We start from the raw sequence: 113,789 nt of genomic DNA on the forward strand, positions 1-113,789 counted from the left end.
GGGCTGCTGCAACACCAAGCTGTTCCTGCAAACCATCGACAGCGACACACGGCAATGGGCCAGCCAGACCATTGGCGATTGCGAGATGGAGATCCGCACCAAGACAGACATGCTGGGTGACGGCGACGAGGGCCACCGCATCAACTTGGGCAGAATGCGCGAGGTGCGGCCAGCCGTCATGGAGAGCCAGCTACGCCTTGCACGGCACGAGGGCTATCTGCTGCTGCCCGACGGCTTGCCGGTGGCCAGGATCAGGCTGACCGCCGATCATATCGCGCGGCGCGGCGATCCCCACCAGCCGGGGTTCATCGCCGCCGATCCGTCGACCATGCTCTGGGGGCAGGCCTCGCAAGCTGTGCCGCCATCACCGGAGCCGTCGTCGTCACCGTCCCCGAAGCCCGACAGTCAGGGGCCGGTGTGATGGTAGCTTCCGTTTCTGCCCTCACCAGTTCAGCGCAGGCCAGCAGCTATTATGAGGCCGACGACTATTATGCCGAGGGCGGGCTATCGCCCTCCGAATGGCAGGGCCAGGGTGCGGAGGCGCTGGGCCTGTCCGGCGAGGTGGATCGCGATCAGTTCCGCGCCTTGCTAGACGGCAAGCTTGCCGACCAGCAGCTTGGTACGTTCCGCGACGGGCAGTTGGAGCATCGCCCCGGCTGGGACGTGACCCTGAGCGCGCCCAAGTCGGTGTCGATCATGGCGGAGGTGGCGGGCGACCGGCGGTTGATCGAGGCGCATGGGCAAGCCGTGAAAACCGCGATGGCCCATGTCGAACGCCATATGGCCGCCACCCGCATCCGCGATGGCGGCACCGTCGCCCGCGAGGCGACCTACAACCTGGTGATCGCCAGCTTCCAGCACAACACCAGCCGTGCCCAGGACCCGCAGCTGCATACCCACAATGTCATCCTGAACGCGACGCGAGGCGAGGACGGAGCCTGGCGCAGCCTCGAACCGCGCGCGCTCTACCAGCTTCAGAAGCAGATCGGGGCGATCTACCGGCAGGAACTGGCGTTGAAGGTCCGGGAACTGGGCTATGAGATCGAGGCGGGCAAGGAGTCCCTGTTCGAGATCAGGGGTGTCCCCACCGCAGTCCTCGAGGCATTCAGCACCCGCAGCGCGGAGATCGAGGCGGCGCTTGTGGAACGCGGTACGTCCCGCGACACGGCCAGCGCCATCGAGAAGCAGGTCGCCACGCTTGACACCCGCGAAGCCAAGGTGGCCGCTGATCCTGCCGCCCTTGTGGCGGAGTGGCGGGAGACGGCCAATAAAGCGGGGTTCGGTGCCGAAGCGAGATCGGCGATGGTCCGGGAGGCCGAAGCGAAAGCCGCCGATCCGTCCCATCGCGCCGCCCTCGAATTGCAGGGCGACGGCTCCGCCGTCCGCGCCGTCGTCCATGCCGCCGACAAGCTGGGCGAGCGGCAGTCGGTATTCTCAGCCGCCGCCTTGCAAGAGGAGGCTGGACGAATCGGGCTGGGCAAGATCGGGTACGCCCAGATCGGGGCGGCCATCGATGCCGCGACGAAACAGGGCGGCTTGATTGACCGCACCCATATCGACCGGCGTGGGGCGGAGTTCGCCGGGTTTACCATCCGGCAGAATGTTGAGACTGAAGCCAGGATGCTTCGGATCGAGGCCGAGGGGCGCGGCGGGCTTGCCCCCATCGCCTCGCCGCTTGCCGCGGCCAAGTCTGTCGCCAGCGCAGCGGCGCAGGCCGAGCGCGCAGGCCATGGCTGGAATCCCGATCAGCGCGCCGCCACCGAGCAGCTTCTGACCAGCCGCAACCGGATCACCGCCGTCCAGGGCTATGCCGGCACCGCCAAGACCACGACCGTGCTGGCGACCTTCGCCCGCGAAGCCAAAGCGCGGGGGATAGCCGTGACGGCCTTGGCTCCGACCGCGTCGGCGGCGATGGCGCTGGGCGAGGCGCTGGGCACGCGCGGCGATACCGTCGCTCGGCACCTGCTGTCGCCAGAGCGTGGCGATCCCACCCGGCCCGCCGCGTGGATCGTGGACGAGGCATCCCTGTTGTCGGCGCGCGATACCGCGCGGCTGTTCGATCTGGCCGCGAAGCATGACGCCCGGATTGTGCTGGTCGGCGACGTGAAGCAGTTGGGTTCGGTCGACGCGGGTGCGGCCTTTGCCCAGTTGCAGGGCGCTGGCATGGAAACCGCCAAGCTGGCCGAGATCGTGCGGCAGACCAATCTTGCCACCAAGGAGGCCGTGCTGGCGTCGATCGAGGGAGATGCCAGGAAGGCCATGGCCGCGCTGGACCGGGGTGGTGGGCAAATCGTCGAAAGCGCCGATCGGGCCACACGCTTCGCCGCCATTGCCGAGCGGTATGCCAGGCTGGACAAGGCGGGGCGCGCCCGCACCCTCGTTATCGAGCCGTCGCGCGAGGGGCGCGACGCGCTGACAGCCGACATTCGTACGGCGCTTACCCGGTCGGGGGCGCTGACCGGGCCTGCCGTCCCGGTGGAAGCTCTCGTCAACAAGGGACTGACCCGCGCGGAGGCGCGCGATCCCTTGAGTTACGACATGGGCGATGTTGTCCGCTTCACCCGCGACTATGCCGACAAGGGCGTCGTGCGGGGTGAAGCCTATCGCGTCGAGCGCATCGACCCGGCCAGGGCTGCCATAGCGCTCAAGGCGGAGGACGGGCGCGAGGTGGACTGGCGCTTGCGGCAATGGGGTGCGGGGCATGCCCAGGCCTTCTCAGCCCAGCCGATCGATCTAAAAGCCGGCGATGCCATCCGCTTCACCCGCAATGACCGGGAGGCAGGCCGGATCAATGGCGCGCGCGCCGAGGTGATCGCCGTGGATCAGCAGGCTCGCACCGCCACCATCCATATCGGGCAAGGAACGACCGAGACGCTTCATCTCGATTCTGCCCGCGACCGGCATATCACCCATGGCTATGTCGATACCGCCTTTGCCGCGCAGGGGCGCACCGCCGATCATGTCATCATCCATGCTGACAGCAAGGCGGTCAATCTGGTCGATCAAAAATCCTTCTATGTGGGGATATCCCGAGCAAAGGAATCCGCGACCATCTTCACAAACGATCGCGGCAAGCTGGTCGCTGCGATCAGTGAACGGGCCGGCCAGGTGCAGACTGCTATCGCTCAGGCGGCGGCATCCGGGTTGGCGGCTGGCACCGCGAAGGGAGCTGGTCTTGGGTGAGGCTTGGCTTACGCCCACAAGCCTAAAGGGGCGGCGTAAATCAGTTGCCTTGTCCCGTTTTTCTAACCCACCGTTTGTTTGTTTGCTTCATCGAAGGAATGACCGGGGCGTTGGACGCAAACGACGTTCCGGACTCAGGCCGAGAACCGGGATAGCGGACCTTCATTCAGCCCGACCTTTTCCGCAATGTGAACGGCAGCAGCGTTGGACTAGGCAGGATGTCTGGAATTTTGCGCCAGAGCCGGTTGCCGACCTTTTGTGCATCGGCCCCTCACGGTAAAATATTACCTGCGCCTAAATCGTGGCGTCCAGCTTTCGATCAGGGCTTCTTCATCGTCCTCTTCGTCAGCCTCAATGTCATCGATATTTAGTGCATTACACGTCAGGACGGTAAGTGTGCGGCCATATTGGCCAAGCCCGACCACCTCTTCGGTACATGAATAGCTGCGATTCGTGTCGAACCAATCGCGCAAATCCCCGTCACCGGCGTCATTGCTGCCTTTACGGACATTGTCGGGATTTGCATTGAATGCTTCGGTGAGGGTGCCACCGGGGGCCGACGCACCTTTCCTGAGCCACTTTAAGCCGTCCGCACTTTTTAGCGCGTCGGACATGAAGCACCAATCTACTGACTGACCCATGGTCGAATTGCCGCAACGGGCGACCCGCTCATGATACGCTAGAAAGGACGTCGCACCGTGCAGGCGAGTGTTTTAAGTTCGCCCGTGGCTCTGGAGAGCACTCGACCTATGGACAGGCTAATAAGCTGTAACTTCGCGCCGCTTGTTATGAAGGTTCCTCTAACTGCCGGCGGATAAAGTCAGCGTTGATCAAGGCGTGAACGGCGAACTGGGCTGGCACCAGTTCGGCCCAGGCACCCAGATGGGCGCTCAATGCTTCATGATCCGACACATCGAAGATGACGGCCATTCCTCGGCCGACTTTTGGGTAGGCATGGAGGATCACTCCGTCTGTCAACCGCGCGTCCAGCCAGTTCCAATAGGCTAGTCGTGCCAAACGGGCTTCGCTAGGCCGTTCAGCGCGTGGTTCACTGATTACCAGAAACAGCATTGTCCATTCCTTCCTGTGCGGGATGCGGGCGATCGCCAGTGTTCAGAATCTACATTCTGCCCGGGTCGGTGCGCGATCGCAAACTTCAGGTGCATAAGAAGAGCAGGGTTGCCGAGTAGCAAGGCCAGCGGCTCTAGCCCACACCCGAACGTCCGCTCCTGTAGGGAGCGGACGTTCGCGGAGGCCGGTGGGAATGGCCGGAAAGTCCCACGATGCGGCATTCGCAACGGCAGCGCCCGACCAGAGCCGGGCGTTCACTTCATTTCCGGCGGGCGTCCGGCTCTGGCGAAAGCCGCCGAATTTACTGGGCATTCGGTCTTGCCGACGGTGGTTTGAATAACGGTCATGTCCTCGGTTTACACTGTCCGTGGCGACGATTTCATTATTTAAATCTACCCTCGCCATCTGGCGGGGGACTCTTTCCTGCCCCGCCAGTTTGCTATCCCGGAAACGGGCGGCAGCAATCAGCTTAAAATCCACCGAACCGCATCGCCGGCGAGCGTGTAAGACCGGAACTGGCGATTTCGGACGTTGAACACGATGAGCGTGTACGGCAGCAAAGTCCCAGCCCTCGTCTTTCAGCAGTGCAGCGGCCAGTGTGAATTTATGGCCGGTTCCGACGCCCTGGCCAAGGGGCCCGAACGACGGGTTTGTTGGCGATGTCAGGCAGCTTTTGCGAGCTTCTCGACCTTTATGTCCTGCTCGTGCTCGCGGGCTTGGGCCAGCTCATAGGTCGTCTGCATCCGCAACAGAGTGTCGGCCTTGATGCCGAAAGCCTTCTCAAACCGAATAGCCATATCAGCAGACAGGTTCGCATTGCCATTCAGCAAGGTGCTCAACGCCTGCCTCGATACGCCAAAATGCTCGGCCAAAGCCGTCACGCTGACCTGTGCGGGCTCTACAATTTCCGTTTTCAACCAATCGCCAACGTGGACAGCAAGCGAAGGGTGCATCTTAAGCGCCATGATAATCCTCCAGATCCATATCGATTAGCGCGCCTTGTTCATTCAAACCGAAGGTCATCCGCCAGTTTCTCGTGACTGTCATTGACCAGCTTCCCTTCCGGTCACCTGTCAGCTCATGCAATCCGAAGTTCGGAGGCACTGACAGCTCCTCGAAGCTTTCCGCAGCGTCGATGAAAGCCAGCATCTTGCGCAGTCGCCCCGCATCTCCAACCAGGCCTTTGGCGTTGCCCGTCTCAAAAAAGCGGCGCAGGCCTTTGTGCCTGATGCTCTCTATTTCCATCGTTCGGATGTAGCGCAGCGCCGCGAGATTGTCAAGTGTCGCGCGACACATGTCGGAAGGCACGAAGCACGGATCCTATACTCGCGCTGGCCATCCCGGCCATCGGAGAACTATCATGGGACATTCAGACCTTGACCCCGCCATTCATGATCGGAGCCCTTGGAACGCAGGGAAAAAAGTTGGGCCGAAGCGCCCACTGAAGCCTCGCGATATCTGGGCGATCCGTTTCTATCTCGACGAACACAAACGTCTGCGCGACCGGGCCCTTTTCGATCTCGGCATCGACAGCAAATTGCGAGGCTGCGATCTGGTCAAAATCAGGATCGGCGACCTGATGAGCGCGGGGTCATTTCGGGATCGCGCGACCGTCATCCAACAAAAGACCGATCGACCCGTGCAGTTCGAGATCATGACGGAAGCACGCAAGAGCCTGAAGACATGGCTCGATCGGCGCGGCGGCACGATTCGCGACTTCGTATTCCCTAGCAGGATCGATTATCTCGGCCATTTGAGCACACGGCAATATGCTCGTCTTGTCGACGAGTGGGTTTCAACGATTGGTCTCGACAAGCGGGGGTATGGCACGCACTCGATGCGACGGACCAAGGCAGCACTGATCTACAAAGCCACAGGCAATCTTCGGGCCGTCCAGATCCTGCTGGGTCATACGAACATTGAGAACACGGTCCGTTACCTAGGGGTCGACGTGGATGATGCCCTGACACTGTCCGAACGGACGGAAATTTGACACTGATTCCGGCTTCCCGAGGCCGCCGGGGAGCCGGTTTGGCCTGATGAACGACCGGCAGTATCGACGGGCTGTTTTGACCCAACGAAGGGCGGCTATGTTGGCGACGGCGGTCAGCACCCCATTCCAAGCCAAATGACGACGGAAAAACGAAGCTAGGTGCCACTGTGGATCGCTCAGGGCCTGTCGATGTCGCGCGCGGACCAAGCCAAGATTAGCCAGCCGGTTCCAAAGGCGGCCAACCCGAGCTGCTTGAACATAGCAATCGAACCCAAAAGGCCGATCGCCTGCCCATAGATCGGCAGGCAATACAGCAATATCCCTCCGAGGAAAAATGCAGGCGCCAGCCTGGCCGATCTGGCCCCAATGTTCATGAATGTGGCGCAAGCGAGGGTGGCCATGCCATGCATGAACTGTACTTGCGCTCCCAGGCGTATCAATGCGGAGTAGCCGGGTAAGAACAAGGGCTCATCTGACAGCAGAAGAACGGAAAGCGCGAAAAGGCCGTTCAATGCGCCGAGCCTCATCCAGACGGCTCGGTGCCAGAATGTGGGTACCGGCGAATTCGTGGTACACGCGGAACCGTGCTCCAAATTCTTGTTTACTTCCAAACTGGCCTCACTGCATGGCGGTCGATCGTGCCGATAGCTCTGGCATGAACCGACCAAGCTCGTGCCATGCCGCTTTTCGACATCCCCTGCGGGTAGCCTCTCTAGATGGAGCTTGTCGCTGGTGTGCGGGACCATTCAAGCGCTGTCAATTCGAAGAGGTTGCCCGGAGAAACTGAATTTCGGGCTGCAAGCGGCGCAAGGCGACGGAACTTCCTCCCACGCGTCTTGTCATGAATGTCGCTTCACAAGCATATGTTCGAATGGAAATGCTCACCGCACCGGTCGAAAAATCGCATGTGAATGATCGGCCGGTTTCAGGTGCTGCGAAACTTCTTGGGAACGACCGGTATGTTGGCGGCATTAGCCAGTCAGCTGAGCCTCTCCGCAGCGGTCGCTGCCGACCAATTCAGGACATTCCGCGATCGACTCTTGAATGGCGGTCACCAGCGAAATCGGTCACGATCATAGGTCGACTTATCCACAGCTTCCTTTCTCCGGGAAATCCGCAGATAAGCAAAGATCGCGGACTGCTTCAATGTCCGCCAGCCGTTTGGCCCAATCAGCAGCGAATGCCCCGAACGCAATCTTTCCCAAGGGCAGATGACGGGGCGCGTCTGCCATCTGAGTTATCGCTGTCATGGCTTCGCCAGCCTGACAGAGGTCGCCTTGCTGGCTGCCGCTCCGCAGGCGAATGGAATCCTGTCGCTGTCCCACAATCCTATCGTAATCGGCAATTTGGGTTCGCATCTACCGAAGGGATCCGACCGGCGAAGTGGGTGCGGAAAGGGTCGGGTTTCACGCATGTCGCCTGAGCGTCGCTACGATACGATGCGCAATGGGGGTGACCGGCCCGTGGAATGTCCCGCCCAAGCAAGGACGGACGCCGACGCCTACTATGGATAACGTAACGACGTCGGATAGCGTCACTGGCGCGAGTTTGTCGATGAGGCCCGCGCGGTGGAGGATCACGCCCAGTGCAGGGTTCTCGCCGCCGAGACTTGCGTGCCTCCGCGACGGCGGGATCACTGAACCACGTGCATGGCGGACCGACACCGTTGATTCGTCTCACCTAATATGGATCAGCATACAGATGGAGGTGTCGATGACGAGTCCAGCCACCTTTGCGTGTTCGATCCGAACCAAAAGCCGCTGGCCTGATCCATGCCGTGAGATCGTGTCATGAGCTCAGCCGTAGGCAAGCGCTGGGAGGGGCCGTTGCCGCCATGCCGATTGCGGCTGGAGCGATGCAAGCGCCCGCTGCGTCGGTGCTGCCGGATAAGTCGTCCTTCGATGCTGGTCCGCTTGCTTATCTGGACAATGCATCGACCCATCCCATCAGCATCGGCGCCAGAGCAGCGATTGACGCCTATGTGGAAAGCCGGATGCTCGCTCCGGTGGCGAAAGACCAGAGGCGGCAGGACATGGCCAGCCCGCTGCGCAAATTCGCCGGACTGATGAATGCGGATGCGGACGAGCTGACGTGGGTGCAGAGCACGACCATGGGCGAGCAGATGGTCTTGCGAGCGATGGGGTTTCCGGGATCGGGCGGCCGGATTGTCACCGACACGCTGCACTTCTACGCATCCTTCCCTATGTACATAGAGATGGCGCGGCAGGGCGTCGATGTTCGTTGGGTCAAAGCGCGCGAAGGCCGCATCTCGATGAAGGACATGGCCGAAGCGATTACGCCAGGCACCAAGCTGGTCATGCTGTCGCTGGTGTCTACCTACAACGGCTTCACCCATGATCTGAAGGCGGTGTGCGGCCTAGCCCACGCCGCAGGTGCGCTGGTCTATGCCGATATCATACATGCCGCCGGAGCCATCCCTGTCGACCTGCATGCCAGCGATGTCGATTTCGCGGCGTGCGCGACGTACAAATGGCTGATGGGGGATTTCGGGCTGGGTATTCTCTATATGCGCAAGGGCGTCGCCGATCTTCTGCCCCGCACCGAATTTGGCTATTATGGCTTTGCAAGGCCGGGCGCGCCGCCGGGCATCGGGCTGTCGCCACCGGACACCCATGTCTATCCACTCGATCCGCCCGGCGCGTGGCCGGTAGCGTATACGAAGCGCGGCGGCGCGATCGGCCATTTCGCGACCGGAACCTACAGCCACGCAGTGCCTGCGCAGCTCGACTATTCGCTCGACTATATCACCGGCATCAGCGTCCCGGCCATTCAAGCGCACGCGCAGGCGCTGATCAGCCAATTGCGCGAGGAACTTTCGCGCAGAGGCTATCGCATCATTACGCCCCCTGAAGCGCGCAGCCCATTGCTCACCTGCCTCTTAGCCAATGCAAGAGCCGTGCTCGCCGAGCCGCTGGCTAAGGCGCAGGTGCGACTATCGCTGCACGACAATCATTTTCGCGTCTCACCATCAGTCTATAACGACCAGGCGGACATCGAGCGCCTGATTGCGGCGCTGCCGCCTGTCTGACCATCCCGCCACTGGAGCTCCGCCCATGAAGACCGTTTTCGCGCTGATCGCCCTCTTGGCAGCTACCCCCGCCTTCGCGCAACAGCCGCTCCCCGCGTCCTTGCCCTTCTCGCCAGCGGTGCGCGTCGGGGACACGCTCTATCTTTCAGGGCAGATCGGTCAGGTTCCGACTGGTCTGGACCCGGACAAGGAAGGGTTTGACGTAGCGGCCCGCGAAGCGATGGACGCGATCGGCAAGGTCCTGAAGGATAATGGGTTGGATTATGCCAATGTCGCCAAATGCACCGTGATGCTGGACAACATGGCCGACTGGCCACGCTTCAACAGCGTCTATCTGACCTATTTTCAGGGCAAGCGCCTCCCTGCCCGCAGCGCGCTCGGCGCGGATGGGTTGGCGCTGGGCGCTCCGCTGGAAGTCGAATGCATAGCGGCTTTCGACTGACAGAGGTCCTGCTGGTCACGGAGAGCACATTCCGGCAGCTGGTGAAACGAAAAGTCGGACCCATCTCCAGGATCAGACAAGAATCTTGCTGTTCGACGCATTGCTTGGGAACGGCAGGAATGTCCCACGACGCGGCGTTCCGGTTCCGGCAGCAGTCGACCAGCTTAAGGCATTTGTTCGCCCGCAAGTGAACGTCTGTTGATGCCGAAAACAGTCCCTCGCCGTTTCCAATCGCTCGTCGGCTCGCACCGAACGGCCGCGCTTTTACCTGGCTCGCGGCAACGCCAAACAGGCAGCTGCATTTGGGAAGGATTGCCACTTCGACAAGCTATCGCTCTTTCTCTCGCACGCCCATTCGATAAATCTGCCAACCTGGGCCGGGTAGTCGCGCCAACTGAGCATCATCACATCACCTTGCCCATTATGCGAATTGATTTGCCATTATCAAATTTTTGTTGTGTTGGGCGCTGGCTTGGGGCTAGGCGACGCCTTGATGTATGAAACGCAGGCGATCGCGTCTCAGCCAAATGCCTATTGGAGTGTCACATGCGCGCGTACAATCCCGGCTTTGGCAACCATCTTTCGACCGAGGCGATCGCCGGCGCGCTCCCGCTGGGCAGAAACTCGCCGCAGAAGGTGCCCTTCGGCCTCTATGCCGAGCAGCTTTCCGGCACCGCTTTTACAGCGCCACGCAGTGAAAACCGGCGCAGCTGGCTCTATCGTATTCGACCGGCTGCGAGCCATCGGCCTTTTTCGGTCTATGACAGGAATGGGCATTTCAACGCCGGGCCTTTTGCCGATCCGACGCCGCCCAATCGGCTGCGCTGGGACCCGCTCAAGCCGGCCGATGGATCGCGCGACTTCCTCGACAGCCTCGTGACGATTGCGGGCAACGGCGATGTACAAGCTGGCACGGGCATCGGCATCCACCTGTTCTCAGCCAATCGCGACATGGAGCGCCGCGCCTTTTCGTCCAGCGATGGCGAAATGCTGATCGTGCCCGCGTCCGGCAGGATGGTCATCAGGACCGAATTGGGCGTGATCGAGATCGAACCGCAACAGATTGCGGTCATCCCGCGGGGTGTGCGGTTCAGCGTTTCCTTGCCGGATGGCTCGGCCAGCGGTTATGTCTGCGAAAATCATGGGGCCTTGCTGCGCCTTCCCGACCTTGGGCCGATCGGCGCCAACGGTCTCGCCAATCCGCGCGATTTCGAGACGCCCGTCGCGTCGTTCGAGGATATCGACGCGCCGTTCGAGATCGTGCAGAAATTCTCCGGGCGTCTGTGGACCACGCAACTGGACCATTCGCCGTTCGATGTCGTTGCCTGGCACGGCACTCTCGCGCCCTACCGCTATGATCTGCGCCGGTACAACAGCATCAATACGGTGAGCTACGACCATCCCGACCCGTCGATCTTCACCGTCCTGACAAGCCCGAGCGATACGCCCGGAACGGCGAATATCGACTTCGTCATCTTCCCGCCGCGCTGGATGGTGGCCGAGGATACGTTCAGGCCGCCCTGGTTCCACAGGAATATCATGAGCGAGTTCATGGGGCTGATCCATGGGGCCTATGATGCGAAGGAGGGCGGCTTCCTGCCGGGCGGCGCGTCGCTGCACAATTGCATGAACGGCCACGGCCCGGACAAGGCCAGCTACGAAAAGGCGATTGCAGCCGATCTGAAGCCGCACAAGATCGAAGAGACGATGGCATTCATGTTCGAAAGCCGCTTCATCATCTGTCCCACTGCTTATGCGCTGGGCCTTCCCGAATGCCAGTCCGACTATGACGAGGTCTGGTCCGGATTTACCAAGGCGGAGTTGCCCCGGTGACCAGACCGGCGATTGACGAAACCCATGATCCGTTGCGGACGAGCTGGGTCGAAAGTGCGAACGGCCATGGCTGTTTCCCGATCCAGAACCTGCCCTTGGGGATATTCTCGGTAGCCGGCGACCTGCCGCGCGGCGGCATCGCGATTGGCGATTCCATTCTCGATCTCAAGGCGCTTGCTGGGTCGGAGCTTTTGCAAGGAGAGGCACACCGCGCCGCTGAAGCAGCAGCCGGATCGCATCTCAACGCGCTGCTCGACCTGGGGGCGCCGGGTCGGATCGCGCTGAGGAAAGCGGTGTCTGACCTGCTCTCCAACCCGGACCATCAAGCGCATGTGGAACCGATGCTGGTCACCCGGTCCACAGCGACAATGCACCTGCCGGCAAAGATCGGCGATTATACCGACTTTTACGTCGGCATCCACCACGCGACCAATATCGGGTCGCTGTTCCGGCCCGACAATCCGCTGTTGCCCAATTACAAGCATATCCCGATCGGCTATCATGGCCGCGCATCGTCCATTCGGCCATCGGGCACCGCCGTCCGGCGCCCGAACGGGCAGCGCAAGGCCCCGGATGCCGACGCGCCGCTGTTCGGGCCGACGCAGAAACTCGATTACGAGCTTGAACTGGGTGTATGGGTCGGGCCGGGCAATGTGCTTGGCCAGCCCATCCCGATCGGCGAAACAGGCGCGCATATCGCGGGCCTTTGCCTGCTGAACGACTGGTCGGCGCGCGACTTTCAGGCGTGGGAATATCAGCCCCTGGGGCCGTTCCTGGCGAAGAACTTCCTGACCACCATCTCTCCCTGGATCATCACCGCCGAGGCACTCGCGCCTTTCCGTATCGCTCAGCCGGCCCGGCCGGATAGCGATCCCAGGCCGCTCCCCTATCTTTGGGATGACGCAGATCAGGCGTACGGCGCACTGGGGCTGACGCTGGAGGTGGGCTTGCGCAGCAAGGTCATGGCCGACGCCGGAATGGACGCGCATCGCATCGGTAGAGGCCCCGCATCCAACATGTACTGGACGATCACGCAGATGGTGGCGCACCACACGTGCAACGGATGCAATCTTCAGGCCGGCGACCTGCTCGGCACGGGTACGATATCGGCATCGACCAGCGACGGTCTGGGCAGCCTGATGGAGATCACTCGCAACGGGTCCGCGCCGATCGAACTTCCTACAGGGGAAAAGCGAGCCTTTCTCGAATGCGGCGATGAACTGACCCTCACCGCGACCTGCGAGGCGGATGGTTTTGTGTCGATCGGGTTCGGGGAATGCACCGGCCTGATCGAGGATGGCGGTATCGCGCCATGATCCTGCACGGTTACTGGCGGTCAAGCGCGTCCTATCGGGTGCGCATTGCCCTTGGTCTGAAAGGCGTGTTGTTCGAGCAGGTCACGCACGATCTGCGGACGTCAGCGCACAAAAGTGCCGACTATGCCTTCATCAACCCGCAGCATTTCGTGCCGGCGCTGGAGACGGACGACGGCACGTCGCTCATGCAAAGTCCGGCCATCCTCGAATGGCTGGAAGAGCGATATCCCTCCCCGCCCTTGCTGCCGGACGCCTGTAATGACCGGGCCATCGTTCGGGCCATGGCCGCCATCATCGGCTGCGACGTCCACCCCTTGAATAATTTGCGGGTCCTCCGTTCCCTCAAGACCGACCTGCACGCGCAGCAACATCAGGTCGACGCGTGGACTGCTCGCTGGATCGGTGAGGGTTTTTCCGCCCTCGAAAGGGTGCTGGAGCGTTATTCCGGCGAATTCGCATTTGGCGATGCGCCGACGCTGGCCGATTGCTACATCGTTCCGCAAGTCTATTCCGCCCGACGATTCAATGTCGACCTTCGTCCCTTCCCGCTCGTGGAACAAGTCAGCAGCGCAGCAGAGCTTTTACCCGCATTCGCCGCCGCCCATCCCACGGCTCAACCCGATGCCGATATCGGATGAGCGCTGCTCTCAGGCGGTGCGGGTAAACGCCAACAGCGCGTCCGCCGGACTCCCGGCACCTTGAACATCCAGCGCGTCTCTCGGGCCTATGATCATGGCCACCAATATACATTCGCCATCCCGCACAACCGGCGCCGCTATGGATGCCAGTCCCGGCACAGGGCTTTCGACCATCATTGCATAGCCTGACGTGCGAATCCGCGCGATTGCGGTTTCATAGGCCAGCCGTTCCCCATCGCCGCTGGCGCTGGCCAGTTCAGACGCAAGGCGTTCCTTCACGGCAGGGGAGGTGTCGAATGCGCCGAATATTCTTCCGGCGGCAGAATTGAGAAGATTGAAGGTCGTGCCGGGCCGCAGGTTGGTATTCACGACCTGACTGGCGTCATGGACGCGATAGACGGTAGGCGCCGCCGGTCCCCACACCAGCAGTGCGAGCATGACACCCAGCGAATGCGCGAAATCGGACGCGCGCGCGTTGATGTTCGACATCGGATCGAACGTCGCCATTCTTGCGCTGGCCAGCCGGTTGGTCGCCGGCCCCAGAATATAGCGACCGCTCGCCGGCTCCTGCTCGACCAGTTCGGTCCGGCGCAAGCTCGTCAGATAGGCATGCGCTTGCGCCGCGCTGATCCTGGCCTCCTGCGCGAGATCGCGCAGCATCATCGGCGATCCCGACCGCATCAGGGCCAGCAGCAATCTGTTCCCGACTTCGACCGATTGGATGCCCCGCCCCGCGCTTTTGCTCATCTGCCTAAACTCACGCTCGCGCTGATCCTTGAACTCATGCGATTTTGACGGGACGTTGGTAACCCGCTCTCGCAGAGATTGCATTTGCGAGGCCGAGTACCTCGCGAACGCGATCACCAGAGGGGTCGAGATCGAAGGAGGGCACTGGCCCGATGACGGTTATGGCGCCCGTCAGTTCGCCCCCCGTCTCGAATATCGGCGCGCTCATGGCACTGATCCCGGGTATGGGGTCCGATGTCGTCGTCGCATAGCCGGCGTCACGGATGTACGGCAGTTCCGCCTTGATCGATCTGAAATCGGAGACCGAACCGACGATGCGCGATGGCGATTTCTCGGCTTTTTGCAGCTTGATCGCCTCGACGATGATTTCGGCCCCGAGATGGGCGCAGAATATGCGACCCGTCGCCGAGCCCGTCAGCGAAAAGACGGTTCCGGGCCGAAGCGCCGTGTGAATCTGATCCGATCCTTCATAGATTTGCACGACAGTCGGCCCATAGGCCCCCCAGACGGTAATGGTGACCGACATCGCCGTGTCTGCCGCAAACCGCGCCGCGGCCTCGCCGGCAGCCTTGAGCGGATCGAAGCTGCGCAGTCTGGCCAATCCGAGTTGCAGCGCAAACGGACCCAGGCGGTAGCGGCCGGACTCCTTGTCCTGCTCGACGAGGGTGGCGCGACGGTAACTCACAAGATAGGGATGCGCCTGGGCTGGCGCGATCCCGGCTTCCAGGGCGATATCGCGCAGCATCACGAGGTCACCGGCAGCGGCGATCGCCTCCAATATACGCGCGCCCACTTCTATCGATTGAACTCCGCGCGCCTCTGCAGCCACCCCGTTCATCTCCATTTGCAGCGTCAGTCACGATCACCCCGTGTCATCATAACGTCGCGGCCTCGTGGCCGCCATCGCAGCGTCAAGCCCTTATGGCAATAACAGCCTTCGCCGCCGGCACGAAGCTTGGGCCTGTAGGGAGTTCACTGCAAGACATGCGCCCGCTCTCTTGCGCGAGATACAAGGCGCGCGGTCACCAGGTTCGCGATCGCAGCAGCGACGAGGAACGGTACAAGACCCGCGAGCGCGATCCGTAACGATTCTGTCCCATAGCCGGCATGCAGCCAGTCGCTCATCATCCCGACATAGAGCGGCCCGATGCCCATCCCGATCAGGTTGACCATCAAGAGCTGGAGCGCGGCGGCGGTACTGCGCTGCGACGCGTTGACCGAATTTTGTATGAAGCCGACCGCCGGCGTCAGATAGGCACCGGCGCAGCCAAGGCTCAATCCCATTAGGGGCAAGGCGATCTGCCAGCGCTGGACGCAGAGCCCCATGATCAGGAACGGCAGCGCGCCGATCATCGCCGCGCCGCTGACCCACGCATAGGCACGCTTGTCGCGCGCGCCCCAGCGGTCCGCAAAAAGACCGCTGAGCCAGGTGCCTGCGCCCATGGCAATGGCGATGGTAAGGCTGAGATAGATGCTCACCTGCGTCAATGTCATGCCGAGGACCCGGATCATATACCCCGGCATCCAGGCCATCAGCGCGTAATTGGGGATACCCCCGATCGCGCATGCAAGCGCTGTGGAGATGATGGTCGGCGTGCGGAAGAAAATCTTCGCGGTTTCACGAAGCGACGCCTTGGGCGGGACCACGCTGCCGTCCATGCCGCCGCGCCGCGGCTCTGGAACCAGGCAGATCAGCAACAGAGCCAGCACCAGCCCCGGAAGGCCGACGATGAAGAGGCTCGTTCGCCAGCCCCATTGCGCCGCCGACCATCCCGCCAGCGCCGAACCCAGCGCCAGACCGAAAGGCACGCCCAGCGAAAAGACCGCCAGCGCGCGGGCGCGCTGCGAAGGGGCGAAGAGGTCGGAGATGATCGAATAGGAAGGCGCGACCCCGCCGGCTTCGCCCAGACCGACCCCGACACGCGCGGCGGCGAGCTGAGCGAAATTCGTCGCCAGCCCGCACGCCGCACAGCAGATGCTCCAGAGCGAACAGGCGACGGCAAGCACCTTGACCCGCGAAATCCGGTCCGCGAGCGCCGCCACCGGCAGACCGAAGCCGGTATAGAAAATGGCGAATGCGAAACCCGTGAGCATCCCTAGTTGTGTGTCGCTCAACCCGAGGTCGCGCTTGATCGGCTCTGCGAGGACCGACACGACCTGGCGATCCATGAAGTTGAACGTGTAGACGACGCACAGCAGCGCCAGCGTCCATCGGGGATCGCGAATTTTCATCAGGGTCGCCTGGCTTGGCGGAGCGCCTCGGCCAGCACCGCCTTGTCGCCGATATGGTTGGCCAGGATCAGGATCAGCTTCGCATTCAGCACGGCGCTCTCCCGCTCATCAAGGCCATCGTGCAACGCGATAAGGGCAGCGTAGAAGTCGTCGGTAGTTTCGATATGCGACGGCGCTGGGGTCATTACGATTCCACCTTGAGCATGGCGGCACGTTCATAGGCCGATCGCATCTTTTCGACCGTCGGATGACGCCAGCGCGCGGCGACATATTGATCCGGCCGCACGAGATAAGCCGATCCCGCCGTGAGATCGTAACGCGACGCGATCATGCCCTGCTGATCGCCCAGTTCATCGACCACGATCATACGCACTCCCGGCAAGGGAGGCACGCTTTTGTCAGCCGCGAGAAGGACGAAATCTCCACCCATCAACTGCATCAGCCAGCCGCCATCGATCGGTGAATCCACGACGACATGGCCGGGCGCTATGCCGTGCCAGCCATCCTCCGGCTGGTCCGACTGGCTCAGGGGCGAATCCGGATAAGGGACAGCGGTCGACAGGCGACCGGAGTTCACGAACGGCCGCGCCCACGCATGATCCTTGGCCAGTTGCAGAACAGCGTCGCGGAAGGCGTGACTGATAGTCGACTTGGGCGTCAGAAAATCGGTGGAGCGCGAGGAATTGAGAATATTCTCATCGGCCGTGACGATCGCTTCGCTGTTATAGGCTTCCAGCAGTTCATGCCCGGCCTCACCCGCAATGACCCTGTCCAGCTTCCATGCCAGATTGTCGGCATCCGCAACGCCGCCATTGCAGCCGCGCGCGCCGAACGGGGACACCAGATGCGCGGCGTCGCCGGCAAAAATCACGCGGTCATGAACGAAGCGCGCCATGCGCCGGCATTGGAAAGTGTAGACGCTGTACCATTCCTGCTCGAACTCGATGTCGTCGCCCAGCATGCCGCGAACCAGCGGTTCGACATAGTCGGGACGCATGCAGCGTTCCCGATCGATGTTCCAGCCCAATTGGAAATCGAGCCGCCAGACGTCGTCGGGCTGCTTGTGCAGAAGCGCGGAGCGGCCGGGATTGAAGGGCGGATCGAACCAGAACCAGCGTTCGGCGGGGCGTTCCTGTTTCAGCCTGATGTCGGCGATCAGAAAATTATCCTCAAAGATCCGACCGTCGAAATCCAGGCCCATCATTGCGCGAACGGGAGAATTATGGCCGTCGCAGGCCACGACCCAGGGCGCTTCGACAGCATAGTGTCCATCGGGCGCAACGACGTCCAGCGACACGCCGCCATCGACCTGCCTCAACCCTGTGACTTCATGGCCCCAGCGGATCGTCACGCCGGAAACCTGCGATACCGCGTCGATGAGAATAGCTTCGCATCGATATTGCTGAAGGTTGATGAAGCCGGGCATTTCCTGATGCTTGAGCGGCAGCATGTCGAATGTGAATACCGGCTCCGCGCTGTCTCCCCAGAACACCTTGCCAACATTCCAGGCGACACCCTTCGCGACCATCTCTTGCGCCACCCCCAGGCGGTTCCAGATATCGAGCGTGCGTTTTGAAAAGCAGATCGCCTTTGAACCCGCGGCAACGAAGTCCCGCTTGTTGAGGACCAGAACTCGCCGACCCTTCTGGCCAAGGTCGAGCGCAAGCGTCAAGCCAACCGGGCCACCGCCGACGATGACGATTTCGAAATCGCCCTGTCCGTCATTCAGGGGGGTGGTGCCAATAATGCGCCAGACGGGAATGCCGTCCCGCGTCATCCTATCGGGCATCTTCCCTATCCCTGCAGCTTGTCCCATACGTCCCTGTCACGTTCCATGGTCCAGATGCGCGGCCAGTCGATCCCGTCAAATTCATCCCAGAGGCGCTGCACGTCGAATGGCAGACAATGTTCGAAAATCGGCCAGTGGCCGAATTTGGGCGCCAGAGCTGCATGTGTCGCTTCGAAAGCGGATTTGATAGTCCCGCCATTTTTGTGGGCGTCGCCCACATGCTTGATCATGCTGTTGAGAAATTCCCGGGTCTGTTCGATGGCGGCATCGGTTGCCTCGACGCCGCGGGCAACGTTCCCACGGCCACCAATCAAGTTTTCGGCGCGAAAGGATTTCACCGTGTCCAGCGTCTTGTTCGCCCAGTCGAAGTGGAAAGCATCGCCGGTGTAGAGCGCGGCCTCGCTCTCGACGAGATCGCCCGCAAATAGGGTCTTAGATTTTTCGTGCCAGGCGACGATATCCCCGGCGGTATGGCCGCGCCCGCAATATTTAAGGTCGATCGCGCCGCGATCTCCGCCCAGTTCAATGCGATAGTCCGTATCAAAGGTCTGGGTCGGCCAGGTCAGCCCCGGAATCTCTTCCGGTTGCTTGAACAGTCGCGGCATGCGGCCATATTCGCTGTCCCAATCCTGCTTCCCACGCTCCTCGATCAATCGGCGCGTGGCTTCGCTGGCGACGATCTGTTCCGCATCGAATGCGCTCGCCCCCAGCACGCGAACGGCGTGGTAATGGGTCAGAACCAGATATTTGACAGGCTTGTTGGTATGTTCGCGCAACTTGGCGAGCCAGTCCCTTGCGGCCGCCGGCGTGGCGCGCGCCTCGAAGCAGACGAGAAAGTCCTCGCCCTCGATCGCGCCGACATTCGGATCGCCCTCTGCGGTCAGCGCATAAACGCCATCAGCCAGGATTTCGAGTTTCTCGGTCGTAGGCGCCGTATCGGCCGAAGATGCGAAAGGCTTTGCCAAGACATTAGCTCCAGATTGTGTCTGCTCGAGTGAGCGAGGGTGGGGGGACTTCGTTTGAATTCCACCTTCCGTTCATACAGTGCCCAGCGGTCTTTTGTGCCGGCGGCGGCTGCCCCTGCTCAGAAGCGCACCGAGACCCGCCCCCCAAACTGGCGTGGTGCACCATAATACCAAAGGCCGCCATTCGAGCCGCCAGGATAGACCTCCTTGGTCAGGTTTGTGGCGAAGGCCTCGAAGTCGAACCGGTCGGTGCTAAAGGTTAGCTTGGCATTGATCAGGTCGCGCCCGGGGAGAATGGAGGTGGCGTCGTTGAAAAATGATGTCCTTTGGCTCGCGGTGTGTGTGTATTCGACATGCGGCGTAAGCCTTTTGTCATCACCCAATTCTATATTGTAAGAAAGCCCAATAGCGATGTTGAATTTGGGTGCGAACGGCAGAGGACCGGTCGCCGTACCCACAAAGGGACCATAGTCGAAACAGGCTGAAGTCTGACCTTGTGCGCATTGCGGGCCAAGCGATCCTTGACCGCCGTCAGGAAGGGCTGGCCTGTTGACGATGTCGTTAACCGTGATCTTGGACTTCAGATAGGAGCCGGCGACGGTCATTTCGAAATTGCCAAGCCTCAGGCCCAGCTCGGCCTCCGTACCATAGGTTTCCGCGGATCCCGCGTTGAAGATCGTAGCCAAGCCGGTCTGGGTCTGTATGTTCTGGATCTGCATATTGGTATATTTGGAATAGAAGCCACCGATCTGCGCGCGCAGCGCCCCCCCAAACATTGATCCCTTCCAACCGGCCTCGTAATCCATGACGGACTCTGGAGCGAAATTCGAAACGGGGCTTTGGACGCCGCCGCCCTTGCGGCCCTTTGCGACAAAGGCATAGAGGAAGTTGCGGCTATCCGCTGTATAATTGACGCCAATCTTCCAGGTCAGTCCCTTATCAGACTGACTTCCCGATGACGGTGCGGAGAACAGAAAGTCATTTGTGGTCAAGTCAAAGAATGAGATAATATTACGTGAATCGTTATCTACATTTGACCACGTATAACGAGCGCTACCTTCAATTTCCAGAGCATCGCTTATATTGTACTTAATTCCGCCATAGACAGCTTTTGCTTCCTTTTTTGTGCGACTTGCATCGACGACGATCAGCTGATTCGCGAAATAATTCTGACCGATGAACGGCACCTTGCTTTTGTCGCGAAGATAATATCCGCCGATAGTCCATTTAAACGGCCTGTTCTCCGGCGAGATGATCGTAAATTCTTCCGAGAATACCGGCTCCACGGCAGCAACATTTAGCGTCACCCCCGGAAACGAAACACCGACGGCGTCGGATATCTGGTGAAACTTCGCCTTGGTCAGACCGATCATGTTGCGTAGCGCGATGCCGTTGGCGAGCGTCAGTGTCGTCTCATTGCTGACACGGAAGGTCGACTCTTCATAACGCGGCACATCCGCAAAATTGAGCGTGTAGGGATCGGGCGAAGCCAATGTCGCGAAGAATGATCCCGGGTTCGGCTTGCCCGTAAAACCGCCAGTATTATTATTGTAATACTCCATCTTGGTCAGGCTTTGGAAGTTGTCCGAGGGCCTCCAAAGAAGGCTGATTCTTCCGGCGACAATGTTAAGTTCTCCCGGCGTCGAGTAGGCGCTCGACTGGCTGTTGGGCGGGTTGCCGTTCTTGAAGAAACTGGCACGATGCTGATCATAAGTTGCAATGCGAACGGCGAACGTATCGCTGACCGGGATATTGACTGCGCCTTCGAAGGCGATGTTGTCATAAGTACCGCCGGTGAGAATCGCATAACCACTGGCGTCTTCCAGCTTGGGATCAGCTGTCTTGACGAAAAGGGCACCGCCGGTGGAGTTATTCCCTACGAATGTCCCCTGGGGACCGCGAAGCACCTGAACGCTGCCGATGTCGTAGAAGGGTTCGTTGGCGACGATCGGCGCCTGAAACAGGTTATCGCGATAGATGGCAACACCGGAATAGACGCCTGGGTCTGTAATACCAAGGCCGATGCCACGAATGTTAAGCTGACTGACAAGGCCCGTGTCCGCGACCGACAGGCCGGGGACGAAATTCTGAAGCTCCTTGACGCTGCGAATTTCATGCTGTTGCAGATCATCGCCAGATAGCGCGGAAAGCGCGATGTTGGTTCGCAGCACGGTCGTTGACCGCTTTTCTGCGGTCACAATTATTTCAGTCGACTCACTGGCAATTGCGCCATCGGCCTTTGCTGACTGGTCGTCGCTGGCAGGCGCAGCAAGAGCGGTGCCCGGTACCGCCATGGCGATAATCGCGGCTGACAGCAGCCAACTCGTGTTGATCATTTCTGCCTCTCCCGATGTTTGCCGATTGCAGCCGGCTTGATGTCACCCCTTTGGGCGCATCCCAATTATTAGTCAATGGCAAATCACTTCGTATTTGCAAAATGCGATCGAGGGGCAATTCAATTCTCATGCCGCCTCTCGGCAGCGCGGCGATGCACGGAGCACGCCCGCCGATGGAGGCATATCGGTCATTCCAGAAAATTCACGTCACCTTGAATGTGTGGTGCGCTGCAACCCTGTTCTCGGTCCAGCCGTGACAGATTGCCGTCGCGAACGACCGCGATCGGTGCAGAACCTGAATCCGCCTTCAACCTACTTGCGCAAATGCTCTTCGAAAAAAGTCGCGGCTCTCGAAATCGCAGTATCGGATTCTGGCGTGTTCGGAAGCATTGCCGGGAAGACGTGAGGCATGCCTTCGTAAAGGTCGAGCACCGCTTCATGACCGCCACCACGGATCGCTTGATATTGCCTGACCGCTTCGCTGAGCAGCAATTCACGCGTGCCGGCCTGGATCAACGTTGGCGGAAATGCCTTGGAGTAGTCCCCGAACAGAGGGGAAATATAGGGGTGCCTGACATCTGTTCCGGCGGCGTAGGCGTTCAGATAGGTGATGAAATTCTGCGGCTGGAGCATCGGGTCATATGGCCCGAGCGTCGCGACGGTATCGCCGCTCATCGTCAGGTCTGCCCCTGGCGAGAGCAGGTAGAGCGCACCGGGCAACGGAACGGCTTGGTCCCGCATCTTGAGAGTAAATGCTGCCGCCATGTTCCCGCCGGCCGAGTCGCCGAACAGCCCCATCGCTTGAGGATCGTGCCCCGAAGCCAAGAGGGCGCGCCACACTGCGATAACCTGATCCGAGATCGTGTTGACATTCCCGCGCGGCGCCAGTGTGTAATCGATCGAGATCACCTCACGCCTCAGAGCCTTGCCGAGCAGGGCGGGCAACACTTGCGTCGATCGGGCCGAGAGAACAATGTAGCCGCCGCCGTGAATATAAACGAGCGGCGGCCGCCCGGGCCGCGCATTGGGCGGAACGATCCGGAGTATGCTGACGCCTCCGATCGTTTCCCTGACCGAACGAACGTGCATCGCATCCGCGAATTGCTGGCTTGCGGGCACGGCCTGGGCTTCGATCACCGCATTCATCCGGTCGAAGTCTTCGAGGGTCTTGAGCGGCGGCATGGGGGGTCGCGCCTGAGCGGCGGCATAAAGTGCGCAGAGTTTCTCGGCCGCCGGCCGCGATACGCTCTCGGGCACGCGGAAACGAAGATCGGGGTTGGGTGGACAAGCCGCCGCCGCCGCCGGTGCCGCGCAGACCGCAAAGCCGAGCAACATCCCGCAAATAACAGACCGCATCGTTTCTCTCCCAAAAGTTCCGCCCGCCTTCTGGCGGCCTGACGGTGGCCGCGACTTCACGATAAAGGCAAGTCATCTGCCGCTTCATTACCTATTTACGAACCGATTCATTATAAGTAAATATCCAAATCGAAGGTCGCGGTTTGAGATGGCAAAGCGGTCCGCACGCAGAGCCCGTTGCTCGAGGATGGCCATTGGAGAGGATATATCGATGCCGAGCCTGGCGCTGCGCGCAAGACGCATAGGGTGGCATTCGGCAACTGCGGCAATATCCGGACAGGCGGGCGTACGCGCATTGCGAGGCGAAGCGTTCAGGCCTGGCGTGATAGGTCCCACGGGTCCTGTGGCGATATCCCTCCGTTGCCACCAAGAAAAAGAAAGAACGCAATGACTACCTTGATTCCCGATCATGCTGGAGCCGGCTCCGAACAGGTGCCCGCGACGCGCACCCTGGTGGCGGCCGTCGTCGCCCTCTTTTTCATCTGGGGCGGGCTGACTAGTCTCAACGACATTCTGGTCCCCAAGCTTAAGGGGCTGTTCTCACTCTCTTATACAGAGGCTATGCTGACCCAGTTCGCCTTCTTCATGGCCTATTTCATCGTGTCGATTCCCGCGGGCGCGTTGATCGCGCGGATCGGATATCTCAAGGGTATCGTTACCGGCCTCGCGACCATGGCCATCGGTTGCCTGATGTTCGTCCCCGCTTCGTCGTCGGGCATCTTCGCCGCCTTTCTTGCAGCTTTGTTCGTTTTGGCCGCCGGGATTACGATCCTGCAGGTCGGCGCCAATCCGCTGATCGCCAATCTGGGCGATCCGGCGACATCGCACAGCCGCCTGACGCTGGCGCAGGCGTTCAATTCACTCGGCACCACCCTGTTTCCGCCGGTGGGCGCCCTCGTCATCCTCGGTTCGATCAGCAAGGTGGACCCCGCCACCCTGGCGCCAGCAGAACGCGCCGTTTTCCTGACCGAGGAGGCGGGCGTCATCGGCCACGCCTATATCGCGATTGCCGTGATACTCGCGGCCGTCGCGCTGTTCTTCTTTCTGCGACGCTCCGCGATCACCGGCGGACAGGGCGGGTCGGCAAGCCTGTCCGGTTCGTTCGCCCTGTTGCGGCGCGGGCGGCTGGCGGGTGGCGTGGCGGCGCTCTTCCTCTATGTCGGGGCGGAAGTCGCGATCGGGTCGATGCTCGTCAACTATCTCGCGCAGGAACGCGTCATGGGGCTGAGCGAACAGGTGGCTGGAACGATGATCGCGCTCTATTGGGGCGGCGCGATGGTCGGCCGCTTCATCGGCGCCATGCTGCTGCGACGCTTCAGGCCCGGTCTGGTGCTGGCGACGGTCTGTATTGGCGCGGTGCTGTTGATCGCCCTGTCGGCGATGGCCACGGGCGCGGTAGCGGGCTATGCGATCCTGGCCGTCGGCCTGATGAACGCCATCATGTTTCCGACGATCTTCAGCCTGGGGATCGAAGGTCTGGGCGAGCGGACGCCGCAGGGTTCGGGCCTGTTGTGCATGGCCATCGTCGGCGGCGCGATCATCCCCCTGCTGACCGGCGCGATCGCCGACGCCACCTCGCTCGCGATGGCGCTTGCCATTCCCGCAAGCTGCTACCTGCTGATCGCCATTTATGGCTGGTCGGCCCGCAATCCGGCCTGACGAAGGACTATCCATGCGCGTTTTGCTAACCCTGTCGTGCCTCCTCGCCTCGCAGCCGCTGATGGCGCAAAGCGCGCATGAGAATGCCGACGCAAAGGCCGCGCGGCTGGAAGCGCAGATGACCGATGCCGAACGGATCGGCCTGCTGTCCGGGATCATGCCGATTTCGTTTCCAGGCCTTGAAGTGAAGGTTCCGCAAGGCGTGCCTCCCACCGCCGGCTATGTTCCCGGTATCGCGCGCCTTGGCATTCCACCGCAGCTTTCGACCGACGCGAGCCTCGGGATCGCCAACCCTGGCCAGTTTCGGAAAGGCGACGTCGCGACGGCGATGCCGTCGGGCCTGCTGCTGGCTTCCTCTTTCGATCCGGCGCTTGCCGAACGGGTCGGCGCGACCGTCGGCGCCGAAGCGCGGGCCAAGGGCTTCAACATCCTCCTTGGCGGAGGCATGAACCTCGCGCGCGATCCGCGTAACGGTCGCAATTTCGAATATCTTGGCGAGGACCCGTTGCTCGCCGGCACACTCGCCGGTCAGGCCATTCGCGGCACCCAGTCGCAGGGCGTGGTATCGACCATCAAGCATTTCGCGCTCAACGGACAGGAAACGCTGCGTCATACAGCGGACTCAGTCATTGCGGAAAGCGCGCTGCGCGAAAGCGATCTGCTGGGTTTCAAGATCGGCATCGAGATCGGCCAGCCGGGCGCGGTCATGTGCGCCTATAATCTGGTCAATGGATCGAAATCCTGCGGCAGCGACCATCTGCTGAACCGCGTGCTCAAGGGCGACTGGAATTATAAGGGCTGGGTGATGTCGGACTGGGGCGCGGTCGACGACGTGTCCTACATCAAGGCCGGCCTCGATCAGCAGATGGGCTATCAACTCGACAAGCAGCATTGGTTCGGCCAGCCGCTTGCCGATCTCGTCGCCAGCGGCGATGTCCCCAAGGACCGCGTTTCCAATGCCGTGCGCCGTATCCTGCGCAGCCTGTTCGCGGTCGGCATCACCGGCACTTATGAACCCCAGCCGATCGACTATAAGGCGCATGCCCAGATTGCGCTCGATGCGGCGCGGGGCGGTATCGTCCTGCTCAGGAATGACGGCATATTGCCGCTCGCCGCGACGGCTCGCAATATATTGGTGGTTGGCGGGAATGCTGATTTCGGCGTGCTGTCGGGCGGGGGTTCCAGTCAGGTCACCCCGTCAAATGGCGCGCCACGCATCATAGAGCCGGGCAGCGACGGACCAACGGCCCTGTTCAGCCGACAGCTTTATATGGCCGGTTCTCCGCTTGCGGCGCTACGCAAGGCATTGCCCGCCGCCACTATCAGCTTCCAGAACGGCTATTCGCCCGAAGCGGCCGCCGCCTATGCCGCCAGGGCCGATATGGTCATCGCCTTTGCGACCAAGTGGGAAGGGGAGGGCATGGATTCCGGCTCGCTCGCGCTTCCGCAGGGTCAGGATCAGCTGATTTCGGCTCTGGCCGCCGCCAACCCCAATCTGGTGGTCGTGCTGGAAACGGGAAATCCGGTGACGATGCCCTGGCTCGAAAAGGCCAATGCCGTCGTTCAGGCTTGGTATCCCGGTCAGGAAGGCGGGCAGGCGATCGCCGATATCCTGACCGGCCAGGTCAATCCGTCGGGCCGCCTCCCGGTCACCTATCCGGCATCGATCGATCAATATCCCCGCGTCGCGCTGCCGGGGCTTGGCCTGCCTGACCGAACGCCGGTCAAGGTTGCTTATGACGAGGGCGCCGATGTCGGCTATCGCGGCTTTGCCAGGTCGGGGAAAACGCCGCTCTTCGCCTTTGGCCATGGCCTGAGCTACACCAGATTTTCCCACGGGCCGCTGTCGGCGCGCGCAGACGCGTCGGTCCGCCTGCGCTTCACGGTCCGCAATATGGGCGACCGCGCCGGGGCGGATGTGCCGCAGGTCTATCTGGTCGATCGCAACGGCGAAAAGCTCCAGCGTCTGGTCGGCTTTCAGAAAGTGGCGCTGAAACCTGGCGAGACCCGTAAGGTCACGCTGGATGTCGACAACCGCTTGCTGGCCGATTGGAAAGACGGCGGCTGGGTGATCGAGGGCGGCAATTACAGCTTCGCGCTCGGCGAAAGTGCGGCAAAACTGGATAAGCCCTTCATCGTGCGCGTGCCTGCAAAAACCTGGAAGGATTAAAGGCACAGCCAATCGGACGTTTCGGAGTTGCATGGCTTCCAATATGCCAATCCGAGTTGCTGGATCGGCATTCCGTCTACAGCGCGGACGCCGATATGATGATGGTCACCGGGCCGCTCTTCTACGACTGACAGGTTTCTCTTAAAGCCGACGCTTCAAGGTTATGGCCGGAATGACGGGTTTGTCCCAAGCCGCGCCATTTCACCGTGCCGTCCAACAAAGTGAATATATGACCGCTTCCGACGCCCCGATCTGGTGGCCTGAACGGCGGCTTTGGCGGCGGCAATTTCCATCCGGTCGCACTAGGAGAAGCCGACCAAGGCCGGTCATTCGGATCAGCCATCGCGAACGACTGCTCGCAACAGAAGCTGCCTATGAAACTCCGTTCCTGAGCGCCTATCTCCCCGAGAAAGCAGCTACAATGCCAAAGCGACTTGCGAGGCACTTCCCAACGTGCTCAGTTTCTCTTTATGTTCTCATGATCCAAAGGTGAATTCGGCCTCGGAGGAACTCGCCGTGCGTTTCAAGAATCTGGAGAAATATAGAACCGGGGGCGCCGGCAGCCGCATGCAGCTAAAGATCCCGCTTCCGAAGACGCCGGACGGCAGGGTCTACCGCTACTCACCCAATGAAACTGCGGAGCCACGCCATTTCGTCCTCGGCGACGTGAATCGTCCCGACTTGATCACGAAGGAGATGCGTGCTCGGATGAAGCTGGAGCCGGGGTCGCCCCAGACGGTGTGCCCATACAGCGGTGTCGTGGCGGAGGACGAGGAGTTCACCCATCCCGACGATCGGGAGGCGGCGCTTGAGATCGCGAAGCATGCGGCCCTCAGCGACATGGAGGACCAGATCTCGAAGTTGTTCGAGGGAATCGGTCGAAGTAGAAGCCGCAACAGCATGCTCAAGATCGAGGTGAAGACCTCGAAGAGCCATCGGCCGAGGCCAAGGTTTTATCGGACAGATTTACTTCGGGAGCTGGTTTGCGACCATTGCGGCCGTGATTATGGGGTCTATGCGATCGGCCTCTTCTGCCCCGACTGCGGGGCACCGAACCTCCATCTCCACTTCGCGCGCGAGGTCGATCTGGTCGATGCTCAAGTTCATTTCGCTGATGGCCTCGATGCAGAATTGGAAGAGCTCGCTTATCGGCTTCTCGGAAACGCCCACGAGGATGTTCTGACCGCGTTCGAAGCGACACTGAAGACCATCTATCTCTTCGGTTGGGCCGCAGCGCATCCGGACGAGCCCATGCCGCGTGTCTGCAACGACTTCCAGAACGTCGAGCGTGGGCAGAAGCGCTGCGCCGAACTCGGATTCGATCCCTATGCCGTGTTGGACGATGCCGAACTGGCAGCGATGAAGCTCAATATCCAGAAGCGCCACGTGATCGGGCACAACCTGGGTGTTATCGACGCCAAGTTCGCTCAGCTTTCCGACGAGGCGGGGATCGGCGAGACGGTTCATCTGGTCGGCGAAGACATTCGGACGTTCGCCAACACGGCCAAGAAGGTCATCGACGCGCTTGACGGTTGGCTTGGCGGTGTCGCGATCCCGCCTCGTGAGAGGACGGTGTCTCTAGATGCGGAGGGGGTGGTGGCTGGCTCGGAAAGCTCGAAGGCGGCCGAACTCGGTCTTACGGTGAACGCCTATCGGTTGGGGGTCTGGCTTGCCGCGAACTCGACACTTGGACTCGCCCGCCCGGTGGATCGCGACGGGGTGTTGTCGGCCTTCGAGGGTTTGTCTGATCGGGACTATCGCGACGCCGTCGCGGAGTTGGAGACCGATGGGTATGTCGGAGTGCGGACCCTGCTCAACGGACCTCCGCTGCTGAGCTATCGCGCAGAGCTGTTCAGCACCTTTGATCCGCTCGTAGAGGGAACTGATCCGACGCTCGACGCTGTCGAACTCGCTCGGATGACGCTGGAGCTTGATCAGAGCGTAGATGTGGCCGCCTTGCATGATAAGACTGGTTGGGAACTTCGGCGTTTCAATCCGGCGTTGAGCGTGATGCTGACGCACGTCGATGAGCGACGAGTGAGCGGCTCTGGCGACGGCAGGTATTCGACCCGAGCGTTCATCGTAGTTCCGACTGACCGCGTTCAGCTGCGGCGTTTCGTCGACCGCTATGCCAAGGCAATGAAGTGAACGCGATGCGCGTAGACGCCATCTTCGCGGGAGATCGCTGATGGACGCGGATTATGGCGACAACCCGATCAGCAAGCCTGAACAGGATATGTTCGGCATCGACGGCTTCGTGCAGTCGCTCGCACGCAGCGTTCAGACCATGCGCTCACCGAACGGCGTGGTCATTGCCCTCAACGGACCATGGGGATCGGGCAAGAGCAGCGCGATCAATCTCCTGAAGCACCATCTCGCCAACGCGTCAGCTGCAGGCGAGATCGAGGTGGTGGATTTCAATCCCTGGTGGTTCCGGGGAGAGGAGGCGCTGGTGCTCGCCTTCTTCCGCGAACTCTATTCAGCTACGAAGCCCAGTCTCGGTAACAAGGCTAAGAAGATCCTCCCCAAGCTCGGCGCGCGCCTGCTCAACGCGGGCGGGGCTGTTGCCCCGATCGCGGACGCCGCCGGTGCTGCCGGCGCCGGCGCCATTGCCTCGGGCGTAATGGGATGGCTGGGTGGCATGATCGAGGACGGTGAGAGCGTCGAGAAGCTGCACGCGGAATTGGGGGCAGCGCTGGCGAAGCAGCCCAAGCGGTTTGTCGTGATGATCGACGATATCGACCGTCTCGCGCCGGACGAGGCGCTCGCGATGTTTCGAATGGTGAAGTCCGTCGGACGACTGCCCAACGTGATCTACGTCCTGTCCTTCGATCGTGAACTCGCCGAGCGGGTGGTCGCCGAGCGCTTCCCGTCGGAGGGGCCACACTATCTCGAGAAGATCGTGCAGGTGGCCTTCGAGTTGCCCGCTCCGATCGCCTCCGACGTACACCGGATCCTTGTGGCGAACATAGACGTGATCGTCGGCGGGATCGGTGACAAGCGCCTGGTCCATGTGATGAACATGTTCCACGCTGCGGTCGCGCCCGAGATACGGACGCCGAGGGATGCCACCCGGTATACCAACGCGTTGAGCATCACCTGGCCCGCGGTGGAAGGCGAGGTCGATCTCGGCGATTTCTTAGCCATCGAGGCGATGCGCCTGTTCCAGCCCTCCATCTACCGGGCGATCCGCGACAATCAGTCACTGGTCTGCGAGGCAACCCGAGACCACTTCGAACGTAACGAGGGCACCGAGCGGCTCGATGCAATCCTGCTGCCGAATATTGAGAATCCGAAGCGCTATCGCGACGCGCTAGTCCGCCTCTTTCCACGGCTCGATTCGATCTGGGGCAACACGATCCATGGTGGTGGCGACCGGCACGACAAGGATCGCAGGATCGCATCTAGCAAGTATTTTCAGACCTACTTCCGCATGTCCATCGATCCGGACGCCATATCCAAGGAGGAATTGACCAAGGTGCTGGAGCATGCGTCCGACGAGGAACGGATCTCCACATTATTGAAGTCGGCCGTCACGCAGTCACGGCGCGATGGAACCACGCGAGCGATGGCATGGCTCGACGCTCTGATATCTCATGGCGATGAAATCCCGATCGCAGCTGCGGAGCCCTTCCTCCGCGCGGTGTTCTCAGCCGCGGCTGAAGTGAATGTCGATGCCGATCAGGCAAGGGGATGGTCCATCGGCAACAACCTTCTGCGCATTCGCTGGCTGCTGAACCGTGTGCTGATGGATCGGACATCGCTGGAGGAGCGATCACGGATCCTGCTCGCCGCCGTCAGGGATGCTCCGCTCGTCTGGCTTGGCAGCCTGACCGCATCGGCATGGGAACAACGACATCCCACAGAGGAGGGTAAGCAACCCAAGGAAGAGGACGCCTGCCTGCTGACTGACGCCGACACCAACGCAATACGCGATCTCTTCCTTCAGCGGATCACAATTGCGGCATCTGACGGGTCCCTGATCAGGATGCCGGACCTGCTTCGACCCTTGTATCTCTGGCGACACTTTCTCGATGATGACGCCTCTCTCAGGGAGTGGATGGCCAAACTGATCGAGGAGGACGAATCGCTAGTCATGCTTGCCCGCGAATTCACTTCCCACTCTTGGGGACAGAGTTCGGAGGATCTGGTTTCCGTGCGTTCCGACCGGGCATCCGTGTCAGGTCTAGACGCTTTCATGGATCCGGATAGGTTTCGCGCGAACCTTGTCGCGCTAAAACCGCGGCTTGAGCAGGATTCAGTGGAGGCTGAAACCGTTGGTCGATTCCTGAAGGCTTGGGAGTATCGAGACGAACATGGTGACTGGTAACGCTGGACGCGATCGTGCCGTTCAACGGCAAGATTGAATGGCCGGATAACGGCACAGGAACTCCAGCGTAAGCGGTGCCATGATCTCGCGCGCGGCTGTGGGGAAGGCATTGATGCGCAAGGTTCCAGAAGGCACTTCCCGCTGCGATCGCACAGTCTCCTTCGCCTCGTGAATGTCCTGCAACGCAGGGCCGAAGTGGTAGGGCAAGACCAAGTTCTCGCTCTCAAAGGAAGGTTTCCCCTCTCTTGCCGGCTCGGGCGCCACGCCTGAGGTAAGAGATCACGCCGCTCAGGAAGGGCTTTCATAGATTTCGGCATAGTCGGCTTTCACGCAGTTGATTCCGACCCCTTCAAGGAAAAAGATCTTGCCGGCCTCGGACGTGTCGTCGACCTCGGGGGTATAGACATAACAGGCGGGATGGGCGCGCTCTTGTTTCGGCCATCGGGGGCAGGCCGCTGATCCCGTGAGCGGACATTCTGACACGAGCTTCTGACATCTGTGGACCCTCAGGAAGCCATTCATTGTTCTGAGTGTCACAACCGACCGGGTTGCGACGCCAGCCCGACTCTTGTCTTTCGTGGACCTTACAAATGCCAGAATCCCGTGTCTGGGGCGGGGCAGACCGGCTCGCAGACGTTGCGGGAGTTGAACGGAGCCGAGCGAATGCGCTGCGGGCTGGGCGTGCCCAACTCAGTTCGAAATCGGCCGGCCGCGGCGTGGAAGTCGTGGCCCGAGTGTCCGATCCTCCGCCGCTGCCAGCGCATCGAAGTCTAGGATGAAGGAGATAGGTGTTTCGTTCAGCCAGATCTGCGCATCACCAAGGAGATCGACCAACCCGGCCTGCTCTGCCGCATATTCATCTAAGGGCCCGGCGGGCAATGCCACCTTGATGGCGTTCACGCCGGCCACCTGACCATTGACCACGAACCGATCGAACAATTCGCCAAACACGGCGCGTGCAATAATCAAGTAGCGGATGAGCGGCATGACCGAACTTCGAATCTCCTCATCGGAAACCGGCTTCGCGTCGATCGGCACGGTAACGAAGCAGGTCTTGTCCTCGGTGTTGAAAGCGACGCTGGTACACGGGATGTCGCGCTCGGCGCACTGCAGGAACAGGATCTTGCCCAGCAGGTCGAGGCGCTCCGCCTGAGGGATGGTCTCGATAGTCTGGAGGTCTTTCAGCTTGTCGCCAAGCGACGCGCCCAGCGCCAGCCTCTCCTCGCGTTTGAGCACATGATAAACAAATTGATCGGTTACGTCGCGCCCGCTGGCTAGGTCGACGCTATCGATCCCATAGATCTCGACGGCGGCATCGATCGACATAACCAGTTCGATAAGGGCGATGACGTGACTGTGCAGGTCATCATGACTCCATCGCCGTGATTCCACGATCGGCGCCAATCCGCGCTTGATATTGCGAAATAGGATCGAACCGGGCTCGTAAAGCACTCCTTCGCTGCCCGTATGGGACAGTGCATTGCGGACGATCGGATCATAGCCTTCGAGCAAATTCGCCGGTCCGCCCGATTGCCTGATCCGCGATTGCACCATCTCGGCCTTGCTGCGCTCCTGCGCGCCGAGATTGCTGGTTTCGATATCGACGAACGAGCCCTCAATGAAGGCATAGGTCGCGACGAGCAGCGTCATGTACGGGTCGAACACATCCGACACCAGCGGCCGGTAGACCTTGGTTGCGATGTGCGCGGCATCATCCGTGGAATAAGCTTCGATCTCATTGGTGCGAACAATGTCGTCGATGATGCGCATGACCTGGTCGTGCAGCCGCCGCTTGATACCGACCCAAGGGAAGAAGACCTTGGTGAGATAGGCTGCGCGACCGTGCTCGCAGGCCTCGTGCATGATCAGCAGCAAATATTCGACTGTCGCAAGCCGACGTGGCGGATCGTACGAAAAGGCGACCTTGCGCCACAGCGCCTTCTTGGTTTCCTCGTCGAGCCCCGTTTCATCGCGCACCAGCAAGAGGCTGTCCGGGTGGAGGCGTTCGAGGATCGATAGGATTTCGTTCGGCGTAATCGTGATCGGGTATTGCACCAGTTGGAACTCCCTATGCGGCCAAAATGAGGTTCGTTTCGGGAAAGCGCAAGAAACCAGGCGCGTATGCCGATAATCGATCCTAGCAGGGTGATGTCTTCACCTACTCGAACTGGCCGGCGGGTGCTGTAACGGGGGGAACTAAGTTTGCTTAGGCAGGCGGTTGCTTGATGGTGTAGCCAACTCAGTTATAGTGAGCAGGCGGCGTCAATAGAAAATAGCGATTGGCTCCGAAAGGGGGCTTAATTGATGGCGACTGCGCAGCCTAAATCTGCTTTCGAGACTGTTCTTGAGTGGTCGTCGAATAGGCCTGCGTGGCAGCGGGACGCGCTTCGCCGTATCGTCGCAAAAGGAAAGTTATCAGAAGACGACAAGGCGGAACTGGTTCAGCTCTGTTTAAAGGGCCAAGGCGCAGATGACATTGCCTTAGAAGCGGTACCGCTAACTGCCGCGCATATACCGGCAGCGGCAACGGCTGGTTCGGCGATCACCCTAACATCCATAGCCCAAGTGTCCGGGGTTAACCGTCTCGCGGTCGGTCAAACGCTTCCCTTTGCCCCGCTCGGCATCACCGTTGTTTATGGGGATAATGGTGTCGGCAAGTCGGGTTACGCCCGTATCCTCAAGCGTGCCTGTCGTGCGCGCTTCGTTGGCGATCTGCTTGCCAATGCCTTCGATCCCGCGGCCGCAGGCGTCGCATCAGCGGCGATTACCTATAGCGAGGGGACAACCCCGGCCGCGCCAATAGCATGGGTCAACGATGGCAAGCCGCACCCCGTACTGTCGGCGGTAAGCGTCTTCGACCGAGACTGCGCCACCGTCCATGTCCGTAACGAAAACGAGGTCGCTTTCCGCCCGTTCGGACTCGATGTGCCGGATGAGTTGGCCGCGGCGTGTCAGGCGGTGAAAGAGGCCTTGAACGCTGAGCAAACGCGGCTGAAGGGCGCGCAGGACGCAGTTTTTCTCCAACCCACCTTCAGCGCCGACACTCCTGTCGGCAAGGTCCTATCAAACCTGAAAGCCAACACGAAGCTGGCACCGCTCGAGGCGATGGCTCAGCTTTCGGAAGACGAAGAGGGTCGGCTCGCCCAGCTTAATGAGGACTTAGCGCGCGATCCCCTTCGCGCCGCGGCCGAGCAGCGCGCCGCCGCACAGGCCCTGCAGCGTTTTGCCGACGACTTGGCAGTCACGCTCGCCAAGACAGCAGATGAGCCGCTTTCAGGCTTACTGGCCCTAGCTGAGGACGCGCGCGATAAGCGTGCTGCCGCGAAGCTGGCAGCCCAAACCGCGTTCGGCGACGCCGTAATCCCAGGTGTAGGCGAAAACATCTGGCGCGCTCTTTGGGAAGCGGCGCGCCGCTACTCGGTCGAGGTGGCCTATCGTGGGCAGCCGTTTCCACCCAACACGGCCGACGCGCATTGCGTGCTGTGCCTACAGACGCTGCCAGAGGATGCGTTGGCCCGGATGGGCGCGTTCGAGCGCTTCGTGCAGGCTGATACAGAGAAGGTAGCCGGCGAAGCGGAGCGTGATTTTCAGACGGCGCTACGCGCACTTGAGGCCGCGCCGATCCGCATCGCCGCCTTTCCGCTGCGTCGTCAGCTTACGCTTAAATCGAAAGCAACGGGGGCAGCTGTGCTGCGCGCGCTCGCCGCAGCGCGACTGCGCCGGCGCATCGCGCTCGATAGCGTGCATGAGACCGGCACGGTTCACATGCCCGATGCCGCCCCCGATCCGGTGTCGGCGGTGCGCCAAGTGGTGAGTGATATGCAGCGCTACGCCGGCGAACTGACGGCCGCGGCCGATCCCACCGGTCGCAAGGTGCTGGAAGACGAACGTAATGCCCTTCACGACCGTAAGGCGCTCAACGTGCTTTTGCCAAAGGCGCGCTTGGAGATCGATCGCCTCGTGCAACTCGCTCGATTGTCGAAGTGTTTGACCGAGACAACCACCCATGCGGTCACCTCCTTGGGCAACGGCATCGCCGATCAGGTCATCACACCGCGCATGCGCGATCGCTTTCAAGAGGAAGTCCAAAAGCTGGCAGCTAGCCGCGTGCGGGTCGATATCGTCCGCTCCGGCGGGAAATATGGATCGCCGCAATATCAAGTGAAATTGTTCGCCAACGATCGGGCGAAGGTCCATTCCGTGCTGAGCGAGGGCGAGCAAACCTGCGTCGCCTTGGCCGTTTTCCTCGCCGAGCTGGCAACAGCCGGCCATGCGTCATGTCTGGTGTTCGACGATCCAGTGTCGTCCTTGGATCATCGTTGGCGCCGCAAGGTGGCCGAGCGCCTGATCGAAGAGGCCGCCGTTCGCCAGATCGTCGTGTTCACGCACGATCTGGTGTTTCTCAACGATCTACAAACCCTAGCGCGCCAGCGCCGCGTTCCGACCAAAGAGATTTCCCTGACACAGACTGCCGCCGGTGCCGGCGTGGTCCATGAAGGACTCCCTTGGGCAGGACAGAAAATTCCCGAACGTTTGGACAATCTTGAAAAGGATGCCCGTGCCGCGCGCCTACTGTACGAGGCCCACGACGATGACGGCTATGCCGCTGCTGTAGCCAATTTTTACAACCGTCTGCGAAGTACTTGGGAGCGTGCTCTTGAGGATCGAGCTTTTTGTAACGTCATCAACCGGCATCGCGACTACATCGACGCAAAGAACCTCAAGCGCGTGACTGTTCTTACCGAAGCCGATACGGCATCTTGGGCTGCAGGCTTCAAAATCTGCTGCGATATCACCGATGCCCATGATCCTTCACGAGGACGCAATGCATCACCTCCGCCGCCCGACGATCTGCTGAAACACGTTGGGGAACTGAAGGATTGGGCAGAAAACTTGCGGATTCGCCAGGCAGCAATTGCCTAATCCGGCGCTCCGGACAGAGCATCTGCTGAAACTGTGTCAAAACCGAGCGGTTTTGACACGCTCCCGGATAGCCGCTTTTCACCTCTGCCGACTCAAAGCTGCCCGTGAGCAAGCGGCCCGCGCTGTGGTTCTGCGCTGAAGATCGGCCGATCGCGGATGTCGGCTTCCATGACAAAACCGGCCATTCGACGCACTCCTCACGAACGGCAGGAAAGTCCCTGCCTCAGTCGTTCATACTCCGCCTTCCCGATGAATGGACTGCGGACAAGGGGTTTCGAACGGTTTGATCATTAAGCCATAGCCTTGCAACGATTGCGCTTGCCAAACAACAGCGAATGCCGAAAGAATCTTGGCAATGCGCACTGATATCGACCATCTTCCTGCGGCCAAGCAGCGCGAGCTTGAGCGCATCGTCGAGGTCATTTTCGAAGAATTTCGTGACGCGATCGGGAATGCCACCGGGCCTCGCAAGGGCGCGCGCATCCTCAAGATCGTGCTGTTTGGGAGCCACGCGCGGGGCGACTGGGTCGATGCGCCACTGTCGGCAAACCAGTACAAGTCCGACTACGATATCTTCATCATCGTCAGCCAGAAGGAACTGACCGACCGGGCGGCATACTGGGCCAAGGCCGAAGAGCGGCTGATCCGGGCCTACACGATCGAGAAGACGCTGCGCACGCCGGTCAATTTCATCGTCCATTCGCTGCACGAGGTGAATGACGGCCTCGCCCATGGCCGCGTCTTCTTTATGGAAGTCGCCAAGGACGGGATTGCGCTCTACGAGACGGACGGTAGCGAACTGGCGACGCCCAAGCCAAAGACACCCCAGCAGGCGCTGACGACGGCGAGAGAGTATTTCGAAGAGCATGTCGCCAGCGCGGCAGAGCAACTCGAGATCTATAAATTTTGTATGGAGCGACGCAGCTGGAAAAAGGCCGCTTTCAATCTGCATCAAGCTGTTGAAGGTCTATATCAGGGCCTGCTCCTCACCCTGACCTTCTACGCGCCCCACAACCACAACATCGCCTTCCTGCGGTCGCTGGCCGAAGGGCTGGATCGCCGCCTCTACGGCATCTGGCCAGAAGCCACACGTCGCGAACGCGCCATGTTCCAGAAGCTGAAAGAGGCTTACACCAAGGCCCGCTATTCCCGGCACTACCGGATCAGCACGGAAGAACTGGCATGGCTCGGTGAACGGGTCGAGGAACTTGGCCGCGTCGTCCATCAGGTCTGCTCGGAACGGATCGCGGAACTGGAGGCCGCCGCCGGGAAATAGCGATTCCGCCCGCCGTCTTGTCCGGCCCCCTCCTTTCTGGCATATTCGACGGCACGGGATGGAAGGACTGGCGGCCATCTCGAGGATAATCCTGCCAGGCATCATGTAGGTCCGGCCGCCAAGGTCGGGCAGTTGCTGCAAGCCGCGATGGCGGCGCACAGTGGACACCGCTTGCACTATCCGCGCCCGAATGCGCGGATCGCCGGTGTGCGAGCTGCAAATGACACCCCCTACCGACGTTTACGCGCGCGAAGTGGTGATGGCGCGCGTCAACCATTTGGTCCGGCGCAAACAGAACGAGATCGAACGCATCGCGCGGATCATCCGCGCCTGTTTCGAGCCCGAACGAGTTCAGGCACCCCAGCCGGGGAAGATCAGGCGAATCATCCTTATCGGTCCCTATGCGCGCCGATCATGGTACGAAGATCGGCATACGATCCAGTTCTCGGACTATGAATTCTGGATCGTCGTCAACCATCCTGTCTTCAAGGATGAGCGCTGCTGGCAGCGGGCGCGCGATGTCATCGACAGCGAACTGTGCAATCGTTGCGCGGTCGATATCGATGTATTCTCCAAGGCCGACATCCGCATCGCCAGGATCGAGCGCGACACCTTCATCCTCGATCGCATCGAGGCGGGCATCACGCTCTACCGCGCCTCGCGCGACGCGCCCCTGAATGAACGCGAACGTCGGGAGGCAAGGCAATGACCCCCTCCCGTTCCCCGGCTGCCTTCGAGGCACTTTACCGGGCAGAATATGCGCGGGTCCTGCGTTTCTTCCGAAAGCGGGTGGGAGGGGACGATGCCCCCGACCTCGCGCAGGAGGTGTTCGTGAAGCTGTTTGCTGCGGGCGTTGTCGAACACATCGAGAATCCGCCAGCCTATCTCACCCGATGCGCGCGCAACCTTCTTATCAGCCACGCGCGTCGCAGGGCGTCGGCACACATCGTCACCTGTCCCATCGACGAAGGCCGGGATGCACCGGCGCCTCCCGAGCAGCCCTGGAGAATCGAGGAGGGAGACATCCGGAGGGTCTATCGACGGACACTGCTGGCCATGCCACGCAAGACCCGCCGCATCTTCCTCATGCACCGCCTGAAATGCATGACCTATGCGGAGATCTCCGCGCAGGTCGGCATCGGCTACAGTGGCGTCGAATATCATATGACGCGCGCCCTGGCACGGTGCCGCAGGACGGCTTCTGTGCATCGATTGTAGAATGGCTTCCTAAGCTCACGATTGAGCGCCGCCAGCGGCGCACCCTTTCCACAGTTCCGGAGGGAGAAAGAGGCTCTGCCTCTCTCTCCCTGCAAGGTGCCGCTTTGAGGCCGTGGCTCGCTTCGCTGCGCCCGCGCCACCCCCGGCACCGGACCTTGCCCCCACTCTCTCCGCCCCTCGCCGCCCCTGGCTGAAACCGTGGAGCGGCGGCGACATCGCCAAGTCCGGTCAGGCTCGCCCCTTGCGCGCCACCGGCCAGCCCTACCGTGGCATCAACGTTCTTCTTTTGTGGATAGAGGCGCAGGCATCCGGTTTCGTCAGCCCGTCATGGATGACCTACAAGCAGGCGCAAGCCTTGGGCGCGCAGGTGCGCAAAGGGGAGCATGGCGCAACCGTGGTCTATTATGGCGACAGCACCAAGACCGTGCATGACGATGCCAGTGGGGAGGATCGGGAACAGGGCTTCCGTTTTCTGAAGACCTATACCGTGTTCAACGTGGCGCAGATCGACGGCTTGCCCGAACGATTCCATATCATACCGGAGCCCGCGCCGGAGATGGAGCGCATCGAAGCCGCCGAGACATTCTTTGCCAGCATCCCCGCAACCGTGAACCATGGCGGCGACAAGGCCTATTACATCCCATCAGCCGACCGCATCCAGCTTCCACCTTTCGTCGCCTTCCATGATGCCCACGGCTATTTCGCCACGAGGGGGCATGAAACTGTCCATTGGACTCGGCACAAGAGCCGCCTTGATCGCTCATTCGGGCGCGAGAAGTGGGGAGATGAAGGGTATGCACGGGAGGAGTTAGTAGCGGAATTAGGCGCTGCCTTCCTGGCCGCCGATCTTGGGCTTTGTATCGAGCCGCGCCCCGATCATGCCAGCTACATCGCAAGCTGGATCAAGGTGCTGCAAAACGACACCCGCGCCATCGTGCAAGCCGCCGCCCATGCCGAACGCGCCGTTGCCTATCTGCACCAACTGGCGCCCACAAAAGCGATCGAGAAAGCGGCGTAGATTATTTTGATGAGGCCGCCCCAAGAAGGGGCGGCCCCTTCGCTTGTCCCATTCACCAACCCCATGCGCGGGCCGCTCCCTTCGATCGCGGCTAATTGGTTTCAGGCAGCAAGCGTTGATATCGAAGCCCGCTTTCCACCCGCACGCGGCGCGACGGAAATCTTCACCCGAACGTCCCGGTTGAGCCGGTCGAGGATCCGTAACAGCCGGTCGATGGTGAATCGCTCCAGTTTGACTTGGCGGATACGCGAAAAATCGGCGGCCGATATGCCGGTGCGCGCTTCGGCATCCCGAACCGTCAGCCGCTCGGCATCGAGCGTTTTGACGATTTCAGCGGCAAGGATCGCACGAAACTGCCGAATGCTGGCATCGGGCTGATCGAAGTCGGCAAAGACATTGCCCGAACCGCGAATCAGTTCGAAATCGTCATCATGGTCAGCCATCGAGCATCTCCTTCAGCCGCTTGATCCGCTCGCGCACGAGATCGATCTCGTGGCGCGGCGTCGCAATTCCCTTGGTCGATTTCTTCTGGAAGGCATGAACCACCCAAATGTCGTCGCCCATTTGTAGCGCATAGACGACCCGAAAGGCGTCGCCGCGCTCTTTGATCGCCAATTCCCACACACCGGCACCCAGACCGGCAAGCGGCTTGGCAATGTCCGGCGTTCCGCCATCGGCGACCACGGTCAGGGCATCCAATGCCCGATCCATGGCACGCGCAGGGAACGCCTCAAAATCTCTTCGCGCCGCCTTGATCCAAGAGACAGTGCGGAGCGTGTTACGTGATTTCGCCATATGTAGTCAAATCTGCCAACAAGGTCAATCCGCGTGCAGCATCATGCCGCCGCTGCAAATGGCGAGGTGCTGACCAGCACTTCCACGGCTTTCAGCTTATGTTCGGGCGCGAGATGGGCATAGCGCAGCGTCATCGCATAATCGCTATGCCCAAGCAGTTCGCGCACGGTGTTGAGATCGACCCCGCCCATTACCAGCCGCGAGGCGAAATGGTGGCGCATGTCGTGCCAGCGGAAGGCGGTGATGCCCGCATCCTTGAGCAAATGCCGCCACGAGAAATTGACGCGATCAAACCGCTGGCCCGCGTCGTTGACAAAAACCAGCCCGTCGGTGCTTTCCACTTGCGCGCGCCAGCCCTGCAAAACGAACATGGCCTCGCGATTGAGCGGAATATGGCGCGTTCGCCGCGATTTCGCGGTCGCACCCGTCACGGTCAGAATACGCCGGTCGAGATCGACATTAGCCCAGGTGAGATCGAAAAGTTCGCCGCGACGGCAGCCCGTGTTGATCGAGAGCAGAATCAGCGGCTTCACATGGTCGGTAAAGGCCAGCTGCCGCAGGCTCGGCAGCAATTCATACCCGCGTTCGCTCCGCCAACGGTTAGCCGAATCGCGCTCAGCGCAGCGGCGCTCTTCGCGAGCATCGAGCGCCGCTCGCAAGCGGGCCTCTTCGTCGTAGGAGAGATAGCGAACTTTGGGGCAATTGTCGGTGCGCGATTTCTTGACCTTGGCGAGTGGATTGGTCCCAAGCAATTCCCATTCCACCGCGCGGTTGAACGCGGCCTTGATTGAGGAAACATCCCGGTTGATGGTTTCGAGGCTCAACCCGCGTTCGACCTCGCCTCCACGCCAGCGTTCGACATCCAGAGCGGTGATTGCATCAAGGCGCTTGTCCAGCAGGACCTTGAACGCGGTCGCAAGCCGGTTGAGGTTTTGCTTATGCGCTTTTTGATTGGCCCTGGCCCAAAGCCCATAGTCGCCATCGAGAAAAGCGCGGAAGGTCGGCACCTCCCGCTTGGGCTTACGAGCTTCGATAGGATCAATGCCGCGATAGACTTCAGAGAGTATGACGCGGGCGCTTTCGCGGGCCTCGGACAAACCCACCGCATCGGCCCTGCCCAGCCACACCCGCTTGCCCCGCGCATATTCGCAATAGAATGACTTCACACCGGCGGGCGTTACGCGCAGGATCAAGCCTTTCAGCCGGGCATCCCTATAATCTTTGACCTTAACCGATATGGGAAACTTATCGACCATGGATTGTGTCAAAGCAGTTCGCATTATTCCGGCCTCGCCTGCCAAAAATTAAATCCCGAATCGTATCGTTCTGGTGGTGCACTGGTGGTGCAACTTGTTGCAACAGAGCGGAACATAACGGGACAATCTGCACCACCAGAGATGTCAGCAGACTGGCAGAAAAGACCCCATTTTTCAAGGTTTATCGTTTAATTTCGGAGCATTAGGAACCATCAAAAAGGCGGGCTGGGGGTGTGGGGGTCGGAGGTTCGAATCCTCTCGTCCCGACCAAGATTTTCGGAAAAGCGGCCGTCCGGGGGACGGACGCCCGAAAGTCTCCCAAGCGCAAGCGCGGGAGGCCATCAAGCATTTCCAATAATGACGTGAGTCGGCCGTAAAGCCGGCCGCTTTGTCGTGCCTGCAGGCGCACAGACACCTGCGCGCACCGCGCACCGCATATTTCTCGCTGTCCTACAACAAACCATATGGGATAAATGATTCGCCTCTTTCCTGACTGGAGGCGAATATGGACATTCACGACCTGATCGACGAGGTCATCGCCCGCGAAGGCGGCTACAGCAATCACCCTGCCGATCGCGGCGGCCCGACCAACATGGGCATCACCTTGGGCGTGGCGCGCGCCAATGGCTATGCCGGCGAGATGCAGGCGATGCCGCGTGCCATGGCGGAGGGCATCTACCGCCGCCTCTATTGGGACCGGCCCGGCTACGCCTTCGTCGCGGAGATGAGCTGGCCGATCGCGGCGGAACTGTTCGACACCGGCGTCAATATGGGCGTCGCGACCGCGACCGGCTTCCTCCAGCGCGCGCTCAACGCGCTCAACCGCAACCAGCAGGACTATCCCGATATCAAGGTGGACCGGGCGATCGGCGCGCGGACGCTGGCCGCCTTGCGCGCGTTCCGCACCTTGCGCGGCGCGTCCGGCGACAAGGTCCTGCTCAAGGCGATGGAGGCGTTGCAGGGCGAACGCTATGTCGCCTTGGCGGAGCAGCGCCCAGCCAACGAAGCCTTTCTCTACGGCTGGCTCGCCAACCGGATCGGTTAAGGGAGGGGATAATGCAGCAGGACACCGACCCCGACTCGACCGATCCCTGGGCAAGGCGCGCGCGGCCCGCCTTTCTTTACGTCATGTATGCGCTGCTGCTCTGGTCGGTGCCAATGGGGCTGGTCGCGGGCATCCATCCGGCCACGGCGGCGGCGATCATCGCGGGGATGCGCGCCTATCTGGGCGCGCTCCCCGAACCGCTCTACGCGCTCTTCGGCACCGGTTATCTGGGCTATACCGCCGCGCGCGCCTGGGGCAAGGCGAAGGGGCTGGAACGCTAACGGAGAAGGGCGCGGCCTTGAGAAGCGAGGCCGCCGCCCCGCCCTATCATACAAGCATGAGAGGGGCCGCCGGGTCAAAGCCCGACGGCCCATCATGTGCATGGTCAGCGGCCGGAAGCACCGCCCAAGGAAAACGGATTGTCGCGCTATCGTCCGCCCGGAGACACGGCCTGTCTATTGGCGCTCACAGTCTCTGGTGAAGGGATCGACGCTAAGGCGTCGCTCAGCGGCGCGTTTCCCGAATGGACTGAACCGACCCCAATGCTGAACCATGAGACATCGGATCACCTCCTTTCGCTAGTTGAAGCCCGCGTGACCGGCTTCGAGTGTACCCTCTGATCGGCCACGAGACGGACTGTGAATCAGACGAGAGACATGATCAAGACTTGTAATTTTCTTTTTTCGAATCATAATTTCGCGTCCTGCTTCGGCGCCGATCACGCCAAGCGGTTCAACCCCGGCAATCCTCGATGACGCGCGATATTTCGGCCCAAGCCGGGACGATCAACGGCGGCTGCCCGGCCGCCTCCACCGCGATCTTGCCGCGGCTATAGGCAAGCTGGTCGAGGCCGGTATCAGATGCAGCGCGAAAAGCGACCAGATGCGGCACCGCGCCACCGGACGCCGTCGCCGGCCAGCTCGCTGCGCCATAGCTGGTCCGCACGATCAGCGCGCCCTGGCCACCCCCGGCCCCAACCGCCGCCCGCGCCAGGCTGACCCGGCGGCTGGCGCGGTCGCAGCGCAGCGTCAGTTGCGCGTCCGCTATGCTCGAACCGAATGTCGCGGACGCCCCCGCCGCTTCGGCGCGATATGTCCAGTTGCCCGGCGCGACCGGCCGATATTGCCATTCCGTTGCGACCGGCGCGGGCTGCGCCTGGGGCGCAGGCGTCGGCGCAGGCCGGACGGGTCGCCCCGCCACGGGCGCTGGCGCAGGGCGCGCCACCGGCCGGTCGGCGCCGGGGCCGACGCAGGAGCCAAGCAGGATCAGAAAGGGCGCGAGCGCGGCGAAGGATGGGATGAGACGCATAGCCTTCCATGCCGGACGCTTGCCGGACGCTCAACCCGAAAAGGGTCGAGCCGCCGAACCGCTGCGTCCGGCCGCATGGCAATTGACTATTTTCCGCCGAATCGCTAATGGCCCCCTTCCCCTGAACGTGGCGAGCGGCGGTGCTTTTGGCACTGGCCGTCTTTTTTGCGTCCCGGGGTTATGTAATTGGCCGTTTTTCCTCGCCAGGGAAAACCGGCTCGGACGCTTTGAGATAGGGACGACTCCGGTCGGCCCTGTGGAGCAGGAGACACTATTACCATGGCACGTATTGCGGGTGTTAACATCCCGACCAACAAGCGCGTGATCATCGCGCTGACCTACATTCACGGCATCGGTCGCAAGACCGCCGTCGACATCGCCGACAAGCTGGGCATCGATCACAGCCGCCGCGTGCAGGACCTGTCCGACGCCGAAGTGCTGCAGATTCGTGAAACCATCGACGCCGACCTGTCTGTCGAGGGCGACCTGCGTCGCGAAACCGCGATGAACATCAAGCGCCTGATGGATCTGGCCTGCTATCGCGGCCTGCGTCATCGCAAGGGCCTGCCGGTCCGCGGCCAGCGCACGCACACCAATGCGCGCACCCGCAAGGGCAAGGCGAAGCCGATCGCTGGCAAGAAGAAGTAAGTAAGGCGCCGGGAAAACGGTCCGGGGGACTGTTTTCAGCCTTACTCCGCCGGAGGCAGCCATCGACAAGGCGCGGCCTAGGCCTAGCAGATTTTGTAGGAAGAACTCAAAATGGCACGCGAACCCCAGCGCATTAAGCGCCGCGAACGCAAGAACATCTCGGCCGGCGTGGCCCACGTCAACGCCAGCTTCAACAACACCATGGTGACCATCACCGACGCCCAGGGCAACGCGATTTCGTGGTCCTCGGCCGGCATGATGGGCTTCAAGGGCAGCCGCAAGTCGACCCCGTACGCCGCCCAGGTGTGCGCCGAAGACGCTGGCCGCAAGGCCGCCGAACATGGCGTCCGCACGCTCGAAGTCGAAGTGAAGGGCCCCGGTTCGGGCCGTGAATCGGCTCTGCGCGCGCTGCAGGCCGTCGGCTTCCACATCACCTCCATCCGCGACGTGACGCCGATCCCGCACAATGGCGTGCGTCCGTCCAAGCGTCGCCGCGTCTAACAGCGGCTGAGCGATATGCGGGCGGCGGACGCGCCGCCCGTTACCCGTCTACATCGGCCGCAACGTCCTGTCGGGTCCAGGATGATAAGCGTTTCGGCCACATCCCCAGGGGAATTACATGACTGTCAACATGAAGAACTGGCAGGAATTGAAGAAGCCCAACGCCCTCGAAATCAAGCCGACCAGCGACGGCAAGCGCAAGGCGACCTTCGTCGCCGAACCGCTTGAGCGCGGTTTCGGCCTGACGCTCGGCAATGCGTTGCGGCGGGTTCTTCTTTCCTCGCTCCAGGGCGCGGCGGTCACCTCGATCAAGATCGAGAACGTCCTGCATGAATTCTCGTCGCTGGCCGGCGTGCGCGAGGACGTGACCGACATCGTCCTCAACATCAAGCAGGTCGCGCTCCGCATGGAAGGCGAAGGCCCCAAGCGGCTGCAGCTTTCCGCCACCGGCCCGGCCGTGGTGAAGGCGGGCGACATCAGCGTCGTGGGCGACATCGAAGTGATGAACCCCGATCTGGTCATCTGCCATCTGGACCAGGGCGCGACGCTCAACATGGAACTGACCGCGGATGTCGGCAAGGGCTATGTCCCCGCCGTCGCCAACCGCCCGGCGGACGCACCGATCGGCCTCATTCCGATCGATGCGCTCTACTCGCCGGTCCGTCAGGTCGCCTACAAGGTGGACAACACCCGCGTCGGCCAGGAACTGGACTATGACAAGCTGTCGCTGACCGTCGAGACCGACGGCACCGTCACGCCGGAAGACGCGGTGGCCTATGCCGCCCGTATCCTGCAGGACCAGCTCCAGCTGTTCGTCCACTTCGAAGACGCGCTGCCCGCCGCCGCCCCTGCTGCGGGTCACACCGCCGCTGCGGCTTCGGAAGGCGAAAGCGACACCAACCAGATCAACCGCTATCTTCTCAAGAAAGTGGACGAACTGGAACTGTCGGTCCGCTCGGCCAACTGCCTCAAGAACGACAACATCATCTATATCGGCGATCTGGTCCAGAAGACCGAAGCCGAGATGCTTCGCACCCCCAATTTCGGCCGCAAGTCGCTGAACGAAATCAAGGAAGTGCTGTCGTCCATGGGCCTGCGCCTGGGCATGGACATCCCCGGCTGGCCGCCGGAAAATATCGAGGAAATGGCCAAGAAGCTCGAACAGGAGCTGCTGGGTTAAAGCCAGACTGCCGTTCGTTTCGAGCGAAGTCGAGAAACGGGAAGCTCGCGCAAGACGCTTCTCGCCACGCTCGAAGCGAACGGATGCTGGTTTATCGGGGTTTTGGGCGGCGCCCCTTATTCGCCGCCTGGTCTGGGATACCTTGCACGGTCCCTTAACGAACGAAGGAATGCATTATGCGTCATAGAGTTGGTCATCGTAAGCTGCAGCGCGCCACCGGTCATCGTACCGCCCTGCTGCGCAACCTCGCCGCGTCGCTCATCAAGCATGAGCAGATCCTGACCGGCGTCGCCAAGGCCAAGGAACTGCGTCCCTACGTCGAAAAGCTGATCACGCTCGCCAAGAAGGGTGGCCTGTCCAACCGTCGTCTGGCCGACGCCCGCCTGAAGGACGATGCGCAGCTCGCCAAGCTGTTCGAAGTCCTGGCCGAACGCTACAAGGACCGCAACGGCGGCTATACCCGCGTGATCAAGGCCGGCTTCCGCGCCTCGGACGCGGCGCCGATGGCGATCATCGAGCTGGTCGACCGCGACGTCAGCGCCAAGGGCCAGGACAGCGGTCCGGTCTTCAGCGCGGAAGACGAGCAGGAAGACGCCTGATCCGACCAGTCCCGCATTCAGGGACTGGCGCTTTACCAACAGGCCGTGGCTCTCTAGGGAGCCACGGCCTGTTGTCGTTTGGAAAAGAGTCGAAAGAGAGGATGCGCGTCGCTGCCCTGATCCTGCTGCCGCTGCTGCTGGCGGCCAGCCCCGCCGATGCGGGGCCGGAGGGCGCCGCCATCGATGCGGGCGGCCTGAAGGCGTCCGACGCCCTGCGCTATCCCGTCGCCAGGCGGCTCGACCTGGTCGAGGATCATTTCGGCGTGAAGGTCGCCGATCCCTATCGCTGGCTCGAAAACGACCTGCGCGCCGACCCTGCGGTGCGCGACTGGGTGGGCCAGGAAAATGCCCTCACCCGCCGCTATATCGACGACCTGCCCGGCCGCGAGGCGCTCAAGGGCCGGATGCAGGCGCTGCTCTCGCACGGCCGCTACACCGTGCCGCGCAAGGCGGGCGGCCGCTATTTCTATGGTTATAACAAGGGGCTTGAGAACCAGACCCCGCTCTATGTCCGCGAAGGGCTGAACGGCCCGCAACGGCTGCTGCTCGACCCCAATGACTGGGCGAAGGATGGCGCGAGCGCGCTGGCGGAATGGACCCCCTCCCCCGACGGCCGCACCCTTGCCTTCGCAGTGCAGGAGGCCGGCAGCGACTGGCGCACGCTCAAGCTGCTCGACGTCGATACCGGCAAAGTGCTGGACGACCGGGTCGAATGGGTGAAATTCTCCCAGATCGCCTGGGACGGCCAGGCAGCGGGTTTTTTCTACTCCCGCTTCGCCGCGCCCCAGGATGGCGAGGCATTCCGGTCGGCCAGCGAGGACCAGCAGCTCTATTATCACCGCATCGGCACCGCCCAGGCGCAGGACCAGCTCGTCTACGCCACGCCCGACCGGCCCGCGCTCAGCCACCAGGCGCAGGTGACCGGCGACGGCCGCTGGCTGATCATCAGTTCCTTTCAGGGCATAGACCCCCGCCGCGAACTCCATGTCGCGGAACTCACCGGCGGTCCGATCAAGCCTCGCCTGCTGGTCAAGGGACCGGCGCAGGACTGGCGGCTGATCGGCAGCAAGGGGACGACTCTCTTCTTCCTGACCGACGATCACGCCCCCCATATGCGGGTGGTGACGCTGGACGCATCGCGCCCGCGCCAGCGACCAAAGCCGTTGGTGCGCGAGCGGCCGGAGACGCTGGCCGGCGGGTCGCTGGTCGGCAACCGCATGATCCTGGCCTATATGAGCGACGCCCAGACCGTGGCCGAACTGGTCGAACTGGACGGGCGCAAGGTGACCGACGTGCCGTTGCCGGGCTTTGGCACCGCGGCGGGCTTTGGCGGGCGGGAAGGCGACCCCGAAACCTTCTTCAGCTTCTCCGGCTTCGTCACCCCGTCCAGCATCTACCGCTTCGACACCAGCAGCCTGCAAAGCCAGATCTTCGCCCAGCCCGACCTGCCCTTCGATCCCGATGCGTTCGGCATCGAACAGCGCCTCTACCCGTCGAAGGACGGCACGCTGATCCCGATGACGATCCTGCGCAAGAAGGCGCTGGCCGATCGCGCGATCGCCGCGCCGACCATCCTCTACGGCTATGGCGGCTTCAACATTTCGCTGACGCCCGGCTATTCGGCGACCCGCATGGCCTGGCTGGAACAGGGCGGCGCCTATGCCATCGCCAATCTGCGCGGCGGCGGGGAATATGGGAAGGCGTGGCACGATGCCGGCCGCGGCGCGAACAAGCAGAATGTCTTCGACGATTTCATCGCCGCGGCCGAATATCTGAAAGCCAACGGCTTCACCCCCCAGAACGGCCTCGCGATCGAGGGCCGCTCGAACGGCGGGCTGCTCGTCGGCGCCGTGGTCAACCAGCGGCCCGACCTGTTCGCCGCCGCGCTGCCGGCCGTGGGCGTCATGGACATGCTGCGCTTCGACCGCTTCACCGCGGGCCGCTACTGGATCGACGATTATGGATCGCCTGAAAAGGCGGCCGATTTCCCGCTGCTCTACGGCTATTCGCCCTATCACAACATATTGGGTGGAAAGGATTATCCCGCGATATTGGTGACCACCGCGGACACCGACGACCGCGTCGTCCCCGCCCACAGTTTCAAATATGCCGCCGCGCTTCAGGCCGCCGACCTTGGCGCCCGCCCCCGCCTGCTGCGCGTCGAAAGCCGGGCGGGCCATGGGTCGGGCAAGCCGGTCGACAAGCTGATCGACGAATATGCCGACAGCTATAGCTTCGCGGCCTATTCCACCGGATTGAAGATCAAGGCCAGGCCGGATTGATAGTCCCGCGGGGGACCGGCGAGGCCGGTGGATGGGCGCCACCGCCGTTCAGCCGCGCGACAGCCGATCGCGGCTATAGCCCCATTCATCGCATGGAGACGCAGGCATGATCGGGACCAAGACTCGCTGGATGACCGGGGCGCTGGTGAGCGCGGGGCTGCTGCTGGGCAGCGTCGGGACGGCCGAAGCCCGCCCGCGCTACGGCTATGGCGGCGGTGGCTGGGGCCATCAGGGCGGCTGGGACCGGCATCATCGCCGCGGCGACGGCTTCGGCCTGGGCGACGCGATCGGTGTCGCGGCGATCGTGGGCGCGGTGGCGATCGTCGCCAATTCCATGAACAAGGACAAAAGGGTTCGCGATCCGAACACCGGCGGCGAATATGACGCGCCCCCGCCCAGCAGCGGCACCGACTATGGCGCGGACGTCCGCGATGACGCCCCCGCACGCGACGACGCCGACTTCTCCGATATCGCGGGCGCCGGCGATGGGAACGGCGCGCTGACCGACGCCTGCGCGCTTGCCGCCCGCGACGAAGCGCAGGCGCGGGAGGGCGGCTATGCCGAGGTGCGCCACATGGAAACGCCGCTCGCCACGGCCGATGGCTATAATATCGACGGCTATGTCGAAACCCGCACCAGCTATCACGCCAATGACGGCGTCTCGCGCCGCTTCACCTGCGCGATGAAGAACGGCCGGGTGGCGGAAGTCTATCTCAGCCGTGACGTCGCGATGCGGTAAGCCGGGTCTGCCAGTCTCGGTCATGCGGCCGGAATGTCGGTTTCCTGCCATGCACTGCCTGCCAGCGGGATGGGCACTCGCCGCCCGTCTGGCACCATTGATGCAGGACCGGCACTTGGTGGCCGCCTCGTTGGCGCACCGGCGCGACCCGTCCGATATCCATCACTTACTCGACCATGGCTTCGCAGCGGCGTTTCAGCGACGATTGCTTCCCGACACTTAACAACATCGTGAACTTCGGCACCGTCGCCCTTGGCAACCCCCGCGCATCCCTATAGCCCCACCGCCATGTCCGCCCCGCCCCTGCCCCGCCGCAACGCCGCGATCGTCTTCATCCTCATCACGGCGCTGCTCGACGTCATGTCGATGGGGATCGTCATCCCGGTCCTGCCGCAGCTCATAGAAACGCTGTCCGGCTCCGACGCGGCCGCGGGCATGTGGAACGGCCTGTTCGTCGCGCTGTGGGCGGGGATGCAGTTCGTCTGCTCGCCCCTGATCGGTTCGCTGTCCGACCGCTTCGGGCGGCGACCGGTGATCCTGATCTCGGTCGCGGGCCTGTCGCTCGACTATGTGCTGATGGCGCTCGCACCCAATCTCTGGTGGCTGGCATTGGGCCGCATCCTGGCAGGCATCACCTCGTCCAGCTTCACCTCCACCTTCGCCTATATGGCCGACATCACCCCGCCCGAAGAGCGCGCCAGGGGCTATGGCCTCATCGGCGCGGCCTTCAGCGCCGGCTTCGTCGCCGGGCCGCTGCTGGGCGGCGTGCTGGGTGAAATTTCCCACCGCGCGCCCTTCTGGGCCGCCGCCGCCCTGTCCGGCCTCGCCTTCCTCTACGGCCTGTTCGTCCTGCCCGAATCGCTGATGCCGGACAAGCGCATGGCGTTTAGCTGGCGTCGCGCCAATCCCTTCGGCGCGCTGCGCCTGCTGCGCTCGCACCCGGAACTGTCCAGCCTCGCCGTCGGCAATTTCCTGCTCTATTTCGCCCATCACATCTTCTCCGCCATCTTCGTCCTCTATGCCGGCGATCGCTACGGCTGGGGCGCATGGCAGGTGGGCGGCCTGCTGGCGCTGGTGGGCCTGCTCGACATGGCCGTGCAGGGGCTGCTGGTGGCCCCGGTGGTCAAGCGGCTGGGCGACCGCACCACCATGGTGGTGGGGCTGTGCTTCGGCGCGATCGGCGTCGCGGCCATGGGCCTCGCCCCGACCGGCTGGCTGTTCATCGCCGCCATGTTCCCCAATGCGCTCTGGGGCCTCGCCATGCCGACGATCCAGTCGCTGATGACGCGGCACGTCTCGCAATCCGAACAGGGCCAGTTGCAGGGCGCGAACAACAGCGTCGGCGCGATCGCCGGCATCGTCTCGCCGCTCTTCTTCGGCGCCATCTATTCGCTCTCGGTGGGGGCAAGACCGACCCTCCCCTTCATCGGCAGCGCCTTCCTCATCGCTGCCGCCGTGCTGGCGTTCGCGGCGCTGATCGGCTGGCGAGCGGGCCAGCAATTCAAGCCGCAACTGGACATATCGGGGCCGGGCGACTAACCGGGCGCGAATCCCTTCCCACGCTCGACATAAAGGCGATTCGATGACGCTGCCCCTTCAGGATTCCATCCTCATCGTGGACTTCGGCAGCCAGGTGACCCAGCTCATCGCCCGCCGCGTCCGCGAAGCCGGCGTCTATTCCGAGATCGCCCCCTTCAACAGCGCCGCCGAAGCCTTCGAACGGATGCAGCCCAAGGGCATCATCCTGTCCGGCGGCCCCTCCTCGGTCATGTGGGAGGACAGCCCCCGCGCCCCGCAGCATTTCTTCGACGCGGGCATTCCGATCCTGGGCATCTGCTACGGCCAGCAGACGATGATGCAGCAGCTCGGCGGCAATGTCGAAGGCGGCGAAAGCGGCGAATTCGGCCGCGCCTTCATCGAGGTGAAGCAGGGCTGCGCCCTGTTCGACGGCCTGTGGACCACCGGCGAAAAGCATCAGGTCTGGATGAGCCATGGCGACAAGGTCACGAGCCTGGCCCCCGGCTTCGAAGTGGTCGCGACCAGCGAGGGCGCGCCCTACGCCATCACCGCCAACGAGGCCAAGCGCTTCTACGCCACCCAGTTCCACCCCGAAGTCGTCCACACCCCCGACGGCGCCAAGTTGCTCGCCAATTTCGTCCGCCATGTCTGCGGCCTCGCCGGTGACTGGACCATGGCGGAGTTTCGCGCGACCAAGATCGCGGAGATTCGCGCGCAGGTGGGCGAAGGCCGGGTCATTTGCGGCCTGTCCGGCGGCGTCGACAGCGCGGTCGCTGCGGTCCTGATCCATGAAGCGATCGGCGACCAGCTCACCTGCGTCTTCGTCGACCATGGCCTGATGCGGCTGGGCGAAGCCGAACAGGTGGTCAGCCTGTTCCGCGAACATTATGGCATCAAGCTGGTCCATGTGAATGCGGAGGACCGCTTCCTGGGCGGCCTCGCCGGCCTCACCGACCCGGAAAAGAAGCGCAAGTTCATCGGCGGCGAATTCATCGCCGTGTTCGAGGAGGAAGCCGCGAAGATTGGCGGCGCCGACTATCTGGCGCAGGGCACCCTCTATCCCGATGTGATCGAGAGCGTCAGCTTCACCGGCGGCCCGTCGGTCACGATCAAGTCGCACCATAATGTCGGCGGCCTGCCCGAACGCATGAACATGAAGCTGGTCGAGCCCTTGCGCGAACTGTTCAAGGACGAGGTCCGCATACTCGGCAAGGAACTGGGCCTGCCCGACATCTTCGTCGGTCGCCACCCCTTCCCTGGCCCCGGCCTCGCCATCCGCATCCCCGGCGAAGTCACCAAGGAACGCTGCGACATTCTCCGCAAGGCGGACGCCATCTATCTGGAGGAGATTCGGAGCGCCGGCCTCTATGACGCGATCTGGCAGGCCTTCGCGGTGCTGCTGCCGGTCCGCACCGTGGGCGTGATGGGCGACCACCGCACCTATGACAGCGTCTGCGCCGTGCGCGCCGTCACCTCGACCGACGGCATGACCGCCGACATCTACCCCTTCGACGCCGCCTTCCTCAGCCGCGTCGCGACCCGCATCATCAACGAGGTCAAGGGCATCAACCGCGTGGTCTATGATTACACCTCGAAGCCGCCGGGCACGATCGAGTGGGAATGATTCAGGCCCCTCCAGAGGGGGCCGGCGCTACGCCAGAATACGCCGTAACTAACTGATAAAATTTATTTTTATCGCAACGACATTCAACGACATTCGGTGGGTAGCATTCAAATCCGTCGAGCGATCTGACGGTATCGCCTCCTCTTGTCCATCGCCAAAATCGCCGTTACCGTCAGGGATACAACAGCCCCTGACGGTAATTTTTTCCGCCTAAGTCACTGGAAACGGTGTGCTTTTCGGGTTGGGAGAGGTGCGTTTTAGGGGTGACGGTAAAAATGATCGGAGGCCCTGGCAATGTTGACCGACGCAGCGCTCAAGCATTTGAAACCAAAAGAGAAAGCCTACAAGGTTTCGGACCGTGACGGCATGTATGTGCGCGTCGGGACGAACGGCACCATTTCCTTCCGCCTGGATTACCGTCTTAACGGCAGGCGCGAGACCGTAACCATCGGAAAATACGGACCTTCTGGCCTTTCTCTGGCACGCGCTCGAGAGAAGTGCATCGACGCCAAGCGCATGGTCCAGGAAGGGCTATCGCCTTCAATTGAAAAGCAAAGGGACAAGCGCCGGATCAAGGAGGCCAAGAGCTTTGGCCAGTTCGGTGAGAAGTGGCTGACTGCGGCGCCGATGGCCGACAGCACCCGCGCGATGCGTCGCTCGATCTTCGAGCGTGAGCTGCTGCCGACGTGGCGCAATCGGCTCTTGTCGGAGATCACCCCCGGCGACCTTCGCGCTCACTGCCTTGCCATCGTGGATCGCGGCGCGCCCGCGACCGCGATCCACGTCCGCGACATCGTCAAACAGATTTACGGTTTTGCGATTCTGCACGGGGAGAAGATCACCAACCCCGCCGACGAGGTTGGCCCGGCGTCGATCGCAACCTTCACGCCAAAGGATCGGTCGCTTTCTCCCTCGGAGATCCGCGTGCTCTTCAAGATGATCGAGAAGGTGGCGACCCTGCCGACGATCCGGCTCGGCATGAAATTCTTCCTGCTCTCGATGGTGCGGAAGAGCGAACTGCAGGACGCCGTGTGGGATGAAGTCGACTTCGAGAACGCCGTCTGGTCGATCCCGAAAGAGCGCATGAAGCGCTCGAAGGCGCACAACGTCTACCTGTCGACGCAGATGCTGGACATCCTGATCGCGTTGAAGACCTGTGCCGGAAACTCGAGATATCTGCTCCCCTCACGCTATGACGCTGACGCGCCTATGTCGCGAGCGACCTTCAACCGCGTCACCTACTCGGTTGTCGAGCAGGCCAAGAAGGACGGGCTGCCGTTGGTGGCCTTCACAGTGCACGATCTCCGACGCACCGGATCGACCCTGCTCAATGAGCTCGGTTTCAACAGCGACTGGATCGAAAAGTGTCTCGCCCATGAGGACGGACGCTCCTCACGCGGCGTCTATAACAAGGCCGAGTACGAGGTTCAGCGTCGCCACATGATCCAGGAATGGTCCAACACCGTCGACGCCTGGATCGATGGCCGGAAATATGCGCCGGTCATCATACCGCCGGCGATGCCGCTGCTCGAACCCGATCCTAGCCTCTGACCGGGCGGCTGCGGCGATGACGAACATCAACTTGTTGGCCTCTGGCGATCGGCCTGGCGCGCCGCGATGCGAGCCATGCCTCGACCTCAGCCAGATCCCACACGACACAGCGCGACGACAGCGCGAAGCGTCGGGGGAATTCCCCGCGTTGTTCCATCCCGAAGATCGTGCTGTCAGCGAGCGGCACCATCTCTTTGAGCTGCTGGCGCCGGATGGTCCTTGTATGTGTGACCGGATCGGACTTCGGCATCGCAATACTCCTACACTTCTCGATTGCCAGCGATTGAAAGCGCGGGATCGGCGAAATGGAAAGATCAGGATCGCGGGAGCGAAGGGTAGCGTAGAAAAACAAAGGCACGGCGCCTTCCGGTTTTCCAGCACAACGATCTATGCTCTTCGAAAGATTGTTTTTGCGTCGCGACTCGCGGACGGTATGAACGGGTCGGGGGCTAGACAACGTGGATGAGACGCAGCGCAGTTTCTATGGGCTGAAGTTCGAGAACGCCTTCCTGCGCGACAAAGGAAAAGCGTTCGAGACCCTCTTCGCGCGTATCATGGCGCATGGTTTTCCGGGCGATTTCGAGACGGTTCGCCCCTACGGTTCCAAAGGCGATCTCAAATGCGATGGCTTCCGAGCCAGCGACGGAACCGTTTTTCAATCCTATGCGCCCGACACGATGAAGCTCGAAGCCCTTCTCGCCAAGATCGAGGAGGATTTCTCGGGAGCCCGGACGCATTGGGGCGATCGCATGCGGCGCTGGATTTTCGTCCACAATGATCCGCGCGGCTTACCCGCCGAAGCCGTCCGCTTGCTGGAAGATCTGCGGCACGCAAATCCGTCGATCGACATCGCGACCTTCGCTGAGGCCGAGATGCGGATGGTCGTGATGGGGCTTGCGCTTCATCAGCTTGAGGAGCTGTTCGGCTCGGCGCCGTCACAGCGGACACTCGAGCGCCTTGACTTCGCCGCGCTGCGCCCCGTTCTCATAGCGATCCAACGCCAACCACCGCCGGCCGATCCGCCACTGACCGCGCCGTCGCCGCTCAAGCTTCAGAATAATGCCTTGTCCGAGGACGCGGCGGGGCTGCTTCGTCAGGGACGCAGGAGGGAGCGCTTGGTTCAAGACTTCTTCGATGCCTGGCCCGACCCGGCGCTCGGCGAGGCCATCGCCGAAGGCTTCCGGATCCGCTACCAGGCGCTCAAGGCGGTTGGTCTGTCCCCCGACGCAATTTTCGGCGAGCTTCAGGCTTTCGCAGGTGGCATGGAGGGTGAGCCGGCGCATCAGGGGGCGGTGCTGGCCGTGCTTTCCTACTTTTTCGAGCGTTGCGATATATTCGAGGACGCTCTTCGAGACGCCACGCCATGATTCTGCCGACCAAACATATCCGACCGGACCGCACGCTGCTGAGCATTGGCGGCGAATTGCTGGTGGAGCTGCGCGAGCCGGCTACGGTGTCTCGTTTGTGGGATCACGTGCGCATGGCCCGTGGCCGTACCCCTGCCGCTGCGCCGATCAACTATGATTGGTTCGTCCTAGCGCTGGACCTCCTGTTTACGATAGGCGCTGTCGAGCTGGATCGCGGTCTCGTCCGGAAGACCGCCGCATGATTCACTCGGTCTCCAGTGATCTTGGCACGTTCAAAAGCCTTAGTTTCAAACCGGGACTTAACGTGCTGCTCGCGGACAAGAGCGAAGGCGCCTCCGACCGGCAGAGCCGCAATGGTGCCGGCAAGACCAGCTTCATTGAGCTCGTCCATTTCCTGTTCGGCGCCAAAGTCGACAAAGAGAGCATTTTCAAGTCTGACACGCTTGCCCCTTGGACCTTCGATGCGCGCGTTGATATCGTCGGCGAACAGGTCGACATCAGCCGGTCCGGCCTCAAGCCATCGCGCATTCGGATCCAGGGCGACACGTCAGGGTGGTCGATAGAGCCCACACTTGATGCCATGATCGGCGACGTCACCGTGAGCCTCGAGCAGTGGCGCAGTGTGCTCGGGGCCGACCTTTTTGGCCTGCCAATCGCGCTCGACGGTGAGGAGATACCCCGCTTCAGCCCAAGCTTTCGCTCGCTCTTCTCCTATTTTGCCCGGCGACAGAACAGCGGGGGCTTTCTGTCGCCGACACAGCATTCGACAAAGCAGCAACCTTGGGACCAGCAGGTCTCAATCTCCTATCTGCTCGGTCTCGATCCCCGCATACCGCAAGAGTTCCAGGAGGTGCGCACTCAAGAAAAGGCGATGTCCGAGCTGCGCAAGGCGGCGAAGGCTGGCGATCTCGGCAAATATTTTGGATCGGCCGCCGAGCTGCGCACACGGCTCACCATCGCCGAGGCCCGCGCCCGTCGGCTGGCCGAGCAACTCACCACCTTTGTCGTCGTTCCGGAATACGCCAACCTGGAGCGCGAAGCCTCGGCAATCACGCGCGATATCTCATCGTTCAACGACCAGAACACGGCGGATCGCGAGTTGATCCTCCAACTTGAAGGCGCTTTGTCGAACGAAGCGGCGCCGGCGTCGACCAATCTGGAAAGGATGTATGCCGAGGCGGGCATCGTCCTGCCGGGGACGGTGAAGCGGCGATTTGACGAGGTGCAGCTGTTCCACGAGGCGGTCATCGAGAACCGTCGCTCCCATCTCGCATCCGAGCTCGAGGCGGCGAACGCCCGCATCGCGACGCGTGATGCGGAGCGCGAACGTATCGACGAGCGCCGCCGGCAGATCATGGGAATTCTCCGTTCGGGAGGCGCGCTCGAACATTACGCTTCCCTCCAGGAAGAGGCGGGGCGCGCCGAGGCCGAAGCTGAGGGGCTGCGGCACCGCCTCGCGACGGCCGAACGGATCGAGAGCACCAAGGCCGAACTCGACATCGATCGTGCGCGGCTTTTGAAGGCACTGCAGGACGATCATCATGAGCGAGCACCAATCATCTCCGAGGCAGTCCTCGCCTTCGAGGAACTCTCGAACGCACTGTACGAGAAGGCCGGGAGTCTCACAGTAAGCGCTACGCCGAACGGTCCGACGGTCGATGTTCGGATCGATGCGCAGCGTAGCAAGGGCATCACGAACATGCAGATATTCTGCTTTGATCTGATGCTCGCAGAACTCGTCACCAAGCGCGGCATGGGCCCCGGTTTCCTTATCCATGACAGCCATCTGTTCGACGGCGTCGATGAGCGGCAGGTCGCCAAAGCGCTTCAGCTCGGGGCCGATCACGCCAGCGCGGTCGGCTTTCAATATATCGTGACGATGAACTCGGACGCGTTGCCGCGCGATGGCTTTCGCCCAGGCTTCGACATCCGCGATTTCCTGGTCCCAACCCGGCTCACCGATGCGACCGAATCCGGCGGGCTCTTTGGTCTGCGTTTCAACTAATGCCGCAATATCCTCACAACGCTTCTATCGCGCGATCAGATGCGAGGTTGTTCGATGGTAGCGCCGGCTATCGAAAGATCGCATGACCCCGCTGATCGTCGCCATCCTTGCCGGCATCGTCTCCATCTTTGGCTTCGTCACCACACGCGGATCAAAGGTGTCCGAGTTCCGACAGGCCTGGATCAATGCTCAGCGTGAGGATCTCGCCACGGTCGCGGCGCAAGGCCGGCGCATCGCGCGCGGCGACACGGCCAAACGCGACGATGCGCTCGCTGCGTTCGACCTGGCATATGAGCGCATCCGCCTGCGTGAGAATCCCATCAAGCGCGAATGGGACGCGGTAGTCACGCTGATCGCTGCGTGCAGGACAAAGCTGACTGCCAGGCCGCCGGCCTCGGATATCGACGCCGACATCGAGACGATCGTGCTCGCCGCGCAGGATTTACTTAAGATCGAATGGAACAAGGTTCGGCGCGGCGAGCTCGGCTACCGGGTCCTGCTCGTGGCGGCCCCGATCTTCACAATGGCGCTCGCGTGGCTGCTCTGGACCAATTTTCCGAGTGAATCGGCGCGACCGCCGCTTCCTCAAAACGCCGAAGCTCCGGCGCTACCGGTACCAAAGGCCTTGGGGAAGTGAAGACCCGCGGCAATCTCGTCACTGAACGGGCCGGGGTTAATTTCGCGCGATCCGTGGTGGAGGGCGCCGGATCGCTCTTCAAGGAGATCAACCTCCAACATGATTTCGGTCACGACGCGACCATCATCCCCGTCATCGACGGACATGTCCGCCCGCGCGAAATCGCGCTGCAGGTTAAGTCGGGCGCAAGCTATGTCACTCCCGGCACATGCCATTTGCCGGCCTCCGCCGCGCATGTCTATTTTTGGGCCAAGCACGATCTCCAGACGCTCGGCGTTGTTTATGATCCGGTCGAGGTCATGGCCTATTGGATCGACCTGCAGACCGCCTCGCGCGACGCCCTGGCGCAAAATCCCAAGGCCGGGACCACCTTCGTGTTTGCCAAGGCGATGTGGAACCGGTTCGACCCCGACCAGTTCGGGACGATCCTTCTCCCCACCCTGCTCGGCGAGGCGCCGACCGTGCCGCTCGACACTGTCTGTGCCTGGGTTCGATCGGACGATGTGGAGACGCACGATCTCGGCGTCCGCGTCATCCGGGCTCGCCATTATTTGGCGGCAGACGCCTGGTCCTGCCTTATCGACGCCTTTCTCGAGAAGCCGGCCGAGCAGCTGACGATTGCCGTCGCGATCGCAATGGCCAAGCTGCTCGGGCATGACGACCTTGGTTATCATACCGGACAGGTGCCCGACGCGGTGCGCGCGCCGCCGCTCGCCCGCATCCTCGCTTTTGGACCCGCCGAGATCGCCAAATTGCTGGCGCTGCTCGACGATGAAGATTTCGAGCGCCCGAGCCTGGGCTACAGCCTGATGCCCTTGTGGGGCATGTCCGCCCAGAGCATCGCGATCCTCACCACCATCGTCGCCGACGAAAGTTTTGAACCTGATGTCCGCAGCCGCGCAGCCAGCCTGCTGGCTTGGTACCGGCATGACCCCGAATGGTGGTCTTTCTGGCGGCGGGATACCGGAAAATGGGGCCTTTAGTCGCGGTCCCACCAATCGGGCTCGACCCGCCCGAAGTCGATGTGCAGATGCTGCCGGTTCATCTCGACCTCATAGGGTTCGTAATTGTCGTCTTCGGTGGCCGCGCAGATCACCGTGACGTTGATCGTCCGGGTCTCCGTCTTGCTCGCGGCGGTTGATCCCATCGAGACATAATCCTTGTCGACCCCATCGCGTATCTGCAGGTCGAAATCCGCCTCGAACGTGATCTGGCAGCTCAGGTCGATCGAGAAGGTGAGTTCATCTTCGTCCAGGGACACGACGCTCGGCCCATCCTCCACTTCCCAGCCATCGAGGCTCGCGGCGCTTGGCATCGCTTCCCAGATGAACTCGGATTCGCCGTCAGGCGTGAAGTCGCAATTTTCCAGCCAGCTGCCGATCTCGCTCTCGATCATCTGGGCCAGCTCGGGCGCCGTCCCGCCGGCCAGCGCCAGCACCAGTCGTTGCGCGATCAGCACGCCTGCCAGATTGTAGCGCTCGAGCATCTTGGCCAGATCGTCGACGACGACGATATAGGCGGACTGCTCGGCAAAATCATGCCAATCGCCATCGCGGCTGACCGCCAGCACCATGCTGTGCTTCTCGCGCGCAAGATGCTCGAGCGCCATCAGTGCGATCGCGTCGGGGAATTCGGACTTCTTGCCGTCCTTCTCTGAAAATGGTGGCAGCGGCAGGAAGTAGCGGTCGCGCAGTTCGCGAAGCGACACCCGCCCTTCCGATTCGAGCATTTCGGCGCCGATGACGCCGAGAAAGGCATCCCACTGCGCTTGCGCGTGCAGCACCGCGTCACCGTCCAGGTCGACCGCCGGCGCCAGCGCGGACCCCGTCTCTGGCCGATGCCAGGCCTTGCGATACTGGTTGAGCGCGGCCTTGAGATTGGCGGCCTTCTCCCGGGCCTCCTTGACGATATGCGCCCGGACCTCGCCGGCGATCATATCGGAGAAAATGACCGACACGCCCGCGCCTTTGAATTGGTCGAGCCGCTGGAGCGCGCGGTAGCGCAGGTTGCAGCCGAATTTGTCGAAGATGCTCGTATCAAGCGTGATGAAGCCGATTTCATGCGCGGCGATGGCTGCGTCGAGCTGCTCTTCTGTCCAGACCGGCATCTCAAAGCTCCGCCATGTCAGCCGGCAGGCCTTCAAAGGCGTACGGCTTGAAGAACGCGCCATTCCACAGAAGGTCGCGCTCGCCGGCGTTCAGCTGCGCGTCGTCGCAAACGCCGTCCCAATGTTCGCGGATCGCTGCCGTCTGATGTCTAACGATCGCCTTGGCCTCGTCGGCCGAGAGCAGGAAGGCTGGCGATGCCTCTAGGCAGTGTCGCAATTGGCTCGCATTGACCTGGCCGGAAATGAGCATCGCCTGTCCCGCTTCACCCCCGGCGCGAATTTGCGGGCAGATGTCATAGGCTGGCGTCATCGCCAAGCTCTGGCCATCCCAAAAGGCGGCGTGGTTGCGCGCATGATCGTCGGTATTGCCGCACAGGATGTTGAAGACCAAGCGGCCAAACAGCTCGCGAAGCGTCCTGGTCGGATCGACAAAGCGATGGCGGATGATCTCGGCAAGATCCTCATAGCTGGCATAGCGCGCCATCATTTCGTCGAGCTCGAGCATGGTGAGCGCCGAGACGATCGCCCGCCGATGCCATGCGTCCTGCGCTTGGACGCGATCAAAGCGTTCGACCATGAAGACATCCTTGCCCATGGCGCGCTCCAGCCGGACGGGCGCAACCGCAAGGCCGGCAATCGCGGCCAGGCGCATCGCCACATATTCCGCCTTCACGACATTGTGCAGGTCGTTAGTGGCCGAGAATTTGGCGATGAACTTGATACCCTCGGCATCGATGAGAACTTTGGGCCGTGCGCCGCCGAGCGAGGTGCCGTGCTGCAAAGCTTGGTCGAGTTCGGGCGTGAGCGGGAGCCGCTTCTCGACCCGCTCGGCCGATTCCATCAGTTCGCTGAGCGACGCCGCATGGCGCTGGCGAGGCACATAGTCGGTCGCCGACAGCTGGAAGTCGAGCGCCCCGATCCGGTCCGAACCCGATTCGAGCAGATAGGTCAGTTCATCGAGTTCGGCCCCGTCGATCTTGTCCGCTTTCTTGCCGAGCGTGCGATTGATGATGACGCGTCGCCCCCAGGCGTCGGGCGATGCGTCGCGGATAGCGCTCGGCATCGAAAGCCCGGGGACCAGCGGCAGGATGCCGGGCTCGAGCGGCAGTTCGGGGTGATAGATGGCGATGCGGTCGCGATGCTGGAGATAGGATCGGCCATAATTGAACAGGATCTTCTTGCCGTCCCGACTGAGACGACCCGCGACCAACGGATCCTTCGCACCGGGAAGCCAGATCCAGACATAGGCCTCGTCGTACCGAACCTCAGAAGTCATCCTTGACTCCCGCGGTCCGGCGCGCGCGGACGCTTCCCGGGAGAAGGGTCAATTTGTCGGCCTGATGTGCCAGGTGCGTCGCCAGCCGGCTCCGCTCGGCTTCGAACAAGGGGACACCGACGATCGCGGCGACTTCAAACACCGCCCCGATCGAGCTGCCCGGATCCCCCGCTTCGATGCGGCGCAGCAGGGCGCGCGAAATGCCTGCGCGCTCGGCCGTTTCATCCATGCGCATGGCTTGCTCAAGCCGCGCGATCCGGATGCTGTTGCCGAGCAGCGCAATGGCGTCTTGGGCATAGCGCGATGCAGCGCGATTGACGGGCTTGGGCATGACATGATCCATAAATGTCGCGTGAGGCCGATTGGCGAGCTATTTATGGACCGTCTTATCAAGAGTCAAGGTATCTGGTTCTAGCATGCGCCATAAATAGTCCATGAAGGCATGCCGCGATCTATTTATGACCCATCCACAGCCCGATTTCCGCTTCATGCCTTGCCAAGCCGACGCGAAGCCGACAGGTTCAACCCATGGTCACGATGTTCCTCGCGATCACCGACCGGACCTGGTTTGACCTTCTTTCAGCCGCCCAACCGGACGAGGTGAATTTCTGGCAGCCAAGCGGCGGCAAGAGCTTCCGCGCGCTCGCGCCCGGCGAGCTGTTCCTCTTCAAGCTGCACAGCCCGAACGACTATATCGTCGGCGGCGGCGTGTTCAGCCATGCCTCCAATGTGCCCTTGTCCATGGCCTGGGACGCGTTCGGTGCCAAGAACGGCGTCGTCAGCCTCGCCGACATGCGCCGCCGAATTGCGCATTTCCGTTTCAGGATCAGGCAGCGATGGTCGAAAAAGGCGGTGACCGTCTTGAAGGCTCGGTCTCTAACTTGACCGATGAACCCCTCGATGTCGGACGGACAACGCTGGCTAGAAATCAGTCATCGATCATGATGGTGGAATCCTCACGAGATCGTCGGGATGAGCACCTTGGCTGCCGCACTCATGCGCAGCGACAAGGTCGGAGATACGCGCGGGAATCTTCATTGCTCATTCCACCCTTCTGCAACGATCTATCTATCGATTGATCGGTTACAGATCGGGTATGCCGAGTCAGATATCCGGAGTCAACAAGTATCTATCAGTAGATAGACAAAGCGAGCAGGCCAGCGGAGTTTGTTGGATGTGCCAAGCCGGCTCGCAGTTCAGACGGAAGTGCGCGGAGCAGCGAACGCCACGATCGGCACCGTTATCGCCATCGCAACGACGAGCGCGATCAGCCAGTCCCCAAGATACTGATTGATACCCCAGAATGTGCTGCCGACGAGGACGGCGAGGGCGACAGCTCTCCACAGACCCCGCACGGGTTTCACTCGAAAGCGAACGGCCGCCGTTGCTGCGGTCAGGATCTGATGATCGGAAAAACCGAGTGCGATGAGATGCTCTCGTTCGCTAGCTGCTGATTCGTCCGTGTCGTGAGCTACTGCCACGGCATAGCGTCTCAAGCCCTCCAGGCGTGGGTCCGCAAGCGTATTGGGCCGACGCGAAAGGCCGAAGCAAATCTCTAAAAGCCTGTGAAGACGGCTTGGGCTGTGAAGGCTTTCCTTGCCGTCCGTCCTTGCCAGCAGCACGGCGCCGCGTTCGCGGGCATCGAGGCCGCGGCGGGGAAGTTCGAGCACCTGTTGGTGGATTGCCAGCGGGCGCCGCTCGCTCGAAGAGAAATCAAGAAAGGCCACGCCCATCGTGCTGCCTCCTACGGTGTCTGCGTGTGTTCGATAGGCGGGGGCCCGACGTCTTCCACGCCGAGCTCGGCCCAAGCCTTGGCCTGAACACCGCGCGCGAGTAGGTTGATCTCGTCTGCGCCGTAGGACGCGCCAACCACGATCCTGTCGGGGCGGGAGCCCTTCGTGGCTTCGATCAGTCGGAGAACGCGCGTGGCAAGATCGGCAGGATCGGGTCCATCACAGCCTTTGAACCGATCCATCATCTGATCGAATATGGCATCCTCGGAGTGCGGCGCCGAACCATCCAGCCCTGTCCGCGCACGATCGGCGGGAAGCTGCGCACATTCGTACATCGCGATCGGATCGACGCTCGGCTGCATCAGGACGACATCGATGCCGAAAGGGGCGGCTTCATATCGCAAGGCATCGCTCAGACCCTCGACCGCAAACTTGCTCGCACCGAAGAGGCCGATGAAGGGCAGCGAGATCCGGCCGAGGACCGAGCCGATGTTGACGATAAGTCCATCCTGCGCGCGGCGCATCGCGGGAAAGACCGCCCTGGATGACCGGAACGTTCCCACGACGTTGGTTTCGAACAAGTGGCGCGCCTGCTCTGCGGAAAACGCCTCGCACGCGCCGATCGCTGTGACGTTCGCGTTGTTCACCAACACGTCGATCCGTCCGGCTTTCCCCAGCACGTGCCGAACGCCACGCTCAACCGATGCGTCGTCGGTGACGTCGATCGCCACCACATCGATGCCCTGCGCCCAGAGCGCATTCGCGCGCTCGCGATTGCGGCCGGTCGGTTCGCGCATTGAAGCGAATACCCGGTGCCCGGCTTCCGCGAGCATCTCCGCCGCAATGCGTCCGAAGCGGCCACCGCCGCCGGTGATCAGGATATTCTTCTGCATGGTGCGGTTGGGAACAACTCTAAAGGGAGAGGACACCTTCCCCTTTCGACCCATGCGTCGTCTTGAACCACGGTGCTCTCGATAGAATGACGGCGTCCAATGGTATGCGTCCGGCCAGCGATGCGTATATTCCCATTGCCGTTGATGAGCGGCGACGGCGGAACCCCGAGGCGAGGGCTGCGGCGCTGGTAACCTGGCCGTCCGAAAAACCCAAAGCTTTGAGTTGCGCTTCCTCTCGATCGATCATGGCCGAACCGCCATGAGCGACCGCAACACTGAACCGCCGCAAGCCTTCGAGACGCGGGTCTGCAAGTCGATTGGGGCGACTGGGCAAGCCAAATGTGGCCTGCGCCATACGATAAAAGCGACCCGTGGGTTTGAGACTCGCTATCTTGTCCAGCCGCGCCAGCTTTACCACCTCGCGCTCCGTGGCACTGAGGCCACGATGAGGAGGCTCGATTACCGGTTGGTACGTCGGTAGCGGGCGAAGTTCGTCTGTCGAAAAGTTGAGATAAGCCATGACGATGTTCCTCTGAGCGTTCGCCGGCTGCTCCGCAGCCTGGTCGAAGAGGCGCCAGACCGTCAGGGAGGCGCCGATAGGTGCGGGTCCGTGGCTACGGCCTCACAATGATCTTGCCGAACTGCTGATTGCTTTCGAGGTATTGGTGGGCCTCGACGATCTGCTCCAGCGGGAAGGTCTTCGCGATCACGGGCTTCAGTGCCCCCGACGCGAGACCCTTCGTGATCCACTCGACGCCAGACCGCAGTTTGGCCGCGTCGAAGGTCGTGTTGAAGAGAAGAGCGCCGGTGATGACGAGGCCTTTGGTGAAGACCGGAAAGTGCGGAACCACGGTTGGCTCGCCGATGGTGCCGTAGAGCATGAAGCGTGCGCGGGGAGCCGCAGCGTGCAGCAGCTTGGCAAAGGTAGGACCGCCGACGGGATCGAGGACGACCTGGATACCTTTTCCGCCGGTTATCGCATGGAGGCGTTCCTCCACATCCTCTTCCTCGGTCGCAATGACGTGTCCGGCGCCCACGGCCTCGATCTGCTCACGCTTGGCGCTGGTTCTCGTCAGGGCGATGGGCACCGCACCGATCATATTGGCGACCTGGATCGCGGCGATACCGACGCTGCTCGAGGCAGCCGGGATCACCACAAACTCGTCCGCGACCACCTTGGCCGTGTCGAGCAGGGCGTCATAAGCGGTGAGATAGGCCATCCATACAGCCGCCGCTTCGTCGAAGCTGAGCGTCGCGGGATGCTTGATGACTGCCCCGACCGGCGCCAGGGCGGTATCCGCGTAGAAGCCGTAATCGTTGGGCGAGAATGCCGGCGCGACCGACACGGCATCGCCTACCGCAAACTCGGTCACGCCTGGCCCGACGCCGTCGATGACGCCGGCACCTTCGTAACCGTTCTTTGCGGGGAACGCCGGCTGCTCGAAATAGGTGCCGCTGCAAAAGAGCGATTCCGCTCTGTTCACGCCGATCGCCTTGATCTTGATGCGCACCTCGCCAGGGCCCGGTTCGGGCACCTCCAGCTCATGCAGCTTCAGTTGCTCCGGTCCACCGACCGCGTTGAATTGAACGACCTTGGCCATCGGGACTTCTCCTGTGGGCGCTTGGGCGGCGGGCCGAGAGCCCAAAGCCGCCCGTAGAGGGTTGGAGGGGCGGCGTTCCGTCAGGAATGGATGCCGGTCGCGACTTTCTGGAGCGTCTGCATCGCCTCGGCGTACGGGATCGGGCCGTAGCTGATCCGCGCGACACCAAGGCTGGCGAGCCGCTCATTGGAGGGAACGCCGTCCGTCACCATCACATTGACGGGCAGTGGCGAACCCTCGACGATCCGGCCGATGAGGCCTTCGTCTGTAAGGCCGGGGATAAAGAACCCGGATGCGCCAGCTGCAGCGTAGGCCTTGGCCCGATCGAGCGCCGCGCCGATTTCCGATGAGGGTTCACCGCCGCGGCCAAGGAACAGGTCCGTTCGCGCGTTGATGAACAGCGGAACCCGGCGCTTCTCGGCTGCACCACGGATCGCGGCGATGCGGCTCGCCTGCCGATCGATGTCATAGAGGCCGGAGCCTTTGACGACCCGATCCTCGAAATTGATCCCGATCGCGCCGCGATCGAGCAGGCGACCGATGTTATCGATCAGGATGTTATCATCGTCACTGTAGCCGCCTTCAAAATCGACGGTGAGCGGCACCTCGACGGAGGCGGTGATCCGGGCGACGATCGCCAGCGCGAGATCAAGCGGAATATCTTCGCCGTCGCCATAGCCCTGCGCCGCCGCGACCGACCAGCTGCCGGTCGCGATCGCCTTCGCACCGGCCGCCTCGATGGCCTTGGCACTGCCGGCATCCCAGGCGTTGTAGAGCAGCACGGGCATGCCCCTGACGTGAAGCTTGGCGAACGCGGTCGCCTTGTCAGACTGGATCATTTCTCATTTCCTTGGTTCGGGGGACCCAGAATGGTCCCAAGGGATCGGGGAGCGAGATCGCGTCGGTTGGACGCGTCTTACGCCGCTTGCGAAATGGCCTCGGGCGTCGGCTCGTGGTGGAAGGCGGGAAAATCGACGTATCCCTGTGCGCCGCCACCGTAGAACGTGTTGCGGTCGTAAGGCGTGAGCGGCAGGTCGTGCTCGATCCGGAATGGAAGATCCGGGTTCGACGTGAAATGGCGACCGAAAGCGACTAGATTAGCCAGCCCTTCGGCGACGGCTTCTTCGGCGGTCTGCGGCGTGAAGCCGCCGGCGGCGATGATCGTCCCGTGGAAGACTCGGCCAAGATCCTTGGCGGCGATGGCGTCCTGCCCTTCGGCGACTGTGTCGGCACCGCTGATGCGCGGTTCGATGATATGGAGATATGCGATACCGACGTGATCGAGCTGCTGCGCGACATGACTGAAGAGCGCCTGCGGATCGGAGTCGCCCATGCCGTTGAATGTGCTGCTCGGCGAGATGCGCACGCCGACCCGATCACGTCCAACTACGCTGGCGGTCGCATCGACGATCTCGAGCAGGAAACGAGCCCGGTTCTCGAGGGAGCCGCCATAGCGATCGGTACGCTTGTTGCTGCCATTCTGCAGGAACTGCTCGACCAGATGGCCTTGCGCGCTGAAGATTTCCACGCCGTCGAAACCTGCGCGAAGGGCGTTGTGCGCGGCGGTTTTATATTGTTCGATAATCTGCGGGATCTCGTCAGCCTCCAATGCGCGGTGCGCCGACGGTGGCACAAGGCCTTCAGGTGTGGTGACGACGACGTTGGGATTGCCGAGGAAGTCCGGATCGACGGAAGCGGATACCGGCTGTACGCCCGAGAGCGCCTCGCTCGTCGCGCGGCCGGCATGTCCGAGCTGGACGAACATGAACCCGCCCTTGGCGTGAACCGCGTCTGTGATCCGCTTCCAGGCGGCGACCTGTTCGTCACTCCAGATGCCCGGCGCCGCATGGTAGGCACGCGCTTCGGGGGCAATGGCAGTGGACTCGGTGATAATGAGACCGCCATCGGATGCGCGCTGGGCGTAATATTCGAGCATCAGATCCGACGGGACCGCATTGGGCCAGTGGGCGCGCAGCCTACTGAGCGCCGGCATGACGACGCGATGCTTGAGGGTTACGGCGCCGAGCTCAATCGGCGTGAAGAGATGGGTTGGGCTGGTCTTGGACATGGTCGATCTCCTTTGAAATGGGATGGGTGGCGGCGGGACCAGGGGGAACAATCCCGCCGCCATCGTCAGGCCGGTCGGTCGGGGAGGGGCTATTGCCGACCGGCCATGACACCGCCGTCGACGGGGAGAATGACGCCGGTGATCCAGCTCGCCTGGTTGGAGGCGAGGAACAGAAGGGCTTCCGCTGCATCGGCGGGCTGGCCGTTGCGACCGAGCGGGTGCAGCGCGTTGAACGTCGGCAGCACTTCCTTGACCTGCTCAGGCGAGAGGAAGGTGTCATAGACCGGCGTCTCGATGACGGCCGGCGCGATCGCGTTTACTCGGATGTTGTCGGGCGCCAGCTCGATCGCGAGGTTCTTGACGAGAGCATGGACGCCGGCCTTGGCGACGGAATAGGCAGATGATGGCGTGGCGCCGATCGCCTGCAGCGCCCACATCGATCCCGTCTGGACGATCGCGCCGCCGCGACCCTTCATTGCCCGGGCAGCCGCCTGCGCGGTGAAGAACGTGCCCTTGAGGATGCTGTCGAGCATCCGATCCAGCTCGCCTTCGTCGACGTCGAGGAACGGCGTCGGCTTGAAGATTCCGGCATTGTTGAAGGCCGCGTCGAGCTGGCCGAAGCGATCGAGAGCGACCTGCACCAGGGCCTTGGAGGCCATAGCTTCGCGAGCGCCAGCAATCGCTTCTGGCAAGTCCTCCACCTCGCGGGTTTCACACCCAGGCGCCTCGACTCGGCGGAAGAACGATCGCTGCTCGATTATCGATGCGGGATCACGGCCGCCGTTCATCGCCCGACCAAACAAGGCGCGGAGGTATCGTTACGCGAGTTCAGAGCGGCACGACCCTCGCTGGAAGCACGGGTACGCCTCTATAAGCCGCGCGTGATCGCGTTTCTTGGCAAACGCGCCATAGCAGCGATGCTCAATACTCAGGGTATTCGCTGGGGCTTGCAGCCAGCGTCCTTTGCGGGCGCGATTGCCTGGGTCCTCCCCAATCCCAGCGGGCTCAATCGCGCCTTCGGACTCGATGCTCTGGTGAGCGTCTATAGCGAGCTTCACGCCGCACTCGCCGACGATCGAAAGCAGCTCGGATAATGCCATCGGCTCGCAAATCTCGGACGTTCGACGTCGCGATGCCCGACCTGTTCGGAACACCGGAACTGCCGGAGGGCTTCCGCTACTTGCCCGATATTCTGTCGGCGAGCGAGGAGCGCGAGCTGGTGGATCTGTTCGAGAGCCTGCCCCTGCAGCCTTTCGAGTTTCATGGCTTCCAGGCCAATCGCCGTATCTTCACCTACGGTCATCGCTATGTTTTCGCGGGCCAGAAGCCGCGCGACGATGCCGCTATCCCGGCCCACTTACTTCCTTTGACCGAGATCGCGAGCGCGATCGCCGGCGTGCCCGCGGACCTTTTCGAGCAAGTGATGGTGACGGAATACCCGCCTGGCGCGGGGATCGGTTGGCATCGGGATCGGCCAACCTTCGAAGACATCGTCGCTGTCTCTTTCCTCGCGCCCTGCGCCTTGCGGCTCCGGCGGCGCGAGGGAGAAGGATGGGAGCGCCAGTCGGTGCTGATCGAACCGCGGTCCGCCTATCTGCTCCACGGTCCGGTCCGCAATCGCTGGCAGCACAGCATCGCTCCGATGGATCGGCGGCGATTTTCGGTGACCCTGCGGACGTTCCGACCTGGCCACGGTGCTGAGGTCAAAGAAGCGAGTCGATGACCCTCCCGATTATCGTGAGCATTAGGAGATTGATGCCGTGTTTGCCGTAATTTTCGAAGTTCATCCGCGATCCGAAAAGTGGGACGCCTATCTCGGTCAAGCGAAGATGCTTCGCCCGGAGCTCGAGAAGGTCGACGGTTTCATCGATAACATTCGCTACAGGAGCCTGACCCGGGAAGGGTGGATTCTTTCGCTGTCGGGATGGCGCGATGAGAAATCGGTAGTTCGGTGGCGCACCAAGATGCGTCATCACGACGTCCAGGAAAAAGGCCGGTCCGAGATCCTGCTCGATTACCACCTGCGGGTTGGTCAGGTCACCGCCGATACGAGGATTCCTGAGGGCTTCGGGCTCGCCGAGCAACGCCTTGACGAGACTGAAGTCGGCGAAGCGACAACTATCACACTTATCGATGCCAAGCGTCCTGCGGGGTTAGAAGGGCAGTCCGACCTCGCGCATTATCTCGGCCTCGTGCCCGACGCTGCCGGATTGGTGACGTGGGATGTATTCGATGCCGTGCTCACACCAGGCAATCTCATCCTGCTGATCTCGTGGCGCGACAAGGGCGATGCGGAGAAGTTCGAAGCCATGGCCGCGCTGCCCGAAGATGGTCGGCTCCGGCGCGTGCGTATCGTGCGTGACTACGGCATGTACGACCGCCGCGAGGCGCCGCAATATTACCCTGAGGTCGACCCCGCCGAGACCATTCGCTGAGGCGGCAAGCCGGGCGAACGACGCGCGGCGCCGATGTCGACGCCGGCGTGGAGGTCGAACGCCCTGAGGCTTACGCGGAGCAACTCGTGAAGATCTTCCCCGGGTACGTTGTTGCGGACTTGGACTGAGATCCCGTGGGCGAGGGCTTCGAGGAAATAGGCGAGCGACGTCGGATGAGCGTCCTCTGCTAGTTCTCCCTCGTCGCGGGCCCGCTCGAACCGAGCTGCCAAGGTTTCGATGATGCGGCCTTGATGCCCTGCCACCTCCCGGCGGGCGCTCGCATCGTCCGTGGTGGCTGACAAGGCGGCCAGCAAGCCCATGAAGCCGTGTGCCTCGCAGGGAAGCTGTGACCCGGCCAGGGCGTCGCGGAGCAACTCTTCGACGACGTCGCCGACCGTCCCCTGGTTTAATACCTTGCGAAGATACGCCCGATGCTTTTGCGCGTGGAGTGCCAGCGCTTTCTTGAACAGCTCTTCCTTATTTCCGAAGCACTGATAGAGGCTTGGGCGGCTAATCCGCATAGCTTCCGTCAGGTCCGCCAAGCTGGCGCCGGCATAACCGCGAGTCACGAACGTCCTTAGCGCGGCTGCCAGAACGACATCAGGGTCGAACTCGCGAGGCCGGCCGCGAGTCGGGCGTCCGGCAGAACATGCGGCGAGGGAAGATTGCATGTTCACCCCTCACCTCAGCTCGACCTTCGCGACCGATCAGGCCGCGATCGACTCCGGCAGCAACTCGCGCGTGGCCCGGTCATATTCACCGGAATCCGAAAAAATATTCGCGAGCACGGAGGCCCCGGTAATGGTTGCCATCAGTTCGCTAGCGCGGTCCGCGTCGAGGCCGGCCTCTGCCATCTTGCGAGCGTGCATTTCGAAAAAGTGCCGAACCTCGGCGGCGACCGTCGGCGGCAGGTCCTGTGACGCGGCACCCATCACGATGCACGGACACATCGTCCCGGCAACGATGGTGCCCCGAAAGGCCTTGGTCCAGGCCTTTACCGGATCCGGCTCCACCGCGAGAGTTTCGTCCAGAAAATTCTCGGCCCATTTGCCGTAACGCCGCACAACCGCCGCCGCGAGATCTTCCTTCGTGGGGAAGTGGTAGTGGACGCTCGAACTCTTGATGCCGACGTCGGCTGCGATCTCGCGGAAACTGAACCCGCCGAAACCGCCAATTCGCATACGCTTCTCGGCTGCATCCAAGATGGCAGTCGCAACTTCGCTCATGCTCAATTCCTTTGACTATCTCTTGATAGATAGACGATTGGCAGCCGGATTACAACCGCGCCACGGAAGTGCGCTGCGTCGGCTTGTCCGGGCTAGCTCGCTGCGCTTACAGTTGCCGGCGGCGGGCAGTTTCCCGACCGTGCGGTGCGCGTCGTGGACGCCGGATACTTAGCCAGCATGGCATCAGGCCGGATCGGGCGCGGCTGGAGGTCGCCTCCGCAATTCGGGCAGGTCCCATTCAGCGCCCCCTCGGCGCAGTCCCGGCAGAACGTGCACTCAAATGTGCAGATCATTGCGTCGGGCGTGTTCGGGGGAAGGTCGGCATCACAGCATTCGCAATTCGGTCGTAAGTCCAGCATCCGCCTTCTCCAGTGTCGATGCGTGACATCATCGGCTTGGCTATCACGCGATTCCGCTTATCTATCTATCGCTAGATCAAACTTGGAGCAATGCGACATGGGTGGACCACTGCAATATAAGCCGATGCCATCACCGGTCGGGACGCTGCGACTTGTGGCCAGCGGCCAGGGTTTGGCTGCCGTTCTGTGGGAGAATGACAGGCCGGGCCGCGTACCACTAGGCGCGATGATCGAGGGGACGAACGACCTGCTCCGTGAAGCTGAGCGCCAGCTTTCCGGCTATTTCGCTGGTGCGGTGCAGACGTTCGATTTGCCGCTCGATTTTCGCGGGACTGACTTTCAACGGCAGGTCTGGTCCGCGCTGCTGGACATCCCTTTCGGCGAGACACGCAGCTATGGCGATATGGCACGTTCGATCGGTCGGCCGACCGCCTTTCGCGCCGTCGGCGCCGCAAACGGCCGAAACCCGATCTCGATCATCGCACCCTGTCATCGTGTCATCGGCCATAGCGGCGGACTGACCGGCTTTGCCGGCGGGATCGAGGCGAAGCGGCATCTACTTGAGCTGGAGCTCAAAACACTGGCGTCTATCGCCGTATCGCGAGCGGAATGATGGCGGTTCGCGATCTTGTCAGTGATGACTATGCGGCCTGGTGGTCGCTCTGGGACGGCTATTGCGCGTTCTATGAAGCCGACGTGCCCGAGGCGGTCACCGCGGCGACCTGGGCGGCTGTGGTCGATCCGGCGCAGCCGGTTATCGGCCGGGCTGCGTGGTCTGGTAATGATAGCCTCATCGGCTTCAGCCTGTCGGTGCTCCATCCCTCGACGTGGCAGACGCGGCCGAGTTGCTATCTCGAAGACCTCTTCGTCGATCCGCTGCACCGCGGCGCTGGCGTGGGGCGTACACTTTTGGACGACCTTGTGGCGCTGGCGACGGCCCGACGCTGGGGACGCCTCTACTGGCATACCCAAACGAACAACGCGGCCGCCCGTCGGCTTTATGACCGTTACTGCGCGGCCGACGATTTTGTCCGCTATCGCCTAGCTTTCTAGTTCTCCTCGATGCGCGTTGAGGGCGATCCCAACGTTCCGCTTCCATCGCTTTGGCCGGAGCCCTAAGTCGAAAGGTCAGAACAGGCCGCGTTGGCGGGCCGACGGTAATTTTGGGGTGAACGGTCAGATGTTCGAATGTTTCTCGTGGCGTCGCTAGGCGAGCGACGATATCGATAGTCCCTGAAAGGTGCTTTCTCGCGAACGCTCCAAATTCCTGAGCAAAATCAAGAGCCTGTAATTCTGACGGGACTGCTGTCGGTCGAGTGTGGCAAAAAATATTTTTTGCAAGATAAATCAATGACTTGTGGGGTTCGAAATAATCGAGTGGGAATGATCTGAACTTTCCACGAGGGATCGAAACTGCGCCGGAATGACGCATGATCCACTGACTGGACATATTTGCTGATCGACGACATGCGCCGACGGGTGGTGGATGTCCTTCGCGATGAACTTCCGCCCGATGCGAACGGACGACGCTTCGCCCGGTCTGCCGGGCGAAGCGCATTGTCTCGGTTTAGCCGTTCAGCTTGTCCTTCACCGCCTTGGCGGGCGTGAAGCTGAGCTTGCGCGACGCCTTGATGGTCATCGCTTCGCCGGTCGCGGGGTTACGGCCCTCACGCTCCGGGCTGTCCTTCACCTTGAACTTGCCGAAGCCGTTGATCGAGATTTCCTCGCCCTGCGCCGCAGCATCGCCGATCGCGGCGAACAGGCCATCGACCAGCTTCTTCGCGTCCGCCTTGGTGATCCCGTTTTCGCCGGCCAGCTTGTCGGCAAGATCGCTGTTGTTCATCGATAGTCTTCCTTGTTGTTGAAACCTGAGTGGACGATCTAGCCGCATTCGCAGCCCGCGTCACTGCATCCTTGCTCGCGCCACTGCGCTGCAATCAAGAGCATAATGCCCGTCAACGCAAGCGGTGCGCCGTTATCGATCATATGGACCCGGCTGCCGCCCCTGTTCCTGCGTTTCGACCGCCCTGGCGGCGAGCGCGAAGCCGGAGGGATGGACACGGCCGATGCCGAAAGCCGCGACCGCATGACAGGCCCGAAGCGGGGCGCACCAGGCACCGGTCGAACGCAGGGATCAAGCCTGCCGATCGCTGATCGCTTGCGCGCCTGACTTGGGATGCCACCCCCGACAGGCTATAGCTGCATCCATGATCGCTCGCCCTCCCCTCGGCCACCCCGTCTATCGGGACATGTCGACCACCATCTTCGAACATATGTCCGCCCGCGCACGGGAAACGGGCGCCATCAATCTGGGGCAGGGTTTCCCCGAAGGCCCCGGCCCAGATGCCGTCCTGCAAGCCGCCGCCGACGCGCTGCTGACCCGATCCAGCCAATATCCGCCGATGGCGGGCCTCGTCGAACTGCGCACGGCCGTCGCGGATCATTATGCCCGCCACCAGCAACTCGACCTCTCGCCGCAGGAGGTGATCGTCACCTCCGGCGCGACCGAGGCGATCGCCGCCACCCTGCTGGCGCTGGTGCAGCCGGGCGACGAAGTGCTGATGCTCGCCCCACTCTACGACGCCTATCTGCCGCTGGTGGAGCGGGTCGGCGGCGTGGCGAAGCTGGTGACACTGACTCCGCCCGACTGGCGCATCACCCGCGAAGCGCTGGCGGCGGCGATCACGCCCCGCACCCGCATCCTGCTGATGAACAATCCGGTGAACCCCACCGGCGTCGTGCTGCGGGAAGAAGAACTGGCGCTGCTCGCCGACCTGTGCGTCGCCCATGACCTCATCGCCATCTGCGACGAAGTCTGGGAACAGACCGTCTATGACGGCCTGCCCCACCGCCCGCTGATGGGTCTTGCGGGAATGCGCGACCGCACCGTCAAGATCGGGTCGGCGGGCAAGATTTTCTCCGTCACCGGCTGGAAGGTCGGCTGGATGTGCGCCGCGCCGCCGATCGCCGCCCTGCTCGCCCGCGCCCACCAGTTCCTGACCTTCACCACCCCGCCGGGCCTGCAATGGGCGGTGGCGGAGGGGCTTGCCTATCCCGACGCCTGGTTCGCCGACCAGCGCGCCGCCTATCAGGCGTCGCGCGACCGGCTGGCGGCGGGTCTCGCGGCGGCGGGCTATGTGGTGCAGCCCAGCGCCGCGACCTGGTTCCTCTCGATCGACCTGCCCGCATCGGGCATCGCGCTGGACGACGTGAGCTTCTGCAACCGCATCATCGATGAAGCCGGCGTGGCGGCGATCCCGATCAGCGCCTTCTATCCGACGCGGCCTGTCACGCATCTGGTCCGCCTCTGCTTTTCCAAGACGGACCGGACGTTGGATCAGGCGATCGAACGGCTCGCCGCCTTCCGCGCGACGCTTGGCTGACGGACGATTGCCGCGCCCAGGATCAGCATCGCGATCAGCAGCAGCCCCTGCGCCGCCAGAAAGGGCGGTTCCGTCCCGGTCGGCGCGAAGGCGTTGAGCCAGGGCATCTTCAGGAAGCTCTGCACCACCAGCACGAACAGGTTGAGCCACAGGGCCGCGGTCGCGCTCACCGCATAGACGACCCGCGCCCGGCCGCGCAGCCTGAGGCCATATAGCGCCACCAAAGCGACGATCAGCACCAGGGTCGAGACGATCCCGACCCCGATCGCCGGGGTGAAGCCGCGAAAGGGAAAGAGGAAGCCGGTCAGGCTGGTCAGCAGGGTGGTGGCGAGGAAAAGCGCCTGAATGCGGGGCAGGAACCGCCCCTTCGCCTGCGCCAGCAGGGCGGCAAGTCCGGCAAAGATGCCGATCAGGCTGATCGCGACATGCAGGACGATGAAGGCGGGAATGGAAAGACCGAGGATCATGATATGTCTCCTAGATTCCAACATCCGTTCGGTTCGCGCGACGTCGAGAAACGGTTCTCGACACGCTCGCCCCGAACGGAAGATGAGGCTCAGGCGCGATACCGCGCCGCCGCATCCTTGCGCGACAGGTTCGGCCGCAACGCCCCCCGCGCGGCCAGATAGGCGTCGAGATCGCGCCGCTCCGGCAGCGCCGGGATGGTGATCGGCTCGCCCATGTCCAACCCGGCCAGCGCGGCGTCGACCATCACCTCGACATCCATCACCATCTCGGCCGGGATTCCCGCGATCTGTTCGGCGGTCCAGATCGCCGTCCGGGTGATCCCGGGCAACACCGCCTGCACCTTCACCCCCTTGGCCCCCAGTTCGACCTGCAACGCTTCTGTAAAGGCCAGCACATAGGCCTTGGTCGCGGGATAGACGGCCGTGAAGCCGTCGGGCATCAGCGCCGTGACCGACGTGATGTTGATCAGCGTCCCCGCCCCGTTGGCCGCCAGCCGCGGCGCGATCGCGCGCGACAGCCGCGTAACCGCCAATATGTTGAGGTCGATCATCCCGGTCAGATAGGCCGGGTCCGTCTCGACGAAGCTCTGTTCGCCCGCAATCCCGGCATTGTTCACCAGCCCGGTGACGGCGTCATCGTCCCGCAGCCGCGCTTCGATCCGGGCGAGGTCGTCGGCCTTGGCGAGATCGGCGGCGATCACTTCGACATCGACGCCGGTCTGGGCGCGCAGGCTGGCGGCCAGCGCCTCCAGCTTCCCCACCCGTCGCGCGACGAGGATCAGGTTCGCGCCGCGCTTGGCGAAGCGATCGGCATAGACCGCGCCGATGCCGTCCGACGCGCCGGTGATGAGAATGGTTTCGTTGGTCATGGGAAGTCTCCTTTGAGTCCATCCCGTTCGGTTCGCGCGACGTCGAGAAACGGTTCTCGACACGCTCGAACCGAACGGTGTCGGACATGTCAGCCGTTGATGAAATCGAGCAGGTCGGCGTTGAACCGATCCTGATGCGTGACCGTCAATCCATGATCGGCCCCCTCATACACTTTTAGCACCGCTTGCGTAACGATCTTGACGGTGGAGAGGGCGGCCGCGCCGATCGGCACGATCTGGTCGTCGTCGCCGTGCAGCACCAAAGTCGGCACATCGACCTTCGCCAGGTCGGCATGGAAATCGCTTTCGGAAAAGGCGCGGATGCTGTCGAGCTGGCCCTTAAGTCCGCCCATCATCCCCTGCCGCACGAAATCGTCGCGGATGCCGTAGGAGATCACCGCGCCTTCCCGATTATAGCCGTAAAAGGGGATGGTCAGATCCTGGAAGAACTGGCTGCGATTGTCGAACGTCCCCTTGCGGATGCCGTCGAATATCTCGATCGGCAGCCCGCCCGAATTGGCTTCGGTCTTCAGCATCAGCGGCGGCACCGCGCCGATCAGCGCCAGTTTGGCGACTCGCGCCGTGCCATGGCGCCCGACATAGCGGGTGACTTCGCCGCCGCCGGTGGAATGGCCGACCAGCACCACATCGCTCAGATCCAGCGCCTCGATCAGTTCGGCCAGATCGTCGGCATATTGGTCCATATTGTTGTTCGCCCAGACCTGATCCGACCGGCCATGGCTGCGGCGGTCATGGGCGATGGTGCGAAAGCCCCGATCGGCGAAATAGACCATCTGCGCGTCCCAGGCGTCGGCGCTCAGCGGCCAGCCATGGGAAAAGACGATCGGCTGGCCGTCGCGCGGCCCCCAGTCCTTGTAGAAGATGCGGGTGCCGTCCTTGGTGGTGACGAAATTGCTCATGATGAAATCCCTTCTCTGTCTCGGAAGAGCGTTCTCACGCCCTGTGCTTGCAGAATTAGGGAAGTTGGACGAGGATCGGGATTGGCGGTCCCGACATTAAGCGGGCCGATTCCGACAAAGGCGGCACTCATGGACGCGATACAGCCCCCCAGGGCAGAAATCGGGATTCTCCTCTACCGCGACTGCCAGCAGGCGATGGTCCATGGCATGACCGACCTGATCGCCATCGCCGGACAATTTTCACAGCAGCATGGCGGCCCCGCCTTGCGCGTCAGCCATTGGCGCATGCAGGCCGATGGCGGATGCGCCCGCGTGCATGATACGCATGAAGCCCTGGCCGGTACGCCCGACATCTGGCTCGTCCCCGGACGCTTGACCGGCATACCCGATGCCGTTGAGGCCGCACCCTATGCCCGCTGGCTGCTCGATCGCCACGCCGCCGGCGCGACCCTCGCCTCCAATTGCGGCGGCGCCTTCCTGCTTGCGGCGACCGGCCTCCTCAGTGGCCGCCCGGCGACGACGCACTGGTGGTTCGCCGATTCGTTTCGCGCCCGCTTCCCCGATGTGAAGCTGGACTGCGACCGCATCGTGATCGACGATGGCGACATCATCACCGCGGGCGGCCTGATGGCCTGGACCGACCTCGGTCTGCGGCTGGTCGACCGCCTGCTCGGCCCGACGGTGATGCTCGACACCGCCAAATTCCTGCTGATCGACAGCGCCGGGCGCGAACAGAAGCATTTCGCGCGCTTCATGCCGCGCATGACCCATGGCGACGAACCGATTTTGAAGGCGCAGCACTGGCTCGCCGCGCGGGAAGCCAAAGCCGTCAGCGTCGGCGACATGGCGGCGCAGGTCGGTATGGAGGAACGCACCTTCCAGCGCCGTTTCAAGGCGGCGACCGCCATGACGCCGATCGAATATGTCCAGCATCTGCGCGTCGCAAAGGCGCGCGAACATCTGGAGTTTACGAAGCGCACGATCGACCAGATCGCCTGGAGCGTCGGTTATGAAGACGCCGCCGCCTTCCGCAAGCTGTTTCATCGCCTCGTCGGCCTGTCGCCCGGCGACTATCGCGCCCGCTTCGCGGCGCCGAGCGCGCAGGCGGCCTGAATTTTCAATAGTTAGCTAACTATCTAAATTCGATATGGCGTTTCTACTGTCGCACTCGCCGTCTCACACTTGCAGCGTCCGTCCCGGCCCGCTAGGTTCCCGTTTCGTTCCAAACAAGGATTATCATGGACAGCCTGGCCGCCCTCTTCATTCTCGTCGCCCTGCTGATCGGCCTTGCGGTCGGCTGGCTGCTCAAGGACAAGGCGCTTGCCCCGTTGGCCGCCGAGAAGGCGGAACTGCGTGACAAGCTGGACCTCGCCACCAGCCAGCGCAACGGCGCCATCGCCGAACTGGCGGTGGAGCAGGAGCGCGTCCATCAGTCCGCGACCCACATCGCCCGGCTCGAAACCGCCCAACTGGCCGCCGACCAGCGGCTCGAAGCCCTGCAGGCCGCCGCCGCCCAACGCATCGAGTCCATCCAGGCCGAACGCGAAGCCGCGCTGCGCGAACTGGCCGGATTGAAGTCCGATACACAGGCCCGCACCCAGGCCTTCGAGCAGCAGATCGCTGCGCTCCGGGACGCCAAGGAACAGCTCTCCGCCCAGTTCAGCGAAATCGGCGGCAAGTTGCTCGAATCCGCCCAGACCCAGTTCCTGACCCGCGCCGACCAGCGTTTCGCCCAGGCGAACGAGAAGAGCGAGGCCCAGCTCAAGACCCTGCTCAATCCGGTCGAAACCACGCTCAAACGCTATGAGGAGGGCCTCGCCCGCGTCGAAAAGGACCGGGTCGGCAGCTATGCCGAACTGCGCGAGGCGGTGCAGCAGGTGCATCTGGGCCAGGGCCAGGTGCGCGAGGAAACCGCCAAGCTGGTCAACGCGCTGCGCGCCGCGCCCAAGACCCGCGGCCGCTGGGGCGAACAGCAGTTCAAGAACCTCATCGAGACCGCCGGTCTCTCCCCCTTCGTCGATTTCAAGGAAGAAGTGTCGGTCGCGGTCGAAGCCAATGGCTCTGAAACCCGGATGCGGCCCGACTTCGTCATCAACCTGCCTGGCGACCAGCAGATGGTGGTCGATGTCAAATGCTCGCTGGTCGCCTATCTCAACGCCGTCGACCAGGTCGATCCGGCGCTGCGCGACGCCCATATGCTCGACCATGCCCGCGCCATGCGCACCCATGCCGACGCGCTGGGGCGCAAGGCCTATTGGGAGCAGTTCGACAAGGCCCCCGACTTCGTCATCATGTATGTCCCCGGCGACAATTTCGTCACCGCCGCGCTGGAAGCGGACATGGACCTGTGGGAACGCGCGGCCAAGAATCGCGTCATCATCTGTGGTCCCGCCACCTTCCTCCCCCTCGCCCGCACGCTGGCGGGTCATTGGCGCCAGGCCAAGATGCAGGAACAGGCGCAGCAGGTCGGCCAGCTCGGCAAGGAGCTGTATGAGCGCCTGTCCGTCGCCGCGACCCACCTGAAGCGCCTCGGCTCCGGCCTCAACAGCGCCGTCTCGAACTACAACAGCTTCATCGGCAGCTTCGAAAGCCGCGTCCTGTCCACCGGCCGCAAGTTCCGCGACCTCGACATCGAAACCGGCGGCAAGGAGATCGAGGCGATGGAGCCGCTCGACGTGCTGGCCCGCGACGCCCAGACCGACGAGGCGCGGGCCTTGCCGGCGGCGGAATGCATTAAAACAGGAACAAGCATGGCCTGACCGCGTCTCTTCTCCATGAGCGGCAGCAAATCACAGGATTTGACAGAGTCGCGGGTCGGAGAGTGCCATGTGGAAAGCCATCACCCTGCGCCGTCCATTGCGGCGGCGCGAAGACAAAGCGCCAGACGTAACGACGTCGCGCGCGCGCCCGTCCAGACAGGATCATCCCTTTGCCGATCTGATGGCGAAACTGGACAAGATTCCCTATCGGCGGACCCGGAAACCGGCTTTCGGGGGCCGCTGACGCCGCCCGGCCGATAGGCCCCATTGCCGCCCCGCCTTCAGGCTGGCATGGCGGGGGCATGACACGCATCGGCCTGCTTGGCGGCTCCTTCAACCCGGCCCATGGCGGGCACCGCGCCATCTCGCTCTTCGCGAAGGACGCGCTGGACCTGGACGAAATCTGGTGGCTGATATCCCCCGGCAATCCGCTCAAACCCGCCAAAGGCATGGCCCCGCTCCCGGCCCGCCTCGCCCACGCCCGCATCGTCGCCCGCCGCGCCCCGATTCGCGCGACCGCGATCGAGCGGCATCTGCGCACCCGCTACACGATCGACACGCTGCGCGCGCTCACCCGCCGCTACCCCAAAAACCGCTTCATCTGGCTGATGGGCGCGGACAATCTGGCCCAATTCGGCCAATGGCGCGACTGGCGCGGCATCGCCCGGCAAATGCCCATTGCTGTTATCGCCCGTCCGGGCTATGATGACGCCGCCCGTGGCTCTGTGGCCATGAGCTGGCTGCGGCGCTTCGTCCGGTCCGCGCGCCAGAGTGCAGACTGGACGAATTGGAGACCACCGGCGCTCGTGCTATTGCGCTTTCGCCCTGATCCAAGATCGGCGACCCTGCTGCGGCAGGCGGACCCCCTCTGGCATCGCGAATATGAAGCAACGTGTGTGCGCGATCCGCTCACGCGTCGGTACGTCATCTAGATTGGAGTTTCATTGTCTAACCTCGCCTCTGCCAACGATACCGCGCTCGGCGCGCAATCCGTGGCCGCCCTGCACGCCCTCGTCATGCAGTCTCTCGACGACGACCAGGCCCAGGAAACCATCTCCATCCCGCTGGAAGGCAAGAGCAGCATCGCCGATTATATGGTGATCGCCAGCGGCCGTTCGTCGCGTCAGGTCGCCGCGATCGCCCAGCATCTGGCCGAGAAGATCAAGAAGGAAACGGGCCGCTCCGCGCGGGTCGAGGGACTTCCGGTCGCCGACTGGGTGCTGATCGACGCCGGCGACGTGATCGTCCATCTGTTCAAGCCGGAAGTGCGCAGCTTCTACAATCTGGAACGGATGTGGGGCTTCGTCGACGCGCCGGTCGCGGGCAACGCCTGACCTCTGCATTCCGTTCGTCCTGAGTAGCCGCTGAGCGAAGTCGAAGCGGCGTATCGAAGGATTGCGCGGGTGCTTCGATATGGGGCTTCGCCTCTACTCAACACGAACGGAGTAGGGTGTGCTCCTTCACATCATCGCGCGCGGCAAGATCGGGCGGTCACCCGAAGCCGATCTGGTAGATCGCTACGTCAAGCGGCTGACCATGCCGCACAAGATCACCGAAATGCCCGACCGCGGCGGCAAGCTGCCCCCGGTCGCACCCGGCACCGTCACCGTGATGCTGGACGAAAAAGGCAAGCAGCTCGGTTCCCTCGACTTCGCCCGACGGATCGAGGGCTGGCGCGACGCAGGCACGCGCGAATGTCGATTCCTGATCGGCGCGGCGGACGGATTCGATGACGCCGAGCGGGCGAATGCGGACCTGCTGATCGCCTTCGGCGCCATGACCTGGCCGCACATGATGGCCCGCGCGATGCTGGCTGAACAATTGTGGCGCGCCTGCTCGATCCTTGCGGGCCACCCCTATCACCGCGAGGGTTAGCCGCCCTTTCGACCATGCTCGACACGCCCTGCGCTTATGCCTAGTCAGGAACGATACGGGTCGGGGCATCGGGTGAAGCGCAATCTCCTCATCGCAAGCATAATGGCGGGCCTGATGGCCCTGGCCGCCACGCGCCTGCCCGCCGCAGACGACCGCGCGATCATCCTGTCCGGCACCGCCGGCACGACGCTGGCGCAGGAGCAGCAGGCGCTCAAAAACGCCCGCCGCCAGTCGGACGAGGCCCGCGACCGCTCCGCCCGGCTGGAACAGCAGGCCGGGCTGGCCCGCGACGAGGCCGAACAGGCGCGCCGCCGCGCCGCCGCGCTCGCCGCCCGCATCCAGCAGGCGGAGGCCGACATTCAGGCGGCGCAGGCCCGGATCGCCATCATCGCCCGGATGCAGCGCGCGCAGGCCGCGCGTCTCGCCGCCAGGCAGGAACCCGTCGTCCGCCTGACGGCCGCGCTCCAGATGATGGCCCGCCGTCCGCTGGCGCTGGCGCTGGTCCAGCCCGGATCGGTCGGCGACGCGGTCCATATGCGCGCGGTGCTGGGGCAGGTGCTGCCGGTGATCGAGCAGCGCACGGCCGGCCTGCGGCAGGAACTGGACAAGAGCCGCGCCCTGCGCGCCACCGCGCAGCAGGCGGCCGATGCGCTGGGCAAGGCGCAGGCCGACCGCAAGGACCGGCAGACCGCGCTCGCCGCCCTCGAAACGCAAAAACGCATCGCCGCCCGCGACTATGGCGCCAATGCCGGCATGGAGAGCGAGCGGGCGCTCGCGCTGGGCGAACGGGCGCGCGACATCGTCGACCTGATGGACCGGCTGGAACAGGCCGGCGACCTGCGCGAGCGGCTGGCTGCCCTGTCCGGCCCGCTGCTTCGCCCCGCCCGCCCCGATCAGACCGGCGCCCCCGCCCCGGAGCGCGATGCGTCCGCCAGCGGCCCGCCGCCCTATCGCCTGCCGGTGATCGGCCAGCTCGTCACCGGCATGGGCGAGGTCAATGACGGGGGCGTGCGATCGCGCGGGCTGACTTTGGTGACCCAGCCGGGTGCGCAGGCGATCGCGCCCACCGCCGGCCGCATCGCCTTCGCCGGCCCCTATCGCGATTATGGCCAGATCCTCATCATCGACCATGGCCAGGGCTGGACCACCCTCATCACCGGCCTGCACCGCGTCACGGCACAGGTCGGCGACAGCGTGCGCCAGGGCGACCCCGTCGGCATCACCGGCCCGGAACGCCCCAACATCACCGTGGAACTGCGCCGCAACGGCCGACCAGTGGATATCGTGCCGCTGGTGGGGCTTGGTTAACCCGACGCTCATCGACCCTGCGCGACATTCATCGAAGCGCGCTTTTGCGTTGGCACGAGAATCGGCCTATATCGGGGATCAGATGCCGGAATCTAGGACAGCCATGAAATCCACCTTCCTCCAGGGCGCAGTCGCGCTCGGGGCGCTTGCGCTCATCCCTGCCACCACCGCAGCCCTCGCCGACGGGGAGGCGTCGAGCTACAAGGCGCTCGACGAGTTCATGGACGTGTTCCAGAAGGTCCGCAGCGACTATGTCGAAAAGGTCGACGACGAAAAGCTGATCAAGGGCGCGATCGACGGAATGCTCGCCAGCCTCGACCCGCATAGCAGCTTCCTCGACGCGCGCGACTTCCAGAATCTGCGCACCCAGACGGAGGGCAGCTATGGCGGCCTGGGCCTGTCGGTCACGCAGGAGGATGGCGCGGTCAAGGTGATCGCGCCGACGCAGGACACCCCGGCCTGGCGGGCGGGGATCAAGGCGGGCGACTATATCACCCATATCGACGGCCAGTTGATCTATGGCGGCACGCTGGACGAGGCGGTCGACAAGATGCGCGGCGCGCCGGGCACCAGCCTGAAGCTGACCATCGTGCGCGCCGGCCGCGACAAGCCGATCGAACTGACCCTGACGCGCGAGATCATCCAGCTCAAGCCCGTGAAATGGGAAGTGAAGAACAATATCGGCATCGTCAACATCGTCAGCTTCTCGGCCAATACCGGGGCCGACGTGCGGTCGGCGATCCGCAGCATCGACAAGTCGCTGGGCCACAAGCCCACCGGCTATATCCTCGACCTGCGGTCCAATCCCGGCGGCTTGCTGGACGAAGCGGTGAGTGTCAGCGACGCCTTCCTGGAGCGCGGCGAGATCGTGTCGCAGCGCGGCCGGGCGAAGGGCGATGTCGAACGCTATTACGCCAAGCCCGGCGACGACGCCAAGGGTCTGCCGGTGATCGTGCTGGTCGATGCAGGTTCGGCTTCGGCCTCCGAAATCGTCGCGGGCGCATTGCAGGACCAGCATCGCGCGCTGGTGATGGGCGAACGCAGCTTCGGCAAGGGCAGCGTCCAGACCATGTTGCCGCTGTCGAACACTACCGCGCTCAAGCTGACGACGGCGCGCTACTACACGCCGTCGGGCCGCAGCGTGCAGGAAGGCGGCATCCAGCCCGATATCCGCGTGCCGCAGTTGAGCGATCCCGATTACAAGAACCGGCCGAAATATCGCGAGAGCGACCTGCGCCGTCACCTGATCAACGAGATCAAGACCGACGACAAGGCGCTGGAGGAAGACAGCAAGGACGATCCGCGCTTCGCCCTGTCGGCCGAGGAACTGAAGAAGAAGGGCGTCGAGGACTTCCAGCTCGACTATGCGCTCAAGACGATCGCGCGCCTGGCCGGCACGCCCGGCGCGACCATCGCCCAGGCGCAGGGGACGGCGCGCAAGCCGGGGGCGAAATAAGGCGATCTCTTCACCATGGCGTGTTCCCGCGCAGGCGAACACGCCATGATATGTCCAGGCCATCAAGTTCAGCATGACGAAAGCAAGCCAAGGCTTTAAGCGGGCATCATGAAGAGCATCCCGCTTGCCCGCACCATCGCCTTGCTGACGCCCGTCCTGCTGCTGGGCGGCGCCTATGCGTCGCAATATGTCGGCGGCCTGCACCCCTGCGACATGTGCTGGTGGCAGCGTTACCCCCATATGGCCGCGATCCCGCTGGCGCTGCTGGCCTATGCGCTGCGCGGCCGCGCCTGCGTCAGCGCGCTGTTCGCGGGGCTGGCCGGCCTCGCCATCGGCATCAGCGGGCTGATCGGCCTGTTCCATGCCGGGGTCGAATATGGCTGGTGGGAAGGACTGACCACCTGCTCCACCACCCCGGCGGGCGGCGGCGCCGACCTGCTCAACCAGATCTGGGCGACGCCGATCACCCGTTGCGACGTCGCGCCATGGGATCTTTTCGGCATTTCGCTCGCCGGCTATAACGGCCTCTTGTCCGGAGCCGCCGCGCTCGCCATCTTGGCGCTATTGCTCAAGGCGAGAAAAGCATGACCGCGCCCAAGGATTTTCCCCGACCGGGCAAGCGCCTGTCCGATGCCGACCGCGCCGCCATGGTGCGGGTCGACCAGGCTGGCGAGTTTGGCGCGGTGCGCATCTATGCCGGGCAACTGGCGGTGATGGGCGATCGCCATCCCTATGGTCGCCTGATTGCCGGTATGGCGGCGCAGGAGGAACGGCATCGCGCCGCCTTCGACGCGATGATCGCCCGGCGCGGGGTGCGCCCGACGGCGCTGGCGCCGATCTGGAGCGCCGCCGGTTTCGCGCTGGGCGCGGTCACGGCCGCCATGGGCCCGAAGGCCGCCATGGCCTGCACCGCGGCGATCGAAACCGAGATCGACCGCCATTATGCCGAGCAACTGGCGCAATTGGGCGACAGCGATTCGGAACTCTCCACCGCCATTGCGGATTTCCAGGCGGAGGAGGTCGAACATCGCGACGCGGCGATCGCGCACGGTGCGGAGCAGGCACCTGCCTACCCCCTCTTGTCGGGCGCCATCCGTTTGGGATGCCGGGCCGCCATCGCGCTTTCCAAGCGCCTTTGATAAGGACGGACAGATGATGAAGACCCCGATGATTGCAAAGGCTCTGACCATTGGGCTGATGCTGGGCGCGTCCGTCCCCGCCCTGGCCCAACCTGCCACTGCGCCGACCGCGGTGACCGATCCCGCGTCGGAGAAGGTCAATATCGTCATCGTCTATGGCGACGACGCCTGCCCGCAAAGCGCTGGCGACGACATCGTCGTGTGCGCGCGCAAGGGCGAGGAGGAACGTTATCGCATCCCCGAACCGCTGCGCGGCGATCCCAACATGCCGAGCAAGCAGGCCTGGGGCGAACGGGTGCGGTCGATGGAATATGTCGGCCGCTCCGGCACCGAAAGCTGCTCGCCGGTCGGCAGCGGCGGCGCGACCGGCTGCTTCGCGCAACTGTCCCGCCTGGCCAAGGCGGAGCGGCAGGCGCTCGACAATGCAAGCTGGAAGGATCTGGTCGCGGCCGAGCGCGCCAAGCGCCTGTCCACCATCGATGCCGACAGCGACGCGATCGAGGCGCGGGTGAAGGCCGAGGAAAAAGCGGCGCAGCAGCCCGCACCGGCGCCGTCCGCGACCCGGCCATGACGGATTGTGGGCGTTGATGACGTCCTGATCCATGAGCCGCCGGGCATTGGGCACGCCCGGCATCCAACGGGGGTGGTAAAGGATTCTCTTATGCGACCGCGCGTCGTGCTTCCCCTGGTCGGCCTGTTGCTGGCCCCGCTGCTTCCCTCTCCGGCGCTTGCGCAGGCGGAGCCGCCGCCCGAACGGATCATCAACCTGCTGGTCTATGGCGACGATCCCTGCCCGCAGAGCAAGGGCGACGAGATCGTCGTGTGCGCCCGCAAGCCCGAGGCGGAGCGCTACCGCATCCCCAAGAAATTGCGGGAAAAGCCCGCCGTGTCGGGCGGTCCGGGCTGGGGCAGCCAGGTGGCGACGATGGAGCAGACCCAGCGGCAGACGCTGCCCAATAGCTGCAACGCCATCGGCAGCAACGGCTTTACCGGCTGCACCGCCCAGATGCTGCAACAATGGTTCGCCGAACGGCGGATGCAGGAAAGCGCCGGCGAGCCTTGAGACAGGCTAAGACCTGATGGATGTCAGGGCCGCTGGCCTTCCAGTTCCGGGCCGCTGTCCACCGTCGCGCGGAAATCCGGCTTGTTGCTGATTCCCGCCGCCTGTTCATAGGCCAGCCCCGCATCGAGCAGCCCCTGTTCGGCATAGGCCGCGCCGATGAAGCTCAACCCTACCGGCAGGCCGCGCACCAGCCCCATCGGCACGGTCAGATGCGGATAGCCCGCGATCGCCGCCGGGCCGGTGGAGCCGCCCGGTCCCTCATATTGATCGCCCCACACGGTATCGGACGGCCAGGCCGGGCCGTAGCTGATCGTCACCAGCAGATCGACGCGGTTATCAGCCAGCATCGCGTCGATTCCCTCCCGCCCCGCCAGCCGCAACGATGTTGCGCGCGCCGCTTTGTAGGCCGGGTCGTCCAGCCCGGCCTTGGCTTGCGACAGGGCGAAGATTTCCTGCCCGAACAGCGGCATCTCCGACACCTTGTGCGCGTCGTCGAAGGCGATGAGACCGGCGAGCGTGCGGCTGTCCACCTGGTCGGGCCGTGTGGTGGCGAGATAGGCGTTCACGTCCGCCTTGAACTCATATTGCAGCACGTCGTAGCTGGCGGCCGACATACCTTCCATCGGCGGTTTCTTCACCTCCACCAAGGTCGCGCCCAGTCCCTTGAGCAGCGCCAGCGCCGCTTCATAGCGCTCCAGCAGTTCCGGTTGCGCGCCGCCGCGCAGCACGCCGATCCGCATCCTGCCGATCGCGGCGGGATCGAGCGCGGCGGCATGATCGCCCGCATGGGCCATGGCGTCGGCAGTGGCAGGGTCGGCGGGGTCGCTGGCGATCAGCGCCGACAGCAGGATGGCGACGTCGCGCACGCTGCGCGCCATGGGGCCGGCCGTATCCTGGCTATGGCTGATCGGTACGATATGGGTGCGGGGTATGAGGCCGACCGTCGGCTTCAACCCCACCAGCCCCATCATCGAGGCGGGGCAGATGATCGACCCGTTGGTTTCGCTGCCGATCGCGGCAGGGGCGAAGCCGGCGGCGACCGCTGCGCCCGATCCGCTCGACGACCCGCAGGTGGTGCGATCGAGCGCATAGGGATTGCGGGTGAGCCCGCCGATCGCGCTCCAGCCGCTCATCGACCGTTCTGAGCGGAAATTGGCCCATTCGGACAGGTTGGTCTTGCCCAGGATGATCGCGCCCCTCGCTCTCAGCGCTGCGGCGACCGGCGAATCGCGGCCCGGATCGTTGCGGGCGAGCGCCAGCGACCCGGCGGTGGTCGGCATCCCCGCCGCCTCGATATTGTCCTTGAGCAGGATCGGCACGCCATGGAGCGGCCCGCGCAGCTTGCCCGCGCGGCGCTCGGCGTCCAGCGCCCGCGCTTCCTGCATCGCATGGGGATTGAGACTGATGATGCTGTTGAGGCGCGGCCCCTTGCGGTCCAGCGCCGCGATGCGTTGCAGATAGGCGCGCACCGCCTTCTGACTGGTGGTGCGGCCGGCCGCCAGATCGGCGGAGAGCGACGCGACCGTCGCCTGCTCGATCTGCGCCCGCGCGGGCGCTGCGGCCAGCAGCAGGGCCAGGATGGGCAGCAGCCTCTTCATCGCGGATAGACCTCGTCCATATGGGCAAGGCTCTTGACGATCAGCGCCTCCAATACCGCCATGTCGATGCCGGACAGGCGTTTCACATAGAGGCAGCCCTTGCCGCGCCGATGCGTGCCCAAAGTGGCGAAATCCATGTCCGCCAGCCCGGCCAGATAGAAGACCAGCTCCGCCTTGCGCGGCGCAAAGCCGATGCGGCAGCTCTCGCCCTCGCGCCCGCTGTCATAGCGATAGTGATAGCGGCCGAAGCCGATGATGCTGGATCCCCACAGGCGCGGCGGTTCGCCCGACAGGCGCGCCATCAGCGCCGCCGCGATCCGGCCGTCCGCGCGCCGCTCTTCGGGCTCGACCGCCGCCAGAAACGCGTCCACGTCCGCCGCCGTTTCGACCGTCTTGTTCGCGTCCTTCGCCATGGCTTGCCTTCCCCGCGCCGCTCGCCTAGAGGCTAGCGCGTCATCTGGGGAGTAGCCAGCCGTTCCGCCGAGGAACGGGCCATATGTCAACATATTTGGCCGAGAGGTCATGGCATATGGGACGCGGGTCACCGCTTCTGGCGAGACCAATGGCATCGGCGCTTCTCTGTCCGGCCGGGCGGGAGGCGACGGTGGCATTGCGTCTGTTTCACTTCCGCCCGGCCCCGGAAATTCACGATGGAAGCTCTCTTCACCTCCGCCGCGCTCGTCGCGCTCGCCGAAATGGGCGACAAGACGCAGTTGCTGGCCATGCTGCTCGCCACCCGCTTTCGCAAGCCGGTGCCGATCATCCTGGGCATTTTCGCGGCCACGGTCGCCAATCATTTCCTCGCCGCGCTGGTCGGCCATTCGATCGCGGGCGTGCTGACGCAGGAGTGGTTCCGCTACGCCGTCGCCGCCTCCTTCATCGCCATGGCCGCCTGGACGCTGATCCCCGACACGTTCGACGAGGATGCGCCGCTGAAAGCCCCGACCAAGGCGGGCGTGTTCGTGACGACGCTGGTCGCCTTCTTCCTGGTCGAGATGGGCGACAAGACGCAGGTTGCGACCGTGGCGCTGGGCGCGCGGTTCGACAATCTGGTCGCCGTCACCATGGGCACGACGCTGGGCATGATGATCGCCAATGTGCCGGCCGTCCTGTTCGGCGAGGCGCTGGCCAAGAAGGTGCCGATGCGCGCGTTGCAGATCGGCGCGGCGTTGCTGTTCCTGGGTCTGGGCTTGTGGATGCTGGCCGATCTGCAAGGCTGGTTCGGCTAAAGGCGGTTGTCAGCGCGCGGCGGCTGTTGCAAGGGGTTTGGCAGAGTCATTCCCTTAAATTTAGACATGGGACGCGCGTGATGAAGGACAGTCTGGTTACGGTGTTCGGCGGCGGCGGCTTTCTGGGCCGGCAGGTCGCCCAGGCGCTGATGGCGCAGGGCGCACGGGTGCGGATCGCGCAGCGCGACCTGGCCACCGCGATGAAGGTCAAGACGCTGGGCAATCTGGGCCAGACCCAGTTCGTCGCCGCGGACATCCGCAAGCCCGACAGCGTCGCCCGCGCCATCCATGGCAGCGACGTCGTCGTCAATCTGGTCGGCATATTGGCGGGCGATTTCGACGCCTTCCACCATGTCGGCGCGGCCAATGTGGCGAAAGCTGCCGCTGCGGCAGGCGCGACCACGCTGGTCCATGTCTCGGCGATCGGCGCGGACGCCGAAAGCCCGTCGGCCTATGGCCGGTCGAAGGCGGCGGGCGAGACCGCGGTCAAGGCCGCCTTCCCCAGCGCCACCATCATTCGCCCGTCGATCGTCTTCGGGCCGGAGGACCAGTTCCTCAACCGTTTCGCCGACCTCATCAGCCTGTTCCCGGTCGTCCCGGTGATTGCGCCTGCGACCAAGTTCCAGCCGGTCTATGTCGGCGACGTTGCCGACGCGATCGCCCATGCCGCCGCGCAGCCCGGCCTCTATGGCGGCAAGACCTATGAGGTCGCCGGCCCGCAGGTGATGAGCATGAAGGAGATCAACGCCTGGATCGCCAGGGCGATCGGCCGTGACAAGCCCCTGATCGACGTGCCGCAGGGCGTCGCGTCGCTGCTGGCGATGCTGCCGGGCGGCCCGATCAGCCGCGACCAGCTCGCCATGCTGGGCCGCGACAATGTCGCCGCGCCCGGGGCGGAAGGGCTGGAAGCGCTGGGCGTCGCGCCGACGCCGCTCGGCGCAGTCGCCGACAAGTGGATGGTCCGCTATCGCCGCCACGGCCGTTTCGCCGGCCGCGCGCGCGCCTGACATAGCCTTGTTCTCCCGCGCAGGCGGGAGACCAGCCCCACCGTCCGAACTGGATTGAACCGAGTCACGTGCCTCGGTTCAACGCCTTCGCGAGAGCACGCTGCGCCAAAGGCTTCCCATGGACCTCCATTATCTGACCGTCATCCTGCTGGGCATCGTGGAAGGGCTGACCGAATTCCTGCCGGTATCCTCGACCGGGCATCTGATCCTGGCGAGCGAATTGCTGAGCTATGATTCGGCCAGCTGGGCGATGTTCAACGTCGTGATCCAGCTCGGCGCGATCCTGGCGGTGGTGGTGCTCTACTGGCGCACTTTCTGGGCAGTGGCGATGGGGCTGTTGCGGCGCGAGCCGGTAAGCTGGCGGTTCCTGCGCAACCTGCTGCTCGCCTTCATCCCCGCCGCCATCGTCGGCCTGGCGCTGCACGACTATGTCGAGATGCTGCTGGGCGCGCCCAGGGTCGTCGCCTGGGCGTTGATCGTGGGCGGCGTAGCGATCCTGCTCATCGAACGCATGGTGAAGGAACAGCGGTTCCACGGCATCGCCGACATCCCCGCTATCCGGGCGCTGGGCGTAGGCCTGATCCAGTGCATATCGATGATTCCCGGCGTCAGCCGGTCGGGCGCTACGATCATGGGCGCGCTGACGCTGGGCGTCGAGCGCCGCACCGCGGCGGAGTTCAGCTTCTTCCTGGCAATCCCGACCATGTTGGGCGCGACGACCCTGGAACTGCTGAAGAAGGGCGACCAGATCACCAGCGCGACGGTGGGCTGGGACAGTATCGCGCTCGGCTTCATCGTCTCCTTCTTCGTCGCCCTTCTGGTCATCAAATGGTTCGTCGGGCTGGTGTCCAAACATGGCTTCACCCCCTTTGCCTGGTATCGAATCGTCGCCGGCTGCGCCGCGCTGATCTGGCTCGGCATGAGGTAGGTCCGAAACGGTCCTTATGTTACGCTAGTTTTTGCGATCCATTCGCAATTAAGCGGTAAAATCCCATTTAATTAGTAAGTCATGCTGACCTAACTGCCAGAATCCACGTGACTGCGCGGGTTTTTCTGCTATGCGCGCTGCTGAAACAGATTCAGAGGCGATCCATGGCTGACAATCCGATGCTGAAATTTGTGGGTAAGGCACAATCCTACCCGGAAAAGCGCGCGGCGGACGACCGCGCCGACGATTTTCTGGAAATCAGCCGCAGCTTCATTCTCGATAAGGCGGAAGAACAGGCGTCGCGCTGCTCGCAATGCGGCGTCCCCTATTGCTCGACCCATTGCCCGCTGCACAATCATATCCCCGACTGGCTGCGCCTGACCGCCGAAGGCCGGTTGCGCGAAGCCTATGAACTGTCGAACCTGACCAGCACCATGCCCGAAATCTGCGGCCGCATCTGCCCGCAGGACCGGCTGTGCGAGGGCAATTGCGTCATCGAATTTTCCGGCCATGGCGCCGTGACCATCGGCAGCGTCGAAAAATACATCACCGACACCGCCTGGAAGGAAGGCTGGGTCGAACCGCTGGTCCCCGGCGCGGCGCGCGGCCAGTCGGTCGGCGTCATCGGTGCGGGACCGGCCGGCCTGACGACGGCGGAATATCTGCGCGTGGCGGGCTATGAGATCCATGTCTACGACCGGCACGATCGCGCCGGCGGCCTGCTGACCTATGGCATCCCCGGCTTCAAGCTGGAGAAGGACGTGGTCATGCGCCGCATCCAGCGGCTCAAGGACGGCGGCATCATCTTCCACGACAGTTTCGAGATCGGCCGCGACGCCACGCTGGAACAGTTGCGCCAGAAGCATGATGCGATCCTGATCGCGACGGGCGTCTACAAGCCGCGCGACATCAAGGCGCCGGGCGTCGGCGCCGCGGGCGTGGTCAAGGCGCTCGACTATCTCACCGCCTCCAACAAGGCGGGCTTCGGCGACGCCGTGCCGGAACATGACGACGGGTCGCTGCTGGCGACCGGCAAGAATGTCGTCGTCATCGGCGGCGGCGACACGGCGATGGACTGCGTCCGCACCGCGATTCGCCAGGGTGCCAAGTCGGTCAAGTGCCTCTACCGCCGTGACCGGGAAAATATGCCCGGATCGCAGCGTGAAGTCGCCAATGCGGAGGAAGAAGGCGTCGAGTTCGTCTGGCTGACCGCGCCGATCGCCTTTGAGGGCACGGAGCATGTTACGGGCGTCAAGGTCACCAAGATGCGCCTCGGCCAGCCCGACGCCTCCGGTCGTCGTGCGCCGGAAGCCGATCCGGGCAGCGAACATACGCTGGAAGCCGATCTGGTCATCAAGGCGCTGGGCTACGACCCTGAAGAACTGCCCAGGCTGTTCGGCGCCGACGACCTGTCGGTCACCCGCTGGGGCACGCTGCGCGTCGATCACAAGACGATGATGACCAGCGTGGACGGCGTGTTCGCGGCCGGCGACATCGTGCGCGGCGCATCGCTGGTCGTCTGGGCGATCCGCGACGGGCGGGATGTGACGGATCATATGCATCGCTATCTGAAGGCGAAGGCCAAGGCGGGCGAAAGGGTCGCGGCGTGATGCGCTTCACTTCCCTCGTCGCCCCTTTGCTGCTGCTATCCGCCCCGATCGCTGCGCAGGCCCAGGCGCCTGCTGCAACGGTAGAAGCTGTCGATCCGGCGCTGCTGGCCAAGGCCAAGCCGATCGCCGCCGTTATTCTGCCCGATGGCACCATGGAAAAAATGATGGGGCCGATGATGCAGAAGATGATGGGACCGATGATGGACGGCATGACCAAGATGCCGATCCGCGAGTTCCTGAAAGTCGGTGGCCTCGATCCGGAACAGGCGGACAAGCTGGGCGAAGGGACGATCGAGGAGATGATGGCGATCATCGATCCCAATTTCCGGAAGCGCATGGACGTGGTCGTCAACAGCATGATGCCCGCAATCGGTCGCTTCATGGGGCGCTATGAACCGGATATGCGCGAAGGCATGGCGGAGGCTTTCGCCTCTCGCTACAATTCTGCCGAACTCGACCAGATCGGCGCGTTTTTCAAGACGCCCATCGGCGCGAAGTTCGGCGCAGGCTTCATGGAGCTGGCTGCCGACCCGCATTATATCGGTCGACTGCAGAAGGTGATGCCGGAAATGATGCAGGCCATGCCGGAGATCATGAAATCATCTGCGGCCGAACTCGAAAAGCTGCCCAAGCCGCGCACCTATAACGACCTGACCAAGGCTGAACGCGACCGCCTCACTACATTGCTCGGGGCGGACGCCAAGAAGGCCAACTGACAATCGACGCCGGCGATGCCGGCAATCAACGGAATGACAGCGGCCGTACCCAGAAAGCGGATGGCCACAGGCAAGGGTAAGTCATCATGACCGACACCAACTTCACCGCCAGCCCCGAAGAGCGCGCACGGATCGCGGCCGAGGGCATGTATCATCCCGAGATGGAAGGCGACGCCTGTGGCGTGGGCCTGGTCGCCGCGACCGATGGTCGGCCCAGCCGCCGCGTCGTCGCCTCCGCCATCGATGCGCTCAAGGCGGTATGGCATCGCGGCGCGGTCGATGCCGACGGCAAGACCGGTGACGGCGCGGGCATCCATGTCGACCTGCCGGTGCGCTTCTTCGACGATGCGATCGCGGATTCGGGCCACAAGCCGCTGCCCAATCGCCTCGCCGTCGGCATGATCTTCCTGCCGCGCACGGACCTCAGCGCCCAGGAAACCTGCCGTACTATCGTGGAAGCCGAGATCATCGAGGCCGGCTACACCATCTATGGCTGGCGCCAGGTGCCGGTGGACGTGTCGGTCATCGGCGAAAAGGCGCAGCGCACGCGCCCCGAAATCGAGCAGATCATGATCGCCGGCCCGATGCCGGAGGAACGCGACCAGGCCGAATTCGAAAAGGATCTTTACCTGATCCGCCGCCGGATCGAAAAGCAGGTCATCGCCGCGCAGATCCAGGATTTCTACGTCTGCTCGCTGTCGTGCCGGTCGATCATCTACAAGGGGCTGTTCCTCGCCGAATCGCTGTCGGTCTTCTTCCCCGATTTGCAGGACGAGCGGTTCGAAAGCCGCGTCGCCATCTTCCATCAGCGCTATTCGACCAACACCTTCCCGCAATGGTGGCTGGCCCAGCCGTTCCGCACCCTCGCCCATAATGGCGAGATCAACACGATCCGCGGCAACAAGAACTGGATGAAGAGCCACGAGATCAAGATGGCCTCGCTGGCCTTCGGCGAGCAGTCGGAGGACATCAAGCCGGTCATCCCCGCCGGTGCGTCCGACACCGCCGCACTCGACGCCGTGTTCGAAGCCATCTGCCGGTCGGGCCGCGATGCGCCAACCGCCAAGCTGATGCTGGTCCCCGAAGCCTGGCAGGCACAAAGCGCCGACCTGCCTAAGGCGCACGCCGACATGTACGACTATCTCGCCTCCGTCATGGAGCCGTGGGACGGCCCCGCCGCGCTCGCCATGACCGACGGCCGCTGGGTCGTCGCCGGCGTGGATCGCAATGCGCTGCGCCCGCTGCGTTATACGCTGACCGGCGACAATCTGCTGATCGTGGGTTCGGAGACCGGCATGGTCGTCGTGCCCGAAACCACCATCGTCAAGAAGGGCCGCATGGGTCCGGGCCAGATGATCGCCGTCGACCTGCTCGAAGGCGAAATCTACGACGATCGCGCGATCAAGGATCGAATCGCGGGCGAGCGCCCCTATGGCGAACTCATCAAGGACTTTCTGACCGTCGCCGACCTCGGCGACGCGCCAACTGCGCTGCCCGGCTGGGACAAGGCCGAACTGACCCGCCGCCAGGTCGCCGCCAACCTGACGCTGGAGGATCTGGAACTGATCCTCTCGCCCATGGTGGAGGACGCCAAGGAAGCGATCGGGTCGATGGGCGACGACACGCCGCTCGCGGTCATTTCCGACAAGCCGCGCACGATCAGCCATTTCTTCCGCCAGAATTTCAGCCAGGTCACCAACCCGCCGATCGATCCGCTGCGCGAACGGCATGTGATGAGCCTGAAGACGCGCTTCTCCAACCTCCACAACATCCTGGAGGAAGGCGCACAGAACAGCCATGTGCTGGTGCTGGAATCGCCGGTCGTGACGAGCGCCGAATGGGCGCGGCTGAAGGCCTATTTCGGTCCGTCCGTGGCCGAGATCGACTGCACCTTCCCCGCAAGCGGCGGGCAGGAGCAACTGCGCGCCGCCATTTCCCGCATTCGCGAGGAGGCCGAGCAGGCGGTGCGCGAGGGGCGCACCGAAATCTTCCTGACCGACGAGGGCGTCAATGCCGATCGTGCGGCCATCGCCGGCGTGCTGGCGGCGGCGGCGGTCCATACGCATCTGGTGCGCAAGGGGCTGCGCAGCTACGCATCGATCAACGTGCGGTCGTGCGAAGCGCTCGACACCCATTATTTCGCGGTGCTGATCGGCGTCGGCGCGACCACGGTGAACGCCTATCTGGCCGAAGCCAGCATCGCCGACCGCCACAGCCGCGGCCTGTTCGGCGATCTGGCGCTAGACGCCTGTTTCGAACGCTATCGCACGGCCATCAACGAAGGCCTGCTCAAGATCATGTCCAAAATGGGCATCGCGGTCATCAGCAGCTATCGCGGCGGCTATAATTTCGAGGCGGTCGGCCTGTCGCGCGCGCTGGTCAACGATCTGTTCCCCGGTATGCCAGCGAAGATTTCAGGCGAGGGCTATGCCTCGCTCCACTACAGCGCGATGCTGCGCCACGAGCAGGCGTTCGACGCCGCTGCCGTACGCCTGCCGATCGGCGGCTTCTACCGCCAGCGCCAGGGCGGCGAGAGCCATGCCTATTCGGCGCAGCTGATGCACCTGTTACAGACGGCCGTGGCGACCGACAGCTATTCGACCTATCTACAATTTTCGCGCGGCGTCCGCGATTTGCCGCCCGTCTACCTGCGCGACCTGATGGAGTTCAACTTCGCCCGCGAAGCCGTACCGATCGACGAGGTCGAGGCGACCACCGAAATTCGCAAGCGCTTCGTGACGCCGGGCATGTCGCTGGGCGCGCTCAGCCCCGAAGCGCATGAAACGCTGGCGATCGCGATGAACCGCATCGGCGCCAAGGCGGTGTCGGGCGAAGGTGGCGAGGATGCGAACCGCTTCAAGCCCTATGACAATGGCGACAACGCCAACTCGGTCATCAAGCAGATCGCGTCCGGCCGCTTCGGCGTCCATGCCGAATATCTGGCGTCGGCCGAGGAGATCGAGATCAAGGTCGCGCAGGGCGCCAAGCCCGGCGAGGGCGGCCAGTTGCCCGGCTTCAAGGTGACCGAATTCATCGCCAAGCTGCGCCATTCGACGCCGGGCGTGACGCTGATCTCGCCGCCGCCCCATCACGACATCTATTCGATCGAGGATCTGGCGCAGCTCATCTACGACTGCAAGATGATCAACCCGCGCGCCCGCGTGTGCGTGAAGCTGGTCAGCCAGGCCGGTATCGGCACTGTCGCGGCGGGCGTGGCCAAGGCCCATGCCGACGTCATTCTGATCGCGGGCCATGTCGGCGGCACCGGCGCCAGCCCGCAGACCAGCATCAAATATGCCGGCACGCCCTGGGAAATGGGCCTGTCCGAAGCCAATCAGGTGCTGACCCTCAACGGCCTGCGCCATCGGGTGAAGCTGCGTACCGACGGCGGCCTCAAGACCGGGCGCGATATCGTGATCGCCGCGATCCTGGGCGCGGAAGAGTTCGGCATCGGCACGCTGAGCCTCGTCGCCATGGGCTGCATCATGGTGCGCCAGTGCCACAGCAACACCTGCCCGGTGGGCGTGTGCGTGCAGGATGAAAAGCTGCGCCAGAAGTTCACCGGCACCCCGGAGAAGGTCATCAACCTGATGACCTTCATCGCCGAAGAAGTGCGCGAAGTGCTGGCGCGCCTCGGCTTCCGCAGCCTGGACGAAGTGATCGGGCGGACGGAACTGCTCAAGCAGGTCAATCGCGGCGCCGAACATCTGGACGATCTCGACCTCAACCCGATCCTGGCCAAGGTGGACGCGCCCGACGACCAGCGCCGCTTCAGCCTGACGCAATGGCGCAACGAGGTGCCCGACAGCTTGGATGCGCAGATGATGCGCGATGCCAAGGCGGTGTTCGAGCGTGGCGAGAAGATGCAGCTCACCTATACGGTGCGCAACACGCATCGCGCGGTCGGCACGCGGTTGTCATCCGCCGTCACGGACCGGTTCGGCATGTCGACGCTGGCCGACGGCCATTTGACCGTGCGCCTGCGCGGGTCGGCGGGCCAGTCGCTGGGCGCCTTCCTGTGCAAAGGCATCACCCTTGAAGTGTTCGGCGACGCCAACGACTATGTCGGCAAGGGGCTGTCGGGCGGCATCATCAAGGTGCGCACGACCGTCTCCAGCCCGCTCTCGTCCAAGGACAATACGATCCTGGGCAACACCGTCCTCTATGGCGCAACCAGCGGCAAGCTGTTCGCGGCCGGTCAGGCCGGTGAACGCTTCGCCGTCCGCAATTCGGGGGCGCAGGTCGTGGTCGAGGGCTGCGGCGCCAATGGCTGCGAATATATGACCGGCGGCGTGGCGGTGATCCTGGGCAAGACCGGCGCGAATTTCGGCGCGGGCATGACCGGCGGCATGGCCTTCATCCTGGACGAGGATGGCAGCTTCCCGGCGCAGGCCAACCCCGAAGGCATTGTCTGGCAGCGACTGGACAGCGTCCATTGGGAGGCGCAGGTCAAGGCGCTGATCGCCGAACATGCGGTGGCGACGGACAGCAAATGGTCCAACACCATCCTGGACGACTGGGATCGCTGGCGCCGCTATATCTGGCAGGTCTGCCCGAAGGAGATGCTGGGCCGCCTCGCCCATCCGCTGAGCGACCGGCCGGCGGAAACGGTCGCCGCCGAATAAGCGGCCTGACGCCGGTCCGTACCGATCCGATCGATGGTCCCGTGAAGGCGGGACACCGATCGGATCATGGTACAGTCAAAAACGGGGTTCGGCAGGCATGGTTGCGACCACAGGCGCCGGCGGCGGATCATCCTCCATCGCATCTTGATCGGCCGGCACGGCGACCGGCGGCGGGACTGCTTCACCAGCCGCGAATCGCCTGATCTGCGGCGGCAAGGTACGAACCGCAGCAGGCGCAGCATCGGGCATCAGATCTTGCGGCAAGGCGGCCGCCTCATAGTCCCGCACCACCGGATCGCTGGTCCCGTCGATCATGCCATTCGCATCCAGCCCGGCCATGTCCGCCTGCCAGCGCCGTTCGGCCAGGGTAGGGCCGCACCCGGTGCAATGAATGACCCCCGGCCCCTTCTGCATCGCGAAGGACGCCTCGGTCGCGACCTGATCGGCGGGCGTCGCCTCCACATAGTCGCTCGCGCTGCGCGCCGGTCTATGCGGGCTGGTCACATAGCTGCCCAACCCCAGGCCCATCATGGCCGCCACCCCCAGGGTCGCGCCCGCGCCCATCCAGAAATGCGCCGTCATCATGCGGTTTCTCCCACGCCGGTCACGCCATTGTGCGACACTGGCTTCACCTTCTCCAATCAATCACAACGCGGATGCCGATCACTTGTTGCATGGCGCAAAAGCCTTTGCTAAGGGCCGCCTCCTACCAAGGCACCGGCCCCGCCGGTTTCCCTGTTGATGTGCGGCCATGGCGGAATTGGTAGACGCGCAACGTTGAGGTCGTTGTGGGCGAAAGCCCGTGGAAGTTCGAGTCTTCTTGGCCGCACCATCACTATCCCGCGCCATCGCCATCGGGGCGAGCGGCCGGGAAAGCTGGCCGACACGGGCCAGAAACTTCATCGCTTCAGAGATTGGCTGTTGCATTGCAACAGGGGGTGGCGTTTGATCCGGCCATGCTCAAGGCCGCCCTCCACCATCTCACCGCCTATCGCTACAACCGCCCGATCCGGCTCGGCCCGCAGGTCATCCGCCTGCGCCCCGCGCCGCACAGCCGGACCAAGGTGCCCAATTATGCGCTGAAGATCGAGCCGGCGAACCATTTCCTCAACTGGCAGCAGGATCCGCACGGCAACTGGCTGGCGCGCGTGGTCTTCCCCGACCCGGTCGATCATTTCCGCATCCAGGTCGACCTGCTCGCCGATCTCGACATCATCAATCCGTTCGACTTCTTCGTGGAGCCTTATGCGGAAAATTACCCCTTCGCCTATGACGACCAGCTGAAGACCGACCTCGCCGCCTATTTCGATATCGAGGATCAGGGGCCAAGGTTCGAGGCGATGGTCGCCCAATATGACGGCTATCAAAGTCGCACCGTCGATTTCCTGGTCGAGGTGAACCGCCGCCTGCAACAACAGGTGGGTTACGTCATCCGCATGGAGGCAGGCGTACAGACGCCGGAGGAGACGCTGGACATCGGCACCGGCTCCTGCCGCGATTCCGCCTGGCTGCTGGTGCAATTGCTCCGCCGCCTGGGCTTCGCCGCGCGCTTCGTGTCGGGCTATTCGATCCAGCTGGTCGCCGATGTCGAACCGATCGAAGGGCCAAAGGGCGTCACCCAGGACGTGGTCGACCTCCACGCCTGGGCGGAAGCCTATGTGCCTGGCGCAGGCTGGGTCGCGCTCGACGCCACCAGCGGCATGTTCGCGGGCGAAGGCCATATCCCGCTCTGCGCCACGCCGCACTACAAGTCCGCCGCCCCGATCAGCGGCATGGCAGAACCGGCCGAAGTCGATTTCGAATTCGCCATGACCGTCAGCCGCATCGCCGAAGCGGTGCGCATTACCAAGCCGTTCACCGACACGCGCTGGGACGCGGTGATGGCGCTGGGGGCCAAGGTGGATGCGGACCTGATCGCGCAGGATGTGCGGCTCACTACCGGGGGCGAGCCGACCTTCGTGGCCGAAGATGGCGGCGATGCGGGCGAATGGAATGGCGATGCGGTCGGCCCGACCAAGGCCGCCTACGCCGACCGGCTGATCCGCAAGCTGCGCGCCGAATTCGCGCCGGGCGGCCTGCTGCACCATGGCCAGGGCAAATGGTATCCGGGCGAAAGCCTGCCGCGCTGGGCCTATGCCGTCTATTGGCGCAAGGATGGCACGCCGATCTGGCGCGACGACAGCCTGATCGCGCCCGACGACGCGCCCGAAGGCGCGGCGCAGGTCACGGCCGCCGACGCGAAGGCGTTCCTCGCCCACATGGCGGACAATATGGGCTTTTCTGACGAATACACCCATGCGGTCTATGAAGACCCTGCGGTCTGGGCGGTGAAGGAAGCGGACCTGCCGCTCAACGCCAGCCCCGACGATCCCAAGATCAGCGACCCCGAAGCCCGCGCCCGCATGGTCAAGACCTTCGAACGCGGCCTCGACCAGCCGGTCGGCTACGTCCTGCCCGTGCAACGCTGGCAGAGCCAGGTCGCCACGCCGCGCTGGCAGAGCGAAATCTGGCAGTTGCGCCGCGGCCGGCTGTTCGCGGTGCCGGGCGATTCGGCGCTGGGCTATCGCCTGCCGCTGGGGTCGCTGCCCTATGTGCCGCCGTCCGACTATCCCTATATCCACCCGCGCGACACCAGCGAGCCGCGCGAACCTTTGGCGGATTTCCGCGCGCAGGTGACCCAACCCGCCAGCATGGAAGAAGTCCGCGCCCAGCAGGCCCAGCGCGTCGCCGGGCCGGACGGCGGCGTCGCCGCGCAGGACCGGGTCGAACAGGTCTTCATCGAGGGCGCGGTGCGCACCGCCGTCACCGTCGAGCCGCGCGGCCATTATCTGTCGGTCTTCCTGCCCCCGGTGCAGGCGCTGGAAGATTATCTGGAACTGATCGCCGAGGTCGAGGCGACCGCCGAGGCGCTGCGCATCCCGGTGCGGATCGAGGGCTATGCGCCCCCGCCCGACCCGCGCATCGACGTGCTGAAGGCGACCCCCGATCCCGGCGTGATCGAAGTCAATGTCCAGCCCGCGTCAAGCTGGGACGAAACGGTAGCGATCACCGAACGCCTCTATGCGCTGGCCCGCGAATGCGAACTGACCGCCGACAAGTTCATGGTGGACGGCCGATCGGTCGGCACCGGCGGCGGCAATCATATCGTGCTGGGCGGCGCGACGCTCAATGATTCGCCCTTCATCCGCCGCCCCGACCTGCTGAAAAGCTTCGTCCTCTACTGGCAGCGGCATCCGGCCCTCTCCTATCTTTTCTCGGGCCTGTGCATCGGCCCGACGAGCCAGGCGCCGCGCATCGACGAAGCCCGCCACGACGGCCTGTACGAGCTGGAAATCGCGCTGGCGCAGGTGCCCAATCCGTTCGCGGGCAATGCGGCCGCGCCGCCGCCCTGGCTGGTCGATCGCCTGTTCCGCAACCTGCTGGTCGACGTGACGGGCAACACCCATCGCACCGAAATCTGCATCGACAAGATGTTCTCGCCAGACGGCCCGACCGGACGCCTGGGCCTGCTGGAGTTTCGCGGCTTCGAAATGCCGCCCGAAGCCCGCATGAGCCTGGCCCAGCAATTGCTGATCCGCGCGCTCGCCGCCTGGTTCTGGCGCCAGCCGCAACAGGGTGGCCTGGTCCGCTGGGGCACGACGCTGCACGACCGCTTCATGCTGCCCCATTTCGTCTGGGCCGATTTCCTGGAGGTGCTCAGCGACCTGCGCGGCGCGGGCTATGATTTCGATCCCAACTGGTTCGAGGCGCAGCGCCAGTTCCGCTTCCCGATCCATGGCGCGGTCGATGCGGGCGGCGTTGGGCTGGAGATCACCCATGCGCTCGAACCCTGGAACGTGCTGGGCGAAACCGGTGCGATCGGCGGCACGGTGCGCTATGTCGATTCATCGACCGAGCGGTTGCAGGTGCGCGCCACCGGGCTGGTCGCCGGGCGGCATATCGTCGCCTGCAACGGGCGGCAGGTGCCGATGACGGCGACGTCGGTGCCGGGCGAAGGCGTGGGCGGCGTGCGCTACAAGGCGTGGGCGCCTGCCAATTGCCTCCACCCCAATCTGCCGACCAATGCGCCGCTGACCTTCGACGTGCTGGATAGCTGGAGCGGGCGGTCGCTGGGCGGCTGCGTCTATCATGTCGCCCATCCGGGTGGGCGCAATTACGACACGCTGCCGGTCAACGGCTATGAAGCCGAAGCCCGGCGCAAGGCGCGCTTCCAGGATTACGGCCATACGCCCGGCCAAGTCGACATGCCCGCCGCCGAACCCGCCAACGAGTTCCCGATGACGCTCGACCTGCGTTTCCACCATAGCGGACTGTGATGGCTGCTGACGCCCTTGCGCCCCGCGCAAGCGGTGAAGCCTGGGCGGACGCCTATCTCACCACCGCGCCGGCCGGCGACCTGTTCGCCGGTGCGGCCCCCGCCATGGCGACGCGCTGGCGCGACATGCTGGGGCGGCTGTCGACCCAGGCGCAGGGCGACCCCGCGACGCTGGCCGATCATGTGTCGCGGCAGGCGATTGACCTCGGCATGGCGTTCCGCCTGACCGGCGACGAGCAGGAACGGTCCTGGCCGCTCGGCCCGGTGCCGCTGCTGATCGACGCTGTGGAATGGGCGCAGATCGAACGCGGGCTGATGCAGCGGGCCAACCTGCTCGAACGGGTGGTGAGCGACATCTATTCGACCCAGTCGCTGGTCCGCGACGGCAAGCTCCCCGCCAGCATCGTCACAGGCAGCCCGCATTATTGGCGCGTCATGACCGGAACGCCGCCGCCGCGCGGCCATCATCTCCATTTCTACGCCGCCGATATCGGGCGCGGGCCGACCGGCGAATGGCGCGTGCTGGCCGATCGGGTGCGGACGCCCGTCGGCGTCGGCTATGCGCTGGAAAACCGGCTCGCCCTCTCCCGCGCCACCGGCGACCTGCTGGGCGCGATGAACACGCGGCGACTGGCGCCCTTTTTCGACGAGTTGCGCCGCGGCCTCGCCGCCGATTGCGAGCGCACCGATCCACGCATCGGCCTGCTGACGCCCGGTCGCTTCAACCAGAGCTATGCCGAACAGGCGCATCTCGCCCGCTATCTCGGCCTGTTGCTGGTCGAGGGCGACGACCTGATCGTTTCGGACGGGCGGCTGTTCGTGCGGACGATCCAGGGGCTTAAGCGCATTGATGGCCTCTGGCGCTGGATGGACAGCCGCTTCCTCGACCCGCTCGCCTTCGACGGCCGGTCGCATATCGGCGTGCCCGACCTCTATAACGCCTGTGCGCGAGGCGGACTGATGGTCAGCAACTGGCCCGGCGCGGGCGTGATCGAATCGCGTGCCTTCGCCGCCTTTCTGCCGCAACTGGCGCGCGAACTGCTGGGATCGGACCTGATCCTGCCCAATATCGCGACCTGGTGGTGCGGCCAGCGGCAGGAACGCGACCATGTGCGGGCGCAGCTCGACAATCTGGTGGTCGGCTCCGCCTTCGATCAGGATGTCGCGGGCCTGCCCGACGCCCATTTCACGCCCGGATCAGGGCTGGACACCGCGCAGCGGACCGCCCTTCTCGACGCGATGGCGCGGCGGCCGATGGACTATGTCGGGCAGGAAGTCGTCAAGCTGTCGACCACGCCCGCGATCATCGACGGGCAATTGACGCCCTTGCCCTTCACCCTGCGCATCTTCGTCGCGCGCGACGCCGCCGGCCAGTGGCGGGTAATGCCCGGCGGCTTTGCGCGGCTGGCAGGCCATGGCGACATTCGCGCCGCGCTGATGGGCCGGGGCGACATGTCCGCCGACCTGTGCGTGATCGATAGCCATCCGGTGCCGCCCGACAGCCTGCTGGGCGTCGGTGCGCCTGCCATCCGCCGGGTGGGCGGCATGTTGCCGGCAAAGGCGGCGGACAATCTCTTCTGGCTCGGCCGCTATATCGAGCGGGCGGAAATGACGCTGCGGCTGGTCCGGGCGATCGTCGGCGGATCGATCGAGGCCGATCTGGGGCCGTCGCTGGCTTCACCCACCATGGCGCGGCTGGTCGACCAGTTGGCGCTGTGGGGCGCGATCGCGGGGCGGGGCGGCGCGATCGGTCCGCTCTGCGCTACGGCGCTGGGCGATGCGCGCCAGTCGGGCAGTGTACGCGCGCTGATGGGCGTGGTCGCCAATATCGGCGAGGGGCTGCGCGACCGGCTCGCCAGCGATTTCTGGCGGCTGGTGCGCCTGCCCCTGCCCGGCTTCGACGGGAACGTCACCGAAACCCTGCTTGATGCCTCGTCCCGCATGATCGAGCGGATTTCCGCGCTGTCGGGCCTGGCCGCGGAAAATATGGGCCGCACCGAAGGCTGGCGCTTCCACGATATGGGGCGGCGGATGGAACGGGCGGTCAACGGCTGCCGCCTGCTGACCGCGTTCGGCAACGACCAGGCCTCGGCCGACGACCTGACCGTGCTGCTGGACCTGCAGGACAGCCAGATCAGCTATCGCACCCGCTACCTGACCGGCCCTGCACTCCCCCCGGTGCGCGATCTCGTCGCGCTGGAGCCGCATAATCCGCGCGCCATCGCCTATCAGGCGGCGCGGCTGGCCGAGCATGTCGCCGCCCTGCCCACGCTGCGCGCCGACGGCATGCCCGAAGAGCCCCGCCGCCTGGCCGATGCGCTGGTCGCCCGGCTCGCGCCGCTGACCGGAGACATGCTGACCATGGGCGACATCGGCGATGTCGAAAGCCGCCTGCTGCGCCTGTCGGATGCGATCGGCCAGCGTTACTTCCTGCAATTGCGCAAGACGCAGACGCCGGACCTGCTGTCATGATCTACCATGTCCGCCACCAGACCATCGTCCGCTACGCCAGTCCCGTGCGGCTCGCCCGCTTCAACCTGCGGCTGCGCCCCGCGCCCTGGACGGGCCAGTGGACGTCCGACTATGCGCTGACCGTTGATCCCTTGCCCTCCGCCATCGAATCGCGCCCTGGAGCCTGGCCGGTCAACGTCGCCCGGCTGGTGATCGAAAATCCGATCCGCCAGTTGACGATCGAAAGCCGGTTCCGGGCCGGGGTGGATAATGGCCCACAGATCGCGCCGCAAAGCGACGACCCGACCATCGCCACCGTCGCGCAAGCCGCCCTGCTGGATCGCGACATGGGGCCGTCCGCCCCCGCCCATTATCTCTACGCCTCGCCGCGCGCGCCGCTGCTCGCCCAGATCGGCGACTGGGTGGGCGCCATGCTGGCCCCGAACCGGCCGATCGTCGCCGCCGCGCTGGACCTGACCCGGCGCATCCAGGCCGAGTTCGCCTATGAACCCGGCGCGACCGATGCCTCCACCCCGGTCGCCGACGCCTTCGCCGCGCGCCATGGCGTGTGCCAGGATTTCGCCCATGTTATGGTGGTGGCGCTGCGCCTTGCCGGCCTGCCCGCAGCCTATGTCAGCGGCTATCTGCGCACCCTGCCCCCACCCGGACGGCCCCGGCTGATCGGCGCAGACGCGATGCATGCCTGGGTGATGCTGTGGTGCGGCCCGACGCGCGGCTGGATCGGCTTCGACCCGACCAACGGCGTCATCACCCATGACGGGCATCTGTTCGTCGCCATGGGCCGCGACTATGCCGATGTCGCACCGATGGACGGGCTGTTCGTCGGCGGCGCAGGCCAGAGCCTGCGGGTCATGGTCGACGTCGCGCCCGAAGAGGAAGCCGCGCTTAGCTGACCGCGCGGAACAGCAGCGGCATCCCCGTCCTGGGCCGAATCGTCAGGCGGCTGATCGGCTCGGGCTTGAATCCGGCGGGCATGGTCAGCCGATAGCCGCGCACGACGCTGGCGATCACCGTCATCACCTCCTGCTGGGCGAAGCCCGCGCCGACGCACACGCGCGGGCCGCGGCCGAAGGGGAACCAGGCCTGTTTCGCCATGTCCGCATTGGCCGGATCTTCGAAGCGATCGGGATCAAAGGCATGGGGACAGGCCCAATTATCCTTGTTGCGCTGGGTCAGCCAGGGCGCGACCACCAGCATCGATCCGGCTTCCAGATGCTTGTCGCGCATCGGCATCGGGCAGGTAACTTCGCGCGGCAGGAAGGACACGGGCGGATAAAGGCGCAGCGTTTCCTTGAAGATATTGCGGACCTGTCCCATGTCCTTGAGCATCGCCGCGGTCAGCGGGGCGTCGCCCGCGACCTCCGCGATTTCCGCCCGCACCCGATCCTGGATATGGGCGCATTCGGCCAGCATGTAGAGCGCCCAGGTCATGGTGCTGGCCGATGTTTCATGCCCGGCCAGGAAGATCGTCGACACCTGTTCCATCACCTGCTGACAGGTGAAGGATAAGCCGGTCTGCGCGTCCTTCGCCTCGATCAGCGATTGCAATATGTCGCGATGCGGCGCTTGCCCGCGGGCGTGCCATCCTTCGTAGCGCGCCTCCACGATCGGCCGGAACACGTCGTGGATCGCCCGCGCCGGACCTTTGGATCTTTTCTCGAACCAGCCCGCCGGCAGGCCGTAGAGGCGCAGCATCGATGCGCTGTGGGCGAGCCGCTGGAATTTGCCAAAGGCGGTGTGGATGATGTTCGATCGCTCGGCATCCAGCGTCTGCGAAAACAGCGTGCGAAAGATGATGTCGGCCGCGACATGGGTCATCATCGGGTCGATATCGACCGGCTTGCTGCGGTCCGCCGCGTCGAGCCGGGCGAGCAGATCGTCCGCCGCTGCGACCATTAGCGGCATCGATTTGGTCAGCGCAGTATGGGCGAAGGCGGGATTGACCATCGCCCGCTGGCTTTCCCAATCCGCGCCATTGGCGGAAAAGACGCTGTTGCCGATCAGCGGGTCGAGGTTGCGCACCAGTTCGCTATGCTTGGGATAGGCGGTGCCGCCGCGCAATATCTGGTCCACAAGGGACAGTTCATTGGCGATATACATGGTGCGGCCGGGCAGGCGGATCTCGCCCATCTTCATCGTATAGCTTTTGTCGAACAGCACATGGATCCAGCTATGCCAGCCGCGCAGGAACCGCTTGATCAGGCCCCGCTTGGTGCGGGGCGGTTGCGGATAGGGGGGCGTGAAAAGATCGGTCACGATATCGTCCTGAAAGCGGCGACGGCGTCGTCCACGGTGCGGCGGCCAGCGGTCAGGCTGATGAAATCGAGCGGCGAGAGCCGATCGCCGACGCGCAGATAGTCGAAATGGGCCTCATATTTGTTCGACCATCCGCCATGATAATTGTCCGGCTCGTAGAACAGGTGGAAGCGCGGCGATAGCATGTCGACCCGCGCCGCATGGGCGTCGGCGACGAGCCGGAACGGATTGACGTTATAATAGGCCGCGCCATCGGGCGGGGAACTGACGTCGACATAGCGGAACGCCTTGTCGGCCAGCGCGCGCAGATCGTCATGATACCAGGTCGCGTCGCGGCGCAGGCCGATGACCGGCACCACCTGCCCCAGCCCCAGCATCACGAAATGATCGGGCAGGCTGCCGCCGCGTAGCACGATCAGGCGGCGCATCAGGCGCATGCCCAATATCGTGCCGGCGCTATGGGTAACGAATTGCACCTCGTCCCAGTCGCCGTCCAGTTCCTGCGCGATGCGGGCGGCGAACTGGTCGAGCCGCTGGTCGAGGGCGTCGCCCGGCCCCTCCGCCGCCAGCGCGCCATGATAGGTCATGAAGCGCAGCAGCCAGGGCACGACCAGCTTGGCCAGGATGCGGCCGGACAGAAGGGCGCTGAGCGCGATGCCGATCAGCGCCCCTATCCAGAAAGGCAGCAGCAGCGACAGAAGCAGCGCGGGCGCCAGCGCCAGCAGCAGCGGGATCAGCACCGCCAGCAAGGGTGGATAGAGAATGGTGATGACCGGCCCCTTGCGCAGCCGGCGCATCCGCAGAAAATCCATGTGGCGGGCATGGCCGGCATAGGCGCGCGCCGACCGCAGGGCGAGGCTCAGCGGATTGCGAATCCACACCTTCCCGATCAGATCCTCCCAGCGGCAATATTCATAGTCGGTTTCCACCCCGGCCTGCGGGTTATCCACGGTCCAGCGCGCCGACACGATCGACCCGGCCACGCCCGCCTGCCGGCCGCCCACGGCCAGTTCTTCTCCCGTCAACGCGCCATATCGCGCCGCCTGCTCGCGGTAGAGCTGGTGGTAGAAACGCACGCCGCGTGGATCGAAACCGCCGAGGTAGAAGACTTTACGCTTGAACTTTTGCAACAGCATCGCCCTAATCGCGCGCATGAGCACGCCCGAACGCGACTACTGCTATTTCATCGACCACCGCAAATACAACCGCAATGTCGGCTGTCGCAAGCATGACAATATGTACGGCATCAATGGCGGTGGCAGCGAACGGGACCGATGGCGGGCCGACAGGGCCTTTTATCGCCATATGAAGGCCAATGGCGATCCGATGGCGCTGCCCGCGCTGATCGCCTGCCTCGCCTTCGGCTGGTTCTGCTGGAACTATCATCCGGGCAAAGGGCCGTGGCGCGGTCAGTTGTTGCGCCGCTTCGCCAAAGCGCCCAAATGACCGCCATGACCAATCCCAAGCATGTGTCCGCAGGCCCGATCACCTTCGGCAACGACCTGCCCTTCGTCCTGATTTCCGGCCCCTGCCAGATCGAAAGCCACGACCATGCCATGAGAATGGCCGATGCGCTGGCCAAGGCTGCGGCGACCGCGGGCGTGCCCTTCATCTTCAAATCCTCCTTCGACAAGGCGAACCGGACGTCGGTATCGGGTCGGCGCGGCGTCGGCATCGATGCAGGGCTGGCGATCCTGGCGGAGGTGAAGGCGACGTTGGGCTGCCCGGTGCTGACCGACATCCATGGCCCGGAACAGGTCGAAGCCGCCGCGCAGGCAGTCGACATCCTCCAGATTCCCGCCTTCCTCTGCCGCCAGACCGACCTGCTGCTGGCGGCCGGCCGGACCGGCGCGGTCATCAACGTCAAGAAGGGCCAGTTCCTCGCCCCCTGGGATATGGCGGCGGTGGCGCAGAAGGTCGCCTCGACCGGCAATGAGCGCATATTGCTGACCGAGCGCGGCGCCAGCTTCGGCTACAACACTTTGGTCAGCGACATGCGCGCGCTGCCGACCATGGCGCAAACCGGCTATCCGGTCGTGTTCGACGCCACCCATTCGGTGCAGCAGCCCGGCGGCCTTGGGTCCGCGTCTGGCGGCCAGCGCGAGTTCGCGCCCTTGCTGGCGCGCAGCGCCGTGGCGGCCGGCGTCGCGGCGATCTTCGCCGAAGCGCATGACGACCCGGACAATGCGCCGTCGGACGGGCCGGTGATGCTGCCGCTGGACTGGGTGGGGCCGATGCTGGCGCAGCTCAAGGCGATCGACGCGGTGGTGAAGGGGTAAAAACCCTCACCCAACGGAAATTAGGGCCGCACCTGCCCCGTCCCGCGCACGATCCACTTATAGGTGGTCAGCCCTTCCAGTGCCACCGGCCCGCGCGCATGGAGCCGCCCGGTCGAAATGCCAATTTCCGCGCCCAGCCCGAATTCGCCGCCATCGGCAAACTGGGTGGAGGCGTTCCACATCACGATCGCGCTGTCGACGGCATTGAGGAATCGTTCCGCCGTCGCCGCGTCCTCCGTGATGATCGCATCGGTATGGTGGCTGGCATGGGCGGCAATATGGGCGATGGCATCGTCCACGCCATCGACCAGCCGGACCGACACGATCGCATCGAGATATTCGGTATCCCAATCCGCATCCGCCGCCGCGGTGACACGTGCGTCCATCGCCTGCACATCGACATCGCCGCGCACTGCGCACCGGGCGTCGAGCAAAGCCGTCACCAGCGCCGCCGCCGCGCCATAGGCGCGGTCGATCAGCACCGTTTCGGTCGCACCGCACACGCCGGTGCGGCGCATCTTGGCGTTGACGACCAGCGCCTGCGCCATGGCGGGATCGGCCGCGCCGTCCACATAGCTGTGATTGATGCCGTCGAGATGGGCCAGCACCGGCACCCGCGCCTCCTCCTGCACCCGCGCGACCAGGCTCTTGCCGCCGCGCGGTACGATCAGGTCCACAAATTCCGATGCCTTGAGCAGCGCACCCACGGCGGCGCGATCGGTCGTGGGGACCAGTTGCACGACATCGGCGGGCAGACCGGCGGCGCCGATCCCCTCGACGATGGCGGCATGGATCGCGCGGTTGCTTTCCTTCGCCTCGCTGCCGCCGCGCAGGATCACCGCATTGCCCGCGCGCAGGCACAGGGCCGCCGCATCCGCCGTCACATTGGGCCGGCTTTCATAGATGATGCCGATCACGCCCAGCGGCACGCGCACCCGGCTGAGTTCCAGGCCATTGGGGCGCACGACCGTGTCGATCACGCTGCCCAGCGGATTGGCGAGCGCCGCGACCTGGTCCACGCCGTCGGCGGTGGCGGCGACGCGCTCCGCATTCAGCTTCAGCCGGTCGAGCAGCGCGGGCGACAGGCCGTTCGCCACGGCATTGTCCATGTCGCGCGCATTGGCGGCGATGATCGCCGGCGCCTGATCCCGCAACGCCTGCGCCGCGCGTCGCAGTGCGTCGGCCTTTTGCGCGTCGCTCGCCTGCGCGATTTGCGCGGCGGCGCGGCGCGCGCGTGCGCCCATCGTGGCGATCAGCATTTCGGGGGTCTGGGTCAGGTCGTTCATGAAAACACTCGCCGGAAGGTCGGCCGCGCCTTAGCATGAAAGCACGCCGAAACGAAAGCGGCGGAACTTGGCAGCAATCAGTGCCGACGACCGGATCATGGGTCGCAATATGATCCGGCCGCCAGCCAGCAGGACGAACCCGCCTGATGGCCTGTCTACGCCGTGGTCGCCGTCGCCACATACCCCAACGGGGGTAGGGACAAGAAAATTCCGCAGCGGATCAGTGGCTGATCAGGCCGACGATGCGCACCAGTTGCGATTCCCGGTTGCAGCCGGTCTTGTCGTAGATGCTGCGCAACTGCACCTTGAGCGTTTCCACCGACACGCCGCGCGCCGACGCGATATCCTTGCGCGATTGGCCCGCCGACAGGCGAATGGCGATATCGGCCTCGGCCGGGGTCAGGCGGAAGGTGCGCGTCAGCGCCTGGATATGACGCTCGGTCGGCGCACCGACCCGGGCGATGACGATGGCGCGCGGGGCGAAGGGCAGCGCCCAGGGCCGCGCGGGAAGCGGATGAAATTCCAGCATGATCGCGACGCCGCCGGCGTCGTCCGCCAGCGCGACCGGATCGGCGGGTCGGCCCGGCGGGTCGATCACGGCGCGCATCGCCCGCCCGATGGCGCGGGTTTCGTCCGCGCGTTCGCTGGCCAGCCAGCCGTCGCTGACCCGGATCCGGCTGGACGAGAGCAGGGCTTCGGCGCGCGGCGTCATGCCGCCGACCCGCCCGGTCGCGTCGAGCAGCCAGCAGGCCCGGTCCATCGACTCGAACGTGCCGGACAACAGGGCGAAACCTTGCTGCTCGATCGCCTGCTGCAAACGGACAGCGGCCTGCGCATGGCCCGCAATATGGCCGAACAGATCCCGCTGATCCTGGCTCGTCCGTCCATCCCTGCGGTTGCGCAGCAGCGCCAGCCCAACCATGTGGTCGTTGCTTGCCACCAATCGGGCCTGGCAACCGTCGAAAATGTCGAAATCCGAACACATGTCGAGATAATCTTGCGATCGCAGCGACTGGCGCGCCATGTCATAATGGGCTTCGTGGACGATCGCCGGGCGATCGGGCAGCCGGTCCGCCGCGACCCGGAAATTGAGGTCGGGCGCGGACTGGTCGATGGCCGCCCCGATGGGGATGATGCTGGTGTCGATGTCGCTGATCCAGTTGAAGCTGGACGCCCCCGGACCAAAGCCGATCAACTGCCCATGCCCCGATCCGGTCGCGACGGCCATCGCCTTGATCGCATCCGGCCATTTATCCGGTTCCAGCGCCGCGGACAGGAACAGCTCCGCCCACGGATCGCTACCTTCGGCGCGCGTCGCCATAGTGTTCCCCCATGCCCCGCTTCGGGTTAGCCAAAGCGCCGGGGAAGTCAAATCGACAGCTCGCCAAGCCGCTGATTCCCGCCAAAAAGCTGATCCAGATCAGGACAATTCAGGCAGCCTGGGCCAAAGCCTCCTGCCGGACCGCGCGAATCATCCGGCAGGGCGGGATGTTGCGCCATTCCAGCGCATCGCTGACATCGCCGAACAGCGGGTTGAGCAGGCGCAGCACATAGCGCGAATATTGGTAGATCAGGAATGCCCCGCCCGGCCGCAGCGCGCTGCGCGTTTCCGCGCAGATCGCCTCGCCCACGCCTTCGGGCAGGGTCGAGAAGGGAATGCCCGACAGGACATAATCGGCCTGATAATGCCCCGCTTCCTTGATGAAGCGTCGCACATCGGCGGCCGATCCATGGACCACGCGCAACCGCGGATCGTCTATTTCCGCCTCCAGATAGGCGACGAAATCGAGATTGAGGTCGATCGCCAGCAGCGTCGCGTCCGCCGGCAGCCGGTCCAGGATCGAGCGGGTGAAGGTGCCGACGCCGGGGCCATATTCCACGAACAGCCGCGTCCCCTGCCAATCGACCTGGTCCAGCATCCGGTCCACCAGC

General features: G+C 63.5%; 107 protein-coding genes, 1 tRNA gene, 1 pseudogene and 1 riboswitch (1 of these 110 running past the window's edge). Of the genes and pseudogenes, 64 read left to right on the top strand and 45 right to left on the bottom strand.

The window, feature by feature from the left end; translation table 11 throughout:
- Both K9B33_RS08385 and mobF read left to right on the top strand, forming a co-directional pair.
- A partial coding sequence (locus K9B33_RS08385) for a type IV secretion system DNA-binding domain-containing protein (RefSeq protein WP_224548053.1) occupies positions 1-421 on the top strand: 421 nt, incomplete at its 5' end.
- Positions 421-3,183, top strand: a complete 2,763-nt coding sequence (mobF, locus tag K9B33_RS08390) for a MobF family relaxase (RefSeq protein ID WP_224548054.1) — start codon at positions 421-423, stop codon at positions 3,181-3,183. The genes K9B33_RS08385 and mobF, both read left to right, overlap by 1 nt.
- A gap of 284 nt (positions 3,184-3,467) precedes the next feature.
- Here the strand turns inward: mobF and K9B33_RS08395 are convergent, their stop codons facing one another.
- The 4 genes from K9B33_RS08395 to K9B33_RS08410 all read right to left on the bottom strand — a co-directional run bounded on the left by K9B33_RS08395 (position 3,468) and on the right by K9B33_RS08410 (position 5,499).
- Positions 3,468-3,797 (bottom strand): hypothetical protein, encoded by a 330-nt coding sequence (locus K9B33_RS08395; protein ID WP_224548055.1) that lies wholly within the window; start codon positions 3,795-3,797, stop codon positions 3,468-3,470.
- 172 nt (positions 3,798-3,969) lie between these two features.
- Entirely contained in the window at positions 3,970-4,254 is a 285-nt protein-coding gene (locus tag K9B33_RS08400) for a DUF3303 family protein (RefSeq protein WP_224548056.1), read from the bottom strand.
- Between the two features lie 662 nt (positions 4,255-4,916).
- Positions 4,917-5,219, bottom strand: coding sequence for a HigA family addiction module antitoxin (locus K9B33_RS08405; protein ID WP_165418773.1), 303 nt, complete (start codon positions 5,217-5,219; stop codon positions 4,917-4,919).
- Positions 5,209-5,499, bottom strand: coding sequence for a type II toxin-antitoxin system RelE/ParE family toxin (locus K9B33_RS08410; RefSeq protein ID WP_224548306.1), 291 nt, complete (start codon positions 5,497-5,499; stop codon positions 5,209-5,211). The genes K9B33_RS08405 and K9B33_RS08410 overlap by 11 nt, the downstream gene beginning before the upstream one ends.
- A 115-nt stretch (positions 5,500-5,614) precedes the next feature.
- On the opposite strand from K9B33_RS08410, the gene K9B33_RS08415 reads away from it, so the two are divergent.
- On the top strand, positions 5,615-6,247 hold the full coding sequence (locus K9B33_RS08415; RefSeq protein WP_224548057.1) for a tyrosine-type recombinase/integrase: 633 nt from the start codon (positions 5,615-5,617) through the stop codon (positions 6,245-6,247).
- 176 nt (positions 6,248-6,423) lie between these two features.
- Here the strand turns inward: K9B33_RS08415 and K9B33_RS08420 are convergent, their stop codons facing one another.
- Complete coding sequence (locus K9B33_RS08420) at positions 6,424-6,774, bottom strand: DUF423 domain-containing protein (RefSeq protein WP_224548058.1); 351 nt, start codon at positions 6,772-6,774, stop codon at positions 6,424-6,426.
- A gap of 1,328 nt (positions 6,775-8,102) precedes the next feature.
- On the opposite strand from K9B33_RS08420, the gene K9B33_RS08425 reads away from it, so the two are divergent.
- The 5 genes from K9B33_RS08425 to maiA all read left to right on the top strand — a co-directional run bounded on the left by K9B33_RS08425 (position 8,103) and on the right by maiA (position 13,525).
- Complete coding sequence (locus K9B33_RS08425; protein WP_224548059.1) at positions 8,103-9,296, top strand: aminotransferase class V-fold PLP-dependent enzyme; 1,194 nt, start codon at positions 8,103-8,105, stop codon at positions 9,294-9,296.
- Between the two features lie 25 nt (positions 9,297-9,321).
- Positions 9,322-9,738 (top strand): RidA family protein, encoded by a 417-nt coding sequence (locus K9B33_RS08430; RefSeq protein ID WP_224548060.1) that lies wholly within the window; start codon positions 9,322-9,324, stop codon positions 9,736-9,738.
- 546 nt (positions 9,739-10,284) lie between these two features.
- Positions 10,285-11,571, top strand: coding sequence for a homogentisate 1,2-dioxygenase (gene hmgA / locus K9B33_RS08435; RefSeq protein WP_224548062.1), 1,287 nt, complete (start codon positions 10,285-10,287; stop codon positions 11,569-11,571).
- Positions 11,568-12,887 carry a fumarylacetoacetase gene (gene fahA / locus K9B33_RS08440; RefSeq protein WP_224548064.1) on the top strand — a complete coding sequence of 440 codons (1,320 nt, stop codon included), beginning with the start codon at positions 11,568-11,570 and terminating at the stop codon, positions 12,885-12,887. The genes hmgA and fahA overlap by 4 nt, the downstream gene beginning before the upstream one ends.
- Positions 12,884-13,525, top strand: coding sequence for a maleylacetoacetate isomerase (maiA, locus tag K9B33_RS08445; protein WP_224548066.1), 642 nt, complete (start codon positions 12,884-12,886; stop codon positions 13,523-13,525). The genes fahA and maiA overlap by 4 nt, the downstream gene beginning before the upstream one ends.
- Before the next feature lie 9 nt (positions 13,526-13,534).
- On the opposite strand, the gene K9B33_RS08450 is transcribed toward maiA, so the two are convergent.
- From K9B33_RS08450 to K9B33_RS08485, 8 genes are all read right to left on the bottom strand, one after another.
- Entirely contained in the window at positions 13,535-14,272 is a 738-nt protein-coding gene (locus K9B33_RS08450; protein ID WP_224548068.1) for an IclR family transcriptional regulator, read from the bottom strand.
- 34 nt (positions 14,273-14,306) lie between these two features.
- Positions 14,307-15,116, bottom strand: coding sequence for an IclR family transcriptional regulator (locus tag K9B33_RS08455; protein ID WP_224548069.1), 810 nt, complete (start codon positions 15,114-15,116; stop codon positions 14,307-14,309).
- A gap of 128 nt (positions 15,117-15,244) precedes the next feature.
- Positions 15,245-16,504, bottom strand: a complete 1,260-nt coding sequence (locus K9B33_RS08460; RefSeq protein ID WP_224548071.1) for a spinster family MFS transporter — start codon at positions 16,502-16,504, stop codon at positions 15,245-15,247.
- Positions 16,504-16,689, bottom strand: a complete 186-nt coding sequence (locus K9B33_RS08465) for a DUF2783 domain-containing protein (protein ID WP_224548073.1) — start codon at positions 16,687-16,689, stop codon at positions 16,504-16,506. Before K9B33_RS08465 ends, K9B33_RS08460 begins: the two co-directional genes overlap by 1 nt.
- Positions 16,689-18,293 (bottom strand): FAD-dependent oxidoreductase, encoded by a 1,605-nt coding sequence (locus tag K9B33_RS08470; protein ID WP_224548074.1) that lies wholly within the window; start codon positions 18,291-18,293, stop codon positions 16,689-16,691. Before K9B33_RS08470 ends, K9B33_RS08465 begins: the two co-directional genes overlap by 1 nt.
- Positions 18,294-18,298: 5 nt before the next feature.
- Positions 18,299-19,258 (bottom strand): MBL fold metallo-hydrolase, encoded by a 960-nt coding sequence (locus tag K9B33_RS08475; RefSeq protein ID WP_224548075.1) that lies wholly within the window; start codon positions 19,256-19,258, stop codon positions 18,299-18,301.
- A gap of 119 nt (positions 19,259-19,377) precedes the next feature.
- Positions 19,378-21,594 carry a TonB-dependent receptor gene (locus K9B33_RS08480; RefSeq protein WP_224548076.1) on the bottom strand — a complete coding sequence of 739 codons (2,217 nt, stop codon included), beginning with the start codon at positions 21,592-21,594 and terminating at the stop codon, positions 19,378-19,380.
- Between the two features lie 312 nt (positions 21,595-21,906).
- Complete coding sequence (locus tag K9B33_RS08485) at positions 21,907-22,950, bottom strand: alpha/beta hydrolase (RefSeq protein WP_224548077.1); 1,044 nt, start codon at positions 22,948-22,950, stop codon at positions 21,907-21,909.
- Positions 22,951-23,337: 387 nt separating this feature from the next.
- Between K9B33_RS08485 and K9B33_RS08490 the strand changes: the two genes are divergently transcribed.
- From K9B33_RS08490 to K9B33_RS08505, 4 genes are all read left to right on the top strand, one after another.
- On the top strand, positions 23,338-24,609 hold the full coding sequence (locus K9B33_RS08490; RefSeq protein ID WP_224548078.1) for a sugar MFS transporter: 1,272 nt from the start codon (positions 23,338-23,340) through the stop codon (positions 24,607-24,609).
- Between the two features lie 13 nt (positions 24,610-24,622).
- A complete protein-coding gene (locus K9B33_RS08495; protein WP_224548079.1) occupies positions 24,623-26,779 on the top strand; it encodes a beta-glucosidase family protein in 2,157 nt (718 codons plus the stop codon).
- A 516-nt stretch (positions 26,780-27,295) separates the two neighbouring features.
- Complete coding sequence (locus K9B33_RS08500; RefSeq protein ID WP_224548080.1) at positions 27,296-28,927, top strand: hypothetical protein; 1,632 nt, start codon at positions 27,296-27,298, stop codon at positions 28,925-28,927.
- 40 nt (positions 28,928-28,967) lie between these two features.
- Complete coding sequence (locus tag K9B33_RS08505) at positions 28,968-31,109, top strand: P-loop NTPase fold protein (RefSeq protein ID WP_224548081.1); 2,142 nt, start codon at positions 28,968-28,970, stop codon at positions 31,107-31,109.
- Between the two features lie 36 nt (positions 31,110-31,145).
- Here K9B33_RS08505 and K9B33_RS08510 read toward each other — a convergent pair.
- A pseudogene (locus K9B33_RS08510) lies at positions 31,146-31,298 on the bottom strand (LysR family transcriptional regulator); the annotation flags it as partial.
- Between the two features lie 501 nt (positions 31,299-31,799).
- A complete protein-coding gene (locus tag K9B33_RS08515) occupies positions 31,800-33,164 on the bottom strand; it encodes a hypothetical protein (protein WP_224548082.1) in 1,365 nt (454 codons plus the stop codon).
- A gap of 249 nt (positions 33,165-33,413) precedes the next feature.
- Here K9B33_RS08515 and K9B33_RS08520 point away from each other — a divergent pair, with 249 nt between their 5' ends.
- The 5 genes from K9B33_RS08520 (at position 33,414) to K9B33_RS23145 (ending at position 39,544) form a co-directional block, all read left to right on the top strand.
- Positions 33,414-36,032 (top strand): AAA family ATPase, encoded by a 2,619-nt coding sequence (locus K9B33_RS08520; RefSeq protein ID WP_224548084.1) that lies wholly within the window; start codon positions 33,414-33,416, stop codon positions 36,030-36,032.
- Between the two features lie 355 nt (positions 36,033-36,387).
- Positions 36,388-37,308 (top strand): HEPN domain-containing protein, encoded by a 921-nt coding sequence (locus tag K9B33_RS08525; protein WP_224548086.1) that lies wholly within the window; start codon positions 36,388-36,390, stop codon positions 37,306-37,308.
- 220 nt (positions 37,309-37,528) lie between these two features.
- A complete protein-coding gene (locus K9B33_RS08530; RefSeq protein ID WP_224548088.1) occupies positions 37,529-38,017 on the top strand; it encodes a hypothetical protein in 489 nt (162 codons plus the stop codon).
- Positions 38,014-38,526, top strand: coding sequence for a sigma-70 family RNA polymerase sigma factor (locus K9B33_RS08535; RefSeq protein WP_224548090.1), 513 nt, complete (start codon positions 38,014-38,016; stop codon positions 38,524-38,526). Before K9B33_RS08530 ends, K9B33_RS08535 begins: the two co-directional genes overlap by 4 nt.
- 112 nt (positions 38,527-38,638) lie before the next feature.
- On the top strand, positions 38,639-39,544 hold the full coding sequence (locus K9B33_RS23145; protein WP_224548091.1) for an ArdC family protein: 906 nt from the start codon (positions 38,639-38,641) through the stop codon (positions 39,542-39,544).
- Positions 39,545-39,645: 101 nt separating this feature from the next.
- Here the strand turns inward: K9B33_RS23145 and K9B33_RS08545 are convergent, their stop codons facing one another.
- From K9B33_RS08545 to K9B33_RS08555, 3 genes are read right to left on the bottom strand one after another with little or no spacing between them, the layout of a single operon-like run.
- A complete protein-coding gene (locus K9B33_RS08545) occupies positions 39,646-39,987 on the bottom strand; it encodes a helix-turn-helix domain-containing protein (RefSeq protein WP_224548092.1) in 342 nt (113 codons plus the stop codon).
- Positions 39,980-40,339, bottom strand: coding sequence for a type II toxin-antitoxin system RelE/ParE family toxin (locus tag K9B33_RS08550; protein WP_224548093.1), 360 nt, complete (start codon positions 40,337-40,339; stop codon positions 39,980-39,982). The genes K9B33_RS08545 and K9B33_RS08550 overlap by 8 nt, the downstream gene beginning before the upstream one ends.
- A gap of 41 nt (positions 40,340-40,380) precedes the next feature.
- Entirely contained in the window at positions 40,381-41,640 is a 1,260-nt protein-coding gene (locus K9B33_RS08555; RefSeq protein ID WP_224548094.1) for a tyrosine-type recombinase/integrase, read from the bottom strand.
- Positions 41,641-42,100: 460 nt separating this feature from the next.
- Here K9B33_RS08555 and K9B33_RS08560 point away from each other — a divergent pair, with 460 nt between their 5' ends.
- On the top strand, positions 42,101-42,640 hold the full coding sequence (locus K9B33_RS08560) for a glycoside hydrolase family 108 protein (protein WP_224548095.1): 540 nt from the start codon (positions 42,101-42,103) through the stop codon (positions 42,638-42,640).
- An 11-nt stretch (positions 42,641-42,651) separates the two neighbouring features.
- The gene (locus K9B33_RS08565; RefSeq protein ID WP_224548096.1) at positions 42,652-42,921 is read left to right on the top strand and encodes a 3TM-type holin; all 270 of its coding nucleotides are present in this window, start codon (positions 42,652-42,654) and stop codon (positions 42,919-42,921) included.
- A 451-nt stretch (positions 42,922-43,372) separates the two neighbouring features.
- Here the strand turns inward: K9B33_RS08565 and K9B33_RS08570 are convergent, their stop codons facing one another.
- On the bottom strand, positions 43,373-43,948 hold the full coding sequence (locus K9B33_RS08570; RefSeq protein WP_224548097.1) for a hypothetical protein: 576 nt from the start codon (positions 43,946-43,948) through the stop codon (positions 43,373-43,375).
- 279 nt (positions 43,949-44,227) lie between these two features.
- On the opposite strand from K9B33_RS08570, the gene rpsM reads away from it, so the two are divergent.
- The 9 genes from rpsM to K9B33_RS08615 all read left to right on the top strand — a co-directional run bounded on the left by rpsM (position 44,228) and on the right by K9B33_RS08615 (position 54,590).
- Positions 44,228-44,596 carry a 30S ribosomal protein S13 gene (gene rpsM / locus K9B33_RS08575; RefSeq protein ID WP_066606530.1) on the top strand — a complete coding sequence of 123 codons (369 nt, stop codon included), beginning with the start codon at positions 44,228-44,230 and terminating at the stop codon, positions 44,594-44,596.
- Positions 44,597-44,707: 111 nt separating this feature from the next.
- Positions 44,708-45,097, top strand: a complete 390-nt coding sequence (gene rpsK, locus K9B33_RS08580) for a 30S ribosomal protein S11 (RefSeq protein WP_004208752.1) — start codon at positions 44,708-44,710, stop codon at positions 45,095-45,097.
- A 118-nt stretch (positions 45,098-45,215) separates the two neighbouring features.
- Positions 45,216-46,277, top strand: coding sequence for a DNA-directed RNA polymerase subunit alpha (locus K9B33_RS08585; RefSeq protein ID WP_224548098.1), 1,062 nt, complete (start codon positions 45,216-45,218; stop codon positions 46,275-46,277).
- A gap of 176 nt (positions 46,278-46,453) precedes the next feature.
- Positions 46,454-46,876, top strand: a complete 423-nt coding sequence (gene rplQ, locus K9B33_RS08590) for a 50S ribosomal protein L17 (RefSeq protein WP_224548099.1) — start codon at positions 46,454-46,456, stop codon at positions 46,874-46,876.
- Positions 46,877-46,977: 101 nt separating this feature from the next.
- A complete protein-coding gene (locus K9B33_RS08595; RefSeq protein ID WP_224548101.1) occupies positions 46,978-49,158 on the top strand; it encodes a prolyl oligopeptidase family serine peptidase in 2,181 nt (726 codons plus the stop codon).
- Positions 49,159-49,264: 106 nt separating this feature from the next.
- Positions 49,265-49,897 (top strand): hypothetical protein, encoded by a 633-nt coding sequence (locus K9B33_RS08600; protein WP_224548102.1) that lies wholly within the window; start codon positions 49,265-49,267, stop codon positions 49,895-49,897.
- 288 nt (positions 49,898-50,185) lie between these two features.
- Complete coding sequence (locus K9B33_RS08605; protein ID WP_224548103.1) at positions 50,186-51,436, top strand: TCR/Tet family MFS transporter; 1,251 nt, start codon at positions 50,186-50,188, stop codon at positions 51,434-51,436.
- A 43-nt stretch (positions 51,437-51,479) separates the two neighbouring features.
- Positions 51,480-53,039, top strand: a complete 1,560-nt coding sequence (guaA, locus tag K9B33_RS08610; protein ID WP_224548104.1) for a glutamine-hydrolyzing GMP synthase — start codon at positions 51,480-51,482, stop codon at positions 53,037-53,039.
- Positions 53,040-53,333: 294 nt separating this feature from the next.
- Positions 53,334-54,590: a tyrosine-type recombinase/integrase gene (locus tag K9B33_RS08615; RefSeq protein WP_224548105.1), complete on the top strand. Its 1,257-nt coding sequence runs from the start codon at positions 53,334-53,336 to the stop codon at positions 54,588-54,590.
- On the opposite strand, the gene K9B33_RS08620 is transcribed toward K9B33_RS08615, so the two are convergent.
- Positions 54,580-54,840 (bottom strand): helix-turn-helix transcriptional regulator, encoded by a 261-nt coding sequence (locus K9B33_RS08620; protein ID WP_224548106.1) that lies wholly within the window; start codon positions 54,838-54,840, stop codon positions 54,580-54,582. The two genes, K9B33_RS08615 and K9B33_RS08620, sit on opposite strands and share 11 nt — an antisense overlap.
- A gap of 208 nt (positions 54,841-55,048) precedes the next feature.
- Here K9B33_RS08620 and K9B33_RS08625 point away from each other — a divergent pair, with 208 nt between their 5' ends.
- The 5 genes from K9B33_RS08625 to K9B33_RS08645 all read left to right on the top strand — a co-directional run bounded on the left by K9B33_RS08625 (position 55,049) and on the right by K9B33_RS08645 (position 59,582).
- A complete protein-coding gene (locus tag K9B33_RS08625; RefSeq protein ID WP_224548107.1) occupies positions 55,049-55,957 on the top strand; it encodes an ABC-three component system protein in 909 nt (302 codons plus the stop codon).
- Positions 55,954-56,199 (top strand): ABC-three component system middle component 6, encoded by a 246-nt coding sequence (locus tag K9B33_RS08630; RefSeq protein ID WP_224548108.1) that lies wholly within the window; start codon positions 55,954-55,956, stop codon positions 56,197-56,199. The genes K9B33_RS08625 and K9B33_RS08630 overlap by 4 nt, the downstream gene beginning before the upstream one ends.
- Positions 56,196-57,962 carry an ABC-three component system protein gene (locus K9B33_RS08635; RefSeq protein WP_224548109.1) on the top strand — a complete coding sequence of 589 codons (1,767 nt, stop codon included), beginning with the start codon at positions 56,196-56,198 and terminating at the stop codon, positions 57,960-57,962. Before K9B33_RS08630 ends, K9B33_RS08635 begins: the two co-directional genes overlap by 4 nt.
- An 82-nt stretch (positions 57,963-58,044) precedes the next feature.
- Positions 58,045-58,599 carry a hypothetical protein gene (locus K9B33_RS08640; protein WP_224548110.1) on the top strand — a complete coding sequence of 185 codons (555 nt, stop codon included), beginning with the start codon at positions 58,045-58,047 and terminating at the stop codon, positions 58,597-58,599.
- Entirely contained in the window at positions 58,596-59,582 is a 987-nt protein-coding gene (locus K9B33_RS08645) for a DUF4365 domain-containing protein (RefSeq protein ID WP_224548111.1), read from the top strand. The genes K9B33_RS08640 and K9B33_RS08645 overlap by 4 nt, the downstream gene beginning before the upstream one ends.
- Here the strand turns inward: K9B33_RS08645 and K9B33_RS08650 are convergent.
- The 3 genes from K9B33_RS08650 to K9B33_RS08660 are packed head-to-tail and all read right to left on the bottom strand — an operon-like array spanning position 59,579 to position 62,313.
- Positions 59,579-60,706 (bottom strand): PIN domain-containing protein, encoded by a 1,128-nt coding sequence (locus K9B33_RS08650; RefSeq protein ID WP_224548112.1) that lies wholly within the window; start codon positions 60,704-60,706, stop codon positions 59,579-59,581. The two genes, K9B33_RS08645 and K9B33_RS08650, sit on opposite strands and share 4 nt — an antisense overlap.
- A 1-nt stretch (position 60,707) precedes the next feature.
- Positions 60,708-61,982, bottom strand: a complete 1,275-nt coding sequence (locus tag K9B33_RS08655; RefSeq protein ID WP_224548113.1) for a type II toxin-antitoxin system HipA family toxin — start codon at positions 61,980-61,982, stop codon at positions 60,708-60,710.
- Positions 61,972-62,313: a helix-turn-helix transcriptional regulator gene (locus K9B33_RS08660; RefSeq protein ID WP_224548114.1), complete on the bottom strand. Its 342-nt coding sequence runs from the start codon at positions 62,311-62,313 to the stop codon at positions 61,972-61,974. The genes K9B33_RS08655 and K9B33_RS08660 overlap by 11 nt, the downstream gene beginning before the upstream one ends.
- 206 nt (positions 62,314-62,519) lie before the next feature.
- Between K9B33_RS08660 and K9B33_RS08665 the strand changes: the two genes are divergently transcribed.
- A complete protein-coding gene (locus tag K9B33_RS08665; protein ID WP_224548115.1) occupies positions 62,520-62,867 on the top strand; it encodes a hypothetical protein in 348 nt (115 codons plus the stop codon).
- Between the two features lie 311 nt (positions 62,868-63,178).
- On the opposite strand, the gene K9B33_RS08670 is transcribed toward K9B33_RS08665, so the two are convergent.
- The 7 genes from K9B33_RS08670 to K9B33_RS08700 all read right to left on the bottom strand — a co-directional run bounded on the left by K9B33_RS08670 (position 63,179) and on the right by K9B33_RS08700 (position 68,936).
- Positions 63,179-63,715 carry a hypothetical protein gene (locus K9B33_RS08670; protein ID WP_224548116.1) on the bottom strand — a complete coding sequence of 179 codons (537 nt, stop codon included), beginning with the start codon at positions 63,713-63,715 and terminating at the stop codon, positions 63,179-63,181.
- Between the two features lie 11 nt (positions 63,716-63,726).
- Positions 63,727-64,608: an SDR family NAD(P)-dependent oxidoreductase gene (locus K9B33_RS08675; protein WP_224548117.1), complete on the bottom strand. Its 882-nt coding sequence runs from the start codon at positions 64,606-64,608 to the stop codon at positions 63,727-63,729.
- 19 nt (positions 64,609-64,627) lie between these two features.
- Positions 64,628-65,128, bottom strand: coding sequence for a hypothetical protein (locus K9B33_RS08680; RefSeq protein ID WP_224548118.1), 501 nt, complete (start codon positions 65,126-65,128; stop codon positions 64,628-64,630).
- Between the two features lie 94 nt (positions 65,129-65,222).
- Positions 65,223-66,209 carry a zinc-dependent alcohol dehydrogenase family protein gene (locus K9B33_RS08685; RefSeq protein WP_224548119.1) on the bottom strand — a complete coding sequence of 329 codons (987 nt, stop codon included), beginning with the start codon at positions 66,207-66,209 and terminating at the stop codon, positions 65,223-65,225.
- Positions 66,210-66,289: 80 nt separating this feature from the next.
- Positions 66,290-67,048, bottom strand: coding sequence for an isocitrate lyase/phosphoenolpyruvate mutase family protein (locus K9B33_RS08690; protein ID WP_224548120.1), 759 nt, complete (start codon positions 67,046-67,048; stop codon positions 66,290-66,292).
- 77 nt (positions 67,049-67,125) lie between these two features.
- Positions 67,126-68,277 (bottom strand): alkene reductase, encoded by a 1,152-nt coding sequence (locus K9B33_RS08695; RefSeq protein ID WP_224548121.1) that lies wholly within the window; start codon positions 68,275-68,277, stop codon positions 67,126-67,128.
- Between the two features lie 89 nt (positions 68,278-68,366).
- A complete protein-coding gene (locus K9B33_RS08700) occupies positions 68,367-68,936 on the bottom strand; it encodes an SDR family NAD(P)-dependent oxidoreductase (protein ID WP_224548308.1) in 570 nt (189 codons plus the stop codon).
- Here K9B33_RS08700 and K9B33_RS08705 point away from each other — a divergent pair.
- From K9B33_RS08705 to K9B33_RS08715, 3 genes are read left to right on the top strand one after another with little or no spacing between them, the layout of a single operon-like run.
- The gene (locus tag K9B33_RS08705) at positions 68,913-69,371 is read left to right on the top strand and encodes a mismatch-specific DNA-glycosylase (protein WP_224548310.1); all 459 of its coding nucleotides are present in this window, start codon (positions 68,913-68,915) and stop codon (positions 69,369-69,371) included. The two genes, K9B33_RS08700 and K9B33_RS08705, sit on opposite strands and share 24 nt — an antisense overlap.
- Positions 69,372-69,409: 38 nt before the next feature.
- Complete coding sequence (locus tag K9B33_RS08710) at positions 69,410-70,000, top strand: alpha-ketoglutarate-dependent dioxygenase AlkB (RefSeq protein WP_224548123.1); 591 nt, start codon at positions 69,410-69,412, stop codon at positions 69,998-70,000.
- A 37-nt stretch (positions 70,001-70,037) separates the two neighbouring features.
- Positions 70,038-70,712, top strand: coding sequence for an antibiotic biosynthesis monooxygenase family protein (locus K9B33_RS08715; RefSeq protein ID WP_224548124.1), 675 nt, complete (start codon positions 70,038-70,040; stop codon positions 70,710-70,712).
- Here K9B33_RS08715 and K9B33_RS08720 read toward each other — a convergent pair.
- The 3 genes from K9B33_RS08720 to K9B33_RS08730 form a co-directional block, all read right to left on the bottom strand.
- Complete coding sequence (locus tag K9B33_RS08720; RefSeq protein WP_224548125.1) at positions 70,676-71,383, bottom strand: TetR/AcrR family transcriptional regulator; 708 nt, start codon at positions 71,381-71,383, stop codon at positions 70,676-70,678. The two genes, K9B33_RS08715 and K9B33_RS08720, sit on opposite strands and share 37 nt — an antisense overlap.
- 36 nt (positions 71,384-71,419) lie before the next feature.
- Positions 71,420-71,938 (bottom strand): TetR/AcrR family transcriptional regulator, encoded by a 519-nt coding sequence (locus K9B33_RS08725; protein WP_224548126.1) that lies wholly within the window; start codon positions 71,936-71,938, stop codon positions 71,420-71,422.
- Positions 71,939-72,030: 92 nt separating this feature from the next.
- On the bottom strand, positions 72,031-72,297 hold the full coding sequence (locus tag K9B33_RS08730) for a DUF1272 domain-containing protein (RefSeq protein ID WP_224548127.1): 267 nt from the start codon (positions 72,295-72,297) through the stop codon (positions 72,031-72,033).
- Between the two features lie 97 nt (positions 72,298-72,394).
- On the opposite strand from K9B33_RS08730, the gene K9B33_RS08735 reads away from it, so the two are divergent.
- Positions 72,395-72,910, top strand: a complete 516-nt coding sequence (locus tag K9B33_RS08735) for a methylated-DNA--[protein]-cysteine S-methyltransferase (protein ID WP_224548128.1) — start codon at positions 72,395-72,397, stop codon at positions 72,908-72,910.
- Entirely contained in the window at positions 72,907-73,350 is a 444-nt protein-coding gene (locus K9B33_RS08740) for a GNAT family N-acetyltransferase (RefSeq protein WP_224548129.1), read from the top strand. Before K9B33_RS08735 ends, K9B33_RS08740 begins: the two co-directional genes overlap by 4 nt.
- A 514-nt stretch (positions 73,351-73,864) precedes the next feature.
- On the opposite strand, the gene K9B33_RS08745 is transcribed toward K9B33_RS08740, so the two are convergent.
- Positions 73,865-74,140 carry an HU family DNA-binding protein gene (locus K9B33_RS08745; protein WP_224548130.1) on the bottom strand — a complete coding sequence of 92 codons (276 nt, stop codon included), beginning with the start codon at positions 74,138-74,140 and terminating at the stop codon, positions 73,865-73,867.
- Between the two features lie 105 nt (positions 74,141-74,245).
- Between K9B33_RS08745 and K9B33_RS08750 the strand changes: the two genes are divergently transcribed.
- Together K9B33_RS08750 and K9B33_RS08755 are read left to right on the top strand one after the other, a co-directional pair.
- Entirely contained in the window at positions 74,246-74,467 is a 222-nt protein-coding gene (locus K9B33_RS08750; RefSeq protein ID WP_224548131.1) for a hypothetical protein, read from the top strand.
- Positions 74,468-74,504: 37 nt separating this feature from the next.
- The gene (locus K9B33_RS08755; RefSeq protein WP_224548132.1) at positions 74,505-75,680 is read left to right on the top strand and encodes an aminotransferase; all 1,176 of its coding nucleotides are present in this window, start codon (positions 74,505-74,507) and stop codon (positions 75,678-75,680) included.
- On the opposite strand, the gene K9B33_RS08760 is transcribed toward K9B33_RS08755, so the two are convergent.
- From K9B33_RS08760 to K9B33_RS08770, 3 genes are all read right to left on the bottom strand, one after another.
- Positions 75,635-76,147, bottom strand: coding sequence for a hypothetical protein (locus K9B33_RS08760; protein WP_224548134.1), 513 nt, complete (start codon positions 76,145-76,147; stop codon positions 75,635-75,637). The genes K9B33_RS08755 and K9B33_RS08760 overlap by 46 nt on opposite strands.
- 89 nt (positions 76,148-76,236) lie before the next feature.
- Positions 76,237-77,016 (bottom strand): SDR family NAD(P)-dependent oxidoreductase, encoded by a 780-nt coding sequence (locus K9B33_RS08765; RefSeq protein ID WP_224548136.1) that lies wholly within the window; start codon positions 77,014-77,016, stop codon positions 76,237-76,239.
- An 89-nt stretch (positions 77,017-77,105) separates the two neighbouring features.
- A complete protein-coding gene (locus K9B33_RS08770) occupies positions 77,106-77,936 on the bottom strand; it encodes an alpha/beta fold hydrolase (RefSeq protein WP_224548138.1) in 831 nt (276 codons plus the stop codon).
- A 129-nt stretch (positions 77,937-78,065) separates the two neighbouring features.
- Here K9B33_RS08770 and K9B33_RS08775 point away from each other — a divergent pair, with 129 nt between their 5' ends.
- The 11 genes from K9B33_RS08775 (at position 78,066) to K9B33_RS08825 (ending at position 87,536) form a co-directional block, all read left to right on the top strand.
- Positions 78,066-79,049, top strand: a complete 984-nt coding sequence (locus K9B33_RS08775; protein WP_224548140.1) for a GlxA family transcriptional regulator — start codon at positions 78,066-78,068, stop codon at positions 79,047-79,049.
- A 125-nt stretch (positions 79,050-79,174) separates the two neighbouring features.
- On the top strand, positions 79,175-80,695 hold the full coding sequence (gene rmuC / locus K9B33_RS08780) for a DNA recombination protein RmuC (protein WP_224548141.1): 1,521 nt from the start codon (positions 79,175-79,177) through the stop codon (positions 80,693-80,695).
- Between the two features lie 302 nt (positions 80,696-80,997).
- Positions 80,998-81,627 (top strand): nicotinate-nucleotide adenylyltransferase, encoded by a 630-nt coding sequence (locus tag K9B33_RS08785; RefSeq protein ID WP_224548144.1) that lies wholly within the window; start codon positions 80,998-81,000, stop codon positions 81,625-81,627.
- A gap of 84 nt (positions 81,628-81,711) precedes the next feature.
- Positions 81,712-82,029 (top strand): ribosome silencing factor, encoded by a 318-nt coding sequence (gene rsfS, locus K9B33_RS08790; RefSeq protein WP_315975808.1) that lies wholly within the window; start codon positions 81,712-81,714, stop codon positions 82,027-82,029.
- Between the two features lie 118 nt (positions 82,030-82,147).
- Positions 82,148-82,570: a 23S rRNA (pseudouridine(1915)-N(3))-methyltransferase RlmH gene (locus K9B33_RS08795; RefSeq protein WP_224548148.1), complete on the top strand. Its 423-nt coding sequence runs from the start codon at positions 82,148-82,150 to the stop codon at positions 82,568-82,570.
- Between the two features lie 114 nt (positions 82,571-82,684).
- Positions 82,685-83,878 (top strand): peptidoglycan DD-metalloendopeptidase family protein, encoded by a 1,194-nt coding sequence (locus K9B33_RS08800; protein ID WP_263499523.1) that lies wholly within the window; start codon positions 82,685-82,687, stop codon positions 83,876-83,878.
- 103 nt (positions 83,879-83,981) lie between these two features.
- On the top strand, positions 83,982-85,334 hold the full coding sequence (locus K9B33_RS08805) for a S41 family peptidase (RefSeq protein ID WP_224548152.1): 1,353 nt from the start codon (positions 83,982-83,984) through the stop codon (positions 85,332-85,334).
- Positions 85,335-85,442: 108 nt separating this feature from the next.
- On the top strand, positions 85,443-85,922 hold the full coding sequence (locus K9B33_RS08810) for a disulfide bond formation protein B (protein WP_224548154.1): 480 nt from the start codon (positions 85,443-85,445) through the stop codon (positions 85,920-85,922).
- A complete protein-coding gene (locus K9B33_RS08815; RefSeq protein ID WP_224548156.1) occupies positions 85,919-86,473 on the top strand; it encodes a demethoxyubiquinone hydroxylase family protein in 555 nt (184 codons plus the stop codon). Before K9B33_RS08810 ends, K9B33_RS08815 begins: the two co-directional genes overlap by 4 nt.
- A gap of 13 nt (positions 86,474-86,486) precedes the next feature.
- Entirely contained in the window at positions 86,487-87,044 is a 558-nt protein-coding gene (locus tag K9B33_RS08820) for a hypothetical protein (RefSeq protein WP_224548158.1), read from the top strand.
- 90 nt (positions 87,045-87,134) lie between these two features.
- Positions 87,135-87,536: a hypothetical protein gene (locus K9B33_RS08825; RefSeq protein ID WP_224548160.1), complete on the top strand. Its 402-nt coding sequence runs from the start codon at positions 87,135-87,137 to the stop codon at positions 87,534-87,536.
- A gap of 23 nt (positions 87,537-87,559) precedes the next feature.
- On the opposite strand, the gene K9B33_RS08830 is transcribed toward K9B33_RS08825, so the two are convergent.
- Both K9B33_RS08830 and K9B33_RS08835 read right to left on the bottom strand, forming a co-directional pair.
- A complete protein-coding gene (locus K9B33_RS08830) occupies positions 87,560-89,134 on the bottom strand; it encodes an amidase (protein ID WP_224548162.1) in 1,575 nt (524 codons plus the stop codon).
- Positions 89,131-89,547 (bottom strand): DUF1801 domain-containing protein, encoded by a 417-nt coding sequence (locus K9B33_RS08835; RefSeq protein ID WP_224548163.1) that lies wholly within the window; start codon positions 89,545-89,547, stop codon positions 89,131-89,133. The genes K9B33_RS08830 and K9B33_RS08835 overlap by 4 nt, the downstream gene beginning before the upstream one ends.
- Before the next feature lie 33 nt (positions 89,548-89,580).
- Positions 89,581-89,765, top strand: a riboswitch (yybP-ykoY riboswitch).
- A gap of 19 nt (positions 89,766-89,784) precedes the next feature.
- Between K9B33_RS08835 and K9B33_RS08840 the strand changes: the two genes are divergently transcribed.
- The 6 genes from K9B33_RS08840 to gltB all read left to right on the top strand — a co-directional run bounded on the left by K9B33_RS08840 (position 89,785) and on the right by gltB (position 99,249).
- Positions 89,785-90,363: a TMEM165/GDT1 family protein gene (locus K9B33_RS08840; protein ID WP_224548164.1), complete on the top strand. Its 579-nt coding sequence runs from the start codon at positions 89,785-89,787 to the stop codon at positions 90,361-90,363.
- Positions 90,364-90,443: 80 nt separating this feature from the next.
- Positions 90,444-91,370, top strand: coding sequence for a complex I NDUFA9 subunit family protein (locus K9B33_RS08845; protein ID WP_224548165.1), 927 nt, complete (start codon positions 90,444-90,446; stop codon positions 91,368-91,370).
- A gap of 118 nt (positions 91,371-91,488) precedes the next feature.
- A complete protein-coding gene (locus K9B33_RS08850; RefSeq protein ID WP_224548166.1) occupies positions 91,489-92,298 on the top strand; it encodes an undecaprenyl-diphosphate phosphatase in 810 nt (269 codons plus the stop codon).
- A 164-nt stretch (positions 92,299-92,462) separates the two neighbouring features.
- On the top strand, positions 92,463-93,908 hold the full coding sequence (locus K9B33_RS08855; protein WP_224548167.1) for an NAD(P)-dependent oxidoreductase: 1,446 nt from the start codon (positions 92,463-92,465) through the stop codon (positions 93,906-93,908).
- Positions 93,908-94,624 (top strand): DUF2059 domain-containing protein, encoded by a 717-nt coding sequence (locus K9B33_RS08860; RefSeq protein WP_224548168.1) that lies wholly within the window; start codon positions 93,908-93,910, stop codon positions 94,622-94,624. Before K9B33_RS08855 ends, K9B33_RS08860 begins: the two co-directional genes overlap by 1 nt.
- Before the next feature lie 86 nt (positions 94,625-94,710).
- Positions 94,711-99,249, top strand: a complete 4,539-nt coding sequence (gltB, locus tag K9B33_RS08865; RefSeq protein WP_224548169.1) for a glutamate synthase large subunit — start codon at positions 94,711-94,713, stop codon at positions 99,247-99,249.
- 75 nt (positions 99,250-99,324) lie between these two features.
- Here the strand turns inward: gltB and K9B33_RS08870 are convergent, their stop codons facing one another.
- The gene (locus K9B33_RS08870; RefSeq protein ID WP_224548170.1) at positions 99,325-99,834 is read right to left on the bottom strand and encodes a hypothetical protein; all 510 of its coding nucleotides are present in this window, start codon (positions 99,832-99,834) and stop codon (positions 99,325-99,327) included.
- Between the two features lie 160 nt (positions 99,835-99,994).
- Between K9B33_RS08870 and K9B33_RS08875 the strand changes: the two genes are divergently transcribed.
- From K9B33_RS08875 to K9B33_RS08890, 4 genes are all read left to right on the top strand, one after another.
- Positions 99,995-100,081, top strand: a tRNA-Leu gene (locus K9B33_RS08875).
- Between the two features lie 124 nt (positions 100,082-100,205).
- Positions 100,206-103,565, top strand: coding sequence for a DUF2126 domain-containing protein (locus K9B33_RS08880; RefSeq protein ID WP_224548172.1), 3,360 nt, complete (start codon positions 100,206-100,208; stop codon positions 103,563-103,565).
- Entirely contained in the window at positions 103,565-106,036 is a 2,472-nt protein-coding gene (locus K9B33_RS08885) for a circularly permuted type 2 ATP-grasp protein (RefSeq protein WP_224548174.1), read from the top strand. The genes K9B33_RS08880 and K9B33_RS08885 overlap by 1 nt, the downstream gene beginning before the upstream one ends.
- Entirely contained in the window at positions 106,033-106,929 is an 897-nt protein-coding gene (locus K9B33_RS08890) for a transglutaminase domain-containing protein (protein ID WP_224548176.1), read from the top strand. Before K9B33_RS08885 ends, K9B33_RS08890 begins: the two co-directional genes overlap by 4 nt.
- On the opposite strand, the gene K9B33_RS08895 is transcribed toward K9B33_RS08890, so the two are convergent.
- Together K9B33_RS08895 and K9B33_RS08900 are read right to left on the bottom strand one after the other, a co-directional pair.
- On the bottom strand, positions 106,922-108,292 hold the full coding sequence (locus tag K9B33_RS08895) for a cytochrome P450 (RefSeq protein ID WP_224548179.1): 1,371 nt from the start codon (positions 108,290-108,292) through the stop codon (positions 106,922-106,924). The two genes, K9B33_RS08890 and K9B33_RS08895, sit on opposite strands and share 8 nt — an antisense overlap.
- Entirely contained in the window at positions 108,289-109,422 is a 1,134-nt protein-coding gene (locus tag K9B33_RS08900) for a hypothetical protein (protein WP_315975807.1), read from the bottom strand. Before K9B33_RS08900 ends, K9B33_RS08895 begins: the two co-directional genes overlap by 4 nt.
- A gap of 22 nt (positions 109,423-109,444) precedes the next feature.
- On the opposite strand from K9B33_RS08900, the gene K9B33_RS08905 reads away from it, so the two are divergent.
- The gene (locus K9B33_RS08905) at positions 109,445-109,738 is read left to right on the top strand and encodes a hypothetical protein (protein WP_224548182.1); all 294 of its coding nucleotides are present in this window, start codon (positions 109,445-109,447) and stop codon (positions 109,736-109,738) included.
- A 5-nt stretch (positions 109,739-109,743) separates the two neighbouring features.
- A complete protein-coding gene (gene kdsA / locus K9B33_RS08910) occupies positions 109,744-110,571 on the top strand; it encodes a 3-deoxy-8-phosphooctulonate synthase (protein ID WP_224548312.1) in 828 nt (275 codons plus the stop codon).
- A 20-nt stretch (positions 110,572-110,591) separates the two neighbouring features.
- Here kdsA and K9B33_RS08915 read toward each other — a convergent pair whose 3' ends face one another.
- The 3 genes from K9B33_RS08915 to K9B33_RS08925 form a co-directional block, all read right to left on the bottom strand.
- Entirely contained in the window at positions 110,592-111,857 is a 1,266-nt protein-coding gene (locus K9B33_RS08915; RefSeq protein WP_224548183.1) for a glutamate-5-semialdehyde dehydrogenase, read from the bottom strand.
- A 220-nt stretch (positions 111,858-112,077) separates the two neighbouring features.
- Positions 112,078-113,178, bottom strand: coding sequence for a helix-turn-helix transcriptional regulator (locus K9B33_RS08920; protein ID WP_224548184.1), 1,101 nt, complete (start codon positions 113,176-113,178; stop codon positions 112,078-112,080).
- A 109-nt stretch (positions 113,179-113,287) separates the two neighbouring features.
- Positions 113,288-113,789, bottom strand: partial view of a class I SAM-dependent methyltransferase gene (locus K9B33_RS08925; protein WP_224548185.1) — the 3' portion only. It continues 143 nt past the right edge of the window; the window shows 502 of its 645 coding nt (coding positions 144-645); its start codon lies beyond the right edge, outside the window; it ends in the stop codon at positions 113,288-113,290.

Source organism: Sphingobium sp. 3R8, from assembly GCF_020166615.1.
Taxonomy (GTDB): domain Bacteria; phylum Pseudomonadota; class Alphaproteobacteria; order Sphingomonadales; family Sphingomonadaceae; genus Sphingobium; species Sphingobium bisphenolicum.

Excerpts from the sequence above, each read along its gene's own strand:
- rpsK (WP_004208752.1), top strand. The coding sequence starts at position 44,708 with ATGGCACGCGAACCCCAGCGCATTAAGCGCCGCGAACGCAAGAACATC.
- K9B33_RS08415 (WP_224548057.1), top strand. The coding sequence starts at position 5,615 with ATGGGACATTCAGACCTTGACCCCGCCATTCATGATCGGAGCCCTTGG.
- K9B33_RS08735 (WP_224548128.1), top strand. The coding sequence starts at position 72,395 with ATGGGTGGACCACTGCAATATAAGCCGATGCCATCACCGGTCGGGACG.
- K9B33_RS08840 (WP_224548164.1), top strand. The coding sequence starts at position 89,785 with ATGGAAGCTCTCTTCACCTCCGCCGCGCTCGTCGCGCTCGCCGAAATG.
- K9B33_RS08845 (WP_224548165.1), top strand. The coding sequence starts at position 90,444 with ATGAAGGACAGTCTGGTTACGGTGTTCGGCGGCGGCGGCTTTCTGGGC.
- K9B33_RS08565 (WP_224548096.1), top strand. The coding sequence starts at position 42,652 with ATGCAGCAGGACACCGACCCCGACTCGACCGATCCCTGGGCAAGGCGC.
- maiA (WP_224548066.1), top strand. The coding sequence starts at position 12,884 with ATGATCCTGCACGGTTACTGGCGGTCAAGCGCGTCCTATCGGGTGCGC.
- kdsA (WP_224548312.1), top strand. The coding sequence starts at position 109,744 with ATGACCAATCCCAAGCATGTGTCCGCAGGCCCGATCACCTTCGGCAAC.
- K9B33_RS08420 (WP_224548058.1), bottom strand. The coding sequence starts at position 6,774 with ATGAGGCTCGGCGCATTGAACGGCCTTTTCGCGCTTTCCGTTCTTCTG.
- K9B33_RS08880 (WP_224548172.1), top strand. The coding sequence starts at position 100,206 with ATGCTCAAGGCCGCCCTCCACCATCTCACCGCCTATCGCTACAACCGC.
- K9B33_RS08690 (WP_224548120.1), bottom strand. The coding sequence starts at position 67,048 with ATGATCCAGTCTGACAAGGCGACCGCGTTCGCCAAGCTTCACGTCAGG.
- K9B33_RS08745 (WP_224548130.1), bottom strand. The coding sequence starts at position 74,140 with ATGAACAACAGCGATCTTGCCGACAAGCTGGCCGGCGAAAACGGGATC.
- K9B33_RS08710 (WP_224548123.1), top strand. The coding sequence starts at position 69,410 with ATGCCCGACCTGTTCGGAACACCGGAACTGCCGGAGGGCTTCCGCTAC.
- rsfS (WP_315975808.1), top strand. The coding sequence starts at position 81,712 with ATGCAGTCTCTCGACGACGACCAGGCCCAGGAAACCATCTCCATCCCG.
- K9B33_RS08740 (WP_224548129.1), top strand. The coding sequence starts at position 72,907 with ATGATGGCGGTTCGCGATCTTGTCAGTGATGACTATGCGGCCTGGTGG.
- K9B33_RS08855 (WP_224548167.1), top strand. The coding sequence starts at position 92,463 with ATGGCTGACAATCCGATGCTGAAATTTGTGGGTAAGGCACAATCCTAC.
- K9B33_RS08825 (WP_224548160.1), top strand. The coding sequence starts at position 87,135 with ATGCGACCGCGCGTCGTGCTTCCCCTGGTCGGCCTGTTGCTGGCCCCG.
- K9B33_RS08525 (WP_224548086.1), top strand. The coding sequence starts at position 36,388 with ATGCGCACTGATATCGACCATCTTCCTGCGGCCAAGCAGCGCGAGCTT.
- K9B33_RS08730 (WP_224548127.1), bottom strand. The coding sequence starts at position 72,297 with ATGCTGGACTTACGACCGAATTGCGAATGCTGTGATGCCGACCTTCCC.
- K9B33_RS08660 (WP_224548114.1), bottom strand. The coding sequence starts at position 62,313 with ATGCCCAAGCCCGTCAATCGCGCTGCATCGCGCTATGCCCAAGACGCC.
- K9B33_RS08480 (WP_224548076.1), bottom strand. The coding sequence starts at position 21,594 with ATGATCAACACGAGTTGGCTGCTGTCAGCCGCGATTATCGCCATGGCG.
- K9B33_RS08615 (WP_224548105.1), top strand. The coding sequence starts at position 53,334 with ATGTTGACCGACGCAGCGCTCAAGCATTTGAAACCAAAAGAGAAAGCC.
- K9B33_RS08455 (WP_224548069.1), bottom strand. The coding sequence starts at position 15,116 with ATGGAGATGAACGGGGTGGCTGCAGAGGCGCGCGGAGTTCAATCGATA.
- K9B33_RS08720 (WP_224548125.1), bottom strand. The coding sequence starts at position 71,383 with ATGCAATCTTCCCTCGCCGCATGTTCTGCCGGACGCCCGACTCGCGGC.
- K9B33_RS08650 (WP_224548112.1), bottom strand. The coding sequence starts at position 60,706 with ATGCCGGTCTGGACAGAAGAGCAGCTCGACGCAGCCATCGCCGCGCAT.
- K9B33_RS08750 (WP_224548131.1), top strand. The coding sequence starts at position 74,246 with ATGCCCGTCAACGCAAGCGGTGCGCCGTTATCGATCATATGGACCCGG.
- K9B33_RS08850 (WP_224548166.1), top strand. The coding sequence starts at position 91,489 with ATGGACCTCCATTATCTGACCGTCATCCTGCTGGGCATCGTGGAAGGG.
- K9B33_RS08605 (WP_224548103.1), top strand. The coding sequence starts at position 50,186 with ATGTCCGCCCCGCCCCTGCCCCGCCGCAACGCCGCGATCGTCTTCATC.
- K9B33_RS08830 (WP_224548162.1), bottom strand. The coding sequence starts at position 89,134 with ATGAAGAGGCTGCTGCCCATCCTGGCCCTGCTGCTGGCCGCAGCGCCC.
- K9B33_RS08545 (WP_224548092.1), bottom strand. The coding sequence starts at position 39,987 with ATGGCTGACCATGATGACGATTTCGAACTGATTCGCGGTTCGGGCAAT.
- K9B33_RS08495 (WP_224548079.1), top strand. The coding sequence starts at position 24,623 with ATGCGCGTTTTGCTAACCCTGTCGTGCCTCCTCGCCTCGCAGCCGCTG.
- K9B33_RS08835 (WP_224548163.1), bottom strand. The coding sequence starts at position 89,547 with ATGGCGAAGGACGCGAACAAGACGGTCGAAACGGCGGCGGACGTGGAC.
- K9B33_RS08470 (WP_224548074.1), bottom strand. The coding sequence starts at position 18,293 with ATGCCCGATAGGATGACGCGGGACGGCATTCCCGTCTGGCGCATTATT.
- guaA (WP_224548104.1), top strand. The coding sequence starts at position 51,480 with ATGACGCTGCCCCTTCAGGATTCCATCCTCATCGTGGACTTCGGCAGC.
- K9B33_RS08860 (WP_224548168.1), top strand. The coding sequence starts at position 93,908 with ATGCGCTTCACTTCCCTCGTCGCCCCTTTGCTGCTGCTATCCGCCCCG.
- K9B33_RS08400 (WP_224548056.1), bottom strand. The coding sequence starts at position 4,254 with ATGCTGTTTCTGGTAATCAGTGAACCACGCGCTGAACGGCCTAGCGAA.
- K9B33_RS08820 (WP_224548158.1), top strand. The coding sequence starts at position 86,487 with ATGATGAAGACCCCGATGATTGCAAAGGCTCTGACCATTGGGCTGATG.
- K9B33_RS08570 (WP_224548097.1), bottom strand. The coding sequence starts at position 43,948 with ATGCGTCTCATCCCATCCTTCGCCGCGCTCGCGCCCTTTCTGATCCTG.
- rplQ (WP_224548099.1), top strand. The coding sequence starts at position 46,454 with ATGCGTCATAGAGTTGGTCATCGTAAGCTGCAGCGCGCCACCGGTCAT.
- K9B33_RS08640 (WP_224548110.1), top strand. The coding sequence starts at position 58,045 with ATGACCCCGCTGATCGTCGCCATCCTTGCCGGCATCGTCTCCATCTTT.
- hmgA (WP_224548062.1), top strand. The coding sequence starts at position 10,285 with ATGCGCGCGTACAATCCCGGCTTTGGCAACCATCTTTCGACCGAGGCG.
- rmuC (WP_224548141.1), top strand. The coding sequence starts at position 79,175 with ATGGACAGCCTGGCCGCCCTCTTCATTCTCGTCGCCCTGCTGATCGGC.
- K9B33_RS08695 (WP_224548121.1), bottom strand. The coding sequence starts at position 68,277 with ATGTCCAAGACCAGCCCAACCCATCTCTTCACGCCGATTGAGCTCGGC.
- K9B33_RS08485 (WP_224548077.1), bottom strand. The coding sequence starts at position 22,950 with ATGCGGTCTGTTATTTGCGGGATGTTGCTCGGCTTTGCGGTCTGCGCG.
- K9B33_RS08560 (WP_224548095.1), top strand. The coding sequence starts at position 42,101 with ATGGACATTCACGACCTGATCGACGAGGTCATCGCCCGCGAAGGCGGC.
- K9B33_RS08815 (WP_224548156.1), top strand. The coding sequence starts at position 85,919 with ATGACCGCGCCCAAGGATTTTCCCCGACCGGGCAAGCGCCTGTCCGAT.
- K9B33_RS08585 (WP_224548098.1), top strand. The coding sequence starts at position 45,216 with ATGACTGTCAACATGAAGAACTGGCAGGAATTGAAGAAGCCCAACGCC.
- K9B33_RS08600 (WP_224548102.1), top strand. The coding sequence starts at position 49,265 with ATGATCGGGACCAAGACTCGCTGGATGACCGGGGCGCTGGTGAGCGCG.
- K9B33_RS08595 (WP_224548101.1), top strand. The coding sequence starts at position 46,978 with ATGCGCGTCGCTGCCCTGATCCTGCTGCCGCTGCTGCTGGCGGCCAGC.
- K9B33_RS08505 (WP_224548081.1), top strand. The coding sequence starts at position 28,968 with ATGGACGCGGATTATGGCGACAACCCGATCAGCAAGCCTGAACAGGAT.
- K9B33_RS08920 (WP_224548184.1), bottom strand. The coding sequence starts at position 113,178 with ATGGCGACGCGCGCCGAAGGTAGCGATCCGTGGGCGGAGCTGTTCCTG.
- K9B33_RS08465 (WP_224548073.1), bottom strand. The coding sequence starts at position 16,689 with ATGACCCCAGCGCCGTCGCATATCGAAACTACCGACGACTTCTACGCT.
- K9B33_RS08805 (WP_224548152.1), top strand. The coding sequence starts at position 83,982 with ATGAAATCCACCTTCCTCCAGGGCGCAGTCGCGCTCGGGGCGCTTGCG.
- gltB (WP_224548169.1), top strand. The coding sequence starts at position 94,711 with ATGACCGACACCAACTTCACCGCCAGCCCCGAAGAGCGCGCACGGATC.
- K9B33_RS08680 (WP_224548118.1), bottom strand. The coding sequence starts at position 65,128 with ATGGCTTATCTCAACTTTTCGACAGACGAACTTCGCCCGCTACCGACG.
- K9B33_RS08535 (WP_224548090.1), top strand. The coding sequence starts at position 38,014 with ATGACCCCCTCCCGTTCCCCGGCTGCCTTCGAGGCACTTTACCGGGCA.
- K9B33_RS08550 (WP_224548093.1), bottom strand. The coding sequence starts at position 40,339 with ATGGCGAAATCACGTAACACGCTCCGCACTGTCTCTTGGATCAAGGCG.
- K9B33_RS08410 (WP_224548306.1), bottom strand. The coding sequence starts at position 5,499 with ATGGAAATAGAGAGCATCAGGCACAAAGGCCTGCGCCGCTTTTTTGAG.
- K9B33_RS08520 (WP_224548084.1), top strand. The coding sequence starts at position 33,414 with ATGGCGACTGCGCAGCCTAAATCTGCTTTCGAGACTGTTCTTGAGTGG.
- K9B33_RS08665 (WP_224548115.1), top strand. The coding sequence starts at position 62,520 with ATGTTCCTCGCGATCACCGACCGGACCTGGTTTGACCTTCTTTCAGCC.
- K9B33_RS08870 (WP_224548170.1), bottom strand. The coding sequence starts at position 99,834 with ATGATGACGGCGCATTTCTGGATGGGCGCGGGCGCGACCCTGGGGGTG.
- K9B33_RS08765 (WP_224548136.1), bottom strand. The coding sequence starts at position 77,016 with ATGACCAACGAAACCATTCTCATCACCGGCGCGTCGGACGGCATCGGC.
- K9B33_RS08775 (WP_224548140.1), top strand. The coding sequence starts at position 78,066 with ATGGACGCGATACAGCCCCCCAGGGCAGAAATCGGGATTCTCCTCTAC.
- K9B33_RS08430 (WP_224548060.1), top strand. The coding sequence starts at position 9,322 with ATGAAGACCGTTTTCGCGCTGATCGCCCTCTTGGCAGCTACCCCCGCC.
- K9B33_RS08725 (WP_224548126.1), bottom strand. The coding sequence starts at position 71,938 with ATGAGCGAAGTTGCGACTGCCATCTTGGATGCAGCCGAGAAGCGTATG.
- K9B33_RS08700 (WP_224548308.1), bottom strand. The coding sequence starts at position 68,936 with ATGGCCTCCAAGGCCCTGGTGCAGGTCGCTCTCGATCGCTTCGGCCAG.
- K9B33_RS08670 (WP_224548116.1), bottom strand. The coding sequence starts at position 63,715 with ATGGGCGTGGCCTTTCTTGATTTCTCTTCGAGCGAGCGGCGCCCGCTG.
- K9B33_RS08490 (WP_224548078.1), top strand. The coding sequence starts at position 23,338 with ATGACTACCTTGATTCCCGATCATGCTGGAGCCGGCTCCGAACAGGTG.
- K9B33_RS08915 (WP_224548183.1), bottom strand. The coding sequence starts at position 111,857 with ATGAACGACCTGACCCAGACCCCCGAAATGCTGATCGCCACGATGGGC.
- K9B33_RS08655 (WP_224548113.1), bottom strand. The coding sequence starts at position 61,982 with ATGACTTCTGAGGTTCGGTACGACGAGGCCTATGTCTGGATCTGGCTT.
- K9B33_RS08810 (WP_224548154.1), top strand. The coding sequence starts at position 85,443 with ATGAAGAGCATCCCGCTTGCCCGCACCATCGCCTTGCTGACGCCCGTC.
- K9B33_RS08755 (WP_224548132.1), top strand. The coding sequence starts at position 74,505 with ATGATCGCTCGCCCTCCCCTCGGCCACCCCGTCTATCGGGACATGTCG.
- K9B33_RS08675 (WP_224548117.1), bottom strand. The coding sequence starts at position 64,608 with ATGCAGAAGAATATCCTGATCACCGGCGGCGGTGGCCGCTTCGGACGC.
- K9B33_RS08685 (WP_224548119.1), bottom strand. The coding sequence starts at position 66,209 with ATGGCCAAGGTCGTTCAATTCAACGCGGTCGGTGGACCGGAGCAACTG.
- K9B33_RS08905 (WP_224548182.1), top strand. The coding sequence starts at position 109,445 with ATGAGCACGCCCGAACGCGACTACTGCTATTTCATCGACCACCGCAAA.
- rpsM (WP_066606530.1), top strand. The coding sequence starts at position 44,228 with ATGGCACGTATTGCGGGTGTTAACATCCCGACCAACAAGCGCGTGATC.
- K9B33_RS08425 (WP_224548059.1), top strand. The coding sequence starts at position 8,103 with ATGCAAGCGCCCGCTGCGTCGGTGCTGCCGGATAAGTCGTCCTTCGAT.
- mobF (WP_224548054.1), top strand. The coding sequence starts at position 421 with ATGGTAGCTTCCGTTTCTGCCCTCACCAGTTCAGCGCAGGCCAGCAGC.
- K9B33_RS08530 (WP_224548088.1), top strand. The coding sequence starts at position 37,529 with ATGACACCCCCTACCGACGTTTACGCGCGCGAAGTGGTGATGGCGCGC.
- K9B33_RS08450 (WP_224548068.1), bottom strand. The coding sequence starts at position 14,272 with ATGAGCAAAAGCGCGGGGCGGGGCATCCAATCGGTCGAAGTCGGGAAC.
- K9B33_RS08405 (WP_165418773.1), bottom strand. The coding sequence starts at position 5,219 with ATGGCGCTTAAGATGCACCCTTCGCTTGCTGTCCACGTTGGCGATTGG.
- K9B33_RS08460 (WP_224548071.1), bottom strand. The coding sequence starts at position 16,504 with ATGAAAATTCGCGATCCCCGATGGACGCTGGCGCTGCTGTGCGTCGTC.
- K9B33_RS08630 (WP_224548108.1), top strand. The coding sequence starts at position 55,954 with ATGATTCTGCCGACCAAACATATCCGACCGGACCGCACGCTGCTGAGC.
- K9B33_RS08760 (WP_224548134.1), bottom strand. The coding sequence starts at position 76,147 with ATGATCCTCGGTCTTTCCATTCCCGCCTTCATCGTCCTGCATGTCGCG.
- K9B33_RS08890 (WP_224548176.1), top strand. The coding sequence starts at position 106,033 with ATGATCTACCATGTCCGCCACCAGACCATCGTCCGCTACGCCAGTCCC.
- K9B33_RS08785 (WP_224548144.1), top strand. The coding sequence starts at position 80,998 with ATGACACGCATCGGCCTGCTTGGCGGCTCCTTCAACCCGGCCCATGGC.
- K9B33_RS08885 (WP_224548174.1), top strand. The coding sequence starts at position 103,565 with ATGGCTGCTGACGCCCTTGCGCCCCGCGCAAGCGGTGAAGCCTGGGCG.
- K9B33_RS08770 (WP_224548138.1), bottom strand. The coding sequence starts at position 77,936 with ATGAGCAATTTCGTCACCACCAAGGACGGCACCCGCATCTTCTACAAG.
- K9B33_RS08800 (WP_263499523.1), top strand. The coding sequence starts at position 82,685 with ATGGCCCTGGCCGCCACGCGCCTGCCCGCCGCAGACGACCGCGCGATC.
- K9B33_RS08620 (WP_224548106.1), bottom strand. The coding sequence starts at position 54,840 with ATGCCGAAGTCCGATCCGGTCACACATACAAGGACCATCCGGCGCCAG.
- K9B33_RS08395 (WP_224548055.1), bottom strand. The coding sequence starts at position 3,797 with ATGTCCGACGCGCTAAAAAGTGCGGACGGCTTAAAGTGGCTCAGGAAA.
- K9B33_RS08635 (WP_224548109.1), top strand. The coding sequence starts at position 56,196 with ATGATTCACTCGGTCTCCAGTGATCTTGGCACGTTCAAAAGCCTTAGT.